Raw genomic sequence first — 115,343 nt, forward strand, 5'->3', positions numbered from 1 at the left:
AAAATACCTCGCTGACTATTTCTCATGCATCGCACGTAAGCGGCTAAAAAACAGCCGCTAAGTGCTCATAGCTATAATAAATAGTAGCGCTCGAAAATACCTCGCTGACTATTTCTCATGCATCGCACGTAAGCGGCTAAAAAACAGCCGCTAAGTGCTCATAGCTATAAAAAATAAAAACAAAATCCGACTTTTACTTGCCATCTAGTTTTCAATACTATATAATGTGTCTTGTAGCGTTAGATTAAGCCGATGTAAACGCGGTACAGGAGGTCAAAATGACAATTGATACGAATGATATGCTGAACAGTATTCTGGATAGCTTGTCACGTATAAGTTATATAAGATTAGAAGACATACCCAATATTGAACTATACATGGATCAGGTTACTACTTTCATGAACGGTCACCTCGCGTCATCCAAACGTAATCCGGATGATAAGATCCTGACCAAGACCATGATCAATAACTATGCAAAGAATCAGCTGCTGCCCCCGCCAGAGAAAAAGAAATACTCAAAGGAACACCAACTGCTGCTTATTTTCATTTACTACTTCAAAAATATTTTAACGATTCAGGATATCCAGGATCTGCTTGCTCCCATCACCCGTGAGTTTTTCCATCCGGGTCAGAATTCCGGTGAATATGACATCAAATCCATTTACCAGGAAGTATTCAGCCTTGAGAAGGGACAGATTGAAATCCTGAAACAGGATATTATCGATAAATTCAAGCAGGCCCAGTCAACTTTCCCCGAGGCAGAAGCCAAAGACCAGGAATTCCTGAGAACCTTCTCCTTTATCTGCATGCTGAGCTTCGATGTCTATGTCAAAAAGATGATTATTGAGAAGTTAATTGATTCACTTCCGAAGGAAAATGGGAAAGATAAAAAATAGTAACGCTCGAAAGTACCTCGCTGACTATTTTTCATGCATCGCACGTAAGTGCCTATAATACAGGCACTAAGTGCTCATAGCAATAAAAAATAGTTATCCAAAATGAAAAAGAGTAAAAAACAGCGGAAAGTGAAATTCTATGACGTGATGTCATAAAGCATTTCACTTCCCGCTGTTTTCTATTCCGGATGTTGTGGCGGCAGATCCAAAAACCCTCCCGCTTCCTCTTTGAGGATAACATCTTTTACTCTTCTTCCATTCTCTCAAATACCATGTCGTACCCATCGTTCCCATAGTTCAACGAACGGTTTACTCGGCTGATTGTAGCGGTTGACGCCCCGGTCTTTTCCGCGATTTCCAGATAGGTCTTGTGATCCCGGAGCATTTTGGCTACTTCAAAACGCTGGGATAACGACAACAGCTCATTGACCGTGCAGACATCTTCAAAGAATGTATAGCATTCTTCTTTGTCTTTCAAGCTTAAGATCGCTTCAAATAAATGGTCAACGGCTTCAGTTCTGATCTTTTTACTCATGACCGCATATGCTCCTTTACAAATAGTCCTCATTTGTTATTTTAGCACAGTGAAATTTTAAAGTCCAGAAGGTTCATACAAATATTTCCACTTTTTGAATAAGAGCACTGTCTGAGCCGTATTCAGGCAGGTTTTCCACGAATCCTGCTGGTCAGAATTTTGATTTTCTACGTAGTTACCTGTTTTTATACTTATTCGCAAATTCCTTAAGAGCCTCAACAGACCGGTTCAGGACCAGTTCTTCCGGAAAATCTGTCTCCCTAAACAGCGCTTCGGCAAAACTGTGATTACCTACGTCGGTGTCGAAATGGGCGTCGCTTCCTACCACTACAGGCACGTTATACTGACGGCAGTATTTCAGCATTTCCACGTCGAATTCTTTCGCGTCCACTCTGGAGTTGCCGGGGCGCAGAGAACTTTCATTGACTTCCAACGCCACATGGCGTTCCCGGGCCGACCGGACCAGAGCCTCGTAGTCTATGGGATAACGGCGGTCGTCTGGATGGCCGATAATATCTATGTAGGGGTTTTTCATTGCATTGATGTAGGCAGCCGTATTTTCTTCCCTGGTTCCCGGAGCGGCGCAGGGGGTGTGAAGACTGGCGATGTTTAAGTCCATCTTCCGGAGCAGGCGGTCTTCCATATCTACTCGGCCGTTATAGTCCAGGATGTTCAGCTCCACACCGAATAGCATTTCCACTCCATATAGTTCCCGGTCTACGACCCGGATATTGCTGAAATAAAACTCGTGGCAGCTGCCTGGCATCATAGGGCCGTGTTCTGTGATCCCCAGTAATTCAAGTCCTTTTTCCGAGGCCGCTTTCGCCATCTCCCGGATCGTGCAGTACGCATGGCCGCTGGCGACCGTGTGGGTATGAGTGTCTAATACATAATTCATGCTATTTCCTTCTTTCCTGATTGCCATTGACGACGATTATTTTGTCCTACAGCGGCGGGTGCGCAGATGTTCTTTGAAGCGTTCCACGGACCCGTTTAAGACCAGCTGTTCCGGGAACTGCAGTTCCCGAAGCAGAGCCAGCGCATAGCTGTTATTTCCCACGTCCTCACGGCAATGGGCATCACTGCCGATCGCGATGGGGACTTGATAACGGATACAAAGCTTCAGCATCTCTTTGTCATTTTTACCGGCGTCCTTTCTGGAACTTTCCGGGCGCAGGGAGCTCTCGTTAAGTTCCAGCAGTACGCCGTAGTCCTTCGCCGCCTGCACGACAGCCTCATAATCGACCGGATAGCGGCCGTCATCGGGATGGCCGATAATATCGACATAGGGATTTTGCATCGCATGGATATAAGCCTGGGTATTCTCCTGCCTGGTACCGGGCAAGATGCAGGGGGTATGGAGGCTGGCGATGTTCAGATCCAGTTCCCGCAGGGTCCGGTCCGGCAGATCCACCTGCCCGGAAGTGTCCAGAATATTCAGTTCCGCGCCCAGTAAAAGCTCGACACCGCATACGTTCCGGCTGGCCAGCTTTAAACTGTTAAAATAATATTCTTTGCAGACTCCCGGGGATTTTGGGCCGTGTTCGGTGATGCCGAGCAGCCGGATTCCCCGCTGGGCGGCTGTGGCGGCCATTTCCCGTATGGTGTTCTTGGCATGGCCGCTGGCCAATGTATGGGTATGAGTATCCAATACGAAATTCACGATTGTTTCCTCTTTTCTGAATCTATCATTGATTAAACCTTGCTACGAATAAAACTTTAGCCGACTTTTTACATTCTGTCAAATAAATTCGCACATTTTCTGTCCTACGCTAATATAATATACTGTTCAAATTTTAGGAGGAATCATATGAAAAAGAAATGGTTGTATCTGTTACTTGCTGCCGTTTTGCTGGTGACTTCATTGGCCGGCTGCGGTTCGAAGTCTGACAAAGGCGGCGGAGGACTTACGAAAGTCACGCTGAACGAAGTTGCCCACTCGATCTTTTACGCTCCGATGTATGTGGCCATCGAAGAGGGATATTTTAAAGACGAGGGCATCGACCTGGATCTCGTATGTGGTTTTGGAGCTGACAAGACCATGACCGCCGTTATCTCCGGGGAAGCGGATATCGGCTTCATGGGATCGGAATCTTCTATCTACGTGTACAATCAGGGCAGTGAAGATTACATGGTTAATTTTGCCCAGCTCACACAGCGGGCCGGAAATTTCCTGGTGGCCAGACAGCCCATGGATAACTTTTCCTGGAATGATATCAAAGGTAAGAACGTGCTTGGCGGAAGAAAAGGCGGTATGCCTCAGATGGTTTTCGAGTATATCCTAAAGAAAAACGGCATTAATCCAGCCACGGACCTGAATATTGACCAGAGTATCGACTTCGGTTCCACCGGAGCAGCCTTCTCCGGCGGCCAGGGAGACTTTACCGTGGAATTCGAGCCTTCCGCGACACTGCTGGAACAGCAGGGCGACGGCTATGTCGTAACCTCGCTTGGGGTTGACAGCGGCTATGTTCCCTACACCGCTTACAGCGCGAGACAAAGCTATATCGAACAGAATCCGGAAATCATTCAAAGCTTCACCAACGCACTCCAGAAAGGGATGGATTTCGTACAGTCCCATACCCCGGAGGAGATCGCCAAAGTGATCGCTCCCCAGTTTGAAGATACGGATCTGGAGACCATTACCACCATTGTCAATCGGTATTACAGCCAGGATACCTGGAAAGCGGATCTTATTTTCCAGGAAGACAGCTTCACCCTGTTACAGAATATCCTGGAAGAAGCCGGCGAACTTTCCCAGCGGGTACCGTACGCCGACCTGGTTACCACGGAATTTGCTGAGAATGCGGTAAAATAAATCTACAATATTTTTCTTCATAAGATCCGGGAAACGGTGAGTAACAGATACGATGAACAAAGGTTTCTAACTCCGCCGAAGAGGAGCAGGGCCGCTTGACCAGAGCGCCTCTGCTCCTTTTTCCCGCAAGGAGGAAAGTTATGCGCATGATAGGCGCAGCCCGCAGGAAACAGCCAGTTTCATATAATTGTCCGCGCTTCTGATTCCATAATCCGTCAGGTCATTGGAATGCCAAACCTCCTCGTCCATACTATCCGCTCCGAAGAAGAACTGGATGAAGATCTTCCCTGCTACATAGGGCCATCGCAACTCCTCCAGGCTGGACCGCAGAATCTCAGTCATCTTAGGGTCAGGAACCAATTCATCTTCCGGGTCCGTGTAATGATAGCTGGTCCCCTCATCCCGGACCGTACCGTTTGGTACGATGATCCTGTTCCGGACGACAGCATCATTCAATACGCCGCAGCTGCCGAAAAATACAAATTTATCATCACCCATGGCTATGACTTCTTCCATCTCGCACACACTGGCCGGTGCGCCTACCCGCGAACAATACAGTGCAAAGTCTCTGCCCGCGCAGCGGATCCGATAGATTGGATTGAGGCCATTTGCTGACACAAGATTTGTAATTACTTCTGCGTTCGCCAGTGCTGCTGTCTTGTCGATTATTTTTTTTGAAAATGTTGTGATGCAGATATCGGGAAAGCCCTCGATTGGTTTCATCAGATCTGCAGGATTGATCAGGGCCTGGCTTCGATTTCTATCATATTTATCTCTTACTTTTCCTGAATATTCACGGAAAGTCGGCTGACGGATATCGGATCCACCGGTATTTCGTTCATCCGTATCAGCTACACTGGCATTGGATCCTTTTTCTATAGTAATATATGGATTTTGTATGGACTGGCGGAAAAAAACAGGCGGCATGCTTTCACTCTCCCTTTTATTTTATTAATATAGATTTTATCTGTCTGAGCATTCTGCCGGGCACCTCAGTGGATATGGATATAAGCCTGCTATACATGCGCACCCCCTGATAGGCATATATAATTAATTCAAATACTGCGTCGGTATCCACGTTCTGAAACTCTCCCCGCTGTATTCCATAATTAAGGAGCTCTTTCCACATTTTTTTCGAATGTTCGTATTGTACAAAGAGCGGCCGGTTACTTTCTGAAACTTCGGGGTTAGTGAAATATTCATATATAGCAATGCTCAACGAATGTTTACTGTCGGCCATTTCTGTCTCATATCTGCGGAAAACTTCTTCAAGTATCTGCACAGCAGATATTCCCTGCCGGATCTTCTCCGCAAATTCATCAGCCTGCTGATACATCAGATGCTCCACAATAGCCTGAAATATCTCTGCGGTACTTCCGTAGTGACGGTACAAACCCCCACGGCTCAGACCTCCTAATTTAATATCTGATTTTATCAAACCATTCAATTAATATTCATCTTAATTATATAAGGACATATTTTGTCATTTTAAAGACAATTTCAGCACAAATAAATCCTGTTATGATATATAATATTTTAAAAATCTGATCTGAATGTTCAGACCTTGATTTTATATTGATTTGTAAGATATCTTTATAGAAAAGGCTGCCTACCGCGGTCTTTTTTGTCGATCAAATACATGTACTATTTATCGTATATATATGTTGTTATGCAAAAGGAGGCGTCAGACTTTGAAGTTGGGCAAGAATTTATCTCATTACAGACATGCCGCCGGATTCACACAATGTGAGGCTGCAAATATATTAAATATATCAAGGCAGTGTTTAAGTAACTGGGAAACTGATCATCGTGAACCACGTATCGGAGATATCATCGAGATGTGTCAGTTATATAATATAACGATAAACCAATTAGTCTATGGTAAGAACATATGAGTAAAACAAGATGGCACACCCTATATCTATCCCTGTTTTTACTGTTGTTGATAACGGAAGTATTTATTGCCGTATATATTCACGATGAATTCGTACGTCCTTATCTGGGTGATATTCTGGTTAAATAACTTCTATAGTCCTTTGTCCAAGGATACCGCTCTTTGTTACTCTCGGAATACCCAAACAGCAGCCAGCCCCAGGTTCCCCTGCGGCCCGCTGCCATATAGACAATCGTATATTATACAAATTATAGGTATTCAGGAACATTACAATCGAATCTCACATGGGCCATCTATGATCTTAGTCCAGATCACCGGTTCGTTTAAATCCTCAAACATAAAGTAATACATTGCAGGATGGTTATAACCGTAGCAGGCAGAGTGCCATACCCCTTTTTTTACCACCAGCACATCTCCCGGCTTTAATAATACACAGATCAATTTCTTCATATCCGGGGCATCATCGGCTTTTTCGCCTGAGGCAGGCGCCAGCGCCACCACAATATCATCCGATGCGGCCATCATCGCTTCTTTTGTCGTCAAGTGCCTCTCCATCTTGTCCACGGATACCGGAAGCTGTATAGACCTTACGAACCCAATCTTGCAGTTCTCCCTGACCGGGGTATCAGACGTAATTGTGGATTCCCATCCCGCACCGCTGTTTGCCGCCCGATCCAGATGATATACTTTGCCTAACTGTGTTAAATCAGCTTTTGATACATCAATAATCTCTTTAAGCATTTTTCCTCCATACGAGCGATTTTCCGCACATATTATATACATCACATCTTAGAAATCATAATCATCCACATTGTCTTTGGATATGACAATCAGTCCGGTAAACGCGTTCGGTCCGTCAATGGTAATCGTCTTCCCATTCGGCATTTTCATTTCCCCTTCGATCTTAATCCCTTTATCCAGGCAATCCAGCAGATATACTCCCGCGTATCCCAGAGTCTCCGACTGCCAGGCCAACACTTTATTGATGGTACCATTTTTAATGTAGTCCCGGCACATATTCGGCCAGCCGATTCCGGTAATCTTAACCTGCCCCGCTTCCAGCTCGCCGGCATTCACTGCCTGCTCCACTGCTTCCGCCGCCGAAGGGGCCTCTCCGCCAGCGAAACCTACGATACCTTTCAGATCCGGATAAGTCTTTAACAGATTCTGTGCGTTTGTCAGCGATACCTGCATCTCATCATTACTGGATACCGTCGCTACCAGTTCAATGTCCGGATAATCCGCCTCCAGTTTTGCTTTCGCTGCATCCATCTTAGCGATCTGGTTCTCTGCCCCGAGGCCGGCCACCATAAACGCAATTTTCCCTTTACCGCCGATATCTTCCGCTATGATATCGATCAGCTGTTCCGCCAGCTTCTGATCCGTATCGGCGCCCACATAATACTGTCGTTCGGTGTCAGGAGCGTCGGAGTCGAACGTGATCACATTGATCCCCTGCGCGCGGGCCCTTGAGAATACGGAGGCTACAGCCTTCGCATCGTTGGGAGCCACCACCAGGCCTGTAGCTCCCCGGGTCATCATGTCCTCGATCATATCGATCTGTTTTGCGGAGTTTACGTCGGTCGTGCCGTTAAAGACCACCTCTGCCCCCACATCGGTTCCCGCTGCTTCCGCGCCTTTCTGTGCCAGATCCCAGTAGGCATACCCGATCGATTTCGGATTTACGAAATACAGCGGTTTCTCACCGTTTTCGCTGCCCTGGGAATCCGCTGCCGGGGACTGCTCTTTCCCTGCCTCAGGGGCCGCCGGCTGCGCAGCTTCCTTAGAACCACATGCTGCGGTTACCATTACCGTGGTAAGTAAAAGTGCTGCTATGCTTAAAACTTTTTTCATAATGAAAATACCTCCCTTTTTATAAACCTTCTGAGTAACCATATACCTCTGTCCATATCTGAATACCTATAATCTTATAACCATAATCAGTCTTTGACCTTTTTCCATTTAGCTGCCGTCAGTATCAGCAGTACGCCTAAAATAATCGATTGATATAATACGGATACACCGATAATGTTAAGTCCGTTTCTGAGAATGCCGATTACCAGAAGCCCCAGAAACGCACCGGCAATATTCCCTTTTCCGCCCAGGATACTGATTCCTCCGATCAGCACAGAGGCCAGGACATCCAGGTCATAATTCTGCCCCAGGTTAGCTTCCGCACTTCCCAGGCGGGCCAGCAGGAAAATGCTGGCCAGAGCGATCAGCATCCCGTTGAGTATGAACAGTCCCCACATAAACCGGTTTGTTTTTATTCCGCAGAATCGTGTCGATACTTCATTATTTCCTATGGCGTATACCTTAATCCCGAAGTTTGACCGCTGCAGCAATATAGCTGCCGCCATAAACAGAATCGCCATGACCAGGAACGATACCGGTATCCCCAATACATCCGCATAGCCGAATTTGATAAATCCCTCTGAGAAACCGTTCACCGGATTTCCCCTGTTGATGATATAGCACATTCCCCTGATTAACACCATGGAACCGATGGTGGATACGATTCCGGGTATATTCAGCACGGCTACAAAAAAGCCATTAAACACGCCGATAGCCGCTCCCACCAGGATGGTCAGTACCGCCGCCGCCCAGATCGGAATGCCGCCATTCATCATCATACCAAACGCCATGGCACAAAAACCCAGGGTGGAAGCCATCGACATATCGATGCTGCCGGCGATAATCAGAATCGATGTGGGGATCGCTATCATTCCGATCTCAGCAATCTGCCTGGCAATATTTACGATATTCCCGATCTTCAGGAAATAAGGGGATTGTATCGAAAACCAGATGAGCTGCGCCAGAATCAGAATGATCATCAACAGTATACTTTTTAAACCGGAAGACAGTTTCCATTCTCTCCATTTACTCATGATATGGTAACCCTCCTCTGCCGTCTGATAATCTGAACCGCGTTAATCGTAAGTGCAATCAATATAACGGCCCCCGTAACCGCATCGATCCAGTATTCCGATACTTTAGAAAGGATCAGGCCGTTCTTTATCACTCCGAGCAGTACGACACCCAGGAATGACCCCAGCACGGTGCCTTTTCCGCCGTTAATGCTAAGGCCTCCGATCAGAGCTGCCGCCAGGATTTGAAATCCAAGGGAGCTGCCCGTCGTGGACGCGCTGATGGTGCCGACCATGGAAGCATAGATGGTGCCGGCCAATCCGATCGTGGCACCGCATAAAATGTAAGCAAACAGTTTGACCCTGACTACATCCAGTCCCGCCAGTTCCGCAGCCGCGATATTTCCGCCAACCGCATAGATCTTACGCCCAATATTCACATAACGGAAGAGAATGGCTGCCAAAGCCGTGACTGCCAGAAAAATCAGAAATGGGATAGGCAGTCCAAAAACTCTCCCCTGTCCGATACCGTTAAAAGATTCCGGAAAACCGGTAATCCAGTCTCCCCCCGTAACGATTATAGCCAAGCCTCTTATGATATTCATAGACGCCAGAGTCGCAATAATCGGCGGAATCCTAAGCCTTGCCACCAGAAACCCATTCAGCAGGCCGCAGCTCATGCCAATCAGCACGCTGCACAGTATCGTAACCACCAGGGGCATCCCGGTATTTACAATCATTCCGGAACAGGCTGCGCACAGGGACAGGATCGATCCTGAAGATAAATCAATACCACCTAAGAATACAACCATGGATACTCCGATCGTACAGATCCCATTGATGGCCACCTGGGAAAATATCAGCTGTATATTGCTGGGAGAACTGAAATTATCCGAAATCACTGCGAAAACAATCGAAACCACAATGATAAATATTAAAATCATAAATTCCTGAGACTCTAATATTTTATTTTTCTTCTTCATTTTTTCCTCCAGTGGCGCGTTTACCGCGCCGTAAATTCTACGGAAATAGATTCACTGAACCTACCCCTTCGTAACAGACGCAGTATTCAACAGGACCTCCTGGCTCAATTCCCTGCTTTCAAATGTCCCGCTGATTCTACCCTTATTCATTACAATCACTCTGTCACACATGCCGATCACCTCGGGAATCTCAGAGGAAATCATGACAATAGAAAGCCCCTGCTGCGCCAGCTTATCAATCAACGCATAGATCTCCACTTTCGCCCCGATATCCACGCCCCGGGTAGGCTCGTTCAGGATCAGGACATCTGGCTGTACATCCAGCCATCTCGCAAGAACCACTTTCTGCTGATTCCCGCCCGACAGATTGTCAAGCAGCATCCGGCTGTTTACCGCCAGGATATTTAACTGTTTCATATACTCTTCCGTGCTGCTTTTTATCTTTCTTTGCATCAGGAATCCGGACTTTGAATATCTTCGTAACTGTGGCAGGATAAAATTCATCTCTACAGAAAGCTCTTTGATAATCCCTTCTCTTCTCCGGTCCGGCGGTACATAGGCGATCCCCAGAGACATGGCTTCCTCCGGTGTATGCTTTGCAGCCGTTCCCTTAACTGTAACGATCTTCCCTTCCTTGAAGCGGTTCAGGCCGAAAATGCATTCTGCCAGCTGAACGGAACCAGAACCAGCCAGGCCGTAAATTCCCAATATTTCTTTTTTATGTACCCGGAAGCTTACGTTTTTCACATACTGATTCGTCAGCCCTTCCACCTGCAGCGCCACTTCTCCCGGATCCAGCTGTGCATGCGGATAATAATCCGTGATCTCACGCCCGCACATAAGGGAAATGATCTCATGCATATTCGTCTCTGCCAGCTTCATCGTCCCCACATTCACTCCGTTTCTAAGAACCGCCACCCGGTCACAGATCTCTTCGATCTCCTTCATCCTGTGCGATACATAGATGATAGAACAGCCGCGCTCCTTTAAGAGACGGATTACTTCGAAGAGATGCCCGACTTCATTTTGCGGCAAAGCTGCGGAAGGTTCATCCATAATAATAACTTTGGCATTGGAAGAGATCGCTTTCGCGATTTCTATGAGCTGCTGTTCCCGCACGCCGATCTCCGACACCTGGGTATCCACATCGAATTCCGCTCCCAGTTCCTTCAGTATCCGCCGGGCCTCCTGCCTTGTTTTCTTCCAGTCCACCCTTCCCCATTTATCATGGTATCCATCCCGGTCCAGAAATATATTCTCCGCCACAGAAAGATTCTGAAACAGATTAAACTCCTGATGGATTATGGCGATTCCGCTGGCCAGCGCCTCCTTTGTATTCTGAAAGGATACCTTTCGGCCCTCAAAAGTAATATTTCCGTCGTCCAGACTGTAGACACCTGTAATAATCTTCATCAAGGTTGACTTACCGGCCCCATTTTCTCCGATCAACCCCAGAACTTCTCCCGGATATACATCCAGATCGATCTTTCTCAACACATAGTTCCCAGGGAATCTCTTTTCCACTTGTCTGATCTGAAGTATTGGTTTCTCATTCATTAAAATTCATTCCCCCTTACCTGCTGCAAACACTACACCTGATATTCTCTGATAAACCGTTCCACGTCCGCCGCTTTCGCCACGCCGGTGCGGGGTCCAATGGCCGTCACTGCCCTCGCCGCGGCAGCGCTGGCGAATTCCGCGGCTTTTTCAAGAGAATACCCCTGCATCATTCCATATAGGAAACTGCTGTTAAAGGTATCTCCCGCCCCTGTCGTGTCGACCGCCCGCACCCGGAAGCTTTCCCGGTTAAACACCTGATCCTTCGAAATCACAGCGCATCCATCGCTGCCCTTCGTAACTACCAGAAGCTTTGGCCCTTTTTCCAGCAGATGCCGGGCCGCCTGTGAACCGTCATAATCACCGCGGTACTTTTCGAACGCCTGTTGATTCATAAATACAAAGCTGCAAAAGGAAAACCAACGGTCTGCCTCTTCATTACTTTGAAAGGAATCCGCTTCCACATCAACAGCTATCTTCCCACCGCCCGCCACGTATTCAGCCAGTACCCTGTCGCAGGAATCCAGCTCCTGTAAGTCAGGCAGGGTGGAATACAGATACGGCGCATGAAAAAACAAATCCCGGGCCTCTCCTTCCAGCCGGATCGGCGGCCTTTTTACCTCGGTGATAAATATCACCCGCTCTGCCTCTTTCAAGAAAATCATACACTTGGTTTCCGCTATATCCGGGTCGAACTGTATCATCTGCGTGGATACGGAATAGTTCCTGAAATCTTCCAGTATCATATCCGTAGACGGCGCAGCTTCCGGCAGAAGGTCCAGGTAACAGACCTCCATGCCATATCCGGCCAGAACACTTGCGGCGTTGGCCACCATACCTCCGATCCTTGCCTCCAGCGGTTTTACAAACTTCTTATCCCCCATCAGAGGCCATTCTTCGGTCATATAATATTCATCTACACAAACCCTTCCCAGGGCCACTATATATTTTTCTTCCATCTCTGTTTGCCTAACCCACTATATTTTGCTTCTTTCATCATTTCCTGTCCGGATCCGCTATATTCTTCTTTTACCTATGATAGGTAGCCTCAATTGCATCGGCCATTTTTCGTAAGTCAAATTGGTTTTTCCTCTCGATCAGTTCCAGATGCTCCTGTCTGAAACCGTCTATCCCATACAGCGCCCCAACCATAGCTCCGATCATGGTAGCGGTAGTATCCGTGTCATATCCCACATTCACTCCGGCGCAGATCGAATCCATCGGCCTTCCATCCGCGGCCACCATCAGTCCAAAAGCAGCCGGCACGGCTTCATACACCATCAGTCCGCTGCCAACGTAATCGGCGATATCCTCAATCGCCTGATCCAAAGATTCTGCCTTCAGCGCCAAATCTACAGCCAGCCGGATTCTCTTCTCCACGGACGGGCCTGCCAGCACAGTAGCCACCTGGCTTCCCAGCTCATTTCCCTTTTGGGCGCCATACAGCCCGGCTTTTACCACGTCAAACAAATTGGCGTCCGGTTCCATCGCCTTAGCGACACCGGCCGCTACGGCACAGGCGCCGGCCAGCGAAAGGTTATTTGCATGGGTAGGAAGGCAGATCGTGATCGCATCCTTTATCGCCTTATCCACATCACCGGGGCTGAACAGCGCGGCCGCTCCGATCTTCATTGCAGAACCGTTAGTCGCCTTCGCACAATCATATTTGAGGAATGGATAGGTGGCAACTGTTTCTTCCCCCAGCAGCTTTTTGATCGAGGCCTTCGTAGTAGGCCCTACATATTTACCATAGTATTCTTCATGTCCGGCCCAGCACAGCAGCGACTCCACCGCAGTCTTCTCATCGATTTTTCCGCCGTTTTTCAGTATCGTTTCCGCGGTAAAGTAAGCCAGGCTAAAATCGTCTGTCACAAATCCGGCCTCTGCACCTCTTGCAAACGTATCGGAAGGGGGCGTCAGGATTTCTGTCACATAGCCTCCGAATTTTTCCGCGATCTGTGCTTTGGTTCTCATCTCTGTCGGGGCACCCATGGTATCTCCAACTGCCGCTCCCAGTAAACTGCCAAGAATTTTCTCGTTACAAGTCATATCTTTTATCCTCCTGATATTGTGTTTCATAGATTTAAATAGATATCGTACGGATCCGGATACCAGCTGCGTCCCCGCGCTCATAATTGTCACAGTATTCCAGAGGGATGCCGTCATCCGTAATCGTTACGCGTTTTACATATAAAACAGGTGTCAGATATTCGATGTTGAAATATTGTGCCAGCAAGTCATTCGCCAGCACCGGATGGATCTCCTCCTCGGCACATTTGAATTCAATATCCGCCTGTTCCCGCAGCAAAGAATACAAGGAGCTATGTTCCAGATCCGCATTCCAGAAATCAATTGCATTTACATACTGGTACTGCAGATAAGATTCTTCCGATGCGATGCACACCTCATCCAGATATCTGAGCCTGTGTATCTTGATCAGAGTTTCTCCCTCTCTTATCTTCAGGCTCTGGGCGATTCCCCTGTTGGCCGGTACCACCTCGATCGACAGCACCTTAGAATGCAGTTCCCCCTTTTCTTGGGATTTATTCTGACTTAAACCACCCAGTCTGTTCGTCCCATAATAACTGTCGATCTTATCCGCGACGAACGTGCCCTTCCCTTTTATGGATATCAGAATTCCTCTTGCCTTCAATTCGTTGACGGCTTCCCTGACGGTTACCCGGCTAACATTATATTTTTGGGAAAGCTCCTGCTGATTAGGTATGGCATCTCCACACACGTAGACGCCTGAGGCGATTTTCTCCAGAATATCCTGCTTGATAACGATATACTTTGGTATTTCGTTTTTTAATTCCATAGCCTCCTCCTTTTCTTTTCATCGATCTGCCATCCTTACGCCTATCCTTTCCCGCACCGCTTATGGCTTATCATATTTTAATTATGGTTGCCATTTATTAGGACGTTTTCGATAAATATATTGTATAATCTTTCTTTAAATTGAGCAATATGTGTAGAATCCAATAATAATTTATATTTTAGTTTTTCAAAAGTATAATTATACTTTTATTTTTTGTACTTTAAGTACATACCGAGTTGCAGTTTTTATTATATATGTCAATTGACATGCCCGATTGAATTCGTTACTATCAAAATAGATTGGAAACCCGCGTAAGTATTTGAATCAAGTAGGAAAGAAGGAGCGTTATGTCGATAACCTGCCACGATCTTCTGTCACTGAACAGTTTTAAAAAGATAAAATTAATCGCCGGGGAACTGGGTTTATACCGGCCGGTTATCTGGCCCTACACCGGGACCACATCGTCCGTTTCCCAGTGGCTTCACGGCGGCGAACTGCTTTTCATAACCGGTGCCGGGATCGATGTCAGCGAAGACGGCCTGCTCTTACTGCTCCATGACTGCCTGCAGAAACATCTTGCCGGCCTGATTATCATAACCGGCAACAAATACATACCCGAGATCCCCCCAAAAATGATAAGGCTGGCAGACGAAATGGCCTTTCCTCTCTTCTCCATGCCCTGGAATCTGCGCCTGATCGATGTCACCCGTGAAATCATCAACGCCATTACCGTTTCCGACGATTTCAGTAAAAAGATCTCCACTTTTACCGAAATGCTGGTATTCTCATCCGAAAAAGAAGAAGCCCCGCTCCGGGATCTGGCCGGCTTATACGGAGTCCGTATCAAGACCTATCACTTTCTGTTCTCTATCTCTATCCGGGAACACTCTGAAAAGACAAAAAATTCCATCATCCTGTCCGCGCTCAAGGAAACCTTCCAGGCCATCGAGAACCTCTACGAAAACCAGTATTCCATAACCCCCATGTATTACGCCAATCAGATCTTATGTTTTTGTTCCGTAAAAGATTATTCCGAAAAAGACGAGGTATTTCAGGTCGTCACATCCACATTCCAGCTGATCTGCACCCGCTACAAGGATGAGCATCTTTCTCTGGCAATCAGCTCCTGCTATCCCGAGCTGACCAGTATCCGAAAATGCTGGAAAGAAATACTCTTCCTGAACCAATACCTGGAATTTTTCTCACCGCAAAAACGAATTGTCACATTTGACGAGCTTGGCATGTACCGGCTTCTCTTTCAATATTCCAGTTCCGAAGACCGGAAACGCTTTTATATGCCCTATCTGCATATCCTCTTAGAACACGATGAAAATAATTCCTCCGAATTTATCGGAACCCTAAAAAAATTTATAGAAAACAACGGAAACCTCCTAAAAACCTCCGAAGCTTTATTTATCCACAGAAACACCCTGATCTACCGGATCAACAGCATAAAAAAACTCCTAAACAGCAGTTTAGAAGACATCGATACCCGGATCACCCTATATCTCTCCATCCTTTTCTACGAATACGACCAGAAGGAATCCTTATATTAATAGGGGCTATCGGTTCTAATTCTATACTATAAGATACGCAAGAAACGTACCGGATCCCAGGTCTGAGCCGTAAAAAACGTAAGAAGGGCATACCCTGCACAGTACAATCGCCCAAATAACTATATATCCGCCGGACAACATTCCTATGACAGAAAAGAGACCATCATGAAAGGAATATGTCATACCAAATATACAACATGATTGCAGATTCACATCTATATCCGGTATACAAATTCTATTTTCCGACAGCCCCTATGAATTAAAATTTAATAGTAAACATCAATGATCGTCTAATCCGGTCAATTCCACAAATTCACGCAGTGACGATGCTTTCTTCGCAGCCTTCAGCCAGCCGTCCAAAACCAACGGGTCCTCTTCCCTCCGGATTCTGTCCGCCAGAGGAACCGCCAGGGAATACTCCTCCAATAATAATAGAATGGCTTCTATTTTCCCTTCTATTTTTCCTTCCTCTTTCGCCTCACTCCGGTTCACTTCGATGTCCAGTTCCCGACTGTATTCCGTCATCAGCATATTTTCCACCTCCGAACCATGTTCCTCCAGATAATCCTTCAGCACGTTCTCCTCTTTACTTTTTATTATAGCCCGGCGGATGGCTTCCTGCAATGGAAAACTTTGCTGATAAGACCGTACCAGCTCCACGAAATAACTATAATCCAAAAGAATCGGACACTTTTTCAAAAATTCCGGATTCTCATTATAATTAATATTAATGACCCTTACCCGCAATTCCAGTTCCGGTTCTCCTTCCTTCTTTATATACGCATCCGATAATTTCATAACAGACTCCCGCGGCATTTTTGCCAGGCCGTTATAAAATACCACATACTGAGGATTAGGCAGGCGTATCTGTTTGGTCGAATATAATCCTGTACCTTTTGTTAACTTTTCATACAACCTGGCTATGTACAGAAAACCGCGCAGCGGCATATTCGGATTATAGGTGCTCTGATGCTCATACAGTGACAACTCTTCCTGACACATCAAAAAGGACACGTCATTTTTCATATTCATGTACAGCACATTCTCCAGGGTATTAACCTGAAGCTCTTCGGGGTTATCATATTCGGTTCCCCAAACAGCATTATACAGCTGTAGAAGACGGATACGGTCAGAAAACAGATGGATAAACATACGGTCCTTATAGGCCGTAACAGGCTCCGGATAATCAGACATAGACAAAAAACCTCCTTTTCGGATTTTTAAATTAAATTCTCCAACTCACCAGGGAAAACACTCGGCAGAATCGCCTCATAAGACAAAACAAATGAATTCAGGGACTGAAATTTTATAGCTATGAGCACTTAGCAGCCGTTTTTTAGCCGCATACCTACACTGCATGAAAAATAGTCAGCGAGGTTATTACAAGCGCTACTACTTTTTACTCTTATAATATTGAACGATTTCTTTTTAGATTTCAATAAAATAAAGATGAAAATTTTATGAAAGATATATAAAATAACTATTTCCAGCGACTACAATCAATAGAATTTCATAGAATAAAAGCCGTAAAAAATAAAAAGGCCTATCCTCTCGGCCAGGCGGCAAATCTCACAGCGATGTCCTTTCCTCCTTTACCTACTCTACAGAAAAATCAAAACTCCGGCAGCAGAAAGCGAATCCAGACCATCTTCACTGTCCACAAAAACGCAATCCACTATGAACACCAAGAACCTCAAATTCCAACAGACAGCCTATCGCTCTACACTCTCCAGCTCTACACTCTCCAGCAGTACCACCCAATTTATAAGAACTTGAAAAATAGCTTATCATAAAGCAGGTCTGAGAGGTAAGGGGCGCGCCTTCGGGAGCCGGCCGGCAAATCCCGCGGGGCCAAATCACTTGAGACCGGGTCTAAGAACGGCTTACGCAGAAGGCGGGAGAACCTCGCAGGGCCCGGAACACTGTCCGAGCCGTCCTGTGGCGAGTTTGTTCCGGGCCCTGCCAATAAGAGGTTCTCCCGCCTTCGGAGTTAGCCGTTCTTAGGCCCGGCCGAAGTGATTTGGCCCCGCAGGATTTGCCGGCCGGCTCCCGAAGGCACGCCCCTTACCTCTCAGACCGTCCCTAAGTCCTCCCTAAGTCCCCCTAATTCCTACCCCTTCGCTTTCCGCTGCTCCCTGGCCGCATAAATCCCCAGCGCCACGATCGTAAACGCATAAGGCATCAGCCTGGTCAGCTCACTGGGCATATTAAACAGCTGCAGGTTATTGCTAAGAGCGTCCGCCATCCCAAAGAACAGCGCGCTGAGCATAGACAATCCCGGCACACCGCGCCCCATGGCTTCCGCCGCCAGCGCGATGAAACCTCTTCCTGCCACCATATCTTTCGTAAACATATTAACATAAGCCATCGACATAAACGCGCCGCCAAGCCCGGAGATAGCGCCGGAGATCAGCAGGGCTTTTAGCCGCACCATATTCACGGAGATACCGGCGGTTTCTACGGAATCACTGTTCTCACCCACTGCCCGTATGTAGGTTCCCAGTTTTGTCTTTTTGAGAAAGACCGCTAACGCGATGACCAGGAAAAACGCAAGATAGGTCAGTACGCTGTGGCCGGACAGGATACTGCCCAGCACCGGGATATCTTTAATAAGCGGAATGTCTATATTGGGAACTGCTTTGCTGGCCAGTTTTGTAGACACACCTTTGTCCCCGGTCAGTATGTAGAGGATGAAGATGGTCAGGCCGCTGGACATCAGGTTCAGGGCAATTCCGGTCAATACGATATCTGTCTCCAGTTTTAAATGGAAAAAGGAGAGAAGGCCCGAGAATGCGATTCCCGATACCATCGCGCATAAAACTCCCAGCCAGACATTTCCTGTGAAAGCGCTGCCGACGACTCCCATCAGGGAGGCAAACAGCATGGTTCCTTCGATGCCGATATTGATAACGCCGGCCCGCTCTGAGATCAGCGCCGCCATGGTGGCGAATAAGATCGGTGTTGACAGCCGGATGATCGAGTGCAGAAAATCCGCCGTGAATATAATCTCAAGAATCTGTCCCACTTGACAACGCCTCCTTTATCACCATTTTCTGCTTCATGCCCTTTAACAGAGCAGTGGCAGTGATCAGCATAATCATGATCGCCTGGATTACGGTGATCAGCTCTTTGGGTACATCCGTGTTGGATGCCATCGTGGATGCGCCGACCCGAAGATAAGACAAAAAGATGGCGGCTAACGGAACAAACTGTGGTTTGTTCCTGGCCAGGATAGCCAGGATCACCCCATCCCATCCATAGCCGGGCAGGGAAGTCCACTGGAACCGCTCATACATCCCCATGACTTCCACGGAACCTCCGATACCCGCGATAGCCCCTCCAAGGACCTGGGAGAGCACGATCACGGATCCCACCTTGATCCCCGCATATTTGGTGAACCGGGGGTTCTGCCCATACGTACGGATCTTATGCCCCAGCGAGGTCTTGTAGACCAGCAGGAAACAGATGACGATAAATAAAACCGCCAGAAAGATGCCGCTGTGTATGGAGGTACCCGGTATGATCTTATCCAGTTTTGACTGATCCGGAAGCTTCTCAGAAGCCAGAGCGCCGAAGGACTGGTCCCTTAAGTAGGTATTCAGCACATACAGTCCCAAATACAGCGCAATATAGTTTAACATCAGGGAGGCTACCATCTCACTGGCGTTTAATTTAGCCTTCAGCCAGGCCGGTACCAGACACAGCAGGGCGCCTACTGCCGCTCCTGCGAGCATCGGCCCCAGCAGTCCCAGGATCCCGGGCAGCGGCACTTTTGTGGCAAATGCGGCCGCAGCCAATGCGCCCAAAAAGAACGAACCTTCCGCACACATATTGAACATGGATGCCTGGAACATCAGACAGACCGCCAGTCCTGTGAAGCAGATCGGTATCGCTGTGGTAAATATGGAACCGATCAGTCGGGTAGACCGCAAAGGCCCCAGCAGCAGTGCACTGACCGCCTGCCCCGGCTGTTCACTGACACACAGGATAATCACCAGGGCGATAACCAGGGATATTACGATAGCCAGAGCGGTAGTTGCCGAGCTAAACAGCAGATTTTTCTTCTTCATGGCAACCCCTCCTGATCTCAGTCTCCGACTGTAATTTGACTCCTAACATGTAATTGCCCAGTTCTGTCTCCGAGACCTGGTCCGGTTCCGGAAAATAAGCGGAAAAACGCCCGTCATACATCACCAGGATATGATCCGACAGCTGATAGAGTTCCTCCAGATCCGCGGTCACCAGCAGTACCGCGCAGTTTTCGTCCCGCAGCCGGATCAGCTCTTCATGGATGAATTTGGCGGCGCCCACATCGATCCCCCGGGTGGGCTGTTCCGCGATGATCAGCCTCGCCTGCTGCGTAAACTCACGGGCAACCACCACTTTCTGCATATTCCCGCCGGACAGCATGGATACCGGCGTTTCCTGGGAATCGCATTTGATCCGGTAATCCCGGATCAGCTCATCGGCCATATCCCGGATTTTCTTTTTGCTGAGCATGTGGTGCCGGTATAGCCGCCGGTCCTTTAATTTCGTGGAGATCAGATTCTCCCCGATGGACATCGACACAGCCAGCCCGTCTTCCATACGGTCGCTGGGAATATAGGACATGCCCAGTTCCCGCAGTTCCTGAATGGACAGCTTCGCGGTATCCCGGCCCATGACGCAGACACTTCCGCGGTCTATCTTTCTCAATCCGGTAATCATCTGGATCAATTCATTCTGCCCGTTGCCCTCCACACCGGCGATCCCTGTGATCTCACCGGCCCGGACGCTGAAGCTTACATCATTTACCACTTCTTTTTTGTTCATTCCCACAGCGGTCAGATTCTTTACCTGCAGCAGAACCTCTTTGGGTTCTGCTGCTTTCTTGGCTAGATTTTTAGAATAATTCGCCCCTACCATCCGGGAGGAGATCTCCTGTTCCGTGATCCCATCCGTGTCCACAGTGTCTATCATTTTCCCCTGGCGCATAATGCTGATGCGGTCGGAGATCTGCTTCACTTCCCGCAGTTTGTGGGAAATAAAGATTACGGTGTAACCCCGGGATTTCAATTTCATCAGCTGGTCAAACAGCTCCTCGGTCTCCTGAGGCGTCAGCACGGCCGTAGGCTCATCCAGGATCAGGATCTGAGCTCCCCGGTACAGGGCCTTGATGATTTCCACTTTCTGCTTGATCCCGACCGGCAGTTTTCCGGTAGCGGTGTCCAGATCGTCCTGGAGCTCAAACAGCTCCGCGATCTTACTCACTTTTTCTTTCGCCATTTTTCGGTCAATAAAGCCCCGCTTGACCGGCTCATACCCCATCGTCACGTTTTCCGTGACAGTAAGGGAGTCCACCAGTTTAAAATGCTGGTGAACCATGCCGATTCCCCGGGCAATGGCATCCTGCGGGGAACGAAACGTCTCTATCCTACCCTCCAGCACGATCTCTCCCTGGTCCGGCTTCTCCATACCGAACAGTATCTTCATCAGCGTACTTTTCCCGGCTCCGTTTTCGCCTACCAGCGCATGGATTTCACCCTTGTTGACGGATAAGCTGACCTGTTGATTGGCGTATACTCCATTTCCGTAAACTTTAGAAATCTGCCGCATTTCCAGGATCGGTTTTATTTGTTCTTGATCGGTCATTGTCAATCACCCTTATTCTGTTATAACTGCTAGGTATCGATTTTTGTTACGGTGCTACGCTGGATTTCAGCTGGCTGATTTCATCCTCTGTCATCTCAAATGCGGACGGCACTTTGATCTCTCCAGCCTGGATTTTAGCCTGGAGATCTTCTACTTTGGATTTCATATCTGCGGTAGCGATCCCATCATAAACTTCATTGACGGCCAGGCCCACCGCATTTTCTTCCATTCCAAGGGCCTCTTCCTTGCCGTAAGGCAGGGTTCCCTCGATATGCCGCTTCACGGACAGGAGCAGTACCTGGTCGATATTCTTAAGCACCGATGTGACAATCACTTTGGACTGGTCCGGCTGGGTCTCTTTTAATGCCATTGCCTGATCGGCATCCACGCCGATGGCATAGCGGTCATTCTGGGCAGCCGCCTCGATCATTCCAAGGCCTGCCTGAGCGGCTACGTTGAAAGCCACGCTGGACCCCAGATTAAACTGTGCTTTGGCCAGGTCTTTCGCTTTTGCCGTATCGTTGAAATCTCCGATATAGGAAACCGCGACTTTGGTTCCGGGCACGGTATCCTCCGCTCCCTGTATATAACCAACGATAAAGTCGTTCAGTACCGGGATATCCATGGCTGCCACCACGCTGATCATCTTTTCCCCGTTGGAGAGCGGCAGGCTGTCATCCGCCGCGATCATAGCGGCAAGGGCGCCGGCCAGATAGGACGCTTCATTCTGTTTAAAGGAGATCGAGTATACATTGCTGTAATCCCCCTTGTCATAGGAAACTGTGGAATCAAAGATAATATACTTCTTATCCGGGTATTCCAGCGCGACTTTTTCCAGTACTTCCTGCATCTGGTAAGTTCCCACAATGATAATGTCATAATCCTGATCGGAAACTTCATAAAGAGTCGTCTCCCAAACTGTGTTATCGAAGCCCATCTCGATTACATTCGTCTCACATCCCAGTTCATCCTTGATCAGTTTCATACCCGCGTTGGCCGAATCAAAGAACGATTTGTCCCCCAGATTCCCATTCAGCAGGCAGGCTACCTTGGGCAGATCCTTACCCGCCTCGGGTGCTTTCGATTCCTCAGGTTTCGCCGTCTCACCGGCATCCTCTTTTTTCGTATCTTCCGCCGCCTTGTTCGTCTCCTGAGGGGCGGGCTCGCTCTTGCTCTGGCATCCTGCCAGCATGCCACAGATCATGACAACCACCAATAACATTGAAAATAACCTTCTCATACCTTTTCCTCCTTCTGGCTGTTCGCCTGAATCACTTCTTTGATTGATAAGTTTTCTGCATATGTTCCTGAATCATCTGTACAAACAATTCCCGGTCAACCTTAACAGAGAGATAGCAGTTGGGTTCATGCCCTGTAATCCCCCACAGGTCCGCCACCGTTTCTCCGAGGGTCAGCGGATCATTCACAGAGATATCCAGATAAGTCTGCTGGTACTCAATCAGATTTTCGTCTATCAGCACGCCGACGCAGAGTGCGTCGTGAATCGGACAGGCTTTGAATCCGAAATGCTGAATATGTGTGGAGCCGAAAAAGTCCAAAAGCTGTGCGACGATATCACTGATCTTATCTCCCTGCGCACGCAGTCTTTCGATGTCCTCTTCATAAAATACTGCCTTCATAGAAATATCCAGGGTGTTCAGATAGATGTTGCAGCCGCTGGCAAAAACGATTTTGGCTGCTTCGGGGTCCACATAGATGTTAAACTCCGCAGCCGAGGTGATATTCCCCGGATCGTTCACCGCCCCGCCCATGATAATGATCCGTTCGATTTTCTCTTTAATATCCGGCGCTTTGATCAGGGCCATGGCGATATTGGTCAGTGGACCTGTGGGAATCAGTATGATTTTCTCGTCGCTTTCCCGCAGGGCCCGGATGATAAAGTCCACCGCATGCTCTTCTTTTATGGGAGTGACCGGGTCCGGAATCTTAGGGCCTCCAAGGCCGTCCTCTCCATGGATGATGGCCCCGGTCAGCCGGTAGAGATCTCTCATCATCGGTCGTTCGCATCCCGCATAGACATCCACATCGGTCACCCCGGCGTAGTCCAGAACCTTCCTGGCATTACGGGTTGTATTTTCCAGTTCGCTGTTACCGGCCACTGTGGTAACGCCCAGAAGCTCAATATCGTCCGCTCTGGAAGCCAGCAGCAGGGCGATCGCGTCGTCATGCCCCGGATCGCAGTCCATTATTACTTTTTTCATGTCATACCTCCTGTAGAATATTTATCCAGCAGATGTGAAGATCATATCTGCCGACTGAAATCTAACGGCCGCGCGTAACCGGTAGAATTTCACACCTCTTCTAATATATTGGCAGTCAGCTTTTCCAGCTGTTCCTGTTGAATCACGATCTTGCCCCGTTCCATCGTGATCAGCTCCTCCCCTTTCAGAGCAGTGATCGCCCGGTTGATGGTGCGCACACTGACTCCGCAGGCCTCCGCCAGTTCTTCCCTGGTATCACTGATCCTGCCCTGTCCGTGCTGTGCCAGCAGCATTTTCAACCGGCGGTTTGCGGACATGTATTGATACTGCACGGTAGACGCGCTGGCCCGGTATAACTTTTCCGCCAGCACCATCGCTAGTTTTTCACTGATATTGCGGTCACTGCGAATCCAGTTCCGGAACGTGTTAAGCGGTACTTCCAGTAAAGCGCATGAGGTAAACGCCTTTGCGCTGTAGATCAGATTATGTATATTCAGCATGGCTTCCATCTCACCGACTGTAGATCCCGCCTGGACGAACACCACGCACATCTCATTTCCGTTTATATTACTGCTGGAGATAATTATACTGCCGCGTAACACCAGATAGACATAACGGATCTCCCAGCCCCGGCGGAAGATGATATCCCCCCGCTCATACTCTACCGGCCTGCACAGATTCAGCTGCTCATCCGGCAGATTCCGGATCCACTCTCTGATCACCGGGTACTTCTCCATTAACTTTCTGTTTCTGATATCCAAAGACTCCATAGAACCAACGCCCTTTCTTATTGCGATTCTCATATGTTACGTTATTATAACATCGGGTTCTTATTTTGTCCCTGCTGTCCTTTCACACTCCTCTATTTGCTTTGATTATAACAGTATTAAGTTTTCAACAAAAAGGACACGTGACATGTTTTTTGGGAGTATTTGCATAAATCATTCTTCTTTTTTCGCGTTTTAAAAGTAAATAGTCACAAAAATTCACATTGAATTGAATGGAAAAGAGTTTCGCTTGCGAACCTTTTCTATTGAAATCAAGTAGGAGGGAAGCGTACAACAAAAAAACTATGAGAACATCTCCCGATGCCTCATAGTTCTTAAATCATAAAGTAAAAATCCACTAATAGCACTCACCGTTACATGCCTCTAATCTCATGGCTATCCTTTTTCCAAAACTGAAAAGAATTGTCGTGAGGAAAAGCAGGCCTCCCATGATGCATACCAGCAGCACGGGTATGGAATAAAGGATCAGATAGCCTGCCTTACGGATCCATTTCACTAATGTTTTCATCTGTTTTACCTCCGTTCTCACTTGATTCGTTTCATAAGTCTATCATAGCTAAGAACCGGTGAAGGCACCATAATTTCAACTTACATTTCTCATATACAGACTTACAATTTCGTAAGATACGGAAAAAAGGAATGACATCAGCCCTCCAGAATCTTCACATAGAAGCTTCTGTGTCTCGGGCCGTCGAACTCGCAGAAATAGATATCCTGCCAGGTGCCGAGAATCAGCCTGCCCTCCTCCAGTATCAAGGTCTGGGACGCTCCCACAGCTGCTGATTTCATATGGGCATGTGAATTTCCCTCGAAATGTCGGTACTCCCGGTCCTGCGTGGAAAACACTTTCTCATATCCATAGATCATATCCCGGCACACATCCGGGTCTGCGTTTTCATTGATCGTGATTCCGGCCGTGGTGTGAGGACAATATACCACGACAATTCCATCCTGTACTCCGCTTTTTCGAATGTCATCCCGCACCTGGGCAGTGATATCCACCAGTGTCTGCCTTTTATCCACTTCCAATGCATGCTTAAATACTTTCATTCGATCCCTACCTCTCTCAAAGCAATGTGCGATTCGTTCCTTCCATTACATCCATCTATGCCATCTTCCCTGCACAATCATCATCTTTCGCTTTCCAGCTCACGCGCACAGGCCAGATAATAATGCCGGCCGTTAGCACTCGTCTCATACTCCGCCCGTCTCCTGAGCGCTTCCGCCTTGCGGCCGCGCACACCGGCCGTATCTTCCCCGTCCGCCATCAGCAGCCATACCCCGTCTGTAACCTGCGTTATCCGTTCCCGGTAATTTCTCTCTGTAAATTCCCGCAGCTGATCCTGTCCAATTTTTTTACGCATAACTACTCCACTCCTGCTCATCTAAATTTTATTATGGAATCCTGTATATGGAAAGTCAGAGCATTTCCGATATACCTTAATTCGCGCTTTAAATAATAAGAAACTGGTCTAGCGACATCTGAGTTTCCCGATCTGATGTTATACTTCTGTCCCGGATCACATCATCCGGGCGGATTACATCCTCCAGCAGCAGAGATTTCTTAAAATCTTCTTTGCCCTCCTGTTCCCCCTGGTTCTTATGGCCCGCGTAACAGTATACACACCCGTTTCTGCAGGTGTGATAAGCACCGATATCAATGCTTACGTCACATCCGCAGAATCTGCGCTGCCCCGTATCCTTACCGGTACTGAGGTGCTCCCCAAAGATCCGAGCCAGGAGCGAAGCATCGATGCATTTCCCATGGCGGATTCCATATGCTTCATAATCCCCGGCTTCCGCACAGGTCTCCACGGACAGTCCATATTCCGCCGCTATCTTCGAGATCCGCCGGGCCAGCTGCTCCATCTGTTCCGCTTCCGGTACCTGAACTGCGCTGCGTGTCATCTGTCTTTGGATATTCGCATACGGGTCCAGGAAGCTTATGACTACCTTCTGCGTATAGGCAGCCAGATTCTCCGCCAGGCGTCCGAACAGTTCCTGATGCCTTAAAACCGTATATTCCGGTGAGACCAGTATCGGATCGTAACGCCAGATTACCCTCTCACGCCCTACAGACTCCGACAGCTCCTGAAACACCGGCACCAATACCTTTTCTTTGTCCGGCAGTCCCGGTTCCAATTCCGGTCCATATCCGTTCAGGGTAAACTGAAAATAATATGGATATCCTTCCAGTTCCCCCAGCCGCTTCAACATAGGGCGCGGATTCTTAGTCCAGAAAACAAATCCGTCCACCACGTCCCTGGAAAGGGAGATGAGGCTTACATCCCGCGGCTGAAAAGGATTTCTCACACAGACCTTCCGTTCTTTTAAACGTTCAAAGAACCAATCTGAGTAATAATTGGGAATATCTGTTCTGCGGCTGGCACTGATTATCACACCGTCTCCCTCCTTCCGAATCGATACGTTAGATACAGTTTAATCCCTGACGCGGATCATGTCAAACAAGCCTCCTGCGCGCAGATATATGCGCGGGAAAAAGGAACTCCTATCTTCTACCGTACGGGCTTTGACATACTGTTTGTAGAAAAAATAGCGCAAAAACGCGGACCGCCCTAATAGATGTACCAGCTCAGGCAGCTGTAACACGGTACATGCATAAGGACGGTCCACACTTTTGCGCCATTTAAAACCTCACAGGTCCAGACCAGGAATCCAACTGCAACGAAGTATCTTTAAGGTCTAAGACCCACACCACCCTGGAGAGATATGGTCTCCCCGGTAATATAAGCCGCGTCATCCGTAGTCAGGAAAACACATACGCGTCCGATATCTTTTTCCGGATCCGCGAACCTCTGCAGCGGAATTTCATCAATGGTTTTCTTATACAGCTTCGGATATTCATCTTTCCACTTTTCCAGACCGGGTGTCATTGCTAACGGGCACAGCACGTTGACATTAATCCCAAATTCGCCCCACTCAGCCGCTGCCACACGGGATAAACCACGGATTCCTTCCTTGGCTGCCGCATAGGAAGACTGGCCGATCTTGCCGGAAAGTCCGGCGCCGGATGCAAAATTAATCACACAGCCCTTAGACTCCTTCAGATAAGGGAAAGCCTCCCTCATATAGAAAAACGTGGCGTATAATCCGGTACTGACCGCCAGATCGAAATCATCCTTCGTATGATCCGCCAGCATGACCCCTGACTTGGATGCCTGCGCGTTATTTACGAGACAGTCCAGCTTGCCGTATTTATCGATTACTTTTTCCACAACCCCTTTGACAGCCGCTTCGTCTCCGCCGTCTGCCGTTATCCACAATACTTCATTTCCATAATCCGCTTCCAAATTCTCGGCCGCCTCGATCAGGGTACTCGCCGTACGGCCGGTGATCGCGATTCGGGCTCCAGCCTCAGCAAATGCCTGCGCTATCCCATAGCCAATTCCACGTCCGCCGCCTGTAATCAGAACAACTTTTCCTTCCGCACTTAGCATAAGAAACCTCTCCTTATATAAAATTTGAGTTTGATAAATTTTTATCAATCTTTTTATACTATACACCCGCAAGTAAAATAAATCAAGGATTCCTCTTACATTCATGGCCAAACCTTGCACTTTTTTATGTACAAAATGAATCGTGCTCCTGAATTTCAGGATTTGCACTGGACGCTTTTTTAAATAGCTGATATACTACAAAAAACCTGATAATCAGAGCCCATTTTACCTATACTGTATGATATATTACGATCTGTTTCTTATTGGACAAATATGTCCGGAAAGGAGATACGATGCTTCCTCTGTTGTCAGAATTTTATCCTGTGAAGCATGATCAGATTCCATTAACTCTTATTACCGCCTGTATTGACCTGAATCGCTGTATTTCACGTTTTGTAGTTTTAAGTACTCCGGAATCACCGGGAAACCTCTGTGGTCTGGAGATGGTTTATCTTATGGAAAGTTCTGATCACACAGATATCGGCCGTTTGACGGATCTGGTCAAAATATTAATAAACACCCAATGCAGCGGGCTGATCATGGAATCAGGCCAGACGCTTCACTCCTATTCAGCCGATCTGGCCGACTTATGCAAAGCTGCCGATTTTCCCCTCTTCACAGTTCCGCACGGGACGCCATACCAGCTGCTTGCTGCATATTTTAACAGGAGCGCTTTGCATATCGATGATAATAACATGAACTTAGACCGTCTGTTCCAATCCCTCCTCGAACATCCCGCATCTGTTCGTGAACAGATAAATCTGCTCAATACCAACGGGTTCCCCATTGACGCTTCTTATCGTGCCGTGCTGATCTATCCTCTGATAAAACCGGAACTTCTTCAAAATCATCTGCATCTTCTATCGATCCGTCACTGCTTATTTCCATACCGGGACCACTATGTGCTGATCCTGTCGGATGTCCCCCGCCCGACCTTGCACACGATTCTGACCTCCTATTATCAGTCCTTGGAAAATGACGGCTGCCCGCTTCCCACAATCGGTATCGGTGAATCCGCCCCCAGTCTGAAAAAACTGCACTTTAGCTATACAAATGCCCTTCACGCCAGGAAGGTTGCGCAGATCCGCAAATCTGCGTATATCTATTTCCAGGATCTTGGATTTTTCCGTCTGCTGCTGACCAATCCCGATGAGGGACTTTTAACTGAAATATATCAGGGCACGTTTAAGCCGCTCCTGACATACGATAACAATAGACAGACGAATCTGATGAGCACTTTGAAAATCTATCTGGAAAAAGAAAATAACCTCCTCGAAACAGCCCAGGAGCTTCATCTGACTGCGGAAAACCTGGGCAGCCGCCTGGCAATAATCCGTGATAAGCTGGATACCACTTTGTCTGCACCGGAAGAATGTTTTCACTTACGTATGACTTTTTACATCGGAGAACTGCTGGGCTTATAAATATCGCCACTCCTTGCGGTAAATATGCAATTTAGCGTGCGCCGCTTGACGGATCTGTTTTATCTCACTATACTTATAGAGATGTAATAATTTCGGAAGCAGATGGGTGCTGGTGTATCCCCTGGTCTTCAAAACCAGTGTGGGGCGTTTGATACGTCCCGGGTGGGTTCAATTCCCACATGTTTCCGCCAAAAATAATAAACGATATCCTATAGATTGTTTCTTTTTGCAGAGATATTTATTTAGATAAAATGCAGAAGAAATATAACTAGAAAAAGATCCGTAATCCACGGCGTTTCTGCCGCTGGATACGGATCTTTTCCTACCTCTCCCGCTCTGCCTCCGGATCATAAAAGCGTTCCATGCGTCCCTCGATTTCTTCCAGCAGCAGGGAGCATTCTTTTAGCTCTTTCGAGAGCAGTGTTTTATCTTCCCGCACCGCTTTATAGCAGAGCTGGTGCTCCATACTGGCCCAAAAGTCCATGGCCAGCGTGCGGATCTGGATCTCCACCGGATAATATTGTTTTCCCTCCGCGTGGTATACCGTCACTCCCAGCACCAGGTGGTAGCTTCTGTAGCCGTTTTTCTTCGGGTCTTCTATATAGTCTTTTTCCTTGATCATAATAATATCCATCTGCTTTTTCAGGATATTGACAATCGTATATACATCCTGAACATAAAAACAGATCACGCGGATACCTGCGATATCGGTCAGATAATCTTTCGCCGCCTCAAAACTGACCGGTATCCCTTTCCGATCCAGCTTGCCTACGATACTGTTCAATGACTTAATCCTGCTTTGCATACTATGTATCGGATTGTGCTTGTGTCTGCGCTGAAAATCTTTATCCAGAGTCTCAAGCCACACCTGAACGATCGACACCGCATCCTCATAAGGTTGAATAAAATCCTCGTATTCTCTCAGATCGGAGGCGATACTGCTGACATTTATCCCTGTTTCCATACGCACCTCATATAGTTATTCTTTCATCATTTCCTTCTTACGTGCGATTTTCCGCACATATAGGAATACCACGAGCATACCGTATGCCGTTTGATTCATGGCATACCCATGGAAATACCTTACAGATAGTCTTACAATCTCCATATGAAATCATCCTACCACTCTTCCCTGGAAAAATCTTTAAACTTTGCACGATTTAATAAAAAATTCGTAAAATTTATAATTTCTTAATAGAAATGTCTGAGATTAAGAGACAAAAAGAGCACATTCCCATTGAATCGAGTAGGAGTGTCCGGTCTGCTGTTCAGACCAGGCACTCCTGTATCGATTCATATCTCAGGTGTCTCTCATCCATCCACCTTTTCATCTGTTTCGGATCAAGGGAAGGGCGGGCCCAGGCCATTCCGCATCCTGCGGACAAAATACGCGGGACCGGTATCAGCCTTCCCTCCACTTTTTCTGTTTTACATGCCTTCTCCATTGCCATAGCATCGGCGGTCGTGTGAAACGTAATCACCAATTTAATCTCTTTTTTCCTCATTTCACTCCACGATAAGCTCAAACTCTGATCCCATTTGCATCACGCTTGTCTTTTTTCCCTGGCTTTTTGCAAATTTTTCCACATTCATCTTCTGATGCGGTTCAGAGACCAGGATTCTGATCTTCTCTCCCGGGTTCTTTTTTACAGCTTCCATCGCCATCATCAAAGGCTCCGGACAGGACAATCCCCTTGCATCTACCTCTACCATAACCAATCCCTCACTTTCCATACATTTCCTGTCTGGCTTCTCTTTTCCGTACTCCAAAACCGATTACCAGCAGCACCACTACACAGACCAGGACCGCTGCTTTTCCCGCCGCAGCCGGCCCTCCGGGTGTATTCGTCTCCGCGTTGGCCGCTGCGGCTGCCAGTCCGAAATTATGGCATACCGCTGCACCCACGAACATTCCCAAGAACGTGACGGCGCTGTCTGAAGACCCCTGTCCTGCCAAAACCAGCTGTCTTAAAGGACAACCACCGGCCAATACCGCCGCAAACCCCACCACATACATGCCCAGCATGTTCCATACATGCTGTGCGTGGGCCACCGGCTGCCCGGAAAAAGAAAAATGAAATCCGCCGGCAGCGATATTATAGATCAGCATCACAGCGAAAAACCCTCCAATCACCGAAATCAGATCGAAATTTTTCAACAGCAGGATATCGCGGACACTGCCCGCAAAGCATGCGCGGCTCTTCTGCGCAATAGCCCCGAACAAAAGGCCTCCGGCCAAAGATAACAGAACCGGTGCGTGCATGCTGCCGGGACCGCTCTCACTGGCCGCCATAAGTGTAGTTGTCACACTGAGGATCAACAATCCCACAAGGACCGCCGGCAGAATCCATCCGCTGGACTTTTTCGTCTCATAAGCCCGCCCCAGGCTGAAGCCTTTTTTCAGGGCCAGACTCCCCGTCGCCACGCCGAGCACAAAACCAATCAGTGCTATGTATGCATTCAAATCGCCTGCCGCCATGCGGATCACCATCCGAAGCGGGCAGCCCAGGAACACCAAAGATCCGATCATCATCATGACTCCCAGCAGAAAGCGGATCATCGGAGAAGATCCCGCAGTAGAACGGTATTCCTTCGTAATCACTGCAATAAGAAAAGCCCCCGCCACGAACCCCACGATCTCCGGCCTGAAATATTGTACGACTTCCGCCTGATGGAATTTCATCGCTCCCGCCGTATCGCGTATGAAGCAGGCCACGCAGATCGCCATGTTTTTTGGATTCCCGGAATAAGCCAGCAGCGCTGCGATTCCACCCAGCACCGCACCCGATGCCAATAACATTTTTTTCGAACTTGTCAGATTCATCTTGTCCTCCTTTTTTTGCCTGATCTTTTATAGAATCTTGCAGGATTCCGGAAGAATTCATGAATGTTCTTTTCCCCCACTCAGTGTCCCCGGCCAAAAGAAAAAAAGGCAGGCTATCCATGATAGCCCACCCTTTCCCACAATTCTATTATAATCATACGAAAAATGCGTCCGCCTGTCCAATCGATATTCACCATCGGCTATTTTTAATTATAGAAAATATCTATACGTCGTTCTCACGTAATCCACCAGGCCAGCGGCAGCAGCCGACAATTCCAGCTCTTTTTCCCATACCAGATAGAGGTCCCTGTGGATAATGCCCTCCTGAAGGTCGAACTGCAGGATTTTACCCTCTTCCGTATAGTCCTGGACTGCTTTTTCCGATATGATCGCCACGCCCAGCCCTTTGCTTACCGACCGCTTGATAATCTCCGGATGGTCCATATGAGCCGCTATATTCAGTTCCGAGATGTGGATTCCAAAACGCTGCAGGAACTCTTCCGTCTCCCTGCGGGTTCCGGAGCCGGACTCCCGGATCAAAAAGGGGACTTCTCTTAGTTTTAGGGCCGGGAAACCGGTCTGCTTATATTTTCTATACTCCTCTGTCGGAGGTGTGATTACTACCAGCTTGTCTTTAAAAAAGGGAGTGAATACGCATCGATTCTCGGGAAGCCTGGTGCCGGTGAAGCCAAGCTCTACGTCGTGGCCGATGATTTTTTCTACCACGCCCTGACTGTCACTTTGGATCACCTGGAACTTTTCATCCGGGCATCGATTCCGGTAAGCGGTTAGAATCTCAGGCAGTATATATTGTCCCGGGATCGTGGACGCTGCGATCGCCAGCCGCTCTGTGTGATGTCTTCCCTTTAGATGGAATTCCTTTAATATTTTTTCCTCCAGTCCCAGCATCTGCCTGGCATAGAGATAGAGCCTCTCCCCTTTGGCCGTGACGAAAAGTTCTTTCGTGCTACGGGCCAGAAGCCGGCAGCCCAGTTCTTTTTCCAGGGACTGAATGTGAGCGCTCACGGTTGGCTGTGTCAGATATAACACTTTTGCTGCTCCGGAAAAACTTTTTTGCTCCACTACACAGACAAACGCTTCCAACTGTTTCAGATTCATAGCGCAGACATCCTTTCACTTTCTTTCCCGTCTTTTCTCGTGATTCCCCGGGTGTCCAGATCTTCCAGCAGAATCCGGATACTCCGCCGGTTTGTTCCGAACATATCCCTCAGTTCTGCAACGGTGATTTTTCCATTTTGCCTTAATAAGGCGGATATTTTTCCGCAAGCATCCTCATATATTTCCGTCAGTGTATAATACTCCTGAGACAGCCTGTGTAACGTTCCTTTTTCCAGCTCATTCGCACAGATGTCCTGAATCGTCTGCTCTGATATTCTGCCAAAGTCCATATCCGGCAGGCGCAAAAAGTCCATACCGGCGTCGGTGAGATTACCAAACAGGATATCCGTGACTTTTTGATAGGTATCATCACAGGGAACTTCATATGCCTTCAGGCGTACCAACTGTGCAGTGATTTGAAGCCTTCCCTGGTCATTGGCCGTCTGAAATAACGCATCACAGAATTCCTGTGTCATCCAGGGAGCACAGCCGGTGCGCAGCTGTGCCCTTCCGATTCCCCATCGATAGGGGTGCTGAGAATGAAAACGGATTAGATACGCTTCCATCCGGTTGATCTGCTGCTGGTACTGCTCCTGGTCATAGAAAAAAGTCTTTGTTTTTCCTTCCATCAGCACCAGACAGCCTTCTTTTTCTAAAACGGCAGCGGCATGGGAAATGCTGTTCTCTTTTTCGCCAAAAGCTACGGCCAATTCCTGTTTCAAGGCGAATCCATGGGGCTGTTTTTTTATATACATCAGGATTTCCCGCGGAAAGTCCGCTGCTTCTTCCCGGCGGAATTCTTCCAGATCCGCTGGCCGGTATCTGCGTTTTTTTACGGGATTCGCGTCCAGTATCTCTCCTCCCCCGATGGTTTCAAGGGGGGAATAAAAGCGAAGAATAAAATGATCCCCTTTTAGTACCGCCAATTCTTCCTCCAATATAAGCTGGGCGTATCCGCTTTCACCGGCTCCCAGTTCCCCTGTCTCCATCAGCACGGCACGGCACAGCAATTTTGCTGCTCCGATATAGAGATGGAGCCTTGTACGGTTTAAGAGCCTGCGGTCCGTATGCCGGCACATACGGATCCTGACATCCAGAATCCGCGTGTTGCGCAGGGCCCCTTCCCGGGCGATCACCGTTCCTCTCCGGATCTGGGAACATCCGATGTCCGGCAGGTTCACCGCAGTGCGCTGTCCAGCGGCCGCTTTTTCCATCTCCTGTCCATGTACCTGCACACCGCGTATCCGGCAGGGCAGCATCTGGGGATAGAGACAGAGCCGGTCTTCCCTGGCGATCTCCCCTGACAGAAGCGTTCCGGCCGCAATGGTCCCCAACCCCTTTTTCTGAAAGATACGGTCAATAAAGAGACGGGGAAATGTGTTGGCACTTCGAAAAAGCGGCCCCTGTCTCAAGAGCCGCTCTATCAGAATCGCCAGTTCCTGCATTCCCTCCCCTGTCACGGCGGACACGAAAGCCATAGGCGCGTTTGCAAAGCAGCTGTCACTTAACCTCTGCCTTACATCTTCTGCCACCAGGTCTCTCCACTGCCGGTCCACCAGGTCGCACTTGTTGAGTACGATCATTCCGCGCGTGATGCCCAGCAGCTCCAGTATCTCCACATGCTCTACCGTCTGGGGCATTACCCCCTCATCCGCCGCGATCACCAGCAGCACCAGATCGATACCGCTGACCCCCGCCAACATATTTCCGATAAACTTTTCATGTCCGGGAACATCGATCATACCGACCCGTTCCCCTCCGGGCAAATCAAAATACGTAAATCCCAGATCGATGGTAATTCCTCTTTTTTTCTCTTCCTCCAGACGGTCCGTGTCCCGGCCGGTCAAAGCTTTGATCAGCGCAGTCTTCCCGTGATCAATGTGGCCGGCCGTTCCCACGATCCAATGGGTCATAAATCGATTCCTCCCAATGACTGAAGCAGCACCCTGCCCAGAATCTCATAATCCTCTTTCAGCACCGTCCGAAGATCCAGCACCAGCTTTTCCTCCGTCACCCGCACGATCACCGGTGTACTTCCCCTGCGCAGCAGCTGTTCCGCCTCCATGACTGTTCTTCCCTTAGGCATGACCGTGATACCTTTACTTGGAAAATATTCCTCCGGGAGAGCGCCGCCGCCCATCTGCGACATACAATCCTCGATCTGAATTACATACTGTCCGCCCAGAGGCTTCAACATTTCTTTTAATTTCCAGGCCATCTGTTCCAGCTCCGTAATCGGCCTGGTCATCATATTCAGGATCGGAATCCGGTAGCAGGCTTCCTCCTCCCGCAGATAAGCGCGGAATGTCAGTTCCAGGGCAGCAGCCGTAAATTTATCAATTCGAAGTGCCCGCATCAGCGGATGCTTCTTAAGCGCAGCCACATATTTCTTACGGCCCGCGATAATACCGGCCTGGGGACCTCCCAGAAGCTTATCCGCACTGAAACACACCAGATCCGCCCCCTCCTCTATCGTTTCCTGAACGGTGGGTTCGCGGGGTAATCCGTATTTACCCAGATCCAGCAGGCTGCCGCTGCCAAGATCCACGATCACCGGCACTCCCTGCTTTTCTCCAATGGAGCTAAGCTCCTTTACCGGTGTACTCTGCGTAAAACCTATAATCTTATAATTGCTTGTATGCACCTTGAGAATCGCACCGGTGTTCCAGGCCACTGCTTTCTCATAGTCCGCAAGCCTGGTCCGGTTCGTGGTTCCCACCTCACGCAGAGTGGCGCCGCTTTGTTCCATCACATCCGGGATCCGGAACTGTCCGCCGATCTCGATCATTTCCCCTCTGGAGATCACCACTTCCTTCCCCTTAGCCAGCGCGGATAACGCCAGCAGTACCGCAGCCGCATTATTATTGACAGCCACAGCGCTCTCCGCGCCGGTCATCCGGCAGATCCAGGATTCAAAATGGGCACAGCGCTCTCCCCGTTCTCCTGCTTCCAGATCATACTCCAGATTCGAATACCCCGTCATCAGGTTCGAAAGCCTGTCCATCTGCTCTGCTGCCAGCGGCGCCCGTCCCAGGTTCGTATGAAGTATAGTTCCGGTGGCATTGATCACCCGTTTCATTCCATAGTCCGCCATCTTTTCCGTATGTCTTCTGATCGAGAGCGGCAGATTCGTCACTTCCTCCAGCATCTGTTCCTCAGCCATCCCCTGCGCGATCCGGTCACGCAGCTTCTCCGTTTCCAGACGGATCGCCTCCAGCACCAGACTCCGGTCATAATCCAGCAATAAGTCCTGTATTTCCGACAGTTCCAGCAGCATATCCACCTTCGGTATGCTCCTGTACAATTCCCTCTGATCCATCTTCCGCCTCCTTTTTAAGTTACTTTCCATCTGTGTTTACTTATATCTGGTTTAAGTTACTTTCCATCTGTGTATACTTATATCTGGCTTTTACTTCAGCCGCAGAAAGCTCTCTTTATATTCCTCAACGGTTCCTATAATCGCGGCTTTCGTCTTAAGGCCTTCCTCTCTAAGCTCCTTCAATATCTTTTCCGCGTCTTTATCCCGCACACAGGCTAAAAGACCGCCGGATGTCTGCGGGTCCAGCAGAACATCCTGTAAATATTCTTCCTTGCGCTTAACGATGGCGGTTACATCCATATCCGGCAGAAGATAATCTCCGTTCTGATACGCGCCGGCCGGAATCACGCCCATCTGTGCGTAGGCGGCCGCGCCTTCCATGACCGGAACACGTCTGACAAACAGATCCATCGTCACCCCGCTGGCCTTCGCCATCTCCATAGAATGCCCTGCCAGCCCGAAACCGGTCACATCCGTACACGCATGCACCTCATATCGTTCCAGCACTCTTTTTGCAGTCCGGTTCAGCTCAGCCATCACACGGACCACTTCCGCCACCTCATCGGCAGAGGCAAGTCCGGCCTTCACCGCGGTATTCAGAATCCCGCTCCCCAAGGGTTTCGTAAGGATCAGCACATCCCCGGGTCTCGCTCCATAATTCTTCCACAGCCTGTCCGGGTGCACAAAACCTGTCACACACAAACCATATTTCGGCTCGTCATCCTGTATCGTATGTCCGCCCACCAGCACAGCCTGCGCCTCCTGCACCTTCGAAGCTCCCCCGGCCAATATATCACCCAAAACATCCGGGTCCAGACAATTCGGGAAACCTGTCACATTCAGCGCTAACTTCGGTTCTCCTCCCATCGCATATACATCGCTCAGCGAATTGGCAGCAGCGATCTGACCGAATGTATAGGGATCATCCACGATCGGAGTGAAAAAATCCACCGTCTGAATCAGCGCCAGTTCATCATTGATCCGATACACTGCGGCATCATCCGACGTCTCCGTTCCCACGATCAGATTATCATCTGTAAATCTCGGCAGCTTGCTCAGCACCTGAGCAAGGGTCCCAGGACCTAATTTAGCCGCTCACCCAGCTGTACTGGACAATTGGGTCAGCCTGATTTTTGTTCTGTCATCCATCGCAGATTCCCCCTTTCTTACGTTATTTTATCACAGATGCAACAAATTAAACACCCATTTTTGTTTTCAATCTTAGCCAGTAAAGCATTAGTTTCTATATGGAAAAAAGAGATTTTTACTCAAACCAAAAGGTTCCTCATGCTTCTCAAGCTGATTAATAGGGTAGACGCATTGTGCAGGAGTGCAGACGTGGTGGGCTGCACGATTCCTCCAACCCCCAGCAGGATCAAGGCCCCATTCACTCCAAGGATAGCTTTATAATTCCCGTCGATGCGTCTTAACATGGCTTTGCTCAAGCGTCTTAATGTAACAAGCTCCTGCAGGCTGTCTGCCGCCACAGTAATATCAGCGATCTCCCGCGCGATTTCCGCCCCGTCACTGATGGCGATCCCTACATCCGCCGCCGACAGTGCCGGGGAATCATTGATTCCATCACCAACCATAACCACTATATTCCCGGCCTCTTTTTCCTGCCTGATATAGTCCGCCTTATCTTCCGGCAATACCTCGGAATCATATTCATCCACACCGATTTTTGATGCAATGGACGCCGCCGTTCGCTCGCTGTCTCCCGTCATCATGACTACTTTGCTAATGCCTTCTTCTTTCAGCTACCGGATCACAGCCGCCGCTTCCTCCCGCACGGGATCTTCGATACAGATTACCGCAGCCAATTCATTTTCTATTGCCAGGTACAGATGGGAATACTCTGTGGGAAGTAGTAAGAAACGCTCCCGGTATTCTTCGGAAACCGTACATTTTTCATCTTCAAAGACAAAATGGTTACTGCCAATAACCACCCGCTTATCTCCGATATAAGAGGCGATCCCGTGGGCTACGATGTAATCGACCTTGGAATGCATTTCCTCATGCTCCAGGTGCTGATCTTTCGCCGCCCTTACCACAGCCTTAGCCATGGAATGCGGAAAATGCTCTTCCAGGCACGCAGCTACCCGCAGCATTTCGGAGGCGCTGCCACCGCGAAAGGGGATCACTTCCCTTACTGTAGGCCGCGCTTTTGTGAGAGTTCCGGTTTTATCAAACACGATGGTCTAAGCATTGGCCAGCGCTTCCAGATATTTTCCGCCCTTCACCGTGATACGGCTGACATTGGCTTCCCGTATAGCGGACAGCACGGTAATCGGCATGGCTAACTTAAGCGCACAGGAAAAATCCACCATCAGGACAGAAAGGGCCCTGGAGACAGTTCTTGTAAGAAGCCCCGCAAGGGCAGTCCCCAAAAACGTATAGGGTACCAGCCGGTCCGCCAGATGCTCTGCCTTACTCTCCACTTTGGATTTGAGTTTTTCGGAATCTTCTATCATGGTAATAATTTTTTCATAACGGGTGGAACCGGAGACTTGATTCACCTGAATCGTCAGTTCTCCTTCTTCCACAACAGTTCCTGCATAGACATATCCATCCGTATCCTTCCTGACCGGAAGCCCTTCTCCGGTCAGAGAAGCCTGATTCACCATGGCTTCTCCCTCTGTCACGATGCCGTCAAAGGGAATTACACTGCCCATGTGGATGACTACCTGATCTCCCGGCCGGATCACGGAGATATCCGTAAGAATCTCCTGGCCTTCCCGCTTAAGCCAAACCTTGCCGACATTAAGGGACATACTTCTCGCCAGATCCCCCACAGATTTGTTTATAATATTCCACCGGTTCGAGGCTTGTCACATGGTATCCCGCTCGCCGGACCACCCGCTTTATGTCCTCGTCCGTTTCTTCTTGCTTCATATACACAATCGCATACTGTTGTTTTAGGTTTACTTCGGCATAAAAGCCGTCCAATTCATGAAATGCGTTTTCAATCCGCATTGCACAGTTCTTACAGCTCATTCCCTCTATTCCTATCTTTCGGGCATAGGAATAGTGGGCAGTATCTTTATCCGCAGGCCTGATTCTTTTCAATTCATCGCCTCCGGCGCCGCAACAGCCGTTCTTGAGCTTTTTCAGATAACTGCGTACGCTGAAAATACAAATCAGTACCAATGCTATACAGATGACCGCGTTTATCCAGGTGCCATTCATAGGTATCTCCTTTCAAAATTAGTTCCGACTAACTATCAATTAGTTTTAACTAACTGGATTTTAACACTCCTTTCTACTCTTGTCAACGAAGAGTAAAACCCCCTTCCCGGAACCAGCGTATTTCTAAATATCTATTTCATCATTTATATAAATAATATATAGTATATCTGAACAAAAAAAGAGCGTTCACAGCCTTCAAATTTCTCCAAAGGGGGGCGCTCTCTAATAACATATCATTATGCGATTGATTGTGCCGTGTGAGCATTCCTATCGTGTTTGTGATCATCTAAAATCATATGTACTCTCTCAACTTCATCGAGAATCAAGGTTTCTGACTTTTTGATTTCATTCCTGAGCACACGCTCTGTTGACTTAATTTGTATCTCTAGACCATCCATTCGGTCATTCAAGGACTGTATATCACCTTTCATGGTCTGTATGTCGCCTTTCATGGTCTGCATGTCGCCTTTCATGGTCTGCATGTCGCCTCTCATGGTCTGCATGTCGCCTCTCATCAATTGCATCTCATTTAGTAACAGGTCAAATTTTTCACTGTCCGTCATTTTCCTGATCACCTCTCTTTGCGCCATCGACTTCTACAAGCTTCGCTTAATTTGTTAAATTATAACACGGCAGGCCATGAAAGTCTACTCCGTTTTCGGACTAGAAATCTTTCAAATGATCGTTCTTGCTCACAGTTTTATGGTTTATCTCTATTTCCCAGTACAAAAAAATTATTTCCCAGCCTAAATAAGTATTCCTCTTGATGAAAATATGATTAATATGTTAAAATAATGGTTATCTATATCCTTAGGAAATAAATAAAAATGGATTTGAAAGCGTGGTGACAAATAATGCGAATTCAGGAATCTGCGGAAAACTATCTGGAAACTATCCTGATTCTGAAAAAACGTCTTGGTCAGGTGCGTTCCATCGATATCGCCAGCGAGCTGTCCTATTCAAAGCCCAGTGTCAGCGTTGCCATGAAAAACCTGCGCACCAACGGGTATATTGAGGTAGATCAGGACGGGTATATATCCCTATTAGATAAAGGACAGGAGATCGCAGAGCGTATGTTTGAACGGCATACGATTCTCTCTGATTCTCTGATTACGCTGGGGGTCAGCCCTGAGGTAGCGGCTGAAGATGCCTGCCGGATCGAACATGTGATCAGTGCGGAAACATTTGAAGCGCTCAAAGCTCATACGAAAAAAAGACCTCCCCTGTAATGGAACATCAGAAAGAAACGGGCATGTGTACAATGACATTCTTCACATTCTCGTTTCTTTCTTCATAATCACAGTTTTATCTTAGCCTGAAGTGAATATCAAACTAACGCTTTTCCCAGCGCCGCGCAGGCAGCCTCGGCTTCCTCATCCGGAGCATCATTGCAAATCACGCTGTCACAGGCTAATATGGCACCGTCGCTCTGGCAGTTTTCCTCCCATGTGCGCATCCATTCCCCGTCTCCCCAGCCATAGGAACCGAACAGGGCTATTTTCTTTCCATGAAGTTTCCCTTCACATTCTATGAACATCGGCTCAAATTCGCTTTCCTCCAGCTGCTCCGCCCCCATGGACGGGCAGCCGAAAGCCACTGCGTCAAACTCATCCATCTTATCTGCCCGGAACTCTGCCGCCATAAACAGGCTGACCTCAGAGCCCGCATTCCTTGCACCTTCTGCCACCAGATTTGCCATCTTTTCCGTATTACCGGTACCGCTCCAGTATACTACCGCTACTTTGCTCATATGCTTATACCTCTTTTCTGTTAGATTTTTTATGTCAAGCAGTCACGATGGACTGCCAAACGGTCCGTCACCCTAAAGTTTAGTCCTTCATTCTACCGATTCCGGGGTATCCAGCCCCTTTCTCAGAAAATAACTTTTCAGCACCTGAAAACTTTCCGCACTGATTGCATGTTCCATGCGGCACGCGTCTTTGAGCGCCACCTGACGTTCCACCCCCAGGTATGACAATACATCAGAGAAAAGCAGATGCCTTTCATACATTGTCTCCGCAAGCTTGCGTCCCTTCGGAGTAAGCGTAATTTCATGATTATCCCCTATGTTCACGTATCCGCCTTTTTTAGATTTTTCATCGCCACACTGACACTCGCCCTGGACACTTTCAGTTCAGCGGCGATATCGATAGACCGCACCGTACCGCTCCTGTTCTGCAGTATCAGAATCGTCTCCAGATAGTCTTCTCCGGACTCCATCACCTTCATGTTCTCGCCTCCTTCCAGTTCTTATGCGGAAGTTAACAACCTGTATCATCCTGTCAGTGTTTTTACGTAGTTAGTTGTCGCTAACCGTTAGGGATATAAAATGCGGGGGATCCCGCATTTTCGTTAGCTTTTGCTAACTCATATTATTTTACAGCATGAAAAGCGTCCGGTCAAGTGATTTTACTCTTTTTTTATTCTCTTCTCAGCTTTCTGCAATCCTCCAGCCTTCCGCCTGCTCTCTCACCTCTACAAAGTGCCGGTACAGGCCGTCCTGTTCCATAAGTTCCCCATGTGTCCCCATCTGACCGATGCGCCCATTCTCCACTACCAGTATCTGGTCTGCATTTTCGATCGTGTTCAGCCGGTGGGCGATGATGATAATGGTTTTCCCATGTACCAGAGCGGAGATGGCGGCCTGAATCTCATGCTCATTCTCCGGATCCACACTGGCCGTGGCCTCATCCAGAATGATTACGGGCGCATCTTTTAACATGGCCCGGGCAATGGAAATCCGCTGTTTTTCCCCGCCGGACAGGGTGTCACCGCCCTCTCCCACCACCGTGTCATAGCCATCCGGAAGCGACATGATAAATTCATGGCATCTGGCCTCTTTGGCCGCTGCGATCATCTCCGTCTCGGTGGCACCAGGCTTGCCGAATTTGATATTATTTCGGATTGTGTCGTGAAAGAGGTAGACATTTTGGAACACCATGGATATATTTTTCAGTAAACTGTCACAGGTGAACTCCCGCACATCATGTCCTCCTATGCGCACGCTTCCCTTCTGTACGTCATAGAACCGGGTAATCAGGCTGCAGATCGTACTCTTCCCACTGCCGGAAGGACCTACGATGGCAGTGGTTGTATATTGCGGGATAGAAAAGGACACATCATGCAGAATCTCCCGGCCGCTGTAGCCAAAGGATACATGGTCGAATGACACGTCAAACCGGTCCAGCCTCACCTCAGCGCCATCCTGGTCGATGTAATCCGCCTGCTCCAGTTTCTCCAGCTTATCCATAACAGATCCAATCACCGACAGGATATGGGCCGCATCGTTGATGGATTCCACACTGCCGAAGATCGTAAAAGAAAACATCGCAGCCATCAGCAGCATTGACAGAGTCAGATTTCCCTGTAAGACTTCCCATGCGGCGGTCAGCACCAGAGCTACCGCAGCTCCCTTTAAGAAAAACAGATGCAGACAATTCCATGGTACGAAGCCGAACTCGTTTTTGATGCAGATCTCCTTGTTATCCCGGCAGGCATTCCGGAAGCGCTTTATCGACGCACCTTCCTTCCCGAAGGATTTCACCACACTCAGTCCCCGGACATATTCAATGGAGGCCGCGGACAGATCTTCCCTGGCCTTATGTGCGGCCGGTGCGGTGCGGCTGCTCTGACGGTTGATTCCTCTTAATGCAAAGGCGGAGAGAATCACACCCGCAATGGCAGCCAAAGCAGCAGGCAGGCAGAACATACCTACGCAGCATATGATCGCAATGACCTGGATATAACCATTGACCACGGAATCAATCATCTTCATTCCCTGCAGCTCCAACGTGGATAGCTCTGTAGTCGTTGCAGCCAGAATTTCCCCGATGTTATTCTCTGAGAAATACCCAAGAGAAACCCTTTTTAATATATCACCGATATGAATTCGCTGTTCGGCCGCTTTTTCTGTACCGATACTCTCCTGCAGGCGGTTTTTCCCATAGGCGAACAGAAATCGCAATAAGATTAGAAGGATTATCCCGCCCAGGCAAAGAAAGATCAGGCCTTTTTCTACCGTTGTTCCCCCCCTGCTGTCTTCGATCATATTTCCCAGCGCCCATGCGGCCAGAACTACAGGACCTGCCGTACACCAGGTGGAAAAAAAGGAACAGAGAAAGCCCAGATAAAAGCGTTTCTTATATTCTCCCGCCCATTTCATAATCCACCGGATATTTTTAATCATATAGTTGTTCCTCCTTTCCGCCGGCCGTAACTCCCCAGTTTCTGGCTCCTACATGAGCCTGCCACATCTCGCGGTATAATCTGCAGCGGTTGAGCAGCTCCTCCTGCTTTCCTGTATCCAGGATCTTCCCCTGTCTTAATACTGCGATCTGGTCTGCGTACTGGATGGTTGACAGCCGGTGGGCAATCACTAACAGCGTTTTCCCCCTGGACAGCTCCATGATTGAACGCTGTATTTTATCCTCATTCTCCGGATCCGTAAATGCCGTGGCCTCATCCAGAATAACAATCGGCGCATCCTTTAAGATAGCCCTTGCTATAGCGATCCGCTGTCGTTCCCCGCCGGAGAGCTGTTTTCCAGCCTCACCCGCCGGCGTGTCCCACCCCTGATCCAGTCTTTCGATAAACTCCTCACACTGGGCTGCCCTGGCTGCTGCAAAAACCTGTTGATCGGTTGCTTTTGGATTTCCCAGCCGTATGTTTTCTTTCAGTGAACAATCAAACAGAAAATATCCTGTGTAACAAAACTGACTGTATCCGCCAACTGTTTTAACGGAAGCTTTCGGATGTCTACACCGCCGATCAGAACAGCCCCTTCCGTTACATCCCAGAAGCGGGCGATCAGTCTGGCTACCGTGGATTTACCCCCTCCCGAAGGGCCTACCAGCGCTGTAAAGCTGCCCTCCGGCATATGTAGGCACACATCATGCAGCACTTCACCTTGTTTTTCACCTGTATAGGAGAAGGTGACATGCTCCAGCCGGATGCTGCCGTCCCGAAGCGCAGCCTTCTCTTCCGCCTCCGGCAGATCTTCCATGTACAGAAGCTTCCCTGCGTCCCGCACAGCGTATTCCATACTCTTCAGCTCATTTATAAACTGGGTCGCCTTCATCATAGGACCCACGATTCCAAGGGCCAGCATCAGGCACAGGGTCAGTCTGGCCGGATCCAGGCTGCCGTTTAGGTACAGGGCTACGCCCACGGGCAGAGTCCCCAGAAGAGTCGTGGGCAGGATAGCAAATGTCAGATTCATGGGCACCCAGGTACTGCGAAACCAGGCCATGGTGAAATCGCGGAAGGATTTGACCGCACCGGCATACTTCTCATAAGAACCGGAGGTCTGGTTAAAGGCCTTGACCACCTCAATTCCTTCGATGTACTCCACGATCACACTGTTCACATGCTCATTGGCAGCCATGTACGCAGCGTATTGTCTGTTATAAGTCTTCATTCCGGCTTTCATGGGGATCAGCGCCACCGGCACTGTTATCATGGAAGCGAGCCCCATCCTCCAATCCAGTGCGAAGAGCGCCACAATCACCGCAGCCGGAAGCAGCAGATTCGAAGAAAGCTCCGGAAACAGTACCGCCGCCTGGTTCATTCTGTACTGTAACAGCCAGTTTCCGATGGACGAACCGAACACCGATTTAAAACAGTTTTTCATGGTAGTCAGCGGCAGGTCATATCTGGCCGATAATTCCTCCTGGGTAAAGTTCTGATCTATATTCCCGGCCAGAAACACCTGAATAGCCTTTACCTTTTCTACCTGGGTCTTATAGAAATAGGGACGTCCCTCCGGCTGGCCGGGCAGTTCCAGCGCTTCCAGGTACAACAGGAGTTCCAGAATTTTAGTTTTAAAATAAGGCAGTTTTATTTTTTCGGGTACCGCGTACAGCTCACCGAAAATATGTTCGATGGAACGCAGACCATGTATCACCATGGGGTAAGATTCCGGACAATATTTACTCTGTATCCCCCTCAGATCTACTGGAAAATCATTCATTTCCTTCCGTAAGGAGCCGCAGGCGGTTACCATGTCGAACGAGACCATCACCCCATGATAATGGGATAAAGGGAGTTCAAAGTGCCCGGTATGGGTCAGACGCCGGTCCAGCTTCATATCCCCGGCTTCCACATAGGAATAGGCATTCTCTCTGGCGGAGTATTCAAGCCTTCCCTCCCGGCAGTGATCGATACAGAACACCTCCCTCTCCGGTACAAATATGGAATCGAAGTACCGCATGTGAAAGTCATTATAGCTAAGAGTGACGCCGGGAAATACTTCATACATGGTGATCGTCCCTTCCCCGGAATCATTTTTCGCCTGAAATACGCTGCATCCATCGCTTTTTGCCAGCTGAATCAGCTGGTCACAGAGAATCAGATTTTCCATCCCGTCCCTCTTTTCTTTCTCTTCTACATTTCCAGTACCCGGCCACAGGCTTCCTGCATAAACTCTTGGTCATGGGACACCACAAGTACGATATGGCCCTCTCTCCCCAGAGAACGAACCACGCTGCAGACCTCCTGCATGTGCCGGTAATCCAGCCCGCTGGTAGGCTCATCGAAGATCAACAGCCGTTTTCCGCATAGCAAGGCAGTCGCCACCGCCAAACTCTGTTTCTGACCGCCGGAAAGAGCCATGGGATGCTGCTCTTTATATGGAAGCAGGTCAAAACTCTCTAATACCGGCCCGATTTTATCCTGATTCTCTCCTGCTGCCTGCCCGCACTCGTTCCACACACTGTCATAAAACAACTGATGGTTTACATCCTGCATCACACAAAAGCTTTCCTTTTGCCGCTTCCTGGTACTTAAGATTCTGCCGTCCATAGTTGATAAAGATGGTAAAACTGGTAGCAATTATTTTGGGGGAAACGGGCAGCACAAACCATTGCAGCCCCAGCAAAAGCCCAAACCCAGCCAGCCACTTAAACCCCGCACGCACGCATCCGCACAGCAGCAATAGTAATACAAGCGTAAAGTTCCATCCGAACTCTACCCAGACAGAGTTCTGGGTGAAAGCGATAATATTTGCCAATATCAGCAGGAAAAGCCCGGTTCTCGGGTCAATGGAATGCTTTCTGGTTTCCACACTATTCATTTACACGATCCCGGCTTTCCTAAAATGTTTTGTAAACATAGCTCCGGTTATGGCTGCCCCGATTACCGCGCCGATCACCGGTGCTACCATCAGGACGATCAGCATAGCCGGAGAAGATGCTGCTTCGAGTGCTGTTATGTAATCTGCCGGCATTCCCTGTTCGCTGATCTGTGACAGGAAACTGTCCCTCATCACCCAGATTGGCAGCGGTGAACCGACCATCCCCAACGAGAAGAACACAAAGGCCAGCGTGTTCCCCCGAAAACTTCCATATCTGCTCCCCCAACGTGCCAGCTCTGCCAGCCCGCATCCGATCACAAAAGTGATGAGGATGATCACTGTAAACTGACCGGTAACAAAATAAATCAGTCCTGTGATAATCCCCATAAGCAGCACCGCTCCGGGTTTTTGTACCTTGGCACACATAAGAAGAAACGGAATACCGGTAAACAATGCGATCAATCCCGGCATCAGAACCCACAACATGGGGTGCAGGCCGCCCAGCAGCATAAAAGCAGACATCATCTTTCCTCCTATGGGTTAGTTATTCCTAACTTTCTATCAAAAGAACTGCGCTCTTAAGCGCTTTCCTGAAACAGGATACCAGAAGTACAGAGTATTGTCTGTCCCAAACGGACCATTTTGTCCCAATTCGACTAATTTATACTATTTTTCCAGATTCCATCCACTTTCTCCATGACGCAATAATACTAATTTCATCCAAGCCTCTCCTGTCTTCATTATATAAAACTTTTTCCCCATCCAAGATATGTCATTTCATTCTACTGTTTCTCACAAGTCCGCATCTCCTGCATAGTATGGGAGAAAGGAGGCATACCATGAATTGTTCATACCGATTAAGCAATGTCACGCAAGATTATCTGGCTGAATTTGAATACATTTTAGATGAAATGATCCGAGGAATGACCGAGGCACCTTTCACATGCAGTATATCCTACAACTTTATTGTTCAGATGATCCCGCACCACATGGCAGCCATAGAAATGTCGCACAATATACTCAAATACACAACCAACATACAAGTACAGGATATCGCTTCAAATATAATCACTTCCCAGACAAAAAGTATAAATAACATGCGTAATATCCAGTACGCCTGCGGGGAAATTACCAATTCGGAACAAGACCTCTATCAGTATCAGTGCCAATTCGGCCGGATCACCCAGGCCATGTTTACCGATATGCGAAATGCCTGTACAACAAACCGGATTAACTGCAACTTCATGCGTGAGATGATACCCCATCACAGAGGCGCAGTCGAAATGTCCGAAAACGCACTGCAGTATCCAATCTGCTGCGGTTTGAATCCAATCCTGTACTCGATCATCACCTCGCAAAGAAGAGGTATCATGCAAATGCAGCAGCTTCTAAGATGCCTCGGATGTTAATGCAGCACCCAGCCCTGGCTTTCCGTCTGAAGTTCTACCATATGCCGGAACAGCCCCTTTTCTTTCATCAGATCCTGTGGGTGTCCCATTTCCGCTACCTTTCCTTCGGCCAGAACAACCACTTTATCCGCTCCCATAACGGTCCGCATCCGGTGGGCGATTATCAAAACCGTCTTGTTCTGTATCAGTCCGGACAACGCGGCCTGCACTGCCGTCTCATTTTCGACATCCAATGAGGCGGTGGCTTCATCCAATAAGATGACAGGTGCATCTTTTAACAGAGCCCGGGCGATGGAGATCCGCTGGCGCTCGCCGCCGGACAGGGTCGCTCCGTTTTCACCGATCATCGTCTGATAACCCTGGGGAAGCTTCTTTATAAATTCATCACATTGAGCTGCTCCCGCAGCCGCCAGCACTTCTTCATCGGTGGCCTCTCTTCTGCCCAGACGGATATTTTCCATAACGGTATCACGGAATAATACCACATCCTGGAACACAATTGCGTAGTTTTTTAGAAGAGTTTCCGGTTCCACTTCTGAGACATCCATGCCGCCCAGGCTGATCTTACCGGCGTCCGCATCCCAGAAGCGGGCCGCCAGTCTGGCTGCGGTACTTTTTCCTCCGCCGGAGGGTCCAACAAGCGCCGTGACCTCTCCCTGTTTTGCCTGGAAGGTTACATTCTCCAGGACGCCATCGCTGTCGTTATAGGAGAAATTTACATGTTCGAAGGTGATATCGTAATTCTTTGGCGTATACTCCTGTTTCCCGGTCTGGACCGGCTGTTCTTCGATCTCCTTCATACGCTTTATCTTGATCTGAGAACTAAATACCGCCGCCATATTCATGAAAGTAATCCCTATCGGTTCATACAGACGGGAGGCTGCGATTAAAAATATTAAAAACATCGTAAGCTCCAGACTGCCTCTGATCAGAAGGCTGACTCCGACCAGAACCGTAGTGGCGAGACCCAGTTTCAGGAAGGCCTGTGCGGATGTAATACAGGTGCCTGTGACCAGTTCTGAACGGATTGTAGCTTTTTCCGCCTGATCCAGTTTTTCGTTCAGGCCCTTCAGATATTTTTCCTTCTGGTTGCAGGCCTTAATATCTTTGACTGTTTCCAGCAGTTCCTGCAGGCCGTCGGTCACCGCTCTTTTCGCCAGGAAATTCTGCGTTCCGTATTTAACCTGTAACCACCGGGAAGCCAGTACCAGCACAAAGGACACCGGTACTACCCAGAGAACGGCAAGTGCCATACGCCAGTCCATGATCAGCAGTCCTATGGTGATGAGGATTGTGGAAATGACCGTTCCCCACATCTGGGGTACAAAGTGGGAAAAAGCCTGTTCCAGTGAGCTGCAATCCGACATCATCGTCGCGGTCAGATCAGATAAGTCCCGCTGTCCGAAAAAAGATAATGGGAGTTCCCGCAGTTTCTCCCCCAGCCGGATCCGCCGGTTTGCACTTTCTTTGTAAGTTGCTATGTACAGTGCTTTGTACTGGAACCAATGGATTATATAGATAAATACCACCAGCACTGCGCCAAAAGCGGTAATCCACCACACCCCGCCCGCCGGATCCGCTCCGTAGGACAGCCCTTCTATGATCTTTTCCAGTGCCAGGATCAGCACCCCCATAGGGATCATCAGGCTTATGTTCGCCGCCACGGTCCACAGGGTCGCTTTTACCAGATCTTTCGCGCCCTGTTCCGTCAGGGCATAGACTTTCTGAAGTTTTCGGATCATATTGCCGCCCCCTTTCCTACTTTCCATCTCGCAGAGGTCTGATAATCACGCCACATAGCGGCATAGACCCCCTCCCGGCGCAGCAGCGCCTCATGATTCCCCCGTTCGGCAACCCTGCCGTCCGACATTACCAGGATCTCATCCGCATTCTGCACAGTAGAAAGGCGGTGGGCGATCATCAAAACCGTTTTCCCTCTGGTCAATGTTTCAAATGCCTTCTGGATCAGCAATTCATTCTCCGGGTCAGCAAATGCGGTGGCTTCATCTAACACTACAATGGGCGCGTCCTTTAGAATCGCTCTGGCCAACGCGATCCGCTGCTGTTCCCCTCCGGACAGATAGACACCCCCGGTTCCAACTACCGTGTTAAGGCCTTCCGGGAATTTTTCCAGAATATCATCGCACTGCGCCGCGTGAGCTGCTGCCAGTACTTGATCTAACGCTGCCTCCGGCCGGGCGGCACGGATATTCTCCAGCAGGCTGGCCTTAAATAGCCTGGTATCCTGGAATACAAAAGACACCTTTCCCATCAGCTCTTCTGTAGCCATGGCTCTGACATCCACGCCTCCAATCAGGACGTTCCCCTGCTGTACATCAAAGAACCGCGGAATCAGGCTGGCCACTGTGGATTTACCACCCCCGGAAGGACCCACCAGGGCCACTGTCTTCCCGGCAGGTACCCGCAGACTGACATCCGTAAGAGCAGGTATATCTGCTTCAGGATAGGTAAAGGATACATGTCTTAATTCCACATCCGTCCCCTGTGCCTGTCTGGGCCGGTTCGACTGGGGAAGCGGCTCCACATCCATGATCTCATCCAGCCTGCGCACAGCCTCGTCGGCCTCCATAGTCGCCTGACTCGCATACATAATACGGCTCATCATCATGGAGCAAAGCGGCGTGAACAATATGTAGAACACAAGGTCCGCCAGTACCGCCCAGCCATCAAAGGCAGCTCTGCACAGCAGCATACCAGCGGGAATCAACAACAGAAACGTACCATTTAAAACCGTGGTAAAAGCGGTCATCGGTTTGCCGCAGCCCATCGAATAATCGGTCGCCAGCTTACTATAGCTCATGATAGAGCTGTAAAAGCTCTTGAATGAATATACGGTCTGCTGGAACACCTTTACCACCGGGATTCCCCTGACATATTCCGTAGCTTCCGCGCTCAAATCCTCTATCGCCTTTTGGTATCTGCTGAAAAAAGCGGCATTATTTCCTCCCATCATCCGCATGAGCAGATAGACGGATAGGATCAGCGGCAGAAGACACAATATCCCCATCCTCCAGTCAAATACAAACAGCAATATAATCGCGGCAACCGGCGTCACCACTGCCCCCACCAGATCAGGCAGTTCATGGGCCAGCATCTGTTCCGTCATCCCCGCGTTATCATCGATCTGTTTCCGCAGTTTTCCGGACTGACTGGTGTTCAGATATCCCAGCGGGACATCCACCAGATGCTTCGCGGCCTCCCGCCTCATATTTTTTGCCGTACGAAATGCAGCCAGATGTGTACACATAAGCGCCGCAAAATAGATTCCTGCACTTCCAAGAGCAAACCACAAAGCAGTCCAGCCATATCTCACGAGTCCCTGAGCCCGCCAGTAATCCGGCATCACGGCAAAAACTCCCCGGGCCACGAACCAGATACAGATATACGGCACCATAGAAAGCAGCGCCGAGATTCCGGACAATGCGCAGCCAAATATCGTCAGCTTTTTATGTCCGCCGGCATAAGTAAGAAGCTTAGCTATACTGTTCTCCTTCTTTTGTTTCACTTTGATCCCTCCTTATTCTTAATATAAATCCGTTCAGTTAGCCATAACTAACTATTGGGCAAAAAAAATATTACTTCCCAAACGAATTCACGATATTTATTATAGCATAGATTTTTCGGAATTATCCACTCCAAACCGGCAATTTTTGAATCCGGGTGGTCAATCACCAACCATTCTTCTATTCCTATAGACAAAAGGTGTCTCATTTGTTTTTGCATGAAATGCCCGGGCAAATTTGCTTGGATTCTCATATCCCGCCTGCAAAGCCACCTCCTGAATCGTCATCTCCGGATCTTCCACCAGAAGCCTGGCCCCGATCTGAATTCTCTCTGCTCGTACGAAAGCGCAGGGCGTCTGTCCATAGATTGCTTTGAAACAACTTTTCAGGCTGGTCTGAGCAACACGGAACCTGGCGGATAATTCCGCCAGGGTAAGCCTGCTCAGTGGATTCTGAGACAGATACGCATAGACCTGTTTGGTCCCCTCCACAACCTGGGGCGAAAAGCGGGGCAGGTGTCTTTGCTCCTCCTTAGAGACCAGACTCAGATAGAGCAGCAGCTCTGCAATCTTCAGTATCGAGTAAGGCCGGCGGATGCGCTCGTCAACCTGATAAAACTCATCAAAAATATGACCGATGCTGGTATTTGCCCGCATTAAAAAGACATCCCCGTACTTTTTAAGCTTCTCTTTCACTCCATATAAATCAAGATCTGTCCACGAAGCATTCTGTTTTAACCATTCCGATGCGGATTCTAATTCCAGCATAATCATTATTCCCTCATATCTTCTCAGTGGAAAACGAGAATTCACAACTGTTAGAATCTCAGGATTGTTAACAGCCAGATCTCCTTCTCCGATAAAACTTCGGGCTCCTCCTGCCAATTCAAACTCAAAACATCCGGACCTGCAGTGGTTGATCTGCAAAAAACCCCTGACCGGCTCGACTTTCTGATAGCAGGAACCCATTTTAAAGTCATGATAGACCAGAAGTGCCCCCGGAAGTGCCTCATAGCAGCACATAGTACCCCGGCCAGATTCATTTTCCACCGTCAGCAGCATCTCTTCGTCATTGACGCTGGATGCTTCAAAATGATATCCCTGAAATGCCCGTTCGTATTGCGAAAATATGTGCATAGCTATCCCTCTTTCTTTTCTTTCTTATAGCTGTACTTCCAGGTTCCCCCCTTGCGCTTCCAATTTACAGCCGATCGCTGACTCACGCTGTTTGCGGACGCTGCGGACGAATCTCCCCACAGATTTCTTTATAAAGATTAGCACCGCTCTTTTTCATAAACGGCGCGTAGAGTCTTGCAATCCTCTGCCAGAAATGTTTGTTTTCCTGATCCATACTCTATGATTCTTCCTTTCCTGGTTTCTCTTATCACGCGCCAGTTAGATTGCGCTAACTTTTGCCGCTAAAAAAACGCCTGGCTGGCAAAAATTTGTTCTATAATTATGATACAGCACTCCATATCCTTTTTCAAGTACAATTCTCTCCGCCATCTCCGACAAACTCTCGCCGCCAGCTTTGACAGGCCTGCAGGATCAGGATTTTCCGGAAATTGGAAGCGGGAACATCCCTAAAACGCGCTGACGGCTGTATAATACAGCAGTCAGCGCGTGACGGCTTCCGAAAAGGATTATAATAGTTAAAGGTTCTGTATAAGTTCCAGCAATTGCCGGATATTTTTCTTTCCAAACGATATCTGTTGATCATTGATCACCAGACACGGAACGCTCATTACCTGATACCGGTCCTTCAGAGCGGGAAAATGATTCAGATCATAGACCCCGGCTGTAATCAACGGATTGGCTGAGGCTATTCTCTGAGCTGCGGTCACCAGCTCAGGGCACATCGTGCAGGATAGTGAGACCAGAATCTTCATATTTACAGGATCTGTAATGTCTGAAATCCTCTGGGCTACATCCTCGTCGAGCATCTGCCCCGGCCCTGCGGCATTGTATAATCCCAGCACAAATGATGTAAACTCATGGCCTCCCGGTACCCCATGGAATGACAGGCCTGTATCAGTTCCATCCATGCGGCAGACCCGTACTGCGGGAAGCTCCTCTTCCCCGGTATCCCTGCCTTCGTACTCCACAGTAAGCCAGGCGGTAAGTTCCGCCAATGATTTCATGTACCGTTCCAGTTCCCGGGAAACCGGGCGCTCATCCAGATAAAGCTTCAGGACCAGAGGCTTTGCCATCTTTGAAAATACGGCATCCAATTGGCTTCTGATTTCATCTGAGAAAATACTGTCTCCTGATTCAGCAGCTGATTCCGTTTCTGTTGTTCCTGATATCTTCGTTTTCTCTGCAGTCTTTGATATTCTGGTCACCGGCGCAGCGGGATGTAATCCTGTCTTTTCCTGCATAGACGCCGCGTACTTTTCAAGCTCTGTCGCTGCCAGAGCGCCGTCGCCTACAGCCGTCACCACCTGGCGCAGATGTTTGACACAGACGTCACCGGCGGCATAAAGGCCCTCCACATCCGTCTTTTGATTCTGGTCTGTGATTACATAGCCCTGTTCATTGAGCTTCGCAATTCCGTTCAGAAGATCGGTGGCCGGCTCATATCCTGCAAATACAAACACGCCAAAAGTATCTCCCTCCGGCGGCCGGTATTCCGTCACCTCCCCCGTTACCAGATTGCGGTAACGCAGAAGCTTAAGTGCTCCATCACCGGACACGGATTCCACCTGTATATTGGTGAGAACGGTGATCTTATCATGATTCCTGGCACCTTCCGCTGTAGCCCTGGCGCAGGTAAAATCCTCTTCCCGGATCAGGATCGTTACATGTCTGGCGTATTTTGCAAGAAAAACACTCTCTTCCGCCGCGGCAAAGCCGCCGCCTACTACAAAGACATCCTTTCCGGTAAAAAATTCGCCGTCGCAGGTAGCGCAGTATGCGACACCATGGCCGCGAAACTCCTCCTCACCATCGAAGCCCACCATGCGCGGATGAGCCCCTGTCGCAAAGAGTATCCCAAAACAACGAAGTTCTCCGCGGCTGGTATGCACGATTTTGATCTCATTTTCCACATCCAGCCGTTCAACCTCTGCCAATAGAAACTCTGCGCCGAAGCTCTGGGCCTGTCTGCGCATGGTGTCAGTAAGCTCGGAGCCGCTGGCCTGACCCACACCAGGATAATTTACCACTTCGGATGTGATCGTGATCTGGCCGCCAAAATGTTCTTTCTCCACTACCACCACCCGATAGCGGGCCCTCGCCAGATAGAGTGCGGCGGTAAGACCGGCCGGCCCGCCGCCTGCCACCACTACATCATACAAATTCTCTGAGTTCATTTCCGCCATCTCTTATAATTGTCCCACCAGATCCAGGCTGGGTTTTAACGTTTCAGCGCCGGGCTGCCATTTGGCCGGGCACACCTCATCTCCGTGTTCTGCCACAAACTGGCTGGCCTGCACTCTGCGGAACAGTTCATCCGCATTACGTCCCACATTGCCGGCGGTCACTTCATAAGCCACGATCTTTCCCTCCGGATTAACGATAAAGCTGCCCCGCTCCGCTACACCGCTCTCCTCAATATAAACTTCGAAATCCTTTGCCAGCGCATGGGTCGGGTCTGCCAGCATGGGATACGAAATCTTCTTAATACGATCCGAAGCATCATGCCAGGCCTTATGCACGAAATGGGTGTCGCAGGAAACCGAATAGATCTCGCAGCCTGCCGCTTTAAATTCTTCATACTTGTCCGCCAAGTCCTCCAGCTCCGTGGGGCACACAAAAGTAAAGTCCGCGGGATAGAAGAAAAACACGCTCCACTTTCCTAAAATATCTTCCTTCGTTACAGTTTTAAAAGTATTGTCCTGGTATGCCTGGACAGAAAAATCATGGACTGCTTTGTCAATCATGGACATATCATATACCTCCTATGGTTTAAAATTAGTTTTCATTATAGGCACGAGTTAGTTATTGCTAACTAAAAAATAGTATAAGTTATCATACCGATTTTGTCAATATCCGATTTCTTCCATCTCAAAATTTTTCCATTTTAAGAAATCGAAATCTTCTCTAAAAATCTCAGAAAAAACCTCCGATCAGCGGTAAAGCTCATCGAAGGTTTTCATCAAAGTTCCTCTGGTGCATTGATTTCCTTGCCTACAAGGTCAATCACTTTCTGAAAGCCCTCCCGGTCTTTCAGCGTACTCCCCAGCGACGTAGGAACCGCAATTATGTTCTGGCGTCCAACCTGCTGCACAAAAGTGCGCACTGCGGGAGGAAAATTATCGGCCCAGACCGGAAACACCACGGCTACCACCTCACCTGCTTTGGGCTTTTCATACACAGCGGATATACTTTTACCGCGCATTCCTGAAAAACCGGCTCTCAGCCAGCCGACCGGTCCTCCCCAATGTTTTCCGTCTGTGATGGCGAAAGGCGAAATGCCCTGTCTCGCCGCCAATGTTTCTGCAATATTTTTACTGCGCCCTGTACGGGTGAAATAATAAATCTTCACATGCCCCCCCTCTTTCCTTCTCTGGTTGATGCTACATCCTACCGTAATTATTACATTTACTTACACCACGAGCATCGCATCTGGAAAAAACGAGCGGTGTAGGGACACTTTCCCTACACCGCTTTTCTGTATATTTATAATAGCAAGTTCAGTAGGAGAAGTCAATATAGAAGGACAAAAAATACACGTGTTTATGCTCTTCGATTTGAGCTTTTCTTGTCTACGCCGCGCCGCATTGACAAAAGGGGTTAAAATGGGGTATAATAATTTCTGTAAACGGAGGCGGTATGGATGCAGAATGATAAGATTTTGAATCAAATAACAGAACTGACAGCAAGAATCAGTGAGCTGCCGAAAGGATATATCTCGAAGAAATCCATTAGCGGAAAGCTGTATTATTATCATCAATGGTCGGAGAAAGGTCAAAAACAAAGCAAGTATCTAAAAGACGATGAGATTGAAGCACTTTCCGAACAAATCAATCTGCGGAAAGAATTACAGGAACAGCTTCGAAATCTGCGTCGGACTCCAAAAGCCACTAAAAGCAGTGGCAATGAAACGAAAATACAAAACGAGGTGGCAATAATGAAATGTACCTTAATGCATAAACGGACGGCCGTTGCCGATATCGAGCTTGATGACGCCACCGGCTTTATACAAAAAATCAATACTGTGTATGCTCCCGCGCATCTACCTGTAGGAGTTCCCGTGCGCCGAGGTACTGCAGATCGTGCGGCGTTAAACGAATGGTGGACGGACCGCTCTATCCCGGCAAGCCGTTCCGGTATCCGTGAAGCACTTGAAACGCTGGAACTATCCAACACAAAAATACTTCTTGTCCGCTGCTACGGACTGAGTCTTTCCGATCAGTACTGGATTTGTCCTGAAGGCTCCGGTCTCACCTGGGATAAGGTCAATTTTTTTGATAACGACTTCTCGGATGACATTGGAGATGTGCTGTTCGGAACGAATAAAAAGATGAATGTTTTGGATTTCAGTTCCCCCGATAACACCTCGGATGGTAATCTGAAGAAAAGATGGAAGATCATAGACGGCAAACGCTGCCTTGTGAAGGGCGGTTCCAATCCTTTTCGTCAGCAGCCCTTCAACGAGGTGATTGCGGCCGGAATCATGGAACGGCTTGAAATTCCTCATGTGCCGTATGCGGTCACATGGAATAAAGGTGCGCCTTACTGCGTTTGCGAAGACTTTGTCGCAGATGATACAGAGCTTGTCCCCGCATGGCGCATCATACAGACACGAAAAAAGGACAAAAGTACCTCTGTGTATCAGCACTTTGTAAACTGCTGTGAATCGCTCGGTGTAAAGGATGTTGTTCCTTTTCTTGACCGCATGATCGTACTCGATTATATCATCGCCAACGAAGACCGCCATCTGAACAACTTCGGACTGCTCCGCAACGCGGAAACGCTGGAATGGATCGGAATGGCTCCGATTTACGACAGCGGCTCCTCCCTCGGCTACGATAAGGTTGCCGGACAGATTCGCGCGGAACGCGATGTGGAATGCAAGCCGTTCAAAAAGCATCATGCCGAGCAGCTTAAGCTGGTATCTGACTTTAACTGGATTGACTTCGAACGTCTTTCCGATGTCGAAGAACTGATTACAAATACCCTGTCTGCGGAAGGCGCAAAGGAATATATGGACGGTAACCGGATCAAAGCCATAGTGGAAACTGCCAACCGGCGAATCCAGAACCTGATGCAGCTATCTATGACGCAGGCACAGGTACAGACGAATTCCACCGAAGATGATGTGGAAGAAAACATCGCACAGGATTATTCTCCGAAGATGACCCTGTAACCCTATATAAAAACAGAATAAAATACCAAAATTGCCGACGATCAGCCATTTCTTCCCGTGAGGGCGCTTTAAAATCACTTCCGCATCCTCTATCGCACCATGCAATCTCTCAACGCATTCCGAATTTTTTCATCTTCCCCACTTCCGTTCGTGGGCAGCCGCAAAACCCGAATTCCATATTTTCGGAGAACATTATCCTTCAGCTCATCCCTTGCTAACTGTTCCGGTTTATTTTCATGGAACGCAAAGCCATCCACTTCAATGACGAGAACACAAGCCTTATCTTGCTTATAAAACACTACAAAGTCCAGTGATGCTCTGTTATTGACATATCGTAATTCCTCCGGCGTCAATAATCCTGTATCATTGAGCAGATTTCGCAGCAGAACCTGCTGTGCATAAGCGAACCGGTGAAATTCTTCCTTGCTGAGAATATCTTCTAACAGCACGCGGAGGGCCTCTTCCGATTTGTATGGCGCGCTGGACTTCATTTTAGCTTTGAGCCGAAGCAGCTTACTGGAATAGTTCCGATACAGCAAGTCAAAGACAGAAACAATTTGGCTTTCAATCACGTTTTCATCAAATGTGCTGTATTGAATATACCGGATCAGGTCACCAATATCTTTTCCTTTTTTATAAAACAAGTCATGGTCTGTTACCAGAACAAACTGACGGATTGCCCTGGAAACAGCAACGTTAATCATTTGAGGGTCATCCACAAAATCTAAACTGTATTCGCCCCTTGTACCGGACAGAACCGTGGACATAATCATGGTATCCTTTTCCCGCCCCTGGTATTTATGTACGGTATCGCTCTGAACGCCGCCTGAAATCAATCTCCCAGCTTCGTCCGCCTGCTTTCGATACGGGGTTACAATTCCGATATTTCCCTGCTCCATTGCAAACTCTGGCGCATCCAAAACTTCCTGAATAATGACATCAAGCTCACGCTGATTATAAGTTCCTTTTTTGTTTCCCTGCGTCACCTGGCGCATATGGCTGCCCTCTGCCGTTTTATAAAGCATCAGAGGGCAATCCGAAAGACTTGGCTCTGTAAACGGTATCAGCTCACCATCATAATATTTCTGATTGCAAAACTCAATAATTCTGGGATGGCAGCGATAATGCTCCCGTAATATTTCACGCGGTAGTTGATTTCCATATAGGCTTATGACCGAAGATAAAATACTGTGATCGAAGTAATCATAAACAGGATCAGCGGCCTCCGTTTTCAGTTTAGTTTTGATTTTTTCATTGGTAATCTGGGGCAGTTGCTTTGTGTCGCCAACAATGATGACATTCTGGCAGCAGGAAAGAGCCAGTACCCCCGTAATCAAATCGACCTGAGACGCTTCATCTATGATTACATAATCCAAAAGATAGTTTTGTGGTATTGACAATCGCAGTGCGTGCGTCGTGCTTAGAATCACAGGGTAAGTTTTGATAAATTCCTGAAAGCAAATCTTGAAATTTTTTTTTGAGAAATTTGGCAGCTCTATATCCCTATGACTCTCATTAAGACATTGGCGAAAGAATTTCTCTGAAAGCTGCTGATGGTCATTCAGCAGCTCTTCAAAGCAAGCTCCTTCCAGCTGATGATTATGTTCTGTGATTTCTTTTTCTAAACTGCTTATTTGCTTTTTATAAAACGCTTTCTGCAATCCCAGCAAAACAGATATCTCATGCTGCCGCAGCACTTTTTGATTCCAAATGCCATATTTAATCAGCAACTTTAACTTGTATAATACCTTGTCTGATTGCTGGCGCTCCTTCGCCAGGGTCGTTTCCGCAAGAAATGAAATAATTTGATCTGGGCTCGCCTTTAGAAGCGGGAGTTTTCCGATTTCTTCAACAGCCTGTCGATCATAGTAAATCTCAAAGTGTTCCTGTTCAAGCTGCCAGGCCAATAATTCCTGCTTAAGTCGGGCCCGCTTTCGATCTGCTTGCAGCAAGTGATTTAATTTCACATTCATAGACGCAAGCTGCTCAATCAATGTTTCCTTCTTTTCTTCGCAATCCCATCCCTCTACCCGAGCAACAGGCATGTCAGCAAAAAATTCGTCTTGATTGTCGCTTTTGCCAAGCATAGCGGTCAGGAACCCGTATCCACCTTTAGAAAGCTTTTCAATCACGTTTTTGACCGCTTCGTTGTTATTCGATACTACACCAACGCTTTTCCCCTGAACAGCTATGAGATTAGCAATGATATTCAAAATCGTCTGCGTTTTGCCTGTGCCGGGAGGCCCTTCGATTACAGAAACAGAATGAGTAAGGGCATTCTCCAAGGCCTTTTTTTGACTCAAATTAAACCGGAACGGGAATATAATCCCATCCATTTCAGGAGTTCTTTCCCGAATCGGCTGCCGATTCAAATATCTGCCTAAAACGCTTTCAGGATGGACGAAAGTAAGCTTATCCATTTCACGCTTTAGAAATGCGTTTTCTTCCTGCTTTTCCGACGTGTACTGAGAGATATCTTTCAAGTACTTCAAAATACGTTCTGCATCGTTATTGCCAGCACTGTTTTCTATTAAACAAAATGCGCTTGGAAGTACGGTTTCCGCTGTACCATGATATCCGATAATCCGAATCCGCTCCCCAAAGTCAAGGATAGCCTGCGGTTCAAAAACCGGCATACCGCCAGCAAAAGGAGCGCATCCGTTTAAATCAATCACCTTGGGATTCTCAAGTTTTTGAACACGGCTGCAAGAATAGGGATACACTCTATTTCCTTTGAAATAACCGATTAGCATTTTATTGTTTTTTGCATCATGTTGAATTAAGCGGATATCTTTGGTTTTATCTTCTCCATCCACCAGTATCATGGTTTCTTTCAAATCCATATGACAGTATCCTTATCCTTTAAATTATCTGCTGAAATTTTTATTTGATAATGTCATAATTTTACTACATTTTTCCACTTTATTCAATGTTCAAAGCTCCAATATCTTCTAGTTACAAACGAGAAAGCAGTGTGAACTTCAAGCGAAACGGCGTGGCAGTTGGGGTGAAATCAATCCTGTCACCAGAAAGCCAGAGAATCCTAAAGTCTACAACAGAAAAATTGACCGTCACACGATCTCCAGGCTTTACCTTTGTCACAGCTGAGCCTATACTTTCAACCACACCAACCATTTCGTGCCCGACGGTAATACCCGGAACCGCCCGCGGCACCGAGCCGTGCTTGATGTGCAAATCGCTGGTGCAGATGCTCGAAAGCGTTACCCGCACGATTGCGTCCCGCTCGTCCAGAAGTTGAATTTATACATGGCTCCTGTATATTTACTCTGTCGTTTTCTCTTTCAAACTCTTGCAAGAGTTTGAGGTAAGAACAGCCTTTTCCCCAGATTTTGGCTCCAAAACGCCCAAAAAGCTGTTCTCGAAATTCGTTACCCAACCCCCGCAAAAGCCCAGTAACACTGCGCCTTTGCGGGTTCTCTTCCCGTCAAAATTTTTACTCACCCAATATACATTGCATCCCCGAATGAAAAGAACCGATACCGTTCCTGAACCGCCTCCTCATAGGCATGCAGCACGTACTCCCTGCCGGCCAGAGCCGAAACCAGCATGATCAGCGTAGATTTCGGAAGATGGAAATTCGTAATCAGAGCATCCAAGATCTTAAACTGGTAACCCGGATAGATAAATATGTCGGTCCACCCGCTTCCGCTTTTAAGCAGTCCGCTTTCATCCGCAGCAGATTCCAGCGTTCTGCAGCTGGTAGTCCCCACAGCGATAACCTTACCTCCCCCGGCTTTCGCCGCATTAATCTTATCCGCTTCTTCCTGTTCGATCCGATAAAATTCTGAATGCATATGATGCTCCAGAATATTATCCACCTTTACCGGCCGGAATGTTCCCAAGCCCACATGAAGCGTCACGTGGGCAATCAAAACCCCCGCCCGCTCAATCTGTTCCAGCAATTCCGTTGTAAAATGAAGTCCTGCGGTGGGCGCAGCAGCAGATCCCTCATGCTTGGCATAGACCGTCTGATAACGGTTCTTATCCTTCAGTTCATGAGTAATATAAGGCGGCAGAGGCATCTGTCCCAGCTGATCCAGAATCTCCTCAAAAATCCCTTCATAAGAAAACTGAATCAACCGATTTCCTTCCTCTTCCACCCCTATCACTTTACCGGTCAGAATCCCATCTCCAAAAGAAATCTCCGCTCCCACCCGGGCCTTTTTCCCCGGCTTCACCAGGGTCTCCCATACATCATTCTCCCTGCGTTTCAGGAGGAGCACCTCGATCCCGGCCTCCGTTCCGACCTTATTTCCCATCAGCCTGGCCGGAATCACTTTCGTATCATTAATCACCAGGCAGTCCCCCGGATGCAGGAAAGAAAGGATATCCCGGAACATCCGATGTTCCACCTCGCCTGTCTCCTTATCCAGAACCAGAAGCCTGGAGCCCGCCCGGTCCTCCAGCGGATCCTGCGCGATCAGTTCCTGTGGTAAATCAAAATCAAATTCATCTAAATGCATCATGATCTCCTCATTTATCATATCCTGTGCGTCACTCAGCACAAGACTTCATCGTCCATTAAATTATCTCCATCCGCCGCACTGGTAGCCAAAAAATCACAACGCTCATTTTCCGGATGTCCATCATGTCCCTTCACCCAGATATACCGTACCACATGCGGCTCCATCGCCTTCAGAAGCCTCTTCCACAGATCCACATTCTTCACCGGCTCATTACCGCTGCGCTTCCAGCCCTTCTTCAGCCAGCTGTCGATCCATCTCTGATTAAAAGCGTCCACCAAATACTTGGAATCCGAATAAAGATCCACCGTACAGGATTTCGTCAGAGCCTCCAGCCCCACGATCGCCGCCATAAGCTCCATCCGGTTATTCGTAGTCTTCTTATACCCGCAGCTATACTCCCTCTTATGCAGATTCCCCTGGGAATCCTGAAAATGTATCACCGTACCATACCCTCCCGGTCCATCCGGATTCCCCCTGGCCGATCCATCCGTATAAATATCCACATGCATTCCTTCATTCACCTCTTCCAACGTCTTTCATGATTGTATCATTAAGCCTTCTACTTCTCAAGCCCTTTTCTTTTGATGTGGACTTGCTATTGAGCTAGGTCCGGAGAGGGAAGCGGCGGGGGGACGGCATTGGAAGCGGGCGCCTATAATATACACAGCCTCAAGCGCATGAATCTGGGACATCACCAAAGTAGGAGTGGACAGGAGCATGGGGGAACTTAAGGGAAGAAGGAACAAAAGGAACGGGTGCCGAATCGCTTGAGGCCATGCCTTAGAACGGGTTACGCAGAAGAGGACGAAACCTCGCAGGACCCGGGGCACTGTTTGAGCCGCTTTCCGGCGAGTTTGCCCCGGGTCCTGCTAATGAGAGGTTTCGGCCTCTTCGGAGTTACCCGTTCTTAGGCAGGGCCGAAGCGATTCGGCACCCGTTCCTTTTGTTCCTTCTTCCCTTAAGTTCCCCCATGCTCCTGCCCACTCCGGACCTCCGGACCTCCGGACCTCCGGCCCTCATGCCCGCATGCTAAGGAGTTTCTGCTTTAGCTCACCTTCCAGGCGGGCCAGCTCTTTTTCGGCCTCGCGGCGCTTCTGACGGCCTTCTTCCTGGATTCGCATGACTTCATCCAGGGTGGTGATCAGGCTTTCGTTGGTGTGCTGCAGGGTCTCGATATCTACGATACCGCGTTCGGACTCTTTGGCGATGTCTATGGTGGCGGTTTTTAAGGTGTCCGCGTTCTTTCTGAGAAGAGCATTGGTCATTTCGGTGACTTCACGCTGGGCTGCGGCAGCCTGTCTTGAATTTTCCACACCCAGGGCCAGGACCATCTGGCTCTTCCATAAGGGGATCGTGTTGACCAGCGTGGACTGGATCTTGTCGGACATGAGCGTGTCGTTGTTCTGGACCAGACGGATCTGGGGCGCCATTTGGATGGATATCATCCGGGTCAGCTCCAGGTCATGCAGTTTTTTTTCAAAACGGTCACAGAGGTTCGCCAGGTCGTTGGCAGCCTGTGCATCTTCCGGCAGGCCGGAACGGCTGGCCTGCTCTAAGAGGTTGGCCAGATCCACGTCGTGTACCTGCTGAAGTTTCTTTTTGCCGGCTATGATATAGAGGCTTAGTTCTTTGAAGTATACGGTATTTAGCTCGTACATCTGGTCCAGCATGGCCGTGTCTTTTAACAGATTTTTCTGGTGCTGCTCCAGGACATCACAGATTTTGTTGATGTTTACCTCTGCTTTGTCGTATTTAGATTTCATGGCGGCCATTTTATTGGAGCTGCGTTTGAAGATGCCGAACAGGCCTTTTTCCTCTTCCACATCGAAGCTTTTCAGTTCATTCACCACGCCGGAGAGCATTTCCCCGATTTCTCCCAGGTCTTTGGTACGTACGTTGTTCAGAACGTTCTGCGAGAAATCTGCTATTTTTTTCTGGGCTCCAGAACCGTATTGCAGTATCATATTGGAGTTGTTCAGATCGATCTTCGGTATGAAGTCTTCCACCATTTTCTGTTCCTGTTCGTTCAGCGGCATATCTTCCACTCCGGCAGGCACCGGCTCTTCTTTTTGTTCCTGCTTTACCACCGGCGGAGCTGCGGGTATGGGTTCCGTGTCCAGTTCCAGGGTAAATGACGGCATCTCTTTTAATGTATCGCTCATTCTTTTTTCCTCCAGTGCTGCGGTTTTACAGCATATTCTTCATTATAGCAGGCTGCGGTCAAAATCCCGGCCGCTGGTCAGGCCCTCCTGGGCCAGCATGGCTTCCAGCGTGGAGATCTCCGCCGACAGGTCCATCAGATCGTCCTGCATCAGGTCTTTTAACAGGTTCTGAAAAGCCAGGTTGATGTTTCCAAGCGCCTGTTTGATTTCATTTTCCGTATTGATCACTTCTTCGCTTCGGATACCGTGATCTTCCAGATCCCGGTAAGCCTCCACAAGCTTCAAGGTGGTGGGCAGATAATAGCACATGAACTTCCGGATCTGGGTCACTTTGGCCGGATGCTGCTCCACATAGCTGAAGATCTTCGAAGTGATCTCCTCCAGTTCATCCAGCTTCTGAGAGATTTCTTCCTCCGGCAGGGCAACATTTATTTCCTTGACTTTGCGGATATAGTGTTTTCCCTCGTCCAGCAATTCCTGAAGGCGTGCCGCCTGGGGGTCCTTTTCCTCCATCTCTTTCCGGCGTTTTTCTTCCTCCTGCATCTGTCTGATATGTTCCTGGGTCTCCAGATATTGGTGGTAAGTCTCCTGATCCAGAATCAGACAGGTTTCTTTTTCATCCAGATATCCGACCGGGAACAATCGCAGACGGATCATCTTTTTCAAATCTTTTGCAATCTCTTTAGCCGTCTTCCCTGTGGCCGCGGCTAACTCCGAGATTTCACAGTAAGTTCTGCCATGGATCAGCGCGCGGTATCTGGTAAACCGTTCAAAACGGCCTTTTTGTACACCGCCCCTGGCAATCAGGGACACACAGCCGGCCAAAAGCAAAAAGAAAATCACAGCAGCCGGTATTCCCACGGGATTAAAATTCAGTATCAGATTTAACACCATACCCAAAAAGGCTATTCCGGTAAACGTGCAGCCGATGATGCCAAGGACAATGTTCGCCGTCCCCTTCGGCTCACGGTACCTCACTGCCGGCTGAGTCGGAGGCTTTGACCAAGTTACGTTTCCGGCCTTACGATCCTCCCGGTAAGGATGCGTTGTTCTCGTCCGGTTACGGGTCCTGGTATAGTTCGAGTGAAATTCTGACGGATCAAAGTTCTGGTAAGTTTGCCGGAAATTCTCTTTTGTCTGATATCCCTGTCTTTTGACGTCATTCATGGTCTGCTGTGTCTGTCTGCGTACATCGTCCATCGTCTGGCGAATGCCGTTATTTGCCTGGTACATGGCGGTGTTGATCGTATCTTTCAACTCATGAACTGCCCCGGATGACAGCACCCGTTCCACCGCTTCATTAATCTCCCTGCTTATATTTGAAAAACTGTCGTCCATTTTTACCTCCAGTGGCACAATTGCCGTGCCATTCCTTGTACAGATAAAAGGTTCCTGCCACCCTTTTTTATCAGTCGCAAATCTTTGGTACTATTATAGCTTGTTTCCCTTTTGGGGGCAACATAAGTGTGAAAAATTTTTTTCACCTCTACAGCAATTATGGGTGGCATTATGAACTGGGTTTATAATCGGAAAATATACCTGCTGGGTGATCGGCCGTCGGAATCAGGTATAAATAAACGGATTTATCAATATATTTTAAACAAATGGAATTCGAGGGGATAAGTTGAAAAGCCTGAAAAAAATTCCTTATAAAAACCTTTTTAAACTAACTCTGCTGTTTGCCGCTGCCTTTTTCATAGGCCAGATCGCCGGACGGGTTGTAGATTACATGCAGCCGGAAGCCATACCGACCGCCGCCGAGGGCAGCTGGGGTCTAAGCTTTCAGGAAGAAGGACAGCCGCCGGTTGCCAACGCGACTTTCGATGAGCTAAAACAGTACGACGCATACTATGCAGAGAATACAACTGATAAAGTTCTATATCTGACTTTTGACTGCGGATACGAAAATGGCAATACCGCGCCTATTCTGGATGCCCTGAAGAAGCACAATGCCCACGCCACATTCTTCGTGGTCGGTAATTTTCTGTCCACCAGCCCGGACTTGGTAAAACGCATGGTCGCGGAAGGACATATTGTGGGAAATCATACATACAACCATCCGGATATGTCCAAGATCTCCACAATGGACGCCTTTTCCAAAGAGTTAGGGGATATCGAAACCCTATACCAGGAGACCATCGGCCAGCCCATGACTAAATACTACCGCCCGCCTCAGGGAAAATACAGCGAATCCAATTTAAAAATGGCGCAGGAGATGGGCTATAAGACCTTCTTCTGGAGTCTGGCCTATGTAGACTGGTATCAGGATAAGCAACCCACAAAAGAAGAGGCCTTTGACAAGCTTCTGGGCCGCATTCACCCCGGAGCCGTCGTCTTATTGCACAGCACTTCCAAAACCAATGGAGAGATTCTGGATGAACTGCTGACCAAATGGGAAGAGATGGGCTATACCTTCAAAACCTTGGATCAGCTCGTAAGCGGCTCCTGATTTTAACTTGCTACTCGCCCAAAGCCCAAACGCCTTCCTCCGCAAACCGGGTGGCCATGTTTTCCGCCTTATTGATAATCTCCTCATCGTATCCGATCAGACCAAGCAGGCGGATTGCATTTCTTGAGGTCGCCCGGCCCTCACGGAGGCAGTAATCAAACAGAATGTCCTGATCCTTAATTTCTTCTCTGAAATGATAGTTATCATAAGAATCATCCAGAATATACGTCAGCTCTATATCATGAGTGGCGGCAAAGCACAGCACACCCGCATCATTTAAACTTTTTAGTATCTCGGATGACGCGGCGATCCGCTCTACCGTATTTGTACCTCTGAGCACCTCATCCACGAAACACAATACCGGATGCTCTTTGTCCACTGCGTCCAGAATCCGCTTCAAAGACTTAATTTCCACTATAAAATAGCTCTCCTGCCCCATCAGATTATCCTTTAACGCCATAGAAGAATAGATACTGAAATAATTCCCCTGATAGCGGTCAGCCAGCGCCGTATGGATCGTCTGGGCCAGAATCGCGTTGATGGCGATTGTTTTTAAAAATGTAGATTTACCGGATGCGTTGGAACCAGTGAGAAGAACTCCCCGTTTGGCCTGTATGGAACTGGCGACCGCATGCTCCACCAGCGGATGATAGATATTTTCCGCTTCCAGACGGACGATCTCTCCCTGCTGCAGTTCAGGCAGGCACACATACGGCATCATTTCCCTAAAATTAGCGATAGCGATCATACTTTCCAGCATTCCGATCTGCTCGATAAACAACTCCGCATCTTTTAAATGCAGCTTCACTTCCTTGAGCATCCAGTTAAATTTGATCAGATCTACATGGAAAACCATGCGGATATAATCCAGAATCATGGCCAGAGGATCCTCATTCATCCCGCCCTGTCCGGCCAGCACCAGAAAAGAATTCTTCCGGAATTTATTAAACTGCCTGGATGTTTTCTTCATCTGCGCCTGGTAACTTTCAATCTCCCTGATATTTAATTTCTCCAGTTCTTTCGCCGTATCCATCATTTTAATAATAAAGGCGAAAGCGCTGATATAGGGCTCTATCTCTTTCTTCTGTGAAAAATAATTCATGATATTCGCGCACATTATCAAGATAAAAAATATAATTCCCTGAGCCGGCGCGGCAAAAATGGACACGATTCCTGCCAGGGCAAGCACTGCCCTAATAATATGCGGCACAACCTTCATCTCGGTCAGATCCGCAAGCCAATATACATAATCCGCCAGCGACACTCCTTTGACCCGGCCCATTTTCGCATAAATCTTCTCCACGGAACGCCGTTCGTTCTCGTGGGACGCGAAATAAGAAATCAGCCGTTCTCTTTCCTCCAGCACTGATTTCTCATAAACCGGCGTCCTCATAATATCATAAAGACATTCCTGTCCCGGCGATGACCATGTATGGTTCACCAGCATAAACACCTCATCCATATCCAGATCATTCCAGGTAATGTCATCGATCCCTGTCACCCCGTTATGCCGGCGTCTGCAAAAATGCGATATACTGTCAAACTCCTCCGCCGTATACTCCTGTTCCGGCTGTTTCCCCCAGCTGAGCGCGATCTTCCTCTCCCTTTTCCGTTCCCACTTGATCCTATCATAAAATAGTTTCAGGAAGACGATCAGCAGCACAACTGCCGCGGCAATTGCCACAAACCAATATTCATTCATATGGCCAACTCCTGTCATTTCTAAGTATTCTACCTTTATTGTACTATTTTAATAATACAATAATACGCTCATCTCAATTTCATGTCAAGCTTATCAATTGAAAAAGAACTGGCCGGGAAGAAATCCGGGGGACAAGGGCTCCTGTTCCGGGACGCGGGGCGGGCACCTGGCCTTTGTCGGGCATACAAAATCGGCCGTAAGGCTACTATATCAGTATACCTTACCGCCGATTTCTCAAATCTTAAAAAATCTGAAATCAAATTACAGAAGTGAAGATTTCCCGTTTCCGGACAGCTGAGTTAAAACGGATTTCACATGCTGTACTTCTTCAGCCGTAGCCTTCTCAGCAGGAACATAATAACTCTTGCTGCGTGCGATCTGATACAGTTCTTCCTGGGACTGTTCGCACATATTTCTCATCTGTTTCAGAACCTGCTTCAGAGACGGATTCTCCGTCTGAGGGATCATCTCACCGAATTTCCCCAGATCACCGTTGATACCCCAAAGAGCATCTGCTACCATTGTTTTTTCATCCATCATGGTCATTCCCTCCTTAACCTAAGAACTGCATCAGCTGCTGTTTTTCCTGAGTAGCAGACTGTGCGGCCTTGTTAAAAAATTGTTTTACGGACGGATCCGTAGACTGCTCAGCATAAGCCTGCATTTTGCAATGGTTTACTTCATGAGCCATAATCAGATGACGTAAATTCTGTAAATCCAGTTCTGATAAATCAGCCATAAAAATTTCCTCCTTGATACACATCAGATTTTTACAATCTTAGTATGTCTTCTTTCAGGTAATCTATACCAATTAATATGAAATTTTATTCTCCTGAATAGATTCGTGATCCCTGTTGTCTCAGAATCCAGTAAAAAACAGATCGGCATACCCAAAAAAGAGCAGGAACCTAACAGGCCCGGGACACTCCGCGCCAAATGGCGGGAGTGTCCCGGGCCTGCTGAAAATCTCTCTCATACCATATCGTTCATTCAAGCCAGCGATAAAGTTCCTCATATTTCTTAGCGGAATTATTCCACGAAAAATCTTTGGCCATACCCCGGTCGATGATTTTATTCCACTCACGTTTCTTATTATAATAAATATTCTCTGCATACCGGATAATGGACAGCATCTCATGTGCATTATAGTTTGTAAAACTGAATCCTGTTCCGGAATTCCCAAACTCATTGTATGGCTCTACCGTATCTTTTAAGCCGCCGGTCTCCCGGACTATGGGCACCGTTCCATATCTCAGGCTCATCAGCTGGCTTAAACCGCAGGGTTCAAACAAGGAAGGCATCAGGAAAGCGTCGCTGGATGCATAGACCTTATGAGACATAGGCTCCGAATAATAGATCTGTGCCGATACCTTTCCGTTATATTTCCAGTCGTAATGACGGAACATATTCTCGTAACGCTCTTCCCCAGTTCCTAGAATTACCAGTTGGACGTTATCCTGACACAATTCGTCCATAATATAGGCGATCAGATCAAACCCCTTTTGATCCGTAAGCCTGGACACCATGCCGATCATCATCTTACCTGGATCCACTTCCAGTCCCAATTCCTGCTGCAACGCTATTTTATTCTTTACTTTTTCCTTGCGGAAATTCCTGGCATTATACTGTTGCGCTATATAAGTATCTGTTTCAGGATTGTATTCATTGTAATCAATTCCGTTGACGATTCCTCTTAAAGAGTTTGCTCTGGCGCGCATAAGCCCGTCCAGATGTTCGCCGTAAAACGGCTGTTTTATTTCCTCCGCGTAAGTCTCACTAACCGTAGTAATCGCATCCGCATAGACGATACCGCCTTTCAGGTAATTCGCATCCCCGTAGGCTTCCAGTTTATCCGGGCTAAAATAATACTTCGGCAGGCCTGTCACATCCTGAACCGTCTTAATATCCCAAACCCCCTGGAACTTCAGATTATGTATCGTTATGACGGATTTCATATTCCGATAAAACTCCCCATCATGGAAACGATCTTTTAAATAAACAGGCACCAGACCCGTCTGCCAGTCATGGCAATGGATAATGTCAGGCTGAAACCCGATTACAGGAAGGGCTGACAACGCAGCTTTGGAGAAAAATGCGAACTTCTCGATATCTTCAAAAATATTTCCGTAGGGTTTTGGCCCTGCCAGGTAATATTCATTGTCGATAAAATAAAACAGAATTCCGTCATATTCGATCTGCAGGACCCCTACATACTGGCTTCTCCAATTCAAATCCATATAAAAGTGGGTTACATACTGTAACTGGTCCTTGAACTCCTGTTTCATGCACATATATTTTGGAAGGATTACTCTGACATCGAATTCATCTTTATTAAAGCACTTCGGTAAGGATCCTACGACATCGGCCAGCCCTCCTGTCTTGATAAACGGAACTCCTTCTGAAGCAATGAATGCCACTTTCTTCATATGCGTATCCTCCTTGATCATAAAACTTTATGTAACTATTATAACGCATTGGCCCCACTAATGAAAGTGTTATCTTGCTTCCAAATATGTACATCCACAAATTAAATATCTGCTATAAATTTCTGCCGCTATCTCGTTTTGTACTCTAACCGGATTTTATCAGCGATCAAAGCTACAAATTCTGAGTTGGTGGGCTTTCCTTTTCCATTACTTACCGTATAACCAAATAATTCGTCTATCGTATCCATCTTCCCTCTGCTCCAGGCCACTTCGATGGCGTGGCGAATCGCCCGTTCCACTCTGCTTGGCGTTGTTTGGTGTTTCTTGGCAATGGTAGGATACAAAACCTTGGTGATCGAATTTAACATATCCATATCGTTCACTGACATGATAATGGCATCTCTTAAATATTGATAGCCTTTAATATGAGCAGGTACTCCTATTTCATGAATGATATTGGTAACATCGTTTTCCAGATTGTGTTCCATGGATCCGCCTCTGTTCTCATACGCTGTGATCCTTTTGGATTCTGCGAACTTCCGGTTCGATCCGCCCTTAAATCTTTTAATCCGATTGATTACCACTTCGTTGTCAAATGGTTTCATGATATAAAAATCAGCACCCAGATTAAATGCATCTTCCGTAATTCCCTCCTGCCCAATCGCCGTGATCATAATAAAAGCAGGTTTCTTGAGATTGGCATCATTTTTCACCTTTTCCATTACGCTTAATCCATCCATCTTAGGCATAATGATATCTAACAGTACCACATCCGGTTCTTTGGTTTTAATGATGTCCAGAGCCTCTTCCCCGTTCGTCGCTTTCCCTACTACCTGCAATTCATCATCCTGGCTGATGATTTCGTCAAGTAACTCCACGATTCTTTCATTATCATCGGCAATTGCAATATTTAATCTGTCCATAAGATCCTCCTTGGTTTTTATTCGGTTATATGATAAAAGAATGTAAAAGTATATTATCTTTTGCAGCAGAACAAACTGTTTGGCGCCAAATTTTGCAGTTTGTGAGAGCTGTTTTTAATTATATATACAATATATTTCATAAGCAAGAATATGTTATCGCATGTTTTCGACAGCATTTTATTTCCATATACAGGATTACTGATTTTCACTCTCCATTTGCAGCATATTTTCGATGAAAATGCCAAATCCCCTCGAAGAATCTTGAATGAAAACATGGGTAACTGCACCAATAATTTTGTTATTTTGGATGATAGGGCTTCCACTCATCCCCTGGATAATACCGCCAGTCAGATTTAATAATTCCGGATCCGTGATTTCCAGTACAATTCCTTTATTCACATCGTCTCCGGTCATATTTATCTCTTTGATTTCGACCTGATAATCCTTTACCTCGCCGCTGGCACAGCATCGGATCACTGCCGGCCCCAGCTCAATATCCTGTTTCATACAGATATCCATAGGTTCCGCGTTTACTTCCTGTTTCAACGTATCATTGGCGATTCCGAATATTCCGGCCTCGGTATTGTCCTGAATCTGCCCCCGCACATTTGCATCATTGTAATCAATAAAGCCTGTCATCTCTCCGGGGCTTCCCTTTTCCCCCTTGATAATGGACAGAATCTTTGTCTCATAGAGTTTTCCGTCATCCATCTCCATTAAAGTACTGGTATCAACATCCGTGATACCGTGTCCCAGCGCACCGAATCGACCATTTTCGTCGATAAACGTCAATGTTCCGATCCCCTGCGTATTATCTCTGACCCAGATACCCAACCGGAATTCTTCTGGTGCTGTCATAACCGGTTTTACCTTTAATTGTATCTCCTCTTCATTTCTCCTGATATTCAGTATCACCTCCTCATTGCCATACTGGTTCACCTTCTCGATGAGATCCGTTTTGTTATAGATCGGCTCCGAATTCACCGCTTCGATATAATCCCCCGTCTTTACCAGGTGATAAGCCGGCTCATAATTCAGCCCATCCATTCCAGTGACTGTTCCGGTACCTATAATTAACACCCCTTTGGTCTCCATATAAATACCAATCGGCGTCCCTCCCGGTATCAGTTTTTGATCCTTTACAACTGAAACTTTGACGTCCTTTAAGTCTATGAGACCGAATAACTTACATTTTACGGTATCCTGGCCCGAACTTCCATCCCCAAAAGAAATAGGGTAGTCTTTATTCAGGTGCAGCTGGTCCTTCGGGATATTTGATTCATTGGATTCCGCTACCAGTTTGATTTCATCCGGAACCGCATTGCGGATTCTCAGATATCCGAAGATACCAAGCAGCAGGATACCTAATATGGTACATAGAATTAAAATCCGCCGATAAGACGCCTTTTTCGACATTTTCTTCACATCCTTACCTCTTTCTTTCGAAAAAAAGCAAAAGGAATATAGCTAAGCTATATCCCTCAATTATTATGTGAAGAAATGACGGTTTCACACTAGGATGATTTTGTACCTATTGCCAATTCTTTCATTTCCTTTGCGTTTTTGAGCACCGTTTCCGTAATTTCTGCGCCTCCCAGGATTCTTGCCAATTCCTGGACCATCTCGGAATCATTCAGCTTTCGTATAATGGTAATCGTTTCTTTCTTTTTTACATTTTTTTCGATGGCAAAATGGGCGTCCGCCATGGCGGCGATCTGAGCCAGATGCGTGATGCAGATCACCTGATGGCCTTTCGCCACAAACGCCAGTTTTTCCGACACCTTTTGGGCCGTACGGCCGCTGATCCCCGTGTCAATCTCATCGAAGATCAGCGTCTCTGTGGCATCCTGATCCGCCATCACCGTCTTGATCGCCAGCATGATACGGGAAAGCTCACCGCCTGACGCTACCTGGGCCAAAGGCCGCTCCTTTTCACCTGGGTTCGTAGAGATCATGAATTCCGCCTCATCACCACCGTTTGCGGTAAAATGTCCAAGCGGGCACACTTCTATATGAAATAAGACATCCAGGAAATTCAGGTCTTTCAGGGCTGACCGAATCTGCCTGCCCAATTGTCCGGCATATTTTGACCGGAGCACGCTCAGTTGATCCGTTGTCTTTTTTAAAACCGCTTCCGACTGTTGAAGCTTTTCTGCCAGCTTTTTCCGATACTGTTCATAATCCACTAATTTTTCCAGCTTTTCCTGCTGGGCCGCCTGATATTCCAATATCTGCCTGATGGTTTGTCCATATTTGGATTTCAGATGGTTGATCGTATCCAGTCTCTCTTCCGTCTTCTGAAAATCTTCCTGGGAAAAGCAAAGTTCCTGCGCATAATCCGACAATTCCCGATGAAAATCGTTCAAAAGATTTTCGACATCCTGGAGCTGCATACTTAAGCTTTGGATTTTTCCATCAAAGGCCGCCACAGCATGAAGCTCCCGTACCGCTCTTCCGATGGTCTCCTGGGCACCAGTTTCCTCCATGGCGCCGGTCAGCCCATCCGCCATGGTCACCGCCTCCAGAATCTTCCTGGCATTTACCATCTTCCTATACCGGCTTTCCAGTTCCTCGTCCTCACCGTCTTTTAATGCGGCGTCCTCAATCTCCTGGATCTCAAAATTCAGGAAAGAGATCTCTCTGGTCCTTTGTTCCTCATCCATTCCGGTGGCATCATAGGTCTCTTTTAACTCGCTGTATGCCGCATACGCTTCCCGGACTTTCACTTTCTGCGGGGAGATTTCTTTGCTTCCATAATCATCCAGAATCTCCAGATGCTTTTTCTTATATAATAAAGACTGATGTTCGTGCTGCCCGTGGATATTAATCAAAATTTCCGCAATTTGTTTTAAGACGCCGGCAGAGACGATTTCTCCGTTTACCTTACCAATGCTGCGCCCATTGACCAGCTTACGGGATAAAATAAAAAGCCCGCCGTCCTCCGGATACAGATCCAGTTCCTGAAGCTTAATTAAGCTGTCCGGATTGGTCACTTCGAACACCAGCTCCACCAAAGCAGGCTGGTCCGGATCCCGGATCAGATTCTTAGCGGCCTGCCCGCCCAAAGCCAGATTAATGGAGCCGATCAAAATCGACTTCCCCGCACCGGTTTCACCCGTTAGTATATTTAATCCTTCGCTAAAATATACTTCCGCCTCGTCAATCAGCGCCAGATTTTTCACATGCAGACTAACCAGCATTTCGTTCACTCCTCAACGCGTTTGCATTGTTTGTTTTCTTCATTTGTGTCCGTTAATTATTTCCCAGTATTTTACGGATCCGTTCCATAGCCACCAGAGTATCGTCAACGCTTCGGACCGCGCACATAATCGTGTCGTCCCCCGCGATACAGCCGACAATTTCCGACCAGTGCATGGCATCCAGCGCGGCCGCCACCGCCATAGCCATCCCGGATACGGTCTTGATCACCAGAATGTTCTGTGCCATATCCATGGACAGAAAACCATCCCTCAATACGCGGACATATTTTTCGTTGGTTACATCATCCCGTTCCTGATAGACCATATATTTTTGCCGGCCATCCTCCGCCGCCATCTTGGTCAGCTTCAGTTCCCGGATGTCCCTGGATACCGTGGCCTGGGTGACCTGATAACCGGCCTCCTGCAGCCGTGCCGCCAGCTCTTCCTGGGTTTCTATGGAATATTTGGATATCAATTCGATGATTTTCGCATGACGCTGTGTCTTCAAGATATTCTCCTCCTGCTATCTGCCTGGCTGATCTGCACCCATCTTCCGCCGCAATACTTCCAGAAAGCTGCGCTTGCTCAATTTTACAATCTTTGTTTTACGCAATGCCTGATGAATGATGATCCGGTCACCGGTTACGATATGAATCGGATTCTCCCCGTCAAACGCAGCCTCAGCGGCTTCCTCATCTCTCTTCCGGCCTTCTCCCAGCTCGATGGTGATCTCATCATTGGCGGACAGGATGATACTCCTGGTATTCAGCGTGTGCGGACAGATGGGAGTGATCATGATCAGTGAAGCTTTCGGATCTACGATGGGACCGCCTGCGGACAGGGAGTATCCCGTGGATCCCGTGGGTGTGGATACGATGATCCCATCTGCGCTGTACGAATTCAGAAATGATCCGTTCACATAGATGTGATAGCTTAAAATGCGCAGGGACCCCGTCCGGTTAATGGCGATATCATTTAACGCCAGATCAGAGCCCGCCTTGTGTGTTCCATGATACACTGATCCCCGCAGCATCATGCGCTCCTCGATCTCATAATTGCCTTCCAGCAGCAGTTTAAGCGACGGGATCAGAGATTTTTGTTCCACCTCCGTCAGATAACCCAGGGTTCCCAGATTCACCCCCAGAAGCGGAATCTCCTGTTCCACTGCCGCCCGTGCGGCCTGGATCATGGTTCCATCCCCTCCCAGGACAATCATACACTGTACATCTTCCGGAAGGACCATACCGTCCGTCAACGGTTCGGTACGGATGACGGCTCCTTTGCCATTGGCCTCCAGATAATCCCGTATCTGCCCGGTGACCTTTAAGTCCCGGTCTTTCATACTGTTCGTCAATATGTAAAACTTGTCCATATCTTCGTCCACCTAAATTTTATTTTCTCCATGATCGGGCCAATAATTTTATTTGCCGCCCGGGACATCCAACTGCTGATGCGCCCGCGCAACCACGTCTGCCGGACGAACCCGGCAAGGCGCCGCCTGCTTATCTTCCGCCCTTACCTCGCCTGATGCCGGCTGTCCATCTTCCGGCCTCTTTTGCAGATACAGCAGGTATTCTATATTTCCTTCCGGTCCTTTGATCGGAGAAAAGTCCAGATTCCGTACGCAAAATCCATTTTCCATAGCAAAAGTAATCACTTTTTCAATCACTTCCAGATGCACGGCTGCATCCCGTACCACACCTTTTTTCCCAACCTTTTCCCGTCCTGCTTCAAACTGCGGCTTGATCAGGCAGACAACGGAACCATCCGGGGTAAGAAGTTCCCGGACCGGAATCAGTACCTTGGTCAGCGAAATAAAAGAAACATCGATGGAGGAAAAGCCAACAGGCTCTCCTATATCCTCCGGCTTCACATAGCGGATATTTGTCTTTTCCATACAGACCACCCGCTCATCCTGCCGAAGTTTCCAGTCCAGCTGCCCGTGTCCTACGTCCACCGCATAGACTTTAACTGCTCCATTTTGAAGCATGCAGTCGGTGAATCCCCCCGTTGAGGATCCGACGTCCATGCAGATCTTCCCTTCTATCTCCACGCCAAAGCAGTCCATGGCCTTCTCTAACTTCAGGCCGCCTCTGCTCACATAGGGCAGCGCAGTCCCCCGTACTTCTATCTTTACCTTTGTCTCATCAAACATCGTTCCGGCTTTATCTTCCCTCTGCCCGTTGACAAATACATCTCCGGACATGATGACCGCTTTGGCCTTTTCACGGGAAGACGCCAGGTTCTGTCTGACCAGTAAAACATCCAGTCTCTCTTTCATTTATCCTCTATAGCCCCACATATTCCGACAAAATTTTCTTAAATAAAGTCTCCTGGTCAATCCCTGATTCCCTCTTCAGAATGTCCACATTGCCGTGCTCCACATACTCATCCGGAAGCGCGGTAATCAGCACGCTGGTATTCAGATGCTCACTGTTGACCAGATCCAGGACCCGTTCACCGAAGCCTCCGCTTTTTACATTTTCCTCCAGAGTCACCAGCAGCTTGTGATCTGCGGATATCTCTCTTACCATCTGCTCATCCAGCGGTTTTACAAAGCGGGCATTGACCAGGGAACAATTATAGCCGATGTCCTTGATCCGTTCTCTGAGGACAAGCGCCGTCTCCACCATGTTACCGACGGCCAGCAGTGCAATGTCCGATTCCTCGAAAAGTATCTCGCTTTTTCCGTATTCAATCGGATGCCGGTATTCCCTCAGCCCGTCATAGGCTGTCCCCCGGGGGTATCGAAGCGCAATGGGCCTGTCATAATTCACCGCGAATTTCATCATATCGGACAGCTCCCACTTATTTTTGGGAGCCATAATTGTCATATTAGGAATGCTGGACAGATAGGAAAGGTCGAAAATCCCCTGATGCGTCTCCCCGTCGCTTCCCACCACTCCCGCACGGTCGACGGCAAAGACCACGTGCAGATTCTGGATACATACATCATGCAGAATCTGATCATAGGCCCGCTGTAAAAATGAAGAATATACGGCGACCACTGGTTTCAAACCTGCCGCGGCCAGACCAGCCGCAAAAGTAACCGCATGCTCCTCCGCGATCCCCACGTCAAAAAAACGGTCGGGGAACATATTGCGGAACCTCTTTAATCCTGTCCCGTCCGGCATAGCTGCCGTTACCGCCACGACCAACTCATCCCGGTCACCCAGTTTTCGCATGACGGTGGAAAATACATCGGTCCAGTTCGATTTGGTGCGTTTATTGGTCGGCAGACCTGTCTTGATATCAAAGGGCTCCGCCCCGTGAAACCTAGCCGGATGCCGCTCAGCAGGGGCATACCCCTTGCCCTTTTTCGTGATCACGTGCACCAGGACTCCGTTTTCCAGTTTTTCCGCCTCGTGGAAAATCTTCACCATCTGCTCCACATTGTGTCCGTCCACAGGCCCCAGATAAGTGATTCCCATCTCTTCAAAGAACATTCCTGGAATGATCAGCTGCTTCAGGCCGCTCTTGGTCTTGCGGATCTGCTCGATCATCTTATCCCCGTATACCGGAATCTTTGACAGGGAATTATAGACCCCGGTCTTTAAGCCCGTGTAGGCGTCTGCCGTCCGAAGCTCGCTTAAGTAGGTGGACATTCCCCCTACATTCTCAGAGATCGACATATTGTTGTCATTGAGAACAATGATAAAATTGCTTTCCAGACGGGAAGCATTATTCAGAGCCTCATAGGCCATACCGCCTGTCAGAGCGCCGTCCCCGATCACCGATATCACCTTATTGTAGCCTCCCAGCAGTTCCCTGGCCTGTACCAGGCCCAGCCCCGCCGAGATGGAGGTAGAGCTGTGTCCGGTGTTAAAACAGTCACAGGGGCTCTCCCTTCGTTTCGGGAACCCGCTCATTCCTCCGTACTTGCGCAGCTCATCGAAGCCTTCCCGGCGTCCGGTCAGCAGTTTATGTGTGTAGGCCTGATGCCCCACATCCCAGACGATCTTGTCCTCCGGCAGCTCAAAGGCCAGGTGAAGAGCCATCGTCAGCTCCACCACCCCCAGATTGGATGCCAGATGTCCTCCGGTCGTACTGATCTTGTCAATCAGGAACCTGCGGATCTCTTCTGCCAGCAGCGGCAGATTCTTTTCTTCTATTTTTTTAATATCATTGGGTTGGTTGATTCTTTCCAGATACATGAGCACCGCTCCTATTTTTTACGATTTATGAGGGATTCCATCAGAGCTTGGAGATACGCATCATCCCGGTCCAGGGAATGCAGCGCGTCCATCGCACGCTGTGAAATCATCTCCACATCCGCTTTGGCCTGATCCAGTCCCTTGATCGTGACATATGTGGTTTTTTCATTCTTCTCATCGCTGCCGATGGGCTTGCCCAGCTCTTCCATCGTGCTGGTGACATCCAGGATATCATCCTGGATCTGGAACGCCAGTCCCACATCCGATGCGATCTGTTCCACGGTCTTCAGCTGCCCGTCAGAGGCCCCTGCCAGCACTGCCCCTGTCAGCATGGCGGCTTCAATCAGCGCCCCCGTCTTCAGCTCGTAGATAAAATCCAGCTTTTCCCTGGTCAGAGGCTGTCCCACTGCTTCCACATCCACCGTCTGTCCGCCGATCATTCCATAGATCCCCGCTTTGACAGCCAGGATACGGAGCGCCTTTCCGATGCGGATATTCGAGGGCTCCATCTCAAAAGCCCGGGTCGCTGTCTCAAACGCATAGTTTAGCAGGGCGTCACCTGCCAGGATGCCCATGGCCTCCCCATATACCACATGAGTCGTCTTACGGCCTCTGCGGTACTCATCGTTATCCATCGCCGGCAGGTCGTCGTGGACCAGGGAATAGGTATGAATCATCTCCATCGCGGCCATAAATGGCTCCACCACTTTCGTGCTGCCGCCGAACAACCGGTAGGTCTCCTGCATAAACATCGGCCTCAGCCGCTTCCCGCCGGCCAGAATACTATAATTCATAGCCTGAATGACCGTTTTCTGAAACCCTACCTCCGCAGGCAGATACTCCCTGATTATCTCTTCAATCTCATTTACCCTTTTTTGCAGTTCTTCATTAAAATTCATCCAGACCACCATCTTCATTGATTACCAGCATTTTTTTCTCAACGGTATCAATTTTATCATTGCAATATTTTAACAGTTTCATACCTTCCTGATAGATTTGAAAGGAATTTTCCAGGGAAACCTGGCTGTCCTCCAGCTTTTCTATCATTCCGTTCAGTTCTCCGAAGGCTTCTTCCAGCGTCTTCTCTTCCTGATTATATTTCACATTGCTCATCCTCTATCCTCCTGATCTTCTCAGTGCCGCAGACTTTCGCCCGGATTTTGCCGTCTCTTACATGGATCTGCAGCATCTCATCCGTATGTACCTGCTCCACACCGGTCACAGCCTGTCCGCTGTCATTCTCCGTATAGGAATACCCCTGATTCAGTTTTCCCAGAGGAGAAAGCCCGTGGAACTTCTCGATATACAGGGAAAGCCTGTGCCTGCGGTCCAGCAGCTTTGCGTTCATCCCCTGGGATAACTTCTCCATAAGCTCCGCCGTCAGAAGCCGCTTCTCCCTGATCTGATTCTTAGGGCTTACATAGGACAGCCGCATCTGATACTGCTTCGCCAGGCTCCTGGCATCCGAAAGCTTAAGCCTCAGCCTGTGCTGCAGTTCATACCAGTAGCCCTCCAGCTGGTCCCGGAACAGTTCATAATCAAAAACCGCCAGCTCTGCGGCTGCGGAAGGAGTCGGCGCTCTTAAGTCTGCCACATAGTCCGCGATCGTCGTGTCCGTCTCATGCCCCACCGCGCTGATCACCGGCGTACGGCATTCAAAGATCGCCCTGGCCACGCTCTCCTCATTAAAAGCCCAAAGATCCTCGATGGAACCGCCTCCACGTCCGGCTATGATCGTATCCACTCCCATAGCATCCAGGGTACGGATCCCCTTTACAATACTGGCAGCTGCTCCCTCGCCCTGCACCAGAGCCGGATACAGAATCATCTGCACATAGGGGTTCCTTCGTCTGGTGATATTCATAATATCCCGGACCGCCGCCCCGGTTGGAGCCGTGACTACCCCCAGTTTCCGGATATATTTTGGAACGGGCTGTTTGTACTGTTCCGCAAACATGCCCATATCTTCCAATTCTTTTTTCAATTGTTCATATTTTGTGTATAGCAGTCCGGCGCCATCTAAGATAATTTCTTTGGCATAGAGTTGGTATTTGCCGTCCCGTTCATAGACGTTGACCGCGCCCAGCACGATTACCTGCTGCCCCTCCTGCATCCGGAAGGCCAGTCCTCTGCGCTGTCCGGAAAACATGACACAGGCGATCGCTCCGGTCGCGTCCTTTAGAGAAAAGTAGATATGTCCGGACGTATGGTATTTGCAGTTGGACACCTCGCCTTTCACATAAATCCGGTTTAACACAAAATCCTGGGTAAACATATTCTTAATGTAGGCGTTCACCTGTCCTACGGAATACACATTTCTCATGAAAACTCCTCATGCGCCCGCCTTACGCCAGCTTCGCAAGCACTCCATTCACAAAAGCAGGGGATTCCTCCCCGCCGTATTTTTTACACAGCTCCACTGCCTCGTTGATCGCCACCCCGGTAGGGATATCCTCATCATACAGCAGTTCATACACCGCCAGCCTTAAGACAGCCAGATCCACCTTGCCCATACGCTTCACGGACCAGCCTTCCGTCACTTCATCCAGCTTCCTGTCGATCTCTTCCACCCTGGCCGACACATCCATATATTTCTTCCGTATATATTCCAGATCCGGGTCCTGTGGTACCTCCTCCAGGCTGTCAAAATAAAGAGCGATCTGCTCCTGCATCTCCTCTTCCTTATGAAATTCAATTCGGAATAACAGCCGGAAAATATGTTCCCGCAATTCTCTTCTTCCCATGTTTTCTCTCCTAATCGATTACTTCTGCGCCGCACCCTTTAAGCAAACCGTACCGCTCCATACATATCAGCTCTGCCTGCCGTGACCATCGGTACGTCAAAACGCACTGTCTGTCAAATCATACTCCCTGTTTGATACGCACTTCCCGTCCTATAATAAAAAGGGTGTCTTGCACAGACACCCCTATTATACTATATTCTTTTCAAAGAAAAAAGGATTAATTACTTTTTTCCATCTCCACGCCGGCGATCCGGATATTCACGTCAATCACCTGCAACCCTGTCATGTTCTCAATCGCGGTCTTGACCCGGTCCTGAACCTTCTCGCTGGTTTCCGGAATATTATAACCATATTTCAGATTCAGAGCCAGTTCCACACTGACATTGTTATCCACGATCTCAGCCTTAACGCCCTTGCTCAAATTCTTCATCCCCAGCTTGCTGACCAGCTCATTGGTGATATTTCCCGCCATAGACGCGACACCCTCTACTTCCGTAGCGGCAAGTCCCGCAATAATGGTAACCACTTCATCTGCGATCTGCACCTCACCCAGATTCCCATCTGCGTGTATCATATATGTGTTTCTAGTCTCTGCCATCCAACTGACCTCCTAAGCATTTCCAAAATCATAACTCCTACTCAATTATACCAGACTTCCCCATATTTGCAACAGTTTTCCGTCTATTAGCCGGCCAACAGCCGGCCAATCCGGACAATGATGGGGGAATACTCTCCAAAAAACGGAGACGTAACCACCGCCGACTATTTTTGACCTGCGCTTTCAGAAAAATAAACCAGAATACAGTATATATTGCCACCAACACAACTCATTATTCAAATTAATCAAAACACCTCATATCCGATCGAAAATTGAGCCAAAGCAGGTAAGGGCTGAGGTGGGTATGCGGCGGCTGGTTTCTGGCCGGACAGCCGGGTTTTGGGCGACGGCCTCCCGGGGAGTCTTATGCTTTGCTGAAATTGCTCACACGAGCTGTGGCGGGCCTTAGGGAGAAAGAGCGGGACAGGGGGAACCAAATTTTTGCTTACCTTGCAAAAATTTGAGTGCCTCTGAACCGAGAATTTCTTCAGAAATTCTTGGTGAATAGGCACGATGTTCCTCCTGTCCCGCTCTTTCTCCCTTAGGCCCGTCCAGTGAAGGGTGCGCAATTTCAGCAAAGCATAAGACTCCCCGGGAGGCCGCCGCCCAAAACCCGGCCGTCCGGCCAGAAACCAGCCGCCGCATACCCGCCTCAGCCCTTACCGGACCCAATGGACCCAATGGACCTAATCTCCGGCCATCAGTTAAATATTCTCGATCTGCCAGTCGATAGGCTGCAGCCCGTTCTTTTCGAGGAACGCATTGGTCTGGCTGAAAGGCCGGCTCCCGAAAAAGCCTCTGGATGCCGATAGAGGGCTGGGATGGGGAGCTTCCAGGATCAGATGCCTGGGGTTGTTGAGCATGGCCTTTTTGGATTGGGCGGGGCGGCCCCACAGAATGAATACGATCGGACGGTCCTGATCGTTCAGCGCGCGGATGGCTGCGTCGGTGAATTCTTCCCATCCGATTCCGCGGTGGGAATTCGCCTGATGGGCACGGACGGTCAGTACGGTATTCAGTAACAGGACTCCCTGCTCAGCCCATTTTACCAGATAGCCGTTGTTGGGAATGTAGCAGCCGCAGTCATCGTGCAGCTCCTGATAGATATTGACCAGGGAAGGAGGGATCTCCACATCCGGTTTTACAGAAAAACAAAGGCCGTGGGCCTGGCCGTTGCCATGATAGGGATCCTGGCCTAAGATCACTACTTTGACATCGTGAAGAGGGGTCAGGTGGAACGCATTGAACAGGTCATCCGCACTGGGGTAGATTCTTCTGGTATTGTACTCGTTCAGGATCGTTTTATGTAATTGGATGTAATATGGTTTCTTGAATTCGGCCGCTAAGGGCTCAAGCCAGTCATTGCTGATCGGTGGCATAGTCTCACTCCTTTTCTACAGGCGGACGGATACTCCGCGTTGGTTCAGGTATTCTTTTACTTCTTTGATTTCCAGTTCTTTATAGTGGAACAGGGAGGCTGCCAGCGCGGCGTCGGCACCGCCCTTTGTGAGCGCTTCATAGAAATGTTCTTTTGTACCGGCTCCTCCGGATGCGATGACCGGAATAGAGACACGGTCGGCGATCTGTCTGGTGAGCTCGATATCATATCCGGCTTTGGTCCCGTCACAGTCCATGCTGGTCAGAAGGATCTCTCCGGCTCCTAACTGCTCGGCCATGCGGGCCCAGGCGATCGCATCGATTCCCACATCGATCCGGCCGCCGTTTTTATAGATATTCCAGCCGCTGTTATCCTCTCTTCTCTTTGCATCGATTGCCACGACCACGCACTGGCTGCCGAATTTGTCCGCCGCCTCCCGGATCAGGTCAGGATTCTGGATCGCGGAGGAATTGATGGATATCTTATCCGCGCCTTCCCGCAGGAGTGCCCGGAAGTCGTCCACACTTCGAATGCCGCCTCCTACCGTAAAAGGAATAAATACCTTTTCAGCCACCTTGCGAACCATATCCACTACTGTTTCTCTGGCGTCTGAGGAAGCGGTGATATCCAGGAACACCAGCTCATCCGCTCCTGCTCTGTCATATGCTGCCGCGATCTCTACCGGATCTCCGGCGTCCCGCAGATTCACAAAATTAACTCCTTTTACTACCCGTCCATTATGTACATCCAGACATGGAATGATCCGTTTCGTAAACATCTAACATTCCTCCTTATCGATGGCAGCAAAATTTTTAAGAATCTGCAACCCCACATCACTGCTTTTCTCCGGATGGAACTGACAAGCGAACACGCTGCCCTTTTCCACCGAAGCATGTATTTTGGTACTATAACCCGTCACAGCCTTTACAATCCCCTCGTCCTCCGCACGCAGATAATACGAATGCACAAAGTAAACATAAGGATGTTCTGGCAGTCCCTGAAAGAGACGTCCATGATTCATAAGCTCCAGAGAATTCCAGCCCATATGGGGGATCTTCAGCCCCTCCTGCTTCGGGATCTTTACAATCTCGCCCTTCAGAATTCCCAGCCCTTCCACCCCCGGGCTCTCTTCGCTATGTTCAAACAACAGCTGAAGCCCCAGGCAGATTCCCAGGAAAGGAATATTCTTTCCGGCCACTTCCCGGATCACATCGTCCAGTCCATAAGCCCGCAGATTCGCCATGGCATCCCCAAAGGAACCGACACCCGGAAGAATCACCTTATCCGCCGTCAATATGGTATCCCGGTCTCTGGTCAGCACGACCTCCTGCCCCAGAGATACCAGTGCTTTTTCCACGCTCTTAATATTACCTGCATCATAGTCAATGATCGCTATCATCCGCACCACATCCTTATTTTTTCTGTCAACCAGTGTACCATAAAAAAGGGGACATGTCCATTCCGCCTGCTTTCTCATCCCCCCGTGAGACTGTCCGAAAACCAAACCTAAATCCGCAGCACCCACTCCCCTGGATCCGCCTGGATGGCCTCGGAGCGGTCTGCGCTCTGCGTCGGTACCTGGTAGAGTTTGGAGTGGACACGGATAAAATGGGACTTTTGATTGAAGTAGGCGGTTTTTTCAAAGGGAAAACGGATGATCTGCGGATATTGGAAGCCCGCGCCCAGCTCCAGGATGAAAAGGTCATGATTGAGGGTCTGAGACAGCCATTGCAGGTATGTGTTCCAGTAAAGCTCTCCTTTTTCCTCTTCTGTGTAGAGAGGAGTTACGATTCTGGCCGGGTCAAATGGTGTGTGCAGCATCTGGTCATCTTCTGCTAAAGAGACGATGTAGTAATTTTTTCCGGTTAGCAGGTTATTTAGTGCCTCATAGACACATTTACGCGTATCCTGGTCGGATTTTGCGGTAATTTCTTCTCCGATTCCGATCAGAATCCGATCTGATTGTTGTAAATATTCTCTGATTTTTGAACTCATATTGCCTCCTGTTCTGCATATAATGAAAAGGGAAATGTCATATTTTCCCTTTCGGTTTATGGATTATTACCTATGATCCCCTGAATTTTAGCGCTTTAGCGTAGAGAATTCCACAATCTTTTTGGGGCCAATTGCATTTTACCATAAACTGTACTATATTTATACCGTAGTTTTAATCTGTGTTTCTTTAGGGAGGTATTGTGTTATGAAATGTCAGGTGGTATTGGAATACGCTGGACGCCATATGTGTGACAAGGAAGTCATAGATCACGTCAAAAGCATTTGGCTGGAAGCCGGCAACAAAGTGAAAGATATCAAAACAATGGATATCTACTTGAAACCCGAAGAAAATATGATTTATTACGTAATTAACGAGACAGAGACCGGCAGTTTTTCCATGTAATTACATAAGATCCGGATGCTTTTCCTTTGCATTGGCCGGGAGATGCTCTGGAATGGGAAAGAGTTTAAACAGAATAGAAGAGGGTGTCACACAAACACAAAGCGTCCATTTTCGAAGACTGTGTTTTTGCGGCACCCACTTTATTTCTATCTATCATCAGGAATCGTCTTTTTTGTAAACTCTATGAAAGGTCATAGTAGCTTTTCAGAAACCTTTATCCAGGTCAAACCAGAATTCCACACCATTTTCATAATTTTGTACCCCGCATTCCTTGTGGAAAGATTCCATGATGGCTTTTACAATGGACAGGCCAATACCGCTGCCGCCATATTCTCTTGTCCTGGCTTTATCCACTTTGTAGAATTTATCCCAGACGTGTCCGATATCCTCCGCCGGGATGGGTATTCCTGTATTGAATACGGAGATTCTTACATTCTTATCCATGGGAATCATTCGGATTTCTATGATTTTTTCGTTGGCTGCGTGATGGATCGCGTTGCTCAGGTAATTGGTAAAGACTTCTTCCACTTTGAATTCATCCGCCCAGACATAGACCGGTTCTTCTTCCTTGAATATCACTTTGATTTCGTTCTGCCGGATGAGGATATCCGTGGACATTAAGATATTCCGGATCAGGGAGGTCATGTCGAACCGCTCCATCTGCACCTTGTCATTGCCGAATTCCAACTGATTCAGGCTCAGCAGATTTTTGACCATCAGATTCATCTTGGATGCCTCATCCATGATTACCTCACAGTAAAAGTCCCTGCTCTGGTCGTCGTCATTGATGCATTCCTTTAAACCTTCCGCATAGCCCTGAATCAGGGCGATGGGCGTTTTCAGTTCATGGGAGACGTTTGAGAGAAATTCTTTTCTCATCTCGTCGATCTGGATTTTCTCCTGTATGTCCTTTTGCAGCTCGTTGTTGGCCGTTTTCAGCTTGGATATGGTGTGCTCCAGCGTCTCCGCCATCTGGTTCATATGGTGCCCCAGTATATCGATCTCGTTTTTACAGACCCTGTGGTACTTGGCGTCAAAGTCTAACTTCGTCATTTTCTCCGATATTAGCGCCAGCTCCAGGATTGGCTCCGTGATCCGTCTGGAGATCAGCCAGATGATCAGCGCGCTGACCACGATGATTACCAGCCCGATATATGCCATGAAACGATTGGATATCAGGACACTTTCCTGGATACTGGATACCGGAGAACGCAGCAGGAATACATCCCCCCTGTCCAGCATTCCCCACATTTCCACATACTCCGTCCCCGAATCCGGATCGATGAACTTGTGAACTGCATAGGGTTCTTTCCCGTCCATGGTAATGTCCGGATCCGTGATGTAATCATATAACTGGTCCCGCAGCGTGGATTCTTCCTCATTCGGACAGTACTTCAGCGCACCTCCGTTGGGAGTAACCACATACATGGAAATATTGCCCTTCTGAAGCCGCACTTTTAAAAGCCCCAGACTCTCGGGTGAGGTGAAGTTATTCTCGCTGGCTGCCCGGTTTAACTGGTTGTAGGTACCTACCAGGTCATCCTGTTTCTTTAGAATATAATAATCCTCCAGAAACACATTGTTGATTACCCAGCCGATTAACAGGGTGGACGCCATGATTATGATAAATATAACGGCCATCTGTATCTTCAATGAATGTCTTTTCATTCTTTTTCCCCATGCATGCTCTGCTTACCCTTCCACTTCGAATTTATAACCCATCCCCCATATAGTCTTGATATAGTCACCCCTGCTGCCCAGCTTGCTTCTAAGCTTCTTCACATGGGTATCAATCGTTCTGGCATCACCAAAATAATCATAATTCCAGACATTATTCAGAATCTTTTCCCTGGATAAAGCCAGTCCCTGGTTTTCCATAAAATAGGTAAGCAGCTCGAATTCCTTATAGCTTAATTCCACCGCGCTGCCGTCTATGGTCACGATGTGGGCAGCTTTGTTCACCTCGATACCGCCGGCGCTTAAAATATCGTCGGATACGATGGCATTTGCCCGGCGCAGGATCGCCTCCACTCTAGCCACCAGAATCTTCGGGCTGAACGGCTTGGTTACATATTCATCCACTCCCAGCTCAAAGCCCTGCAGCTCATCCCTCTCATCCGCCCTGGCTGTCAGCATAATGATGGGCACCCGGGAGTACTGGCGGATCTCCCGGCATACCTGCCATCCGTCCATCTTCGGCATCATCACGTCCAGGATGATCAGCGCGATGTCTTTCACCTCAAAAAATATATCTATGGCCTGGGCGCCGTCTTCTGCCTCCAGCACCTCATAATTTTGTTTGGTCAGGAAATCACTGACCAGCTTGCGCATTCTGCTCTCATCATCCACAACCAGTATTTTCAGTCTTTCCATACCAAAGCCTCCTTTTTATCCATTCTTTTTAGATAGGATTATCTCATTCTTTTACATAAGTAGTAACTTTTTCAATGATTACATCGGTAACCGGTTTATCCTTGACTCCGGGTTCCGACGTCTCTACCTCAGCGATGGCGTCTACCACATCCAGCCCCTCGAACACCTGACCGAATACCGTGTGCTGTCCGAACAACCAGGGAGCTCCGCCTTTTTCCTTATATTTATCTATGATCTCCTGAGGCCATTCCATAGACTCCATCTCAGACACCAGGGACTCGTCATATTTTTCATTCTGTACTATAAAAAACTGGCTGCCATTGGTATTGCTCCCGGAGTTTGCCATACAGAGCGCGCCCCGCCAGGGATAAAGGCTGTTTGAAAACTCGTCCTCAAATGGTTCCCCCCAGATGCTCTCGCCTCCGGTACCGTCCCCATTGGGATCGCCGCCCTGGATCATGAATTCATGAATCACCCGGTGGAAGGTCAGACCGTCAAAATAACCGTCTTTCGCGTGGGTTACAAAGTTCTCTACCGCTTTCGGCGCCACATCGGGGAAAAGCTTTATCTTAATGGTCCCGAAGTCTTTCACCTGAAGCTCCGCGATTGTATCTCCGGCCTTGGGTTCCTCAAACTGATATTCCACATCGATTCCCAGATCCTCCGTCGACGCGGTCTGTCCATCCTTTGCCTCACCGGAATCAGACTGGCCGGTTCCGCTATCCTGACCCGCGGGAGTCGCTTCCGCCTCAGAGCTCTGCCCTGCGTTGTCCGTGGAGCTGTTGCCTTTCGTGTCGTCGGAACCGCAGGCTGCTGCAAACATAGTCATTGCCGCCAGTATTGCGGCAACTAGTAATTTCTTTTTCATCTTTATAGTCCTCTCTTCTCTTTCTTCTGGGTTTTACTGTATCACACTTTTTTTCAAAATTCCATCCTTCTATCCAACTGTTCAGGGAATTTTCACAAATACCCTCTGTATCCGCCCTCTTGCACATTTTCCAATCAACTTCTATAATAAGAGGAAAGTATCAATGGATCTAAAAGGAGGGGACCAACATGGAAGAATATACGCCCGCCTACTTTACAACCGGAGAATTCGCAAAACTGTGCGGTGTGACCAAACATACCCTATTTCACTATGACAATCTGGGCATTTTCTCTCCCGCTGTGCGGCTTGACAATGGATACCGGTATTATACCGTAGCGCAGATTGAAGTATTCAATGTCATCCATATGCTCAGAGAACTGGATATGCCGCTCTCTGATATCAAAGCCTATCTTGACCGGCGAAGTCCACAGGAACTGGTCGCCCTGTTAAATACGGAGGAGGAGAAGCTGCATAGCCGCCTGAAAGCCATGCAGCGCATGGAAAAACTGATTCACAGAAAAGCGGATCTCACCTGTCAGGCCCTGCAGCTTGATCTCAGCTCCATCGGGCCTGTAGCCACGCCAAAGGCCTATCTGGTTCTGACGGAATCTGTTCCGCTGACAAGCGACCGGAATGTGGCTCTATCCATGGCTAACCATATCCGCTATTGTGATTCCCATAATATCAGCAGTCCCTATTCGATAGGCTCCCTGATCCGCCATGAGGCCATAGCTGCCGGCAGCTTCGGAGACTACAGTTTCTTTTACACGCAGTTGATGGAAAAGCCAGGAAAACTTCCCGTTTTCCAAAAGGAAGCCGGCACCTATCTGACCGCTTACCACACCGGCGGGTATGAAACACTGTATCAGACCTACGAGCGTATGATGGCTTATGCGCAGAATGCCGGTTACCGGCTGGGAGAATATTTTTATGAGGATGTACTGTTGGATGATCTGTCAGTAAAAGGATATGAAAATTATGTACTGCAGATTTCGATCCTTATTCTGGAAACAAACCGTACGCAGGATACCTGATTTACTGCAGGGATATCTATATTTCCTGTTAATTTGTTCCTCTTGTTTATCCTGCTTGCCCTGTTCATCCTGCTTTTCCTCTTCATCCTGCTTTTCCTATTATATCCTATTTTATCCATTCCTATCTATGGACTTTATACTACTTATATAACGCAGATCAATAACCGCTTCGCTGGATCATTGATCTCATTCAAAAAATCCTATGATATAGAAAGGCTTATCAATTACAGCCATCTATCCACAGGATTTCTTCTTTATACAAAATAAAATAATATTCGGCGTAATACTAGATACTCATCACTTAATTCTGGTCCGCCTCATCACCGGCAATAAAAACACCTGCGCCAATAACGGAAGAAGACACGGCTGAAACAACGATCACCACAACAATGACAATAAAAATAATCCCGATCAGAAAAATGGCCAGAAATGTGCTTCCTTCCGTCGACTCAGAACTTTGCGTCTGTTCGCTGCCGGTCTCCGCAGTAACCGCCTGGGTCGTCTGATCCGCTGCATAGACTTTCTTTACTCCTAACGTAAATGTCCCGATGCATACCCCGATCATCAGAATAAGAAACATCCATAATAAATAAAGAGAACTTTTATTCCTTTTCACCTGAACCGCTTCCATTAGAAAACCCCATTTCTATTTTTCTGTTTTCTGTTTCTTTTTTATCTTTGTCTTAACACTTCATGTACTATTGTATAGTATTTCCCCAAAAGTTTCCAGCCCAAACGAAAAGTTTTTTATTTAACAAAGTAATCACAAATTGCATCTTCCTTTCCGCCGCAGTGCGATCCCGCAGAGCGTTTTTTATTTCATAGGAGCACTTTCCTATAAAATCCAAAAATCCCGGCCTCAAGATTCCACCGGCCGGGATTTTTAAAGCATGTAGTTTATGGACTCATAGGGGTTATCTCCCTGGCCTTACTCTTTCTTCGCGCTGCCGCTCTGGCAATGAAAAGAACACTGATTGCAGCAGCCGCTGCAGCCGGATTGCTCCAGTCGGTTATGAGTTCCGCAGGATGTACATCCCGCGCATGATCCGTTACGGTGCATATAGCGGATCGCCAGCGCATATAGTCCGAGAACTGCCAAACTGATGAGAATCGTTGGTAAATTCATAAGAAAACCTCCTTTTTCACCGCATGGAGACTGATAACTGAGTTGTGATTCAGGATATCAATTACAGGAATCCAATACGTCTGCGTCTATGCCCTGACACCGGCAGGCGTTTCAGCCCTTCTGTGTTTGGCAGCCGGCCGAAACAGGAGATACAGGAATCCGAGCAGAACCAGAATCGCAAATACGGTACCTGCGCCAAAGCTGTAAGCCCCTAAAATCAATCCACCCAGCTGATTGATGATCAAAGCAAACGCGTAGGCCAGAATGGTCTGATAGCCGATCGCGAACCAGGTCCACTTTGCGCTGGCCATTTCCCGTTTGATGGCTCCGATTGCCGCGAAACAAGGGGCGCATAACAGGTTAAAGGCCAGGAAGGACACTGCGGCCATGGCATGAGGAAACATCAGGCTGATCTGTGCCAGCAGTCCCGGATCGGTTTCGGACACTTCTCCCAAGCCAAACAGAACTCCTAAGGTCCCTACTACGTTTTCCTTAGCCACAAGTCCGGATACCGTAGCGACAGTGGCCTGCCAGTTTCCGAAGCCCAGCGGTGCGAAGATCGGGGCTACGAACGAACCGATCACGGCCAGAAGGCTGGCGGACTCTTCCACCATTCCAAATCCGCCGTCTGCGAATCCAAAGTTGGACAGGAACCAGATCACGCCGCAGGCCACAAAGATTACGGTACCTGCTTTAATGATAAATGCTTTTCCTCTTTCCCACATGTGAATCAACACGCCTTTCGCAGCAGGGATATGATACTGAGGCAGTTCCATAACAAAGGGGGCCGGATCTCCCGCGAACATCTTTGTTTTCTTTAAAATAATTCCGGATATCACGACCGTAACCACTCCCAGGAAATACAGCAGAGGCCCCATCAGGGTAAACTGCGGGAACATGGCAGCGCCGATCAGGGCGATAATCGGAAGCTTCGCTCCGCAGGGGATGAAAGTAGTCGTCATGATGGTCATCCGACGGTCTTTTTCATTTTCAATTGTCTTAGTAGCCATTACACCGGGAACCCCGCAGCCGGAAGATATCAGCATGGGGATAAAGCTCTTGCCGGACAAACCGAATTTACGGAAAATACGGTCCATAATAAAGGCCACCCGGGCCATATAACCGCAATCCTCCAGTATGGAGAGGAAGAAGAACAGAATCAGCATCTGCGGAACAAAGCCCAGCACTGCTCCCACGCCGCCGATGATACCGTCAACGATAAGGCCGATCAGCCATGACGCCGCTCCCACGCTTTCCAGCCATCCTCCGACGGCGGGCTGGATCCATTCTCCAAAGAAGGTATCATTGGTCCAGTCTGTGACGATCGTGCCCAGCCAGGACACTGACACGAAATACACGATACACATCACCACAAAGAAAATCGGCAGTGCCAAAAAACGGTTGGTGACCACCCTGTCTATCTTGTCAGAGGCTGTCATTCCTTTTCTTTGCTTATGTACACATTTTTTCATCAGGTTCGTAATGTAGTCATATCTCTCATTCGTGATGATACTCTCTGAATCGTCATCCAGTTCTTTTTCCACCGATGAGATGATCGTCTCCAGCCTATCCTTTGCCGACTGATCCAGCCGGATCTCCTCCATCACCTTCTCATCCCGCTCAAACATCTTCACTGCATACCAGCGGGTATGTTCCTGCTTCACAACACCTTCATTCAGATCCGCGATCGCTTTTAAAGCTTCTTCCACCGGTTTGCCGAACTCATGTCTCGGAGCCGACACCGCTTTGGCGGCGGCCAGACGGATGGCTTTCTCCGCCGCCTCCATGGAGCCTTTTCCCTTCAGTGCGGAAGTCTCCACCACCTCACATCCTAGCGCGGCGCCCAGCTTCTTCGCATCGATCTTATCTCCGGACTTTTCTACCAGATCCATCATATTTAAAGCGATTACCACGGGAATTCCAAGTTCGATAATCTGTGTTGTCAGATACAGGTTTCTCTCCAGATTCGTTCCGTCCACCAGATTGATGATCGCATCCGGCCGTTCATTGATCAGATAGTTCCGGCTGACCACCTCTTCCAGCGTATAAGGTGACAGGGAATATATTCCCGGAAGGTCCGTGATAATTACATCCTTATGTCCCTTTAACTTCCCCTCTTTTTTCTCCACCGTAACTCCAGGCCAGTTTCCCACATATTGACTGGAACCGGTCAGGTCGTTGAACATCGTTGTCTTGCCGCAGTTGGGATTACCTGCCAGAGCAATCTTGATACTCATATGTTTTTCCTCCTTCTGATTGATAGTATTCATGGCACCGCCATGATCATTCACACACCTGCTTTTGTTAGTTTACGCTAACCTCCACCCTGTAAAATAGAGTTTCGCAAGCGAAACTCCTTGTATAGTCAGAGCTTTGCGGGTAACTAAGCCACTTCAATATTTTCCGCCTCGTTCTTACGGATGGTCAGCTCATATCCCCTCACATTCACTTCCACAGGATCACCAAGCGGCGCCACCTTACGGACATAGATCTGTGTCCCTCTGGTGATACCCATATCCATAATCCTTCTTTTCAGTGCTCCCGTTCCGTTCAGCTTCATAACAGAAACGGTTTCTCCACATTTTACATCTTTGAGTGTTCTCATTCCCTTACCTCCAGTTCCGCAAAATCTGCGGCCATATTTTTTCCGATAATTAACATGCCGTCAGAATACGGTTTGCCATAGATCTGCTGATCGCCACTCGGGTGCCCTTAACATTTACGATCACATTCCCATTCATTTCTGAAACCACCGTAGCCGATGCCCCCTCAACAAACCCCAGATTACGTAAAAACCGCTTCGTGTCGTCCTTCCCTCTGATCGATACAACCGAAACCTCAACCCCTGTCCCTGCCATGGAAAGCGGGATCTGTGACGCGCATGTCTGCATCGTCTGATTCGTCTGAACAGATTTTCCGTGTCCGGTATGTGTAGAAAGTAATGCTGCATGTTCCATACGATTCACCTCAGATTTTCTATTTGAATGATCCAGGACCACCTCTGTTAGCTCAAACTAACTTCTTGCGATTAAAAAAATAGAAATTTACCTCAAACATTCTATTTTTTCTGTGAGCTTTAATTAGCAGTGGCTAATTCTTTTGTCGTGATAAGTTTACCTCTGCTAACTCATTTTGTCAACCCCTTATATGGAAAAATTTTCTTACTTAGGATTCGGTTGAAAAACCAAATGGCAAATGTTAATATGTTACTATGATTATATTGGAGCGATAGATATTGGAGTTATGGTAATTTTACAAGAAGAAGGGTAAGTATATGAAGATACAGGAATCAGGAGAAAATTATCTGGAGACAATTTTGGTTTTGAAATTAAAATATGGGGCAGTGCGGTCTATCGATGTCGCCAACGAATTATCGTTTTCTAAGCCCAGTGTCAGCCGGGCCGTATCTGTTTTGAAAAGCGCGGGGCATATCACTGTCGATGCGAAAGGGCTGATCGAACTTACGGATTCCGGACGCGAGATTGCGGAGACGATCTATGAACGGCATCAACTGCTGACAGATTATCTGATGGATATCGGCGTGGATGAGAAGACAGCCGCGGAAGATGCGTGCCGGATCGAGCATGTGATCAGTCCCGTCACTTTTGAAAAGCTGAAACAGCATGTGCAGAAAGCGAACCGTTAAATATATATGGTTATTATTCACAGTCAAATGGGAGGGGACTGGCATCTTTCGGTAGTAACACTACCTCTTCAAGCAGCTGCGTGGAGAAAGGGGCCTGTCCCCGGATGTTGACTGGTATAGTCCTACCTCCGGGGAAGCAGGCTCTTTATTTCTTCGAATAGACCAGCATTCGGGGACAGGCCCCTTTCTCCACGCAGCTGTTTGAAGAGGCAGCGTTACTACCGAAAGATGCCAGTCCCCTCCCATTTGGCTGTGGATTCACATTAATGATTTCATAAAAAAGGTGTGGACATTTGAAAAATAGTATGATATAGTGTATGCGTGGTTAGTATATGCTAACTTCTTTACATTACATACTCTTCCAAGACGTACGACGCAGTTCAAAGCATGCGGCTGCAGTTTTATTTTACTGCAGCCGTACATTTTCATCATAAGTTAGTTACAGCTAACTTTATTCTATCAGGAGGTGTTTTTCATGAGTGTTGTTATTATCGGGGGAAATGAACGGATGGCCTGTCAATATAAGGATATTTGTAAGCAATACCACTGTAAGGCCAAAGTATTTACCAAATTAAAATCCGGTCTTCGGGAACAGATCGGTAACCCGGATCTGGTGATTCTATTTACTTCCACTGTCTCTCACAAAATGGTTCGATGTGCTCTCGCGGAGGCGGATAAATGCAATTCCGCGGTGGAACGCTCCCATACCAGCAGCGCTACCGCACTTAAGGGGATTCTGAGCAATTACTGTGATCCCTCCTAATTATATAAAACTGCTTTAGAATTGAGGTGTGTTAATGTCCGCAGAATTGATTCAGGAATTTCTGGAATCCAGCAGTGATCTGGAAAAGCTGCGTTTTCAGCTGGCGTTTCACTGTGCACCGGTACTGAAGGGAATAAAGGCTTCCAATATTCTGGTGATACCAAACTCATCCTGGCAGCCGCTGCTCTCCCTGGTCCGCACAATACCGGTTTCATGCATCTGTCTGCATCGGGGCGCGGATAAATGTGTCGTGCTTTTGTTCCGCTATCATCTGCTGGAACGGCATCTGCACCGGGCAGAAATCCAGGATTTTCTGAAGGAGTATGGCTATACGGATACCCGGATCTCGTTAATTCTGAAAAGGTTAAAACACCGTTATGCCGTCTATTCCAGCAGCCACAGCGATTTTCCACACGAGCTGGGCGCTCTGCTTGAATATCCGCTTCACGACGTGATCGGATTTATAGATAATAAGGGGCAGAACTGCCTGTTAAGCGGTTATTGGAAAGTCTACCGGGAACCGGAAAAAGCACTGGAGCGTTTCAGACTCTATGACCGTGCCAGGGAAGAACTGGCCATGGCCGCTATTTCCGGGACCCTGCCCCCTCTGGCCGGCAGAAACTGACCGGCCCTTTTTTTACTCTTTCTGCGCTTCTATCTTCTCAGCCAGATCATTTAAATATACCCATCTCTCCATTTTTTCTTCCAACTGTGCTTCTGCCTGCTCTTTTTCTTCTATAACAGAGGATAGTTTCACGGAATTCGTGGCGTTTGCCATCATTTCCCGATCCAGCTCCCCGATCCGTTTCTCCAGCTCCTCTATGGTTTCATCGATCGTTTCGTATTCTTTCTGCTCTTTGTAGGAGAACTTAAGTTTGTCAGGTGTATTCTGTTTCCATTCTTTGATCTTCGCTTTCTTTTTGTCTTCCTGCCCCTTCGTCCCGTTCTTCTGTGTCTCAATGGCGGCATTCTTCGCCTGCCTGGTTCCGAGATAGTCTGTATAGCCTCCCTCATACTGTGTTAACCGCCCTTCCCCCTCAAAAGCAAAGATTCGGTCCACCACATTATCCAGGAAATACCGGTCATGGGAAACGGTGATAACGATTCCGGAAAAGGAGTCCAGGAAATCTTCCAGTATGGTAAGGGTTGGGATGTCCAGGTCATTTCCCGGTTCATCCAGGCAGAGTATATTACAGCCCTGGCAGATAACTTTCAGGAGATAGAGGCGTTTCTTCTCCCCGCCGGACAGCTTTCTGACCGGTGCATACTGCATATCCGGAGTGAATAAAAAGCGCTCCAGTATCTGGGATGCGGAAATCCTGCCTTCCTTCGTGGGAATATACTCTGCCACCTCCTTAATGTAGTCGATGACCCGCTGATCCGTATCCATATCCGGAACCTCCTGGGCAAAGTAACCGATTCGAATGGTTTCTCCTAACTGCACTTCTCCCGAATCCGGCTCAATAATGCCTGCCATGATTTTTAACAGGGTGGATTTGCCGCATCCATTGGGACCGATAATGCCAAGGCGCTGGTTTTTCAAAACAATATAATCAAAATCATCTATGACAATCCTGCCGTCATAGCTTTTCCCGACATGATGCAGTTCCATGGTTTTCTTTCCCATCCGTGTGCCGATGGAATCCATTTCTACCGTCGGATCCTGCAAAGGGGCAGAGCCGTTTTTCAGATCCTCCAATCGCTGCAGCCTGGCCCTTTGTTTCGTACTTCTGGCACGGCAGCCCCTCTTTGCCCACTCTAGCTCCATTCTGAGTACGCTCTGCCGCTTCCGCTCCGAAGCCATTTCCATTTCCTCTCTGATTGCTTTGAGCTCCAGGAACCTGGAATAATTGGCATCGTAGCTGTAGAGTTTTCCATGGTCAATCTCCAGAATTTTATTGGTTACCTGATCCAGAAAGTATCTGTCGTGGGTAACCATAATCACAACCCCTTTATAGCGGTTCAGATACTCTTCCATCCAGCCTATCATCTCACTGTCCAAGTGGTTGGTAGGCTCATCAAGCAGCAGTACGTCAAAAGAGGAGGCCAGGACTTTTGCTAGAGCGACTTTCTTCTTCTGTCCACCGGACAATGGTTCTATATATCCGTCATGATCCGTAATTCCCAGACGGTTTAATATACTTTTCGCTTCGCTGTCCGAATTCCAATCGTTCTTGTTGTTCCCCTCCGTCACATAAGAAAGCACCGTGGCCCCGGTTGGAAAGACCGGGTTTTGTACCAGATAAGCGACCCTTAATCCGTTTTGCGTGATAATCTGTCCCTCATCCGGCTTCTCCAAACCCGCCAGCATGTTCAGAAGTGTCGTTTTCCCTGTCCCATTGATTCCAATAATCCCGATCTTCTCTCCCTCATGGATACCACAGGAAACATCATCAAAAATCGTTTTTTCTCCATATATTTTACTGACGTGCTCTATATTCAATATATTCATCGGTAAACTCCCTCGTTTTCTATTCAATACAAATTATCATAAGGGATTTTTACGGGATCGTCAACCTGACATCTGTGATTCCCTGTAATCACGGGACACAGCAAAAAAAATAAACCCTGATAAAATCAAGGTTTATATAGTGGAGCCAAAGGGGAAGCAGTCGAACTTGACGGCTTCCCCTTTAACAAAAGGGTTGCCGTCCTCCCCGTATAGCATGTCCCACGTGACTTCAGTCCTGTCCTCCGAATACCACGACGTTACCACCAGCCCGTCGTCGGTCAGGTAAATCTTATCGACGAAATACTCCAGCACCTGGTCGCGGGTCTCGGGATTGTCGAAGTCCGCGTGCAGGAACTTCTCGAAGTACGCCTTGATGGTGTGCTCGTCCTCGCACAACGCGGCGCGGATGTTCTCGGCCTCGATGGCCTCGTTCAGGGCGCGCTTCTGCTCTTCGAGCTGCACCAGGCGCTCCGTCACAGTCTCGCTGATGAGGCCCGACTCGATGACCTTCACGAGGTTCGCAAGGCTCTTCTCGACCTCGCGGCGCTTGGCCTCCAGGCCGTCCAGGTAGCCCGTGTCGCGGTAGTTCTTCTCGTAGTACGCCGCCGCGTCCACGGCAAGCGACATCAGGTTCTCGGAGTCGTGGAGAATCGACCTGAGAATCATCGTGACAGCATCCTCCAGCTTCTCCTTGCGCACCTTCTTCAGCGTGCACTGCTTGCGGCGCTGGGCGGAGCAATAGTAGTAGTAATACGTCCGCCCCGTCCCGCTCGTGCCGGACACGCCCTGCAGGGTGTTCCCGCACTTCCCGCAGTAGACCTTGCCGGTCAGCCAGTAACGCGGGGCGTCGTTCTCGTCCATGCCGCGCGCCCGCTGGGAACCCTTGCGCTTGTTCTCGGCGAACTTCCGCTGCACCTTCTCGAAGGTCTCCTCGTCCACCAGCACGGGCATGCCGCCCTCGACCACGATGTCGCCATGGCGGTACTCGCCGATGTAGGCGCGGTTCTGGAGCATCTTGTTCATCGTCTTCACGCCGAACTTCGCGCCCCGCGTGGTGCGCAGCCCCTGGGCGTTCAGCTCGTCGCAGATGGTCTGCATCGCCTTGCCCCCGGCGTACTCCGCGAACATCCGCTGCACGAACGGAGCGGTGTCCGGGTCCACGATGTATCTCTTCGTGGACTTGTCCACCCCGTAGCCGAACAGCTTGTGCCCGTTGTAGAGCGCGTGCTGGGCGTTGTAGTCCATGCCTCGCTGGATGTTCTGGGACAGCTGGCGGCTGTAATACTCCGCCATGGCGTCCATCAGCCCCTCGATGAGCACGCCCTCCGGCCCGTCGGTCGGGATGTTCTCCGCCAGCAGGCGTATCTCGCACCCGGCGTCGCGGATGGTGCGCTTCGCCATCGCCAGCACGTACTTGTCGCGCCCCAGACGGTCGGTCTTCCACATGATGAGGACACGGGGACGGATTTTCGCGACCTCCGACAGCATCTGCTGGAACCCCGGTCGGTTCTCCGTGGTGCCAGATATGGCCGCGTCCTCGTACTCCTTCACGATTTTGAACCCGTGGGCGTCCGCCCACGCATGCGCAAGCTCCCGCTGCTGGTCGATGCTCGCCTCGTTCTGCGAATGGGAGGAGAATCGGTAGTAGGCGATGGCAAGATTGTTGTCGTTCAGCTCGAACTTCTTCTTGCGTGCCAAGCTCTTACCCCCTCCCGTAATTTCTGCTTATAGGTTTTCATGGTGCTCTCCTTTGATTAAGTAATTGCTTAAATGCATAATTAGTTGTCAGTAACCGATAACCTCGGTCTCTACCGTTGAGATTACATCCGCAGGAATGTTGTTTACATCGAGTCTGTACACCACATTCATACGCGGATTGTATATGCCAAGATATTTCACATTCCTATACTCGGGATGAACAGAATGAAGCCCCATGCGCCAATACATAAGCAGCTGAAGGGTGTACTTGTTTTGGAGCTTCTGCTTTGAAACCTTAAAGTCCCACAACGTATCATCTGTTAAGAAGTCACCGTCGCCAGTGGCAACGTAACCAGTATATCCGCCTTCAAAAGTCAGACCATCCAGCACCTTTGGCCCATATTGCTCAAAGAATCGTAGCGAACGCTCAACCATTACGCGTATGTTCTCAATCGTATGCGCGTCAGGCACAATATCCTCTACGGGACGATATGCCATGACCCCTGCTCTATATGCTGAATCAAATCCAGACAACTTTACGGCTGCATCTATGGAATCGTCATCCAATCCGCTCACATGGGATATCAGCCTCTCGAAAAGACCAAGTTGTTGAACATTAACCGCGCCCATCCGAGAAATCTCAAACGCCTCTTCCGCCGAGGTCCCAGACATGAACCGCGTAAGATAGTCCACGGCAAGACCGACTAAACCAGGAGATACGTTTTCCTCTGGATATAGGTCATCAATACCGCCTCCGTCGAGCACTGTTTGCTCGAACTCTTTTGGCTTGAGATAACCGCCTCTCGGCTGCTTTATCTTGCCAATGCGCTGCGTTACAGAACACATCCATCCATTTGCAGCGATATCTTGCGGCGTCAGTTCGCCGTTTTTGAGCTTTTCGATTACATCTTCTCGTGTCAACATAGCTTCCACTCCTCTCAAATCACTTTTCCAAATGCTCCGCGACCCATTCGTGGATAATCGCGGCAATCGTCGTCTCGCGCTCCGCCGCCATCATCTTCAGCGCCTTCTTGTCGCTCACCGTGAGCGACAGCGAGAGCGTGGTGCGCTTCTCGTCCTCGGCGGGCGCAGCGTCCGCCGAAACCGTTGTCTGCTTCGCAGCTGCCGGTTCAGAAACCGTCTGCTCTATCTTCTTCTGCTCGGCCTCGCGGTCGGCAGCATACTTCTCGAACATGTTCGCCATAGCTCGACCTCCTTTAATCATTTACGTATTTGTACAATTATACACCTTGCGTCTCGATTTGTCCATACGGAACACGGCTCTGACCTGCGGTTATTCCCTTGGGAACCCCGCAGCCTCGCGCACCGTGTCCACCAGGGCACGCGTCGCCCTCGCGGCCTTGCCCCTGCGGTCGAACTCGACCACGGACACGCCTGCAGCGCCCGCCTGCACGAACGCCTCGGACTGCGGCAGCGTGACCACCGTCTGGTCGCCCGCAAGCCCCTCGAACCACTCCATGAAGTCGCGGGACGCCTTGAAGCGGTTCCACCCGTTCATCACGTAGACAATCTTCGCCCGGCTGTGCTTGAACACCGCCTTGCGCATGCGCATCAGCGGCTCGATGTCCCTCGACGTGGTGCGGGTGGGGATGACCACCACGTCCGCCTCCTTCAGCCATTCCGACAGCGCCTCCTGGAGCGCCCCCGGCGTGTCCACCACGGCGACCTGCGCGCCGTCCGCCTCGCGGGTGCGGTGCAGGGTGCCGCCCTGGGCGTCCAGGTCGTAGAAGCTCACGGGGATGCCGGAGCGCTCGAAGGAGAATGCTATCTCGTCGGCGACCAGGGACTTGCCCACGCCGCCCTTCTGGTTGCATACCAGAATCGTCTTCATATCGCTCACCTCGCTATACATTTAATCAATTACGCATTTCCGTATTTAATTATAAGCCCGAGAAAAGGGCACTTCAACTGCCACTTTCTGGGCTTCAGCTGGGCTTTTCGTGGTCTCGAAACGGGCTTTCTCTCGTCGCCCGGAACGGCTCGTTTCCCGCATCGCCTCGTAAACGAGCGGATGCCGAAAACCGCCGCCTTCCGCCCCTTGCGCGTACTCCCGTCAAAAGCCCTTCTGCAGGTCTCTTCGCGTGCCGTTAGCGGGTCAGCACCCCTTGAAGGATGCCTTCGGCATCGGGTGCCCACGTGAAGAGAAAGGAGGTCCGCACATGAACGAAGGCTGGAAGAGGTTCCACGGCACGGACGAGGAAGTCATGTGGCGCATCCAGGTGCTGAAGCGCACCTCGCGCCTCTGCGCGGCCAAGGCCAAGGAGCTGGAGCGCATGGCGAAGGCCGACGGCGACATGCCCGCCATGGACCACGCGTCGCTCATGGACGTGCTGAAGCGCATCGACAACGTGATGGAGTGGCGGTTCGTGAACGCCCTGGGCGAGGTGGTGCTGGACGCAGACATCCTCGCCGAGAGCATCGACTGCGAGACCCTGCGCTCCATGCGACAGTGCGTCGTGAACGCCATCGTGGACATCGAGGAGGCAGAGGAGGGACGCGATGAGTGACTACGGCATCAAGACCTACGCCGACCTGGCCGAGACCTGCTGCGGCATGGTGCTCGCCAACGAGATAGCCAGCCGCCCGCTGGAGCCTGTGAGCGGGGATTGGGCACCCTGGGACGAGATATTCCAGTGGTACATCGTCCAGGACCCGAGCTTCCTCATGGAGCACACCGACGAGCCGGTGTTCTACGACGCGGAGCTGGGGCTGTACGTCTGGGGCGTGACAACTTACGGCACAAGCTGGGCAATCCTGCCCGCGCCGGAAATCCACTGACCCACAGGAAAGGGAGCAGCATCGCGCTGCTCCCTTGTTTTTTAATCAGCGAGAAGAGAGAGACTATACTCCCAAAGACTCCGACCGTCGGGCATCCGAAACGCTTTCATCCTCTCAACCATCGCCAACGTCTCAGAAGCAGAAGCGACTTCTTTATGGGCAACCATCAACGCCCACTCCATATCGTCTATCTTCTGGCGCATCTTTTCCATCTTGTATAAAGGACCCGCCTTATTCATGTCAGTATCCAGACGAATAACCTTGCGCCCGTACTTTTCTACGAACAACTTCTCAATAAAAGCTATTTCGCGGTCCATCCATACTGCACAGGAATTATGCATCAAGCCCTCAGATTCGCATCTCTGCTGCGCCATCGCACGATTCAGGCTCGTCTGAATGGAAGGTCCGCGCTCGTATCCATCTGCCCACGGAACAAAGGCAAGATGAAGATGTATCGTACCTCCCTTTGAGTCAGTCCAATCAGACTTACCACAGGAATACACACGGAAGAGGCGCAAACGAGGATTGCGCCTATCCCACGAATTAAAATACGATTCCAAAATACTAAGGCGCATACGCACCTCATCGTGCAATTCAATCGGAGTATAAACTTTCGACATACTCGATTCATCGAAGCCGAGAGAAACGACAACCTCATACGCAAGGCGCTGACCCTTTTCGTCACTATTATGACGATTTCGCCCTCTTAAATCGGCATCAACCCTCGCCATATAGCCATCTATGCCACCATAACGGCGGTCACGACGCTTCCGATGAGCGTCATATTCTTTAACCGCCTTTCCGAACAATTCCTCATACACATCGTTCAACGGCATGTTGAGATATACATGACGCGCAACGCTTTCTATCGCATCGCCCGGTTTAATATCCATCATCTCGTAAGGCAACACATAATACTGCATCGTAACAGTCTTATCTTCAATCATTGATTTACACAACCTCCCTATCCATCTACTCGTACTGCTTGTCCGCATCGGCCCCGTATTTCACGCGGCCACCGGCGCGCCTTGCCGCCTTGTCCTCGCGTTCCTGCAGGCGCACGCGCTTTGCCTGCTCCTCGCGCTCGTCCTCGTGGGCAAGGGCCTTCTCGGCCGACTTCAGGCGCTTCTCGGCGTCCCACATGTTCTTGCGGGACTCGTACAGACGCCTCTCCGCCGCTTCGCGCTCCCGGCGGCGCTGCTCCTCCATGGCCTGCTGAAGCAGCATGCGCAGCATCATGGCCGTCATGTCCGCCATCATGCGGGACACGGGGTCCTTGGCATCGCGCCCGGCCTTGGCGAACACCCACGCGCCAGCCAGCAGGTTCGGGCACGGATGGTTGAGCGCGTCGCGCGCCTCCTTGGAATCGTGGAACTCGCGCCTCGCAGCGTCCACCTCGGCTTGCAGCTTCGCCAGCTGTTCCTCTGGGTGGCGCTCCGCCTCCATGAGCTGCCCGTAGCGCTCGCCCATGAACGGCTCGCCGCTCTCGCGGCTGCGGTCGATGTGCGCCCTCTGGAGGTCGCCCGCCATCTGCGCCACGTCAGACTTCTCGACCTCGTACACGTCGAATGAAGGCTCTGCCGGGGAATCCGACTGCGGTTCCGCCGCGACGGTTGCCACGGGAACAGGTGCCGGCGCGTCTTCCTTTTGGGCTTCCGCCTGCCTCTGCTTCTCCTCGAAGTACGCCTCGACGCCTTCCTTGGTCAGGTCGTCGGCGAGGTTGGAGGCGCGGCGCCTTCTCTTGCGCTTGGTCTTGCCCAGCGGGTCGTGCGCCTTGTAGCTCCAGCCCACGGTCTCCTCGCCGGTCTCCTTGTCCACCTTGCGCACCTCGTTCAGCTCCACGCCGCGCAGCCTAAGCTCCTCGCGGAACTCGTCCATGCTGGACGACGCGTTGCGAGCCTCCTCGACGCGGTTTCCCAGCATGCGCTCGAAAGCGCCCGGCTCGAACTCGCTCTTCCGGTCCGCCCATCTCGTCCTCTGCGCACCCGGCTGAGGACCCACCACGGAGAAGCCCATCTGCCTGCTCAACTGGTCATTCTTGCGCTTGACCGTGGCGTGGTCGGTGCCGTGCGCGATGGCGTTGCCCGTCTCCAAATCGTGGTTCGCGATGGTGGCGTGGACATGCACGCAGCCGCCCTCGCCGTCGGTGTGGACCGTGACCCAGCACGGGGCGTTGGGTGCCACCTCCTTGCACAGCAGGTAGCCGTACTCGCAGGCGCGCTGGATGTCCTCGGGGTCGTCCTTGGACAGCTCCTCGGGTGCCCACGAGACACGCACCTCGAACCCCTCGTTCTCACGCCCCTGGTTCTGCCTCTTCATGGCGGAGCAGAAGCGCACGAACTCCTCGCGGGAGTCACCGTCGCCCATCTGGGCGGCGATGCGGTTCGTCCCGTTCTGGATGTTCTCGGTACGCTTCTTGCCCTCGCCGAGTTCCGTGTAGGCCATGCGCCCGTAGACGTTCGGCAGGGGCTGGATGTGAGTCGTTGACATCAGGCATCACCTCCCATCCCGAACCAGTAATTGACGAGCCGCCTCAACCTGCCCGGGTCATCTGAATACATCAGCGCGGAGAACATGTCCGACCCGAAATCCTGGCGCAGGGTCTCCACCTCGCGGGCCAGCTTCGACAGCTCGCCGCGCACCTCTTCGAGGCCCTTTTCGCATCCGTTCAGGGTGTCGGAGCGGAGCATGCCCCCGCGCCCTTTCGCCTCGGCGTTCAGCGTCCTCGCAATCTGGTTCACGTTGACGCCTATGCGCCTCGCCTCCATCGCCAGACGCTCCGCGTCGGCGTTCTTCGTCACCACGTACACTGGGTTGGAGCCAGCGCCCTCGCCGGGCACGGTCCAGCTGCGCAGCACGGCGGAGCGGGTCATGCCCGTGCTCTCGCAGACCGCATCCAAAGCAGCAAGCTCCTCGTCCGAGAATCGCACCTGCACGGTACGGTTCTTGGGCTGCTTCTTGGACGCCTGGCGGCGCACGCGGCTGCTTCTCTTTTCGGCACTCACTGCCATATCAACACCTCCCTTTTTTCTATCAATCGCCCGCGTCTGTTCGACGCGATTTCTCGCAAATGCTTTCGCAGGGAAAAAGGTAGCGAGCATGGGACTTGTCCCTACAAAACTTCCGGTTTTTTCGCTGCGGCGAAAAATACCTCCGTTTTGTATGTACACGTCCCGCTCGCGAGGGGGCAGCTTTCGCTGTCCCCTTCGAACCCCCAGGGGTGCCCTGTTCCCAACCGGTTTCAGCCGACGACTCGGCAGAACTCTCCATTCGGAACGGGGCACGCCGGACACCCCTTGCGGGGTGCCGGATGGAGGCACGACTGCCTCCTTTACATGCCCTCGCCGTAGCCCCTCACGGGCATAGGCTCGCGTGCATCGTGGGCGGAATCGCCGCCCGAATCGGACGCGGCGGGCGCTCCGTTCTGGGCGGTCGCCTTGCCCGCTTCGGCACCCTTCGAAGATGCCTTTTCGGGCAGGTTGTCGCGCAGGAAGCGCGCGGCCCTGCGCATGTCGGTGACGTTCATATCGCCCAGCTCGGGGTACTCTTCGAGCATCACACGACCGACCTGCTTGTAATACTCCTCGCGCCTCGCCTCGGCCTCCTTGATGGCCTTGTTGATGTCCGAGTAACGCTTCTTAGTTGCCATATCGGATACCTCCTTTAATCATCAAAACTATTTGTTTCCACGCGTCTTGTTGTAACCGTGGTTGTACGCGTCATATGTCGCAATCAGGTCGCGTTCAAGGTCATCAAGACGGCGATAATTCGTCGTTGTGATGTCCACCATGTAAATCTCGAACTGATTGCCGTAGCGATAGTCCGCGTACACGTCGCCATTGCCTTTGCCAGTGAAATGCGCGTTCACACGCTGCGGCACATGCGTCGCCTGTCCGACGTAGTACATGCCGTTCGTCAGGTTGTGAATCACATAGCAGCCCATGAAGTCAAAGTCTTGCATATGCCCCTTGTAGCTATTGCGCAGCTCGAAGAATCCCTCGGGCGAAAGAGGCCTGTGGCCTTCTGCAATGGCTCGCTTTTCTGCAAGCCACGCCTCCCGCCTGCGCTGTTCGTAAATGCTGCTCACGACGAACAGACAAATCAGCAACGCGAAGCATGCGACAAGAAACAAAGTCGAGAAATCGCCCATGTTCACACCCCCAAACTGCCGTGCATCAGAATCGTGCCGTTACCCAAGTCCTCAATGGTCTGCTTGCCATTGGAAGACTCATGCCATTCCGGCTCGGGAACTTCTTCGGGTGTGTCGTAAACGTCATGCTCATCAATAATGTGTCCGTTTTGGTCTACTGCCGTATACTTCGTGGTCATAGACGGAATTCCCGTCTCATCCGTAGACCAAACCGATATTTCTGTCACATACTCCGACACAGTCTCCGACATAGGTGCATTACTCAAATGGTCAAACATTCCGTTCTGCGAAGCGGAATTGAACCCAAACCAAAGCACCAAGCCGATTACAATCACAACGAGAACGATTGCCCCCAGCTTGCCGTCCGACATGGGCGGCTTCACCTCGCCGCCGTTCTTCTTCATGCTTGCCTGGATGTAGTCGTTGTACATCTGCTGTTCGGCAGGGGACAGCGTGCCATGCTTCGCCTTCAGATTGAGTCTCGAGAACTCAGCCTCGGAAAGGCCGATGAGCGGGTTCGCCGCGACACGGCGGTCGAACTTCTGCTCAGCGGTCATCCCGCCCGTATCCTCGATGCCATGCATCGTGCGCATATACTCGGCGTACTCCGGGTCCTGCATCATCGCTTTGCGCTGCTTGAACTCCTCGTAAGACAACATACGAGGCTGCTTTGACCTCTTGCATGCCATCAGGCCACAAATCATACCAGCGGTCCAAAGCACGATGCCGAAAAAGAACAGTCCCAGAATCATGCATCCGATACCAATTCCGCCAAGAGCAATAGCCGTTGTCTGTTTGTTCGTAATACCACGAATCAGGCCAACGATTGAACTAATCGCACCGATAAGGGCAAATGCAATCTGCACAATATAAAGTGCAAGAAGCACGCCCCCGCCGGATGCCATGAAGTTCTCCCAGAAAGAACCCCAATCCCAACTAGCCGTCACCAAATCACTCATACCTAATCCTCCTTATCCTCTGAATCTGTTTCGTTGCTACCGCCCGAGCCGACGGTCGAAACCCTCACGAAGCCGCGGTAGCTTTCCGCCAAATCGGGCATGCACTTGCGCCCGGGGTCGCTGCCCGTGTAGCCGGAGTTCATCCACTCGCGTACGTCGTACTCGAGAATCAGCGGCTCGGGCTTATCCATGCGCCCATCGGAGCGCACCTTGTCCTGCGCCAGCCACCCGTACTCAGCGGACAGTCCCTTGAGGGACTTGATGAACGCGTTCCTGCCCACGGGGCGACCGGAAGGCATGTTGCGCTGGAACCAATGACGGTAGAAGTCGTACATGAACTTGTACGGGAGCAGGTCCCACGCGGCTTCGGTGAACGCCTCCTCGGCGAACTGGCGAACGGGGTCGTTCTCCAGCTTGAACTCCTCCAGCATGTCAACGCACGCCTGCGGCACGTCCAGCTCGTAGTAATCGGTCTCGGCGAGCAGCTTGTGCATCACGTATTCCAGCACCTCGGGACGGTGCAGGTAGTCGTCCTTGATGTACTTGCGCTCGACGCCCTCGAAGCGCTTCTCGAACGGGATGACCAGCAAACGACGGTACAGGGACTCGGACTTGTCGCGGAGCTTCGGAAGCTCGTTGACGCACTGGACCATGAACCCGTTGAACAGCACCGAGCGAGGTGCCTTGAACTTGCGGTCCATCAGGAACGGGTCGTGGGTGATGACCGACTTCAATGCAGCCGCATCATCCACGAACGTGCCCGTGTCGTTCTCGTCGGTGATGATTGCCGAGACGCGCGACAGAGGCTCCAGCATGAAAGGGTTCGAGAACGCCTTCAGGGGAAGCGACGCCCAGGCGTCGTCACCAAGCAGGTTGCGCATCAGCGTGCACAGGGTGCCCTTACCGTTGTTGCCGCTGTCGGAATAGAACCACGCGGTCTTGTGCCACGCCACGTTCGGGCGGAGCGCCGCGCCCAGAACCTGCCAGAGCAGGTTCACCATGGACGGGTCGTCCGACAGCTCGCTCATCCAGGTCTCGACGTCCCAGTCGGTTCCGTCCTCGTCGTTGTGAATGACCGGGTTCGGCGGGTTCTCCTTGAAGTTGACATGGCTCTTGCTGGTGAACACGAACCCGGGGTCGAAGTCGTAAAGGAACTTCTTGTCGTAGTCATAGACCCCGTTGTTCACGGCAACCAGGTCAGGGTCGCTCGTCTTCGGCCTCACCTCGCAGATGGAGCGCAGAACGGCCTCCGTCTCGGCCACGCCGCGAACGGAAATCGCGCTGTCGTAACTGCGGATAAGGCGCTCCAGGCTCACGGGGCACGTGTCATAGGTGCCCTTCTTGGAGCCGGACCGCTGGAAAACGCCGATGTCGAAGTTCTCGTCGCTGTTCGACTCGTCCAGGCGGATGCCCAACGCGCCGTGCAGCTCGCGGAGCACCAGGGCAATCTGGAGCGGATGCAATCCGCTCAGGCGCTTGTAGCGCTCGCCCGCAGGCTTCTGGCTCGGGAACCGGTCCTTAAGCGACGCGCCCGGCGGTGCCGCCTCGTTCTGCTCGCCCATGTTGTAGGCCTCGATGCAGCGATTCGTGGCCGCCAGAAGCGCATGCTTCAGCTCGCCCTGCGACGGCGGGTCATCGCGGTCAATCTCGGACAGATACATCAGCGTCGAATCCCTCAGCACATCGTCGTAAGTGATGCACTGCTCGCGGCAATAATCCGCGAACCCATCAAGGCTGATGTACTCGTCAACGACAGCGGAACACGCATACGGAACTTGACCCAGACGCGTATCTGTGGTATCATTTCTACAAATAGGATTGGCCGTCCCGAAAGTTGCGCAGACGTCGGGGCGGTTTTCTTTTACGCTCATATCTGCACCTCCCCTTAGTTCTTCGGCTCGACCAGCCTGTAATGCTCGGCAATCCACGCCTCAAGGTCCTCGACCTTGTAGAACACCGAGCGGTTGAACTTGTAAAACCTCGGTCCCATGTCCGTCGCCCGCCATTTGCGCAGCGTCGTCGGGCGGATGCCGAGCATCTCAGCGGCCTCGGCTGTGCTCAGGAAACCCTTCTCATGAATCTGTTTCTCTTCCATTCGCTACCTCCTAAATCCAATCTCGAACGCAAACAAAAAAGCCCCTGCGGAAACCAGGACAGACAGAAGGCATAAACGCCTCGTCTATCTCGGTTTCCACAGGAGCTTCGTTCGTCGTTATTTCACCTGTGACGCTCGGCTGCATCGCCTCGCGCTCGGCCCTTATTCCCGATAGCAACCCCGCATCTAAGGCGGGACGGGTGCTGAGCCTGAAAATCTATGTACGATAATCATACCACGGAAACGGAAAGTACGCAAGGGTAATGTTCGCGTTTCCGCAGGCCAGAGGCTCATTTCGAGCGTTTTCCGCTCATAAACGAGCGGAAATAGCCCGAAAAAAAGTTTCCGCCCCCGCCGCACCGAGAAGCAGAAAAAGAAGTACGACGCGGAAGGAGAGGCTTGTTCCACTTTTTGTTCCACTTTTGGCTTTGAAAAGTGGAACACACATTTCTCGTGTTCATCGGCCTCCTCGAACGATTCGAGAAAATCCCGTTCCACTTTTGTTTTCGAGCCAAAACGCTCTCCCTCTCGACTGCATCGGCTGCCTCGGGAAAATCACCTCTCAATGTTCCACTTGTTCCACTTTTTTCCGAGTCCCTATATATAAATAACGACATAGGGGGAAGGGAATTATTTCCTATATTGGTTTACAAAAAAGTGGAACATATGGAACAACTTCTTCTCCTCCCCGATGAATAGGGGATTTAGGGCGTTCCACTTTCAAAAATGAAAGTGGAACAGGAAATCGCCCAGTCCGTCGAAGACCCCGATGAACACGGGGACTTCGCGTTTTGCTCTTGTTCCACTTTTGTTCCACTTTTTGAAACAGGAAACGGAACAGGCCTTGCCCGTTCCACTTTCGCACATGCAAAACGGAACGCGCTTCCGCCCGTGCCCGTCGGCATCCCCGGACGGCTGTTCCGCATGTTCCACTTTTTCGGAAAAGGTTCGCACGCTTTGAAAAATGGTGTGTTTGGTGTGCCAGGCACCCAAAACCCCAGATAGGCACGGGAAAACCCCGACACACCAAATCGCACATGCCCGCCCCCTGCTGTACCCAGACTCAAGACCCGAACCAGCCGCCCGTAGGGCGGCCATCCCCAGCATCGAGCGACAGCGAGATGCGCACCTTCGTTCCGTCTGACGCTCTCAGAGGCGTTTTAAGGCACGAAAAAGCCCGCCAGGGTAACGGAGTACCCCAACGGGCTTAAAACGTCTTAAAACGCAAAATACGGCGTCATATGATTGCAATGCGAAATGGGAGCGCCCCTATCTGGCGCTCCCAAATCTATACACAAGCGCGAACTCATTCCGAAAGAAGAATAGTTCGACGCTTCCTACTCTGGTGGAGCTGAGGGGAATCGAACCCCTGTCCGAAAGCCCATTCACTTAAGCTTCTCCCATTACAGTCATCTCTTTAGATTTCCCTCGTCCAGGCGCCTGATGACTGGCTCAGGGACTCGGTAGCTTCATAAGTTCTTCCATTTCCGCAAAGCTTAGGAAACGAAGTGCCCCGTGAACGTTGATGCCGGGGTCTTAAGCCACGGGAACTTAAGTCCGACAGCTGCAACTAGGCAGCGATTGCTAAATTATTGTCTTCAGCGTTTATATTTAGTTTCCGGATTTTAACGCAGCTCCGGACTGCGAATGGCTTCTTAAGCTTCAAAACCCCCGTCGAAACCAGTACAACCCCTGGTTTTAAGCTGAAGTTTAAAAGAGTATGCTTATTATATAGCACTCTCTCACACTTGTCAACGGATTATTCTTCCACCCCCGGATTTCGGAAACGAGGGAAAGTTCCGGTACTCTTCCGATCTTCTTACATATATTATATTGTATCATTAGTGAAAGGATACCAAAAATATGCCTGAACAATCATTTGTACAATATCGTCCGGCATGGCCCGGCTGTATTTTATGCCCTCCCGGCAATAGCCGTCCCCCTGTTGGACCTCCCCCCAGGCCACCCGTTGGGCCGCCGCCCTGGGGGCCCCCTCCCAGGCCGCCGGTCGGACCGCCTCCAAGACCGCCTGTCGGACCGCCTCACTGGGGCCCCCCTCCCAGGCCGCCTGTTGGACCTCCTCCAAGACCGCCTGTCGGACCGCCCCACTGGGGACCTCCCCCCAGGCCGCCTGTTGGGCCGCCACCCAGACCTCCGGTTGGCCCCCCTCCACGGCCTCCTCATGGGCCAGGACCCGTCAGACCTCCGTTCGGTTCCATATCAGACACCGTGGATGAGCCTTTCCCTTTCAGCATATCCGGGAACTAAAAATCTATAAACGGGTTTGTTGAATATATCAAAACGGAGCATTGCCCCGCCGCTGATCACTCAGCTGCGCAGCAATGCTCCTCCTTGTCTCTTTTTCCATAATATCCTTACAAGTTCTTCACCTTGAAATCCCGCTCGGCTTCCCGGCGCTGATCTTTTTTGGCAATGTCCTGCCGCTTGTCATAGAGTTTTTTGCCCCGGGCCAGCCCGATCTCCACTTTAACCAAGCTGCCTTTAAAGTACACCTGGAGGGGGACCATGGTATAGCCTTTCTCCGTGATTTTCCCCAGTATTTTATTAATCTCATAGCGGTGCAGCAGAAGCTTTCGCGTCCGAAGCGGATCTTTGTTGAAAATATTTCCCTTTTCGTAAGGGCTGATATGCATTCCGTATATGAGCACCTCCCCTTTATCCACCCGGATAAAGGCCTCCTTGATACTGCATTTGCCCATTCTAAGGGATTTAACTTCCGTTCCCGCCAGGGATATCCCGGCTTCATACTTATCTTCTATAAAATAATCATGGTATGCCTTTTTATTATTGGCGATCAGCTTCACGCTCTCCTTGCCCATCTTCATTCTCCCCTTCCACAAGCTCAAAGTCGATCGTGCGCAGAATCCGGTCCGCGCCGGTAACTTCTATTTTCACCTTCTGACCCAGCTTGTATCGTTTATTGGTCCGCTCACCGACCAGCTCATAGGTTTCTTCCGTATAATAGTAATAATCGTCTTTCAGGGCTGTAATGTGGATCATCCCTTCTACCGTGTTCGGCAGTTCCACGTAAAGTCCCCACGCTGTAACGCCGGAGATTACCCCCTCGTACACTTCCCCGATGCGCTGTTCCATATATTCCACTTTTTTAAGTTTATCGGTTTCCCGTTCCGCCTCATCCGCCCGCCGCTCCGTTTCACAGGAATGAGTGGCGACCTGGCTTAAAATACTTTCATAGTGGTGAATCCTGCGTTCTGTCAGTTCTCCTCTTAAGTTCTCCTTGATAATCCGGTGGATCTGAAGGTCCGGATAACGTCTGATCGGAGACGTAAAATGACAGTAGCACTGGGCAGCCAACCCGAAATGTCCGGTATTCTCCGTGGTATAACGGGCCTGGCGCATGGAACGAAGCGTCAGCCTGCTGATCAGATTTTCCTCCGGGGAATCCTCGATTCTCCCCAGAAGCTTCTGCAGCTCCTTTGGGTGAATCCCGTCGGGGGACACTTTGATGTCGTAACCAAAATTATTGATAAACATGCCCAGTTTCTGGATTCTGTCCGGATCCGGCTTCTCGTGGGTACGGAATACAAACGGCAGTTCCTGCCAGAAATAGTCCGATGCGATCGTCTCGTTGGCGATCAGCATAAAATCTTCAATAATCCTGGTAGCCACATTTCGGTCATAGGGTTTTATATCAACCGGATGTCCTTCTGCATCCAGGATAATCTTGGTCTCCAGGAAATCAAAATCGATCGATCCCCTCTGTCTGCGCTTCTCCCTTAGGATCCGGGCCAGAGCTGCCATCCGCTCAAACAGGGGCACAAGCTCCTCGTATTCACGGCTCTCTTCCTGGTCGTGCTCTTCCAATATTTTCTTCACACTGGTGTAGCTCATCCGTCTGTCCACCCGGATCACAGTCTCAGCGATGGAGTGATCCACCACCTTCCCCTTCGCGTCAATGGTCATGATACAACTGAGCGCCAGCCGTTCGGTACCTGCGTTCAAAGAACAGATCCCATTGGATAATTGGTGAGGAAGCATGGGAATAACCCGGTCCACCAGATATACACTGGTTCCGCGTTTTAGAGCCTCCCGGTCAAGGGGACTGTGTTCCGTCACATAATGGGTCACATCGGCGATGTGCACGCCCAGTTTGTAATTGTCACCTTCCTGTGTTAATGTGATCGCATCATCCAGATCTTTGGCATCTTCCCCATCGATAGTCACCGTCTGCCACTCCCGCAGATCCAGCCGTCCCTCCCAGTCTTTCGGATCGACTTCCGCAGGTATCTCCTCCACCTGCTGCATCACATCCCGCGGGAAATCAACCGGAAGATCGTAAGCCCGCACGATCGCCATGATATCCGTTCCCGGATCATCAATATGTCCGATGATCTCTGTCACCTTACCCTCAGGGCTCTTATTCTTCGTCCCGTATTCCGTAATTTCCACCACGACCTTATGCCCGGTCACCGCTCCTTTGGAGCGCTCCAGCGGCACATAGATGTCCTTTGTGAACTTCTGATCATCCGGAGTCACGTATCCGCACTTCTTTTCCCTTCTGAACGTTC

Annotated in this window: 116 protein-coding genes, 1 tRNA gene, 1 other RNA gene and 4 pseudogenes (1 of these 122 running past the window's edge); 18 read left to right on the forward strand and 104 right to left on the reverse strand. The window is 49.4% G+C overall.

Annotated elements, in window-relative coordinates; genetic code table 11:
* Nucleotides 1-278: 278 nt before the first annotated feature.
* Nucleotides 279-896: a DUF1836 domain-containing protein gene (locus KTH90_RS03100; RefSeq protein ID WP_158355511.1), complete on the forward strand. Its 618-nt coding sequence runs from the start codon at nt 279-281 to the stop codon at nt 894-896.
* 244 nt (nt 897-1,140) lie between these two features.
* Here the strand turns inward: KTH90_RS03100 and KTH90_RS03105 are convergent, their stop codons facing one another.
* The 3 genes from KTH90_RS03105 to KTH90_RS03115 all read right to left on the reverse strand — a co-directional run bounded on the left by KTH90_RS03105 (nt 1,141) and on the right by KTH90_RS03115 (nt 3,094).
* Nucleotides 1,141-1,431, reverse strand: coding sequence for a YerC/YecD family TrpR-related protein (locus KTH90_RS03105; RefSeq protein ID WP_158344435.1), 291 nt, complete (start codon nt 1,429-1,431; stop codon nt 1,141-1,143).
* A 175-nt stretch (nt 1,432-1,606) separates the two neighbouring features.
* On the reverse strand, nt 1,607-2,329 hold the full coding sequence (locus tag KTH90_RS03110) for a phosphatase (RefSeq protein WP_158355512.1): 723 nt from the start codon (nt 2,327-2,329) through the stop codon (nt 1,607-1,609).
* A gap of 36 nt (nt 2,330-2,365) precedes the next feature.
* Nucleotides 2,366-3,094, reverse strand: coding sequence for a phosphatase (locus KTH90_RS03115; RefSeq protein ID WP_158355513.1), 729 nt, complete (start codon nt 3,092-3,094; stop codon nt 2,366-2,368).
* A gap of 147 nt (nt 3,095-3,241) precedes the next feature.
* Between KTH90_RS03115 and KTH90_RS03120 the strand changes: the two genes are divergently transcribed.
* Nucleotides 3,242-4,249: an ABC transporter substrate-binding protein gene (locus tag KTH90_RS03120; protein WP_238726230.1), complete on the forward strand. Its 1,008-nt coding sequence runs from the start codon at nt 3,242-3,244 to the stop codon at nt 4,247-4,249.
* A 138-nt stretch (nt 4,250-4,387) separates the two neighbouring features.
* Here the strand turns inward: KTH90_RS03120 and KTH90_RS03125 are convergent, their stop codons facing one another.
* Together KTH90_RS03125 and KTH90_RS03130 are read right to left on the reverse strand one after the other, a co-directional pair.
* Nucleotides 4,388-5,176 carry a nucleoside phosphorylase gene (locus tag KTH90_RS03125; protein ID WP_238726231.1) on the reverse strand — a complete coding sequence of 263 codons (789 nt, stop codon included), beginning with the start codon at nt 5,174-5,176 and terminating at the stop codon, nt 4,388-4,390.
* A 16-nt stretch (nt 5,177-5,192) separates the two neighbouring features.
* The gene (locus KTH90_RS03130) at nt 5,193-5,696 is read right to left on the reverse strand and encodes a TetR/AcrR family transcriptional regulator (RefSeq protein ID WP_238726232.1); all 504 of its coding nucleotides are present in this window, start codon (nt 5,694-5,696) and stop codon (nt 5,193-5,195) included.
* Between the two features lie 214 nt (nt 5,697-5,910).
* On the opposite strand from KTH90_RS03130, the gene KTH90_RS25425 reads away from it, so the two are divergent.
* Complete coding sequence (locus KTH90_RS25425; RefSeq protein WP_158349631.1) at nt 5,911-6,144, forward strand: helix-turn-helix domain-containing protein; 234 nt, start codon at nt 5,911-5,913, stop codon at nt 6,142-6,144.
* A gap of 266 nt (nt 6,145-6,410) precedes the next feature.
* Here the strand turns inward: KTH90_RS25425 and KTH90_RS03135 are convergent, their stop codons facing one another.
* From KTH90_RS03135 to KTH90_RS03170, 8 genes are all read right to left on the reverse strand, one after another.
* Nucleotides 6,411-6,884, reverse strand: coding sequence for an ureidoglycolate lyase (locus KTH90_RS03135; protein ID WP_158349633.1), 474 nt, complete (start codon nt 6,882-6,884; stop codon nt 6,411-6,413).
* A gap of 48 nt (nt 6,885-6,932) precedes the next feature.
* Nucleotides 6,933-7,997 (reverse strand): autoinducer 2 ABC transporter substrate-binding protein, encoded by a 1,065-nt coding sequence (locus KTH90_RS03140; protein WP_158349635.1) that lies wholly within the window; start codon nt 7,995-7,997, stop codon nt 6,933-6,935.
* 86 nt (nt 7,998-8,083) lie between these two features.
* Nucleotides 8,084-9,031, reverse strand: a complete 948-nt coding sequence (locus tag KTH90_RS03145) for an ABC transporter permease (RefSeq protein ID WP_158349637.1) — start codon at nt 9,029-9,031, stop codon at nt 8,084-8,086.
* Nucleotides 9,028-9,993 carry an ABC transporter permease gene (locus KTH90_RS03150; protein ID WP_158349639.1) on the reverse strand — a complete coding sequence of 322 codons (966 nt, stop codon included), beginning with the start codon at nt 9,991-9,993 and terminating at the stop codon, nt 9,028-9,030. Before KTH90_RS03150 ends, KTH90_RS03145 begins: the two co-directional genes overlap by 4 nt.
* A gap of 60 nt (nt 9,994-10,053) precedes the next feature.
* A complete protein-coding gene (locus KTH90_RS03155; protein WP_158349641.1) occupies nt 10,054-11,550 on the reverse strand; it encodes a sugar ABC transporter ATP-binding protein in 1,497 nt (498 codons plus the stop codon).
* A 32-nt stretch (nt 11,551-11,582) separates the two neighbouring features.
* Nucleotides 11,583-12,509 (reverse strand): carbohydrate kinase family protein, encoded by a 927-nt coding sequence (locus KTH90_RS03160; protein ID WP_158349643.1) that lies wholly within the window; start codon nt 12,507-12,509, stop codon nt 11,583-11,585.
* 70 nt (nt 12,510-12,579) lie between these two features.
* Nucleotides 12,580-13,599, reverse strand: a complete 1,020-nt coding sequence (locus KTH90_RS03165; RefSeq protein ID WP_158349645.1) for an ADP-ribosylglycohydrolase family protein — start codon at nt 13,597-13,599, stop codon at nt 12,580-12,582.
* Between the two features lie 34 nt (nt 13,600-13,633).
* Nucleotides 13,634-14,368, reverse strand: a complete 735-nt coding sequence (locus tag KTH90_RS03170; RefSeq protein ID WP_158349647.1) for a GntR family transcriptional regulator — start codon at nt 14,366-14,368, stop codon at nt 13,634-13,636.
* A 347-nt stretch (nt 14,369-14,715) separates the two neighbouring features.
* On the opposite strand from KTH90_RS03170, the gene KTH90_RS03175 reads away from it, so the two are divergent.
* Nucleotides 14,716-15,924, forward strand: a complete 1,209-nt coding sequence (locus tag KTH90_RS03175) for a PucR family transcriptional regulator (RefSeq protein ID WP_158349649.1) — start codon at nt 14,716-14,718, stop codon at nt 15,922-15,924.
* A 279-nt stretch (nt 15,925-16,203) separates the two neighbouring features.
* Here the strand turns inward: KTH90_RS03175 and KTH90_RS03180 are convergent, their stop codons facing one another.
* The 12 genes from KTH90_RS03180 to KTH90_RS03235 all read right to left on the reverse strand — a co-directional run bounded on the left by KTH90_RS03180 (nt 16,204) and on the right by KTH90_RS03235 (nt 28,023).
* On the reverse strand, nt 16,204-17,118 hold the full coding sequence (locus KTH90_RS03180; RefSeq protein WP_158349651.1) for an RpnC/YadD family protein: 915 nt from the start codon (nt 17,116-17,118) through the stop codon (nt 16,204-16,206).
* A 916-nt stretch (nt 17,119-18,034) separates the two neighbouring features.
* Nucleotides 18,035-18,949, reverse strand: a complete 915-nt coding sequence (locus tag KTH90_RS03185; protein WP_158349653.1) for an ABC transporter permease — start codon at nt 18,947-18,949, stop codon at nt 18,035-18,037.
* Nucleotides 18,933-19,994, reverse strand: a complete 1,062-nt coding sequence (locus KTH90_RS03190) for an ABC transporter permease (protein WP_158349655.1) — start codon at nt 19,992-19,994, stop codon at nt 18,933-18,935. The genes KTH90_RS03185 and KTH90_RS03190 overlap by 17 nt, the downstream gene beginning before the upstream one ends.
* A complete protein-coding gene (locus tag KTH90_RS03195) occupies nt 19,969-21,555 on the reverse strand; it encodes an ABC transporter ATP-binding protein (RefSeq protein WP_158349657.1) in 1,587 nt (528 codons plus the stop codon). Before KTH90_RS03195 ends, KTH90_RS03190 begins: the two co-directional genes overlap by 26 nt.
* 46 nt (nt 21,556-21,601) lie before the next feature.
* Nucleotides 21,602-22,795, reverse strand: coding sequence for a BMP family ABC transporter substrate-binding protein (locus tag KTH90_RS03200; RefSeq protein WP_158349659.1), 1,194 nt, complete (start codon nt 22,793-22,795; stop codon nt 21,602-21,604).
* A 31-nt stretch (nt 22,796-22,826) separates the two neighbouring features.
* On the reverse strand, nt 22,827-23,777 hold the full coding sequence (locus KTH90_RS03205; protein WP_158349661.1) for a nucleoside hydrolase: 951 nt from the start codon (nt 23,775-23,777) through the stop codon (nt 22,827-22,829).
* A gap of 89 nt (nt 23,778-23,866) precedes the next feature.
* Nucleotides 23,867-24,547, reverse strand: coding sequence for a Crp/Fnr family transcriptional regulator (locus KTH90_RS03210; RefSeq protein WP_238726233.1), 681 nt, complete (start codon nt 24,545-24,547; stop codon nt 23,867-23,869).
* A gap of 355 nt (nt 24,548-24,902) precedes the next feature.
* Nucleotides 24,903-25,073: a hypothetical protein gene (locus tag KTH90_RS03215; protein WP_238726234.1), complete on the reverse strand. Its 171-nt coding sequence runs from the start codon at nt 25,071-25,073 to the stop codon at nt 24,903-24,905.
* A 137-nt stretch (nt 25,074-25,210) separates the two neighbouring features.
* Nucleotides 25,211-25,615 carry a secondary thiamine-phosphate synthase enzyme YjbQ gene (locus KTH90_RS03220; RefSeq protein ID WP_158349665.1) on the reverse strand — a complete coding sequence of 135 codons (405 nt, stop codon included), beginning with the start codon at nt 25,613-25,615 and terminating at the stop codon, nt 25,211-25,213.
* Between the two features lie 80 nt (nt 25,616-25,695).
* Nucleotides 25,696-25,929: a hypothetical protein gene (locus KTH90_RS03225; RefSeq protein ID WP_158349667.1), complete on the reverse strand. Its 234-nt coding sequence runs from the start codon at nt 25,927-25,929 to the stop codon at nt 25,696-25,698.
* Between the two features lie 88 nt (nt 25,930-26,017).
* Complete coding sequence (locus KTH90_RS03230; protein ID WP_158349669.1) at nt 26,018-26,965, reverse strand: DUF1848 domain-containing protein; 948 nt, start codon at nt 26,963-26,965, stop codon at nt 26,018-26,020.
* A gap of 296 nt (nt 26,966-27,261) precedes the next feature.
* On the reverse strand, nt 27,262-28,023 hold the full coding sequence (locus KTH90_RS03235) for an SDR family NAD(P)-dependent oxidoreductase (protein ID WP_158349671.1): 762 nt from the start codon (nt 28,021-28,023) through the stop codon (nt 27,262-27,264).
* A 455-nt stretch (nt 28,024-28,478) separates the two neighbouring features.
* On the opposite strand from KTH90_RS03235, the gene KTH90_RS03240 reads away from it, so the two are divergent.
* Entirely contained in the window at nt 28,479-29,447 is a 969-nt protein-coding gene (locus KTH90_RS03240) for a helix-turn-helix domain-containing protein (RefSeq protein WP_158349673.1), read from the forward strand.
* A gap of 94 nt (nt 29,448-29,541) precedes the next feature.
* Nucleotides 29,542-29,638: transfer RNA gene (locus KTH90_RS03245), tRNA-Sec, on the forward strand.
* A gap of 131 nt (nt 29,639-29,769) precedes the next feature.
* On the opposite strand, the gene KTH90_RS03250 is transcribed toward KTH90_RS03245, so the two are convergent.
* The 12 genes and pseudogenes from KTH90_RS03250 to KTH90_RS03300 form a co-directional block, all read right to left on the reverse strand.
* On the reverse strand, nt 29,770-30,411 hold the full coding sequence (locus KTH90_RS03250) for a GTP pyrophosphokinase (RefSeq protein ID WP_158349675.1): 642 nt from the start codon (nt 30,409-30,411) through the stop codon (nt 29,770-29,772).
* 15 nt (nt 30,412-30,426) lie between these two features.
* On the reverse strand, nt 30,427-30,555 hold the full coding sequence (locus KTH90_RS24820; RefSeq protein WP_275061308.1) for a hypothetical protein: 129 nt from the start codon (nt 30,553-30,555) through the stop codon (nt 30,427-30,429).
* A 160-nt stretch (nt 30,556-30,715) separates the two neighbouring features.
* The gene (locus KTH90_RS03255) at nt 30,716-30,952 is read right to left on the reverse strand and encodes a DUF3343 domain-containing protein (protein ID WP_158349677.1); all 237 of its coding nucleotides are present in this window, start codon (nt 30,950-30,952) and stop codon (nt 30,716-30,718) included.
* Nucleotide 30,953: 1 nt separating this feature from the next.
* Nucleotides 30,954-31,160 (reverse strand): sulfurtransferase TusA family protein, encoded by a 207-nt coding sequence (locus KTH90_RS03260; RefSeq protein ID WP_158349679.1) that lies wholly within the window; start codon nt 31,158-31,160, stop codon nt 30,954-30,956.
* 10 nt (nt 31,161-31,170) lie between these two features.
* On the reverse strand, nt 31,171-32,271 hold the full coding sequence (gene yedE, locus KTH90_RS03265) for a YedE family putative selenium transporter (RefSeq protein ID WP_158349681.1): 1,101 nt from the start codon (nt 32,269-32,271) through the stop codon (nt 31,171-31,173).
* A 210-nt stretch (nt 32,272-32,481) separates the two neighbouring features.
* Nucleotides 32,482-33,390 carry a selenium metabolism-associated LysR family transcriptional regulator gene (locus tag KTH90_RS03270; RefSeq protein ID WP_158349683.1) on the reverse strand — a complete coding sequence of 303 codons (909 nt, stop codon included), beginning with the start codon at nt 33,388-33,390 and terminating at the stop codon, nt 32,482-32,484.
* Complete coding sequence (gene selB, locus KTH90_RS03275; protein WP_158349685.1) at nt 33,387-35,303, reverse strand: selenocysteine-specific translation elongation factor; 1,917 nt, start codon at nt 35,301-35,303, stop codon at nt 33,387-33,389. Before selB ends, KTH90_RS03270 begins: the two co-directional genes overlap by 4 nt.
* Nucleotides 35,300-36,709 carry an L-seryl-tRNA(Sec) selenium transferase gene (gene selA, locus KTH90_RS03280; protein WP_158349687.1) on the reverse strand — a complete coding sequence of 470 codons (1,410 nt, stop codon included), beginning with the start codon at nt 36,707-36,709 and terminating at the stop codon, nt 35,300-35,302. The genes selB and selA overlap by 4 nt, the downstream gene beginning before the upstream one ends.
* A gap of 90 nt (nt 36,710-36,799) precedes the next feature.
* Entirely contained in the window at nt 36,800-37,858 is a 1,059-nt protein-coding gene (gene selD / locus KTH90_RS03285) for a selenide, water dikinase SelD (protein ID WP_158349689.1), read from the reverse strand.
* 119 nt (nt 37,859-37,977) lie between these two features.
* Nucleotides 37,978-39,510: pseudogene (locus tag KTH90_RS25255) on the reverse strand (heavy metal translocating P-type ATPase); the annotation flags it as partial.
* Nucleotides 39,473-39,898: a heavy-metal-associated domain-containing protein gene (locus KTH90_RS03295; protein ID WP_158349691.1), complete on the reverse strand. Its 426-nt coding sequence runs from the start codon at nt 39,896-39,898 to the stop codon at nt 39,473-39,475. The gene KTH90_RS03295 and the pseudogene KTH90_RS25255, both read right to left, overlap by 38 nt.
* A 236-nt stretch (nt 39,899-40,134) precedes the next feature.
* Nucleotides 40,135-40,461 (reverse strand): hypothetical protein, encoded by a 327-nt coding sequence (locus tag KTH90_RS03300; protein WP_158349693.1) that lies wholly within the window; start codon nt 40,459-40,461, stop codon nt 40,135-40,137.
* Nucleotides 40,462-40,752: 291 nt separating this feature from the next.
* Here KTH90_RS03300 and KTH90_RS03305 point away from each other — a divergent pair, with 291 nt between their 5' ends.
* Nucleotides 40,753-41,127 carry a metal-dependent transcriptional regulator gene (locus tag KTH90_RS03305; RefSeq protein WP_158349695.1) on the forward strand — a complete coding sequence of 125 codons (375 nt, stop codon included), beginning with the start codon at nt 40,753-40,755 and terminating at the stop codon, nt 41,125-41,127.
* A gap of 98 nt (nt 41,128-41,225) precedes the next feature.
* On the opposite strand, the gene KTH90_RS03310 is transcribed toward KTH90_RS03305, so the two are convergent.
* From KTH90_RS03310 to KTH90_RS03345, 9 genes and pseudogenes are all read right to left on the reverse strand, one after another.
* Nucleotides 41,226-41,648: a flavodoxin gene (locus tag KTH90_RS03310; RefSeq protein ID WP_158349697.1), complete on the reverse strand. Its 423-nt coding sequence runs from the start codon at nt 41,646-41,648 to the stop codon at nt 41,226-41,228.
* A gap of 87 nt (nt 41,649-41,735) precedes the next feature.
* Nucleotides 41,736-42,127 (reverse strand): annotated as a pseudogene (locus tag KTH90_RS25260) (metal-dependent transcriptional regulator).
* A gap of 202 nt (nt 42,128-42,329) precedes the next feature.
* A complete protein-coding gene (locus KTH90_RS03320; RefSeq protein WP_158349699.1) occupies nt 42,330-44,084 on the reverse strand; it encodes an ABC transporter ATP-binding protein in 1,755 nt (584 codons plus the stop codon).
* A complete protein-coding gene (locus tag KTH90_RS25045; protein WP_238726369.1) occupies nt 44,077-44,304 on the reverse strand; it encodes a hypothetical protein in 228 nt (75 codons plus the stop codon). Before KTH90_RS25045 ends, KTH90_RS03320 begins: the two co-directional genes overlap by 8 nt.
* A 102-nt stretch (nt 44,305-44,406) precedes the next feature.
* Nucleotides 44,407-44,589, reverse strand: a pseudogene (locus KTH90_RS25050) (ABC transporter ATP-binding protein); the annotation flags it as partial.
* On the reverse strand, nt 44,571-46,256 hold the full coding sequence (locus KTH90_RS25055) for an ABC transporter ATP-binding protein (protein ID WP_330655830.1): 1,686 nt from the start codon (nt 46,254-46,256) through the stop codon (nt 44,571-44,573). The gene KTH90_RS25055 and the pseudogene KTH90_RS25050, both read right to left, overlap by 19 nt.
* A 23-nt stretch (nt 46,257-46,279) precedes the next feature.
* Nucleotides 46,280-46,642: an ATP-binding cassette domain-containing protein gene (locus KTH90_RS03335; protein WP_238726361.1), complete on the reverse strand. Its 363-nt coding sequence runs from the start codon at nt 46,640-46,642 to the stop codon at nt 46,280-46,282.
* Nucleotides 46,611-46,967, reverse strand: coding sequence for a hypothetical protein (locus KTH90_RS03340; protein WP_238726235.1), 357 nt, complete (start codon nt 46,965-46,967; stop codon nt 46,611-46,613). The genes KTH90_RS03335 and KTH90_RS03340 overlap by 32 nt, the downstream gene beginning before the upstream one ends.
* Complete coding sequence (locus KTH90_RS03345; protein WP_158349703.1) at nt 46,968-47,492, reverse strand: MptD family putative ECF transporter S component; 525 nt, start codon at nt 47,490-47,492, stop codon at nt 46,968-46,970. It abuts the gene before it with no gap.
* 314 nt (nt 47,493-47,806) lie between these two features.
* Here KTH90_RS03345 and KTH90_RS03350 point away from each other — a divergent pair, with 314 nt between their 5' ends.
* Nucleotides 47,807-48,376 (forward strand): DUF305 domain-containing protein, encoded by a 570-nt coding sequence (locus KTH90_RS03350; protein ID WP_158349705.1) that lies wholly within the window; start codon nt 47,807-47,809, stop codon nt 48,374-48,376.
* Here the strand turns inward: KTH90_RS03350 and KTH90_RS03355 are convergent.
* From KTH90_RS03355 to KTH90_RS03380, 7 genes are all read right to left on the reverse strand, one after another.
* Nucleotides 48,373-50,118 (reverse strand): ABC transporter ATP-binding protein, encoded by a 1,746-nt coding sequence (locus KTH90_RS03355; protein WP_158349707.1) that lies wholly within the window; start codon nt 50,116-50,118, stop codon nt 48,373-48,375. The two genes, KTH90_RS03350 and KTH90_RS03355, sit on opposite strands and share 4 nt — an antisense overlap.
* Nucleotides 50,115-51,902 (reverse strand): ABC transporter ATP-binding protein, encoded by a 1,788-nt coding sequence (locus tag KTH90_RS03360; RefSeq protein ID WP_158349709.1) that lies wholly within the window; start codon nt 51,900-51,902, stop codon nt 50,115-50,117. The genes KTH90_RS03355 and KTH90_RS03360 overlap by 4 nt, the downstream gene beginning before the upstream one ends.
* A gap of 159 nt (nt 51,903-52,061) precedes the next feature.
* Nucleotides 52,062-53,036, reverse strand: coding sequence for a helix-turn-helix domain-containing protein (locus KTH90_RS03365; RefSeq protein ID WP_158349711.1), 975 nt, complete (start codon nt 53,034-53,036; stop codon nt 52,062-52,064).
* A gap of 82 nt (nt 53,037-53,118) precedes the next feature.
* Nucleotides 53,119-53,250: a hypothetical protein gene (locus KTH90_RS24825; protein ID WP_275061309.1), complete on the reverse strand. Its 132-nt coding sequence runs from the start codon at nt 53,248-53,250 to the stop codon at nt 53,119-53,121.
* A gap of 301 nt (nt 53,251-53,551) precedes the next feature.
* Complete coding sequence (locus KTH90_RS03370; protein ID WP_158349713.1) at nt 53,552-55,219, reverse strand: FAD-dependent oxidoreductase; 1,668 nt, start codon at nt 55,217-55,219, stop codon at nt 53,552-53,554.
* A gap of 3 nt (nt 55,220-55,222) precedes the next feature.
* A complete protein-coding gene (gene ahpC / locus KTH90_RS03375) occupies nt 55,223-55,786 on the reverse strand; it encodes an alkyl hydroperoxide reductase subunit C (protein ID WP_158349714.1) in 564 nt (187 codons plus the stop codon).
* Nucleotides 55,787-55,995: 209 nt separating this feature from the next.
* Nucleotides 55,996-56,385 (reverse strand): NADPH-dependent FMN reductase family protein, encoded by a 390-nt coding sequence (locus KTH90_RS03380; protein ID WP_158349716.1) that lies wholly within the window; start codon nt 56,383-56,385, stop codon nt 55,996-55,998.
* Nucleotides 56,386-56,676: 291 nt separating this feature from the next.
* Between KTH90_RS03380 and KTH90_RS03385 the strand changes: the two genes are divergently transcribed.
* Nucleotides 56,677-58,209, forward strand: coding sequence for a HipA domain-containing protein (locus KTH90_RS03385; RefSeq protein WP_238726236.1), 1,533 nt, complete (start codon nt 56,677-56,679; stop codon nt 58,207-58,209).
* An 89-nt stretch (nt 58,210-58,298) separates the two neighbouring features.
* Here the strand turns inward: KTH90_RS03385 and KTH90_RS03390 are convergent, their stop codons facing one another.
* The 6 genes and pseudogenes from KTH90_RS03390 to KTH90_RS03415 form a co-directional block, all read right to left on the reverse strand.
* The gene (locus tag KTH90_RS03390; RefSeq protein ID WP_158349718.1) at nt 58,299-61,052 is read right to left on the reverse strand and encodes an AAA domain-containing protein; all 2,754 of its coding nucleotides are present in this window, start codon (nt 61,050-61,052) and stop codon (nt 58,299-58,301) included.
* A gap of 220 nt (nt 61,053-61,272) precedes the next feature.
* Nucleotides 61,273-61,470: pseudogene (locus tag KTH90_RS25265) on the reverse strand (alcohol dehydrogenase catalytic domain-containing protein); the annotation flags it as partial.
* Between the two features lie 197 nt (nt 61,471-61,667).
* Entirely contained in the window at nt 61,668-62,693 is a 1,026-nt protein-coding gene (gene queA / locus KTH90_RS03400) for a tRNA preQ1(34) S-adenosylmethionine ribosyltransferase-isomerase QueA (protein WP_158350358.1), read from the reverse strand.
* Between the two features lie 35 nt (nt 62,694-62,728).
* The gene (gene rnhA, locus KTH90_RS03405; RefSeq protein ID WP_158349720.1) at nt 62,729-63,205 is read right to left on the reverse strand and encodes a ribonuclease HI; all 477 of its coding nucleotides are present in this window, start codon (nt 63,203-63,205) and stop codon (nt 62,729-62,731) included.
* A gap of 507 nt (nt 63,206-63,712) precedes the next feature.
* Complete coding sequence (locus KTH90_RS03410) at nt 63,713-64,858, reverse strand: toxic anion resistance protein (RefSeq protein WP_158349722.1); 1,146 nt, start codon at nt 64,856-64,858, stop codon at nt 63,713-63,715.
* Nucleotides 64,859-64,900: 42 nt separating this feature from the next.
* Complete coding sequence (locus tag KTH90_RS03415) at nt 64,901-66,196, reverse strand: 5-bromo-4-chloroindolyl phosphate hydrolysis family protein (RefSeq protein WP_158349724.1); 1,296 nt, start codon at nt 66,194-66,196, stop codon at nt 64,901-64,903.
* Nucleotides 66,197-66,482: 286 nt separating this feature from the next.
* Here KTH90_RS03415 and KTH90_RS03420 point away from each other — a divergent pair, with 286 nt between their 5' ends.
* Nucleotides 66,483-67,307: a polysaccharide deacetylase family protein gene (locus KTH90_RS03420; protein WP_158349726.1), complete on the forward strand. Its 825-nt coding sequence runs from the start codon at nt 66,483-66,485 to the stop codon at nt 67,305-67,307.
* A gap of 10 nt (nt 67,308-67,317) precedes the next feature.
* On the opposite strand, the gene KTH90_RS03425 is transcribed toward KTH90_RS03420, so the two are convergent.
* The 20 genes from KTH90_RS03425 to KTH90_RS03520 all read right to left on the reverse strand — a co-directional run bounded on the left by KTH90_RS03425 (nt 67,318) and on the right by KTH90_RS03520 (nt 86,427).
* Nucleotides 67,318-69,009, reverse strand: coding sequence for a MutS-related protein (locus tag KTH90_RS03425; protein WP_238726237.1), 1,692 nt, complete (start codon nt 69,007-69,009; stop codon nt 67,318-67,320).
* 261 nt (nt 69,010-69,270) lie between these two features.
* A complete protein-coding gene (locus KTH90_RS03430; RefSeq protein ID WP_158350360.1) occupies nt 69,271-69,546 on the reverse strand; it encodes a spore coat protein in 276 nt (91 codons plus the stop codon).
* A gap of 16 nt (nt 69,547-69,562) precedes the next feature.
* Complete coding sequence (locus KTH90_RS03435) at nt 69,563-69,748, reverse strand: hypothetical protein (protein WP_158349730.1); 186 nt, start codon at nt 69,746-69,748, stop codon at nt 69,563-69,565.
* 247 nt (nt 69,749-69,995) lie between these two features.
* Nucleotides 69,996-71,435: a glycogen synthase GlgA gene (gene glgA / locus KTH90_RS03440; protein WP_158349732.1), complete on the reverse strand. Its 1,440-nt coding sequence runs from the start codon at nt 71,433-71,435 to the stop codon at nt 69,996-69,998.
* A gap of 128 nt (nt 71,436-71,563) precedes the next feature.
* On the reverse strand, nt 71,564-72,358 hold the full coding sequence (gene spo0A, locus KTH90_RS03445) for a sporulation transcription factor Spo0A (protein ID WP_238726238.1): 795 nt from the start codon (nt 72,356-72,358) through the stop codon (nt 71,564-71,566).
* A 195-nt stretch (nt 72,359-72,553) separates the two neighbouring features.
* Complete coding sequence (gene spoIVB / locus KTH90_RS03450) at nt 72,554-73,774, reverse strand: SpoIVB peptidase (RefSeq protein WP_158349736.1); 1,221 nt, start codon at nt 73,772-73,774, stop codon at nt 72,554-72,556.
* A 98-nt stretch (nt 73,775-73,872) separates the two neighbouring features.
* Nucleotides 73,873-75,558: a DNA repair protein RecN gene (gene recN, locus KTH90_RS03455; protein WP_238726239.1), complete on the reverse strand. Its 1,686-nt coding sequence runs from the start codon at nt 75,556-75,558 to the stop codon at nt 73,873-73,875.
* Nucleotides 75,559-75,610: 52 nt separating this feature from the next.
* Entirely contained in the window at nt 75,611-76,066 is a 456-nt protein-coding gene (gene argR, locus KTH90_RS03460; protein WP_158349740.1) for an arginine repressor, read from the reverse strand.
* A 15-nt stretch (nt 76,067-76,081) separates the two neighbouring features.
* Nucleotides 76,082-76,930 (reverse strand): NAD(+)/NADH kinase, encoded by an 849-nt coding sequence (locus tag KTH90_RS03465; RefSeq protein ID WP_238726240.1) that lies wholly within the window; start codon nt 76,928-76,930, stop codon nt 76,082-76,084.
* A gap of 48 nt (nt 76,931-76,978) precedes the next feature.
* Nucleotides 76,979-77,839: a TlyA family RNA methyltransferase gene (locus tag KTH90_RS03470; RefSeq protein WP_238726241.1), complete on the reverse strand. Its 861-nt coding sequence runs from the start codon at nt 77,837-77,839 to the stop codon at nt 76,979-76,981.
* A 7-nt stretch (nt 77,840-77,846) separates the two neighbouring features.
* A complete protein-coding gene (gene dxs, locus KTH90_RS03475; protein ID WP_238726242.1) occupies nt 77,847-79,712 on the reverse strand; it encodes a 1-deoxy-D-xylulose-5-phosphate synthase in 1,866 nt (621 codons plus the stop codon).
* Nucleotides 79,713-79,723: 11 nt separating this feature from the next.
* Complete coding sequence (locus KTH90_RS03480) at nt 79,724-80,611, reverse strand: polyprenyl synthetase family protein (RefSeq protein WP_238726243.1); 888 nt, start codon at nt 80,609-80,611, stop codon at nt 79,724-79,726.
* Nucleotides 80,601-80,825 (reverse strand): exodeoxyribonuclease VII small subunit, encoded by a 225-nt coding sequence (gene xseB, locus KTH90_RS03485; protein WP_158349746.1) that lies wholly within the window; start codon nt 80,823-80,825, stop codon nt 80,601-80,603. The genes KTH90_RS03480 and xseB overlap by 11 nt, the downstream gene beginning before the upstream one ends.
* Nucleotides 80,806-82,035, reverse strand: a complete 1,230-nt coding sequence (gene xseA / locus KTH90_RS03490) for an exodeoxyribonuclease VII large subunit (protein WP_238726244.1) — start codon at nt 82,033-82,035, stop codon at nt 80,806-80,808. The genes xseB and xseA overlap by 20 nt, the downstream gene beginning before the upstream one ends.
* Nucleotides 82,036-82,057: 22 nt before the next feature.
* On the reverse strand, nt 82,058-82,456 hold the full coding sequence (gene nusB, locus KTH90_RS03495; RefSeq protein ID WP_158349748.1) for a transcription antitermination factor NusB: 399 nt from the start codon (nt 82,454-82,456) through the stop codon (nt 82,058-82,060).
* A 217-nt stretch (nt 82,457-82,673) separates the two neighbouring features.
* The gene (locus KTH90_RS03500) at nt 82,674-83,054 is read right to left on the reverse strand and encodes an Asp23/Gls24 family envelope stress response protein (RefSeq protein ID WP_158349749.1); all 381 of its coding nucleotides are present in this window, start codon (nt 83,052-83,054) and stop codon (nt 82,674-82,676) included.
* Nucleotides 83,055-83,758: 704 nt separating this feature from the next.
* Complete coding sequence (locus KTH90_RS03505; RefSeq protein ID WP_158349750.1) at nt 83,759-84,433, reverse strand: uracil-DNA glycosylase; 675 nt, start codon at nt 84,431-84,433, stop codon at nt 83,759-83,761.
* A gap of 15 nt (nt 84,434-84,448) precedes the next feature.
* Complete coding sequence (gene hisF / locus KTH90_RS03510; RefSeq protein ID WP_158349751.1) at nt 84,449-85,210, reverse strand: imidazole glycerol phosphate synthase subunit HisF; 762 nt, start codon at nt 85,208-85,210, stop codon at nt 84,449-84,451.
* Nucleotides 85,211-85,831, reverse strand: coding sequence for an imidazole glycerol phosphate synthase subunit HisH (gene hisH, locus KTH90_RS03515; RefSeq protein ID WP_158349752.1), 621 nt, complete (start codon nt 85,829-85,831; stop codon nt 85,211-85,213).
* A gap of 107 nt (nt 85,832-85,938) precedes the next feature.
* The gene (locus tag KTH90_RS03520) at nt 85,939-86,427 is read right to left on the reverse strand and encodes a hypothetical protein (RefSeq protein ID WP_158349753.1); all 489 of its coding nucleotides are present in this window, start codon (nt 86,425-86,427) and stop codon (nt 85,939-85,941) included.
* Between the two features lie 205 nt (nt 86,428-86,632).
* Between KTH90_RS03520 and KTH90_RS03525 the strand changes: the two genes are divergently transcribed.
* The gene (locus tag KTH90_RS03525; protein WP_158349754.1) at nt 86,633-86,830 is read left to right on the forward strand and encodes a DUF6465 family protein; all 198 of its coding nucleotides are present in this window, start codon (nt 86,633-86,635) and stop codon (nt 86,828-86,830) included.
* Nucleotides 86,831-87,034: 204 nt separating this feature from the next.
* Here KTH90_RS03525 and KTH90_RS03530 read toward each other — a convergent pair whose 3' ends face one another.
* The 3 genes from KTH90_RS03530 to KTH90_RS03540 are packed head-to-tail and all read right to left on the reverse strand — an operon-like array spanning nt 87,035 to nt 90,071.
* On the reverse strand, nt 87,035-88,498 hold the full coding sequence (locus tag KTH90_RS03530; protein ID WP_158349755.1) for a sensor histidine kinase: 1,464 nt from the start codon (nt 88,496-88,498) through the stop codon (nt 87,035-87,037).
* Nucleotides 88,499-88,522: 24 nt separating this feature from the next.
* On the reverse strand, nt 88,523-89,203 hold the full coding sequence (locus tag KTH90_RS03535; RefSeq protein ID WP_158349756.1) for a response regulator transcription factor: 681 nt from the start codon (nt 89,201-89,203) through the stop codon (nt 88,523-88,525).
* 43 nt (nt 89,204-89,246) lie between these two features.
* On the reverse strand, nt 89,247-90,071 hold the full coding sequence (locus KTH90_RS03540) for a peptidylprolyl isomerase (protein WP_158349757.1): 825 nt from the start codon (nt 90,069-90,071) through the stop codon (nt 89,247-89,249).
* 188 nt (nt 90,072-90,259) lie between these two features.
* On the opposite strand from KTH90_RS03540, the gene KTH90_RS03545 reads away from it, so the two are divergent.
* Entirely contained in the window at nt 90,260-91,105 is an 846-nt protein-coding gene (locus tag KTH90_RS03545; protein WP_158349758.1) for a MerR family transcriptional regulator, read from the forward strand.
* A gap of 301 nt (nt 91,106-91,406) precedes the next feature.
* Here the strand turns inward: KTH90_RS03545 and KTH90_RS03550 are convergent, their stop codons facing one another.
* The 5 genes from KTH90_RS03550 to KTH90_RS03570 form a co-directional block, all read right to left on the reverse strand.
* Complete coding sequence (locus KTH90_RS03550; protein WP_158349759.1) at nt 91,407-91,721, reverse strand: hypothetical protein; 315 nt, start codon at nt 91,719-91,721, stop codon at nt 91,407-91,409.
* A gap of 312 nt (nt 91,722-92,033) precedes the next feature.
* Nucleotides 92,034-92,231, reverse strand: coding sequence for a FeoB-associated Cys-rich membrane protein (locus KTH90_RS03555; RefSeq protein ID WP_158349760.1), 198 nt, complete (start codon nt 92,229-92,231; stop codon nt 92,034-92,036).
* 86 nt (nt 92,232-92,317) lie between these two features.
* Nucleotides 92,318-94,468, reverse strand: a complete 2,151-nt coding sequence (gene feoB, locus KTH90_RS03560) for a ferrous iron transport protein B (protein WP_158349761.1) — start codon at nt 94,466-94,468, stop codon at nt 92,318-92,320.
* A gap of 146 nt (nt 94,469-94,614) precedes the next feature.
* Nucleotides 94,615-94,836 (reverse strand): FeoA family protein, encoded by a 222-nt coding sequence (locus KTH90_RS03565; RefSeq protein ID WP_158347382.1) that lies wholly within the window; start codon nt 94,834-94,836, stop codon nt 94,615-94,617.
* Between the two features lie 49 nt (nt 94,837-94,885).
* Nucleotides 94,886-95,101 carry a FeoA family protein gene (locus KTH90_RS03570; RefSeq protein ID WP_334300910.1) on the reverse strand — a complete coding sequence of 72 codons (216 nt, stop codon included), beginning with the start codon at nt 95,099-95,101 and terminating at the stop codon, nt 94,886-94,888.
* 404 nt (nt 95,102-95,505) lie between these two features.
* Between KTH90_RS03570 and KTH90_RS03575 the strand changes: the two genes are divergently transcribed.
* The 3 genes from KTH90_RS03575 (at nt 95,506) to KTH90_RS03585 (ending at nt 97,265) form a co-directional block, all read left to right on the forward strand.
* Nucleotides 95,506-95,877, forward strand: a complete 372-nt coding sequence (locus KTH90_RS03575; RefSeq protein WP_158349762.1) for a metal-dependent transcriptional regulator — start codon at nt 95,506-95,508, stop codon at nt 95,875-95,877.
* Between the two features lie 475 nt (nt 95,878-96,352).
* Nucleotides 96,353-96,640, forward strand: coding sequence for a DUF2325 domain-containing protein (locus tag KTH90_RS03580; RefSeq protein WP_158347384.1), 288 nt, complete (start codon nt 96,353-96,355; stop codon nt 96,638-96,640).
* Nucleotides 96,641-96,674: 34 nt separating this feature from the next.
* On the forward strand, nt 96,675-97,265 hold the full coding sequence (locus KTH90_RS03585; protein WP_158349763.1) for a DUF3793 family protein: 591 nt from the start codon (nt 96,675-96,677) through the stop codon (nt 97,263-97,265).
* Between the two features lie 12 nt (nt 97,266-97,277).
* Here the strand turns inward: KTH90_RS03585 and KTH90_RS03590 are convergent, their stop codons facing one another.
* From KTH90_RS03590 to KTH90_RS03610, 5 genes are all read right to left on the reverse strand, one after another.
* Nucleotides 97,278-99,092, reverse strand: a complete 1,815-nt coding sequence (locus tag KTH90_RS03590) for an ABC-F family ATP-binding cassette domain-containing protein (protein WP_238726246.1) — start codon at nt 99,090-99,092, stop codon at nt 97,278-97,280.
* Between the two features lie 132 nt (nt 99,093-99,224).
* Nucleotides 99,225-100,790, reverse strand: coding sequence for a recombinase family protein (locus KTH90_RS03595; RefSeq protein WP_238726247.1), 1,566 nt, complete (start codon nt 100,788-100,790; stop codon nt 99,225-99,227).
* A gap of 87 nt (nt 100,791-100,877) precedes the next feature.
* On the reverse strand, nt 100,878-101,714 hold the full coding sequence (locus tag KTH90_RS03600) for a hypothetical protein (RefSeq protein WP_238726248.1): 837 nt from the start codon (nt 101,712-101,714) through the stop codon (nt 100,878-100,880).
* A 19-nt stretch (nt 101,715-101,733) separates the two neighbouring features.
* Entirely contained in the window at nt 101,734-101,994 is a 261-nt protein-coding gene (locus tag KTH90_RS03605; protein ID WP_115267903.1) for a hypothetical protein, read from the reverse strand.
* Between the two features lie 90 nt (nt 101,995-102,084).
* Nucleotides 102,085-102,642 carry a ParA family protein gene (locus KTH90_RS03610; protein WP_100933774.1) on the reverse strand — a complete coding sequence of 186 codons (558 nt, stop codon included), beginning with the start codon at nt 102,640-102,642 and terminating at the stop codon, nt 102,085-102,087.
* Nucleotides 102,643-102,970: 328 nt separating this feature from the next.
* Between KTH90_RS03610 and KTH90_RS03615 the strand changes: the two genes are divergently transcribed.
* The gene (locus KTH90_RS03615; RefSeq protein WP_009609069.1) at nt 102,971-103,318 is read left to right on the forward strand and encodes a cAMP-binding protein; all 348 of its coding nucleotides are present in this window, start codon (nt 102,971-102,973) and stop codon (nt 103,316-103,318) included.
* Nucleotides 103,311-103,589, forward strand: coding sequence for a hypothetical protein (locus tag KTH90_RS03620; RefSeq protein ID WP_238726249.1), 279 nt, complete (start codon nt 103,311-103,313; stop codon nt 103,587-103,589). The genes KTH90_RS03615 and KTH90_RS03620 overlap by 8 nt, the downstream gene beginning before the upstream one ends.
* 41 nt (nt 103,590-103,630) lie before the next feature.
* Here KTH90_RS03620 and KTH90_RS03625 read toward each other — a convergent pair whose 3' ends face one another.
* The 8 genes from KTH90_RS03625 to KTH90_RS03660 form a co-directional block, all read right to left on the reverse strand.
* Nucleotides 103,631-104,536, reverse strand: a complete 906-nt coding sequence (locus tag KTH90_RS03625) for a hypothetical protein (RefSeq protein ID WP_238726250.1) — start codon at nt 104,534-104,536, stop codon at nt 103,631-103,633.
* A gap of 25 nt (nt 104,537-104,561) precedes the next feature.
* On the reverse strand, nt 104,562-106,079 hold the full coding sequence (locus tag KTH90_RS03630; protein WP_238726251.1) for a relaxase/mobilization nuclease domain-containing protein: 1,518 nt from the start codon (nt 106,077-106,079) through the stop codon (nt 104,562-104,564).
* Nucleotides 106,079-106,600: a plasmid mobilization protein gene (locus KTH90_RS03635; RefSeq protein WP_238726252.1), complete on the reverse strand. Its 522-nt coding sequence runs from the start codon at nt 106,598-106,600 to the stop codon at nt 106,079-106,081. Before KTH90_RS03635 ends, KTH90_RS03630 begins: the two co-directional genes overlap by 1 nt.
* A 320-nt stretch (nt 106,601-106,920) precedes the next feature.
* Complete coding sequence (locus tag KTH90_RS03640; RefSeq protein ID WP_013979603.1) at nt 106,921-107,238, reverse strand: hypothetical protein; 318 nt, start codon at nt 107,236-107,238, stop codon at nt 106,921-106,923.
* A gap of 27 nt (nt 107,239-107,265) precedes the next feature.
* Complete coding sequence (locus KTH90_RS03645; RefSeq protein WP_087190856.1) at nt 107,266-107,739, reverse strand: GIY-YIG nuclease family protein; 474 nt, start codon at nt 107,737-107,739, stop codon at nt 107,266-107,268.
* Nucleotides 107,740-107,741: 2 nt separating this feature from the next.
* Complete coding sequence (locus KTH90_RS03650) at nt 107,742-108,698, reverse strand: hypothetical protein (protein ID WP_238726253.1); 957 nt, start codon at nt 108,696-108,698, stop codon at nt 107,742-107,744.
* A 2-nt stretch (nt 108,699-108,700) separates the two neighbouring features.
* Entirely contained in the window at nt 108,701-110,569 is a 1,869-nt protein-coding gene (locus KTH90_RS03655) for a DNA primase family protein (RefSeq protein ID WP_238726254.1), read from the reverse strand.
* Between the two features lie 14 nt (nt 110,570-110,583).
* Nucleotides 110,584-110,793 carry a helix-turn-helix transcriptional regulator gene (locus KTH90_RS03660; RefSeq protein WP_238726255.1) on the reverse strand — a complete coding sequence of 70 codons (210 nt, stop codon included), beginning with the start codon at nt 110,791-110,793 and terminating at the stop codon, nt 110,584-110,586.
* Nucleotides 110,794-111,519: 726 nt separating this feature from the next.
* On the opposite strand from KTH90_RS03660, the gene KTH90_RS03665 reads away from it, so the two are divergent.
* A complete protein-coding gene (locus KTH90_RS03665; protein ID WP_238726256.1) occupies nt 111,520-111,798 on the forward strand; it encodes a hypothetical protein in 279 nt (92 codons plus the stop codon).
* Nucleotides 111,799-112,136: 338 nt separating this feature from the next.
* Here the strand turns inward: KTH90_RS03665 and ssrA are convergent.
* From ssrA to rnr, 4 genes are all read right to left on the reverse strand, one after another.
* Nucleotides 112,137-112,486: a transfer-messenger RNA gene (gene ssrA, locus KTH90_RS03670) on the reverse strand.
* Nucleotides 112,487-112,621: 135 nt separating this feature from the next.
* Nucleotides 112,622-112,966: a hypothetical protein gene (locus KTH90_RS03675; protein ID WP_238726257.1), complete on the reverse strand. Its 345-nt coding sequence runs from the start codon at nt 112,964-112,966 to the stop codon at nt 112,622-112,624.
* 202 nt (nt 112,967-113,168) lie between these two features.
* Entirely contained in the window at nt 113,169-113,633 is a 465-nt protein-coding gene (gene smpB, locus KTH90_RS03680) for an SsrA-binding protein SmpB (RefSeq protein WP_158347390.1), read from the reverse strand.
* Nucleotides 113,599-115,343, reverse strand: partial view of a ribonuclease R gene (rnr, locus tag KTH90_RS03685; protein ID WP_158349766.1) — the 3' portion only. 424 nt of this gene lie beyond the right edge of the window; 1,745 of the gene's 2,169 nt are visible here — the last part of the coding sequence; its start codon lies beyond the right edge, outside the window; the stop codon is at nt 113,599-113,601. Before rnr ends, smpB begins: the two co-directional genes overlap by 35 nt.

This window comes from Diplocloster modestus (assembly GCF_019042245.1).
Classification (GTDB): Bacteria; Bacillota; Clostridia; order Lachnospirales; family Lachnospiraceae; genus Diplocloster; species Diplocloster modestus.

Coding starts and splice junctions, on each gene's coding strand:
- KTH90_RS03535 (WP_158349756.1), bottom strand. CDS start 89,203: ATGGAAAGACTGAAAATACTGGTTGTGGATGATGAGAGCAGAATGCGC.
- KTH90_RS25055 (WP_330655830.1), bottom strand. CDS start 46,256: ATGGAAAATCTGATTCTCTGTGACCAGCTGATTCAGCTGGCAAAAAGC.
- KTH90_RS03310 (WP_158349697.1), bottom strand. CDS start 41,648: ATGAGCAAAGTAGCGGTAGTATACTGGAGCGGTACCGGTAATACGGAA.
- KTH90_RS03635 (WP_238726252.1), bottom strand. CDS start 106,600: ATGGCAGTGAGTGCCGAAAAGAGAAGCAGCCGCGTGCGCCGCCAGGCG.
- KTH90_RS03565 (WP_158347382.1), bottom strand. CDS start 94,836: ATGAGAACACTCAAAGATGTAAAATGTGGAGAAACCGTTTCTGTTATG.
- KTH90_RS03100 (WP_158355511.1), top strand. CDS start 279: ATGACAATTGATACGAATGATATGCTGAACAGTATTCTGGATAGCTTG.
- KTH90_RS03585 (WP_158349763.1), top strand. CDS start 96,675: ATGTCCGCAGAATTGATTCAGGAATTTCTGGAATCCAGCAGTGATCTG.
- KTH90_RS03520 (WP_158349753.1), bottom strand. CDS start 86,427: ATGAGTTCAAAAATCAGAGAATATTTACAACAATCAGATCGGATTCTG.
- KTH90_RS03425 (WP_238726237.1), bottom strand. CDS start 69,009: ATGAATGAATATTGGTTTGTGGCAATTGCCGCGGCAGTTGTGCTGCTG.
- KTH90_RS03390 (WP_158349718.1), bottom strand. CDS start 61,052: ATGGATTTGAAAGAAACCATGATACTGGTGGATGGAGAAGATAAAACC.
- KTH90_RS03300 (WP_158349693.1), bottom strand. CDS start 40,461: ATGACGGACAGTGAAAAATTTGACCTGTTACTAAATGAGATGCAATTG.
- KTH90_RS03200 (WP_158349659.1), bottom strand. CDS start 22,795: ATGAGAAGGTTATTTTCAATGTTATTGGTGGTTGTCATGATCTGTGGC.
- spo0A (WP_238726238.1), bottom strand. CDS start 72,358: ATGGACAGATTAAATATTGCAATTGCCGATGATAATGAAAGAATCGTG.
- KTH90_RS03180 (WP_158349651.1), bottom strand. CDS start 17,118: ATGTCTGATTATCCGGAGCCTGTTACGGCCTATAAGGACCGTATGTTT.
- ahpC (WP_158349714.1), bottom strand. CDS start 55,786: ATGTCCATGATTGACAAAGCAGTCCATGATTTTTCTGTCCAGGCATAC.
- KTH90_RS03590 (WP_238726246.1), bottom strand. CDS start 99,092: ATGAATATATTGAATATAGAGCACGTCAGTAAAATATATGGAGAAAAA.
- rnhA (WP_158349720.1), bottom strand. CDS start 63,205: ATGCATGTGGATATTTATACGGATGGATCGGCCAGGGGGAATCCGGAT.
- xseB (WP_158349746.1), bottom strand. CDS start 80,825: ATGAGCAATGTGAAATATAATCAGGAAGAGAAGACGCTGGAAGAAGCC.
- KTH90_RS03145 (WP_158349637.1), bottom strand. CDS start 9,031: ATGAGTAAATGGAGAGAATGGAAACTGTCTTCCGGTTTAAAAAGTATA.
- KTH90_RS03480 (WP_238726243.1), bottom strand. CDS start 80,611: ATGAATTTTAATGAAGAACTGCAAAAAAGGGTAAATGAGATTGAAGAG.
- recN (WP_238726239.1), bottom strand. CDS start 75,558: ATGCTGGTTAGTCTGCATGTGAAAAATCTGGCGCTGATTGACGAGGCG.
- KTH90_RS03655 (WP_238726254.1), bottom strand. CDS start 110,569: ATGAGCGTAAAAGAAAACCGCCCCGACGTCTGCGCAACTTTCGGGACG.
- KTH90_RS03155 (WP_158349641.1), bottom strand. CDS start 11,550: ATGAATGAGAAACCAATACTTCAGATCAGACAAGTGGAAAAGAGATTC.
- KTH90_RS03335 (WP_238726361.1), bottom strand. CDS start 46,642: ATGCAGGATGTAAACCATCAGTTGTTTTATGACAGTGTGTGGAACGAG.
- KTH90_RS03160 (WP_158349643.1), bottom strand. CDS start 12,509: ATGGAAGAAAAATATATAGTGGCCCTGGGAAGGGTTTGTGTAGATGAA.
- KTH90_RS03340 (WP_238726235.1), bottom strand. CDS start 46,967: ATGAATAGTGTGGAAACCAGAAAGCATTCCATTGACCCGAGAACCGGG.
- KTH90_RS03270 (WP_158349683.1), bottom strand. CDS start 33,390: ATGAATCTGAAACAGTTGGAAGCGTTTGTCTGTGTAGTGGAGCAAAAA.
- KTH90_RS03125 (WP_238726231.1), bottom strand. CDS start 5,176: ATGCCGCCTGTTTTTTTCCGCCAGTCCATACAAAATCCATATATTACT.
- KTH90_RS03205 (WP_158349661.1), bottom strand. CDS start 23,777: ATGAAAAAAGTAATAATGGACTGCGATCCGGGGCATGACGACGCGATC.
- KTH90_RS03365 (WP_158349711.1), bottom strand. CDS start 53,036: ATGCACATATTTTCGCAATACGAACGGGCATTTCAGGGATATCATTTT.
- KTH90_RS03175 (WP_158349649.1), top strand. CDS start 14,716: ATGTCGATAACCTGCCACGATCTTCTGTCACTGAACAGTTTTAAAAAG.
- selA (WP_158349687.1), bottom strand. CDS start 36,709: ATGGATCAGAGGGAATTGTACAGGAGCATACCGAAGGTGGATATGCTG.
- KTH90_RS03295 (WP_158349691.1), bottom strand. CDS start 39,898: ATGAATGGCACCTGGATAAACGCGGTCATCTGTATAGCATTGGTACTG.
- KTH90_RS03235 (WP_158349671.1), bottom strand. CDS start 28,023: ATGCTAAGTGCGGAAGGAAAAGTTGTTCTGATTACAGGCGGCGGACGT.
- yedE (WP_158349681.1), bottom strand. CDS start 32,271: ATGAATCTGACAAGTTCGAAAAAAATGTTATTGGCATCGGGTGCGGTG.
- KTH90_RS03225 (WP_158349667.1), bottom strand. CDS start 25,929: ATGCGTAAAAAAATTGGACAGGATCAGCTGCGGGAATTTACAGAGAGA.
- KTH90_RS03605 (WP_115267903.1), bottom strand. CDS start 101,994: ATGGCGAACATGTTCGAGAAGTATGCTGCCGACCGCGAGGCCGAGCAG.
- KTH90_RS03110 (WP_158355512.1), bottom strand. CDS start 2,329: ATGAATTATGTATTAGACACTCATACCCACACGGTCGCCAGCGGCCAT.
- KTH90_RS03350 (WP_158349705.1), top strand. CDS start 47,807: ATGAATTGTTCATACCGATTAAGCAATGTCACGCAAGATTATCTGGCT.
- KTH90_RS24820 (WP_275061308.1), bottom strand. CDS start 30,555: ATGGAGATTGTAAGACTATCTGTAAGGTATTTCCATGGGTATGCCATG.
- dxs (WP_238726242.1), bottom strand. CDS start 79,712: ATGTATCTGGAAAGAATCAACCAACCCAATGATATTAAAAAAATAGAA.
- KTH90_RS03170 (WP_158349647.1), bottom strand. CDS start 14,368: ATGGAATTAAAAAACGAAATACCAAAGTATATCGTTATCAAGCAGGAT.
- KTH90_RS03665 (WP_238726256.1), top strand. CDS start 111,520: ATGAAAGTGGAACAGGAAATCGCCCAGTCCGTCGAAGACCCCGATGAA.
- KTH90_RS03240 (WP_158349673.1), top strand. CDS start 28,479: ATGGAAAGTTCTGATCACACAGATATCGGCCGTTTGACGGATCTGGTC.
- KTH90_RS03645 (WP_087190856.1), bottom strand. CDS start 107,739: ATGGGCGATTTCTCGACTTTGTTTCTTGTCGCATGCTTCGCGTTGCTG.
- hisH (WP_158349752.1), bottom strand. CDS start 85,831: ATGATAGCGATCATTGACTATGATGCAGGTAATATTAAGAGCGTGGAA.
- KTH90_RS03540 (WP_158349757.1), bottom strand. CDS start 90,071: ATGAAAAAGAAATTACTAGTTGCCGCAATACTGGCGGCAATGACTATG.
- KTH90_RS03505 (WP_158349750.1), bottom strand. CDS start 84,433: ATGCCACCGATCAGCAATGACTGGCTTGAGCCCTTAGCGGCCGAATTC.
- KTH90_RS03465 (WP_238726240.1), bottom strand. CDS start 76,930: ATGGACAAGTTTTACATATTGACGAACAGTATGAAAGACCGGGACTTA.
- KTH90_RS03600 (WP_238726248.1), bottom strand. CDS start 101,714: ATGTTGACACGAGAAGATGTAATCGAAAAGCTCAAAAACGGCGAACTG.
- KTH90_RS03345 (WP_158349703.1), bottom strand. CDS start 47,492: ATGATGTCTGCTTTTATGCTGCTGGGCGGCCTGCACCCCATGTTGTGG.
- xseA (WP_238726244.1), bottom strand. CDS start 82,035: ATGAGAAATGTGTATTCCGTAGGACAGGTGAACGCCTACATTAAGAAT.
- KTH90_RS03370 (WP_158349713.1), bottom strand. CDS start 55,219: ATGGCGGAAATGAACTCAGAGAATTTGTATGATGTAGTGGTGGCAGGC.
- KTH90_RS03385 (WP_238726236.1), top strand. CDS start 56,677: ATGCAGAATGATAAGATTTTGAATCAAATAACAGAACTGACAGCAAGA.
- KTH90_RS03575 (WP_158349762.1), top strand. CDS start 95,506: ATGAAGATACAGGAATCAGGAGAAAATTATCTGGAGACAATTTTGGTT.
- KTH90_RS03255 (WP_158349677.1), bottom strand. CDS start 30,952: ATGAGGAAAAAAGAGATTAAATTGGTGATTACGTTTCACACGACCGCC.
- KTH90_RS03190 (WP_158349655.1), bottom strand. CDS start 19,994: ATGAAGAAGAAAAATCTGCTGTTTAGCTCGGCAACTACCGCTCTGGCT.
- KTH90_RS03260 (WP_158349679.1), bottom strand. CDS start 31,160: ATGGTAGAGGTAGATGCAAGGGGATTGTCCTGTCCGGAGCCTTTGATG.
- KTH90_RS03620 (WP_238726249.1), top strand. CDS start 103,311: ATGAGTGACTACGGCATCAAGACCTACGCCGACCTGGCCGAGACCTGC.
- feoB (WP_158349761.1), bottom strand. CDS start 94,468: ATGAGTATCAAGATTGCTCTGGCAGGTAATCCCAACTGCGGCAAGACA.
- KTH90_RS03430 (WP_158350360.1), bottom strand. CDS start 69,546: ATGGATGAAAAAACAATGGTAGCAGATGCTCTTTGGGGTATCAACGGT.
- KTH90_RS03105 (WP_158344435.1), bottom strand. CDS start 1,431: ATGAGTAAAAAGATCAGAACTGAAGCCGTTGACCATTTATTTGAAGCG.
- KTH90_RS03625 (WP_238726250.1), bottom strand. CDS start 104,536: ATGATTGAAGATAAGACTGTTACGATGCAGTATTATGTGTTGCCTTAC.
- KTH90_RS03545 (WP_158349758.1), top strand. CDS start 90,260: ATGGAAGAATATACGCCCGCCTACTTTACAACCGGAGAATTCGCAAAA.
- queA (WP_158350358.1), bottom strand. CDS start 62,693: ATGCATTTAGATGAATTTGATTTTGATTTACCACAGGAACTGATCGCG.
- KTH90_RS03305 (WP_158349695.1), top strand. CDS start 40,753: ATGCGAATTCAGGAATCTGCGGAAAACTATCTGGAAACTATCCTGATT.
- KTH90_RS03140 (WP_158349635.1), bottom strand. CDS start 7,997: ATGAAAAAAGTTTTAAGCATAGCAGCACTTTTACTTACCACGGTAATG.
- KTH90_RS03530 (WP_158349755.1), bottom strand. CDS start 88,498: ATGAAAAGACATTCATTGAAGATACAGATGGCCGTTATATTTATCATA.
- KTH90_RS03470 (WP_238726241.1), bottom strand. CDS start 77,839: ATGAAAGAGAGACTGGATGTTTTACTGGTCAGACAGAACCTGGCGTCT.
- KTH90_RS25425 (WP_158349631.1), top strand. CDS start 5,911: ATGTTGTTATGCAAAAGGAGGCGTCAGACTTTGAAGTTGGGCAAGAAT.
- KTH90_RS25045 (WP_238726369.1), bottom strand. CDS start 44,304: ATGGAGCTGTCCAGGGGGAAAACGCTGTTAGTGATTGCCCACCGGCTG.
- KTH90_RS24825 (WP_275061309.1), bottom strand. CDS start 53,250: ATGGATCAGGAAAACAAACATTTCTGGCAGAGGATTGCAAGACTCTAC.
- KTH90_RS03610 (WP_100933774.1), bottom strand. CDS start 102,642: ATGAAGACGATTCTGGTATGCAACCAGAAGGGCGGCGTGGGCAAGTCC.
- KTH90_RS03630 (WP_238726251.1), bottom strand. CDS start 106,079: ATGTCAACGACTCACATCCAGCCCCTGCCGAACGTCTACGGGCGCATG.
- KTH90_RS03640 (WP_013979603.1), bottom strand. CDS start 107,238: ATGGCAACTAAGAAGCGTTACTCGGACATCAACAAGGCCATCAAGGAG.
- smpB (WP_158347390.1), bottom strand. CDS start 113,633: ATGGGCAAGGAGAGCGTGAAGCTGATCGCCAATAATAAAAAGGCATAC.
- KTH90_RS03555 (WP_158349760.1), bottom strand. CDS start 92,231: ATGAATTTACCAACGATTCTCATCAGTTTGGCAGTTCTCGGACTATAT.
- KTH90_RS03500 (WP_158349749.1), bottom strand. CDS start 83,054: ATGGCAGAGACTAGAAACACATATATGATACACGCAGATGGGAATCTG.
- KTH90_RS03150 (WP_158349639.1), bottom strand. CDS start 9,993: ATGAAGAAGAAAAATAAAATATTAGAGTCTCAGGAATTTATGATTTTA.
- KTH90_RS03355 (WP_158349707.1), bottom strand. CDS start 50,118: ATGATCCGAAAACTTCAGAAAGTCTATGCCCTGACGGAACAGGGCGCG.
- KTH90_RS03135 (WP_158349633.1), bottom strand. CDS start 6,884: ATGCTTAAAGAGATTATTGATGTATCAAAAGCTGATTTAACACAGTTA.
- KTH90_RS03660 (WP_238726255.1), bottom strand. CDS start 110,793: ATGGAAGAGAAACAGATTCATGAGAAGGGTTTCCTGAGCACAGCCGAG.
- KTH90_RS03320 (WP_158349699.1), bottom strand. CDS start 44,084: ATGATTAAAAATATCCGGTGGATTATGAAATGGGCGGGAGAATATAAG.
- spoIVB (WP_158349736.1), bottom strand. CDS start 73,774: ATGTCGAAAAAGGCGTCTTATCGGCGGATTTTAATTCTATGTACCATA.
- hisF (WP_158349751.1), bottom strand. CDS start 85,210: ATGTTTACGAAACGGATCATTCCATGTCTGGATGTACATAATGGACGG.
- KTH90_RS03165 (WP_158349645.1), bottom strand. CDS start 13,599: ATGACTTGTAACGAGAAAATTCTTGGCAGTTTACTGGGAGCGGCAGTT.
- selB (WP_158349685.1), bottom strand. CDS start 35,303: ATGACCCATTGGATCGTGGGAACGGCCGGCCACATTGATCACGGGAAG.
- nusB (WP_158349748.1), bottom strand. CDS start 82,456: ATGGGAAGAAGAGAATTGCGGGAACATATTTTCCGGCTGTTATTCCGA.
- KTH90_RS03195 (WP_158349657.1), bottom strand. CDS start 21,555: ATGACCGATCAAGAACAAATAAAACCGATCCTGGAAATGCGGCAGATT.
- KTH90_RS03525 (WP_158349754.1), top strand. CDS start 86,633: ATGAAATGTCAGGTGGTATTGGAATACGCTGGACGCCATATGTGTGAC.
- KTH90_RS03435 (WP_158349730.1), bottom strand. CDS start 69,748: ATGGCTGATTTATCAGAACTGGATTTACAGAATTTACGTCATCTGATT.
- KTH90_RS03215 (WP_238726234.1), bottom strand. CDS start 25,073: ATGAAAACATTAGTGAAATGGATCCGTAAGGCAGGCTATCTGATCCTT.
- KTH90_RS03120 (WP_238726230.1), top strand. CDS start 3,242: ATGAAAAAGAAATGGTTGTATCTGTTACTTGCTGCCGTTTTGCTGGTG.
- KTH90_RS03580 (WP_158347384.1), top strand. CDS start 96,353: ATGAGTGTTGTTATTATCGGGGGAAATGAACGGATGGCCTGTCAATAT.
- KTH90_RS03415 (WP_158349724.1), bottom strand. CDS start 66,196: ATGGACGACAGTTTTTCAAATATAAGCAGGGAGATTAATGAAGCGGTG.
- KTH90_RS03250 (WP_158349675.1), bottom strand. CDS start 30,411: ATGGAAACAGGGATAAATGTCAGCAGTATCGCCTCCGATCTGAGAGAA.
- KTH90_RS03220 (WP_158349665.1), bottom strand. CDS start 25,615: ATGAAAGTATTTAAGCATGCATTGGAAGTGGATAAAAGGCAGACACTG.
- KTH90_RS03615 (WP_009609069.1), top strand. CDS start 102,971: ATGAACGAAGGCTGGAAGAGGTTCCACGGCACGGACGAGGAAGTCATG.
- KTH90_RS03410 (WP_158349722.1), bottom strand. CDS start 64,858: ATGAGCGATACATTAAAAGAGATGCCGTCATTTACCCTGGAACTGGAC.
- KTH90_RS03210 (WP_238726233.1), bottom strand. CDS start 24,547: ATGGAGTCTTTGGATATCAGAAACAGAAAGTTAATGGAGAAGTACCCG.
- glgA (WP_158349732.1), bottom strand. CDS start 71,435: ATGAAGAAAGTGGCATTCATTGCTTCAGAAGGAGTTCCGTTTATCAAG.
- KTH90_RS03650 (WP_238726253.1), bottom strand. CDS start 108,698: ATGAGTGATTTGGTGACGGCTAGTTGGGATTGGGGTTCTTTCTGGGAG.